Raw genomic sequence first — 115,343 nt, 5'->3', positions numbered from 1 at the left:
GTTTTCCGTTTCCGCATCAAAGGTGGTTTCTATATTGGTTTTGCCATTTTGCTCAGTAAATAGCGTGGTAGCTTTCCTTCCATCTCCCATGGTGTATGCAATTTCTTTATGAAGCGCTACCGTGTCATAAACACCTTCAAAGTCAAAACCAAAACTGCCATCTTTAGCTTCCATTCTATTCTTAAATTTACCGCCCACGCGTAGATCATTTTCGCTACTTGGGCTATGCCAACTCGGATCGGGCGTATTCCATTGCATGATATCGCTTGGTGTGTTCCAAACTTTCCAGACTTTTGCTACGGGAGCATTTACTGTTGCTTCTACCGTAATTCTTGTTGCTTGTGCCATCGTTTTTTATTTATTAAATTCTACAATTCAAAATTACAATCGTGTGAAAAATTATGGCTGTTGTGAAAATGACAACTTTGGGGGTAAATTGTGACAAACTATTTTTTATCTTGCAGCTTAAACCCATTGTTGATATGCATATCTCTGTTTTTGTGCCTGAATATGGTGTAATTGAGGCAGTTACACCGCCCTTCAGAACCTTTCATACCGCTAATGAATTTTTAGCCACATTTGGTAAGAAGCCTGTCTTCAAGGTTGAGTATGTGGGCTTAAAGGAATATGTACCCGCTAATAATGGCGAATACATGGTAAAAACTGATAGATTACTTAAAGATCTAATTGAAACCGACCTACTGATCATACCACCTGCATTCGGCGATGTAGCCAAAGGAATCGAGGCCAATGCAGAAGCAATTCCTTATTTTAAACAGTTGCACGCAAAAGGTTCAAGTATTGCCAGTTTATGCATTGGTGCTTTTCTTTTAGCAGAAACAGGTTTACTTAACGGCAAAAAATGCTCAACCCATTGGGCCTATATTAATGAGTTTAAAGAACGATATCCAGACGTGGAGGTAGAAGACGGCGCTATAATAACTGAGCATGATAATATATACAGCAGCGGAGGGGCAAGCAGTTTATGGAATTTGATATTATACCTAGTTGAAAAGTTTGCTGATCGCGAAACAGCCATCATGATTTCAAAATATTTTGCGTTAGATATCGGACGGGATAGCCAATCGCAATTTGCGATATTCCAGGGCCAAAGAAATCACGGTGATGATGATATTAAAAAAGTGCAGGACTACATCGAAAAACATTATCATAACAAAATAATGATAGAAACCTTGGCTGGGCTGATTAATGTAGGTCGTAGAACTTTTGAACGAAAATTTAAAGAAGCTACCAATAATACACCGGTAGAGTATATCCAACGCGTAAGGATAGAAGCGGCTAAAAAGTTCTTTGAAGCATCAAGAAAAAATGTAACGGAAACCATGTTCGATGTAGGTTATACAGATACCAAAGCGTTTAGAGATATATTTAAGAAAATTACAGGGCTTACCCCGATCGAGTATAGGAACAAGTTTGCAAGAGTAGCAAATGAGGTATGATCAAGATTTCAGTTGTTGTCCTAAGTGCAGGGTTCTGTTTGATGATTGATGAACCCCATTTTATTAACGTATCTTAAATCAGAACTAACAAGATAGTTTTTCTTCGATTTTCTAAACCAAGTAACCCGAGGAACTTTGCTCCACCTCAGGCTACTTGGCTTAACGAATTAGCCATTGCAGATTTACCCCTTTCTCAAAGGCAGGTCACCTGTCTGGTAAAATGCAAGGGGATGGCCATCAGGATCCGAAAAATCGGCACTCCAACCACCGGGGGCTTCAGTTACCGGTGTAACCATTTCAACACCTTCTCTAGCTAACTTTTCCATTACCGATTCAATGTATCCTTCTTCAAGCTCGAATACCACGATAGGTGAGCGACCGATTTCCTCCCTACCTTCAAAAAAAAGTAATTCGACACCGCTGCTTATTTTTGCTATTAGCCAATCCGGCTCATTGTCTCCAGACTGACGTTCTATTTCGATGCCCAAAATTTCTCGATAAAAACGCTCTGTGCGATTAATGTCGCCTACATTAAAAAGAACTGCGATGCCTTTTTTTAATTTTACTTCCATGTTGATTTTATTAAAATTTTAAAACACTGTTGCGGTTGTTAACCCGATTTATCACGGTCATTGTTGCCGGGAGAGTTCTTTTTGTGAGCAGGAAAAGAAGAAATTATAAATAAATGTCCGTCCGGGTCGTGACTGCCAATAATACGACTAGCCATCCCCTTGTGGTCATTGGTATGCTTGAATGTCTGCAAAAGCGATTGGCGCATCAGCCCGGTAGGCAATGTATGAACCAAGGTGGTCGGATCTTGCAATTTACGCGCTAAAGCGCCATATATTTTCCACTCCCTGCGTAAAGCCGTCAACCGTTGGCGTAAAGCCGTATCTGAAATAGTTAGCAAGTATAAAATTTCCTTTCGATTCAGGCCGCCATTAACCAGTCGCGCAAGTATTCGAAGTGATGGACGGAGTGGAGCAATAAAATCCTCAGGAAGTTGGTATACGTAGGTGGTATCGAAATCCTGATCACTAGCATGAAAGGTTTCCTCCCGCTTCCTACGACGGCCTTCCGTACGGGCAATGAAGGCGGCATGCTTACGTAGGAACCCTCTTCCCCAGGCCATGAAATTAATATCAGAAAAATTTCTTCCAGTTTTGACAGCTTCAAACAGCAGATCTTGTACTAAATCGTCTACCTCTTCCTGTCGACGGCAATATTGTTTCGCAATTCGGTACATTTCTTCAATTGGGGGGTGGGGTTGATCCCGTAGAGGAGCCGTCATATCTTGTCTATTTCAGTTATATAAACGAAAATAACAAACAAAATCGTCTCCACCACCTAAGTCGATTTTTTCTTCTCTAATAATTAAAACCCATTCATTACTAATTGATAACATCCCTATTGTGGAAAGGGAAAAAATCAATAACATAACTGCCTATTTGCTTGATCATTTTAAGGAGCCCCTTTGTATCGAACAAGCTGCACAGCTTGTTCATTTATCTCCTTCCGCCTTTTGTAGGTATTTTAAAAAGATCACACGCCGTACCTTCATCGAAACAGTTGTTGACTATCGTATCGATTATGCAGCCCGCCATTTGCGTAATACCGATATGCCCATTGCCCATATTGCCTTCGATAGTGGTTTTGCTGATATGTCCAATTTTTACAGAGCTTTCAAAAAAAGGAAAAATCTCAGCCCTTTAACTTATCGAAAAATCTTCTTGAAATGAGTTGCAGGTCGGTTTTTGCGCAATTTAATTTTTAGATAATTACGGATCGGCATATCCAAGAAAGTCATGACCAGGTAAGCTAGAACGATTAGTAGCACCGTACCAATGGGAATAATATATTGCATTTCTGTCATTGTTGGTTTCATGCTTTCCACGTAACTCATAAAGATCCAGATGAAGGGATAATGAACCATATAGAGCGGATAAGAAAGGTCCCCCAACGCTTTGCAAAGCCAGTCTGCAGATAAGTTCATTTGGGCACCGGCGCCGAGTGCAATGAGGAAGGGAAAGTAAAAAACCGCAATGAGCGGGTCAACAATCCAATTATATTCCGTAAATGGAATAAAAAACACGGGCATTAACAATAAACTCATACCAATGAATCCTAATCTGCTCTTAATAATCCATCTCGAACGATAGACCAACATACCCGCTAAAAAGGAATAAAAAATCCGAATGCCGCCACCCACAACGTTATCACCTCCGAAACCAATACCGAGATAACCTGACCGATGCGCCTCATAGATAAGCAGCCCTGCGGCAAGAAGAGTCAGTACCCATAGCAGCTTATTACGGATTTTAAAAAGAAAAAGCGCGTAGAAGGTATTCGCTATATATTCCCAGAACAGTGACCAAGTTGGTGGGTTGAGATGGAATAGATTAAAATAACGTTCAGGCACAGCAGGGTAGGGAATCAAAAGACAGGAACTTAGAAACATCAGGATAGTCTCGAAAGCATTGAATTTTAAATGTAAGGTGCTAAAAGGATCAAATACAAAAGCCAATAAACCGATAATTGAGCCGATCAGTACCAGGGGTTGCAAACGTATGAGCCTGAGTTTAAAGAATTGCCACAAACCTATTTCCGCTATTTTTTTATCATAGGCATAAGCAATGACAAAGCCTGACAGGCAGAAAAAGAAGTCAACGGCAAGATAGCTATGGGCGATAAAATTATCGTTATAATCGGGTGTGGCGATTTCCATGAAATGAAACAGAACGACGGAGATTGCGGCAATTCCCCGCAGGCCATCCAGTATCTCGAAATGCTGTTTGGTTTTAAAGAGCTTAATGTCTGTAGTTGTATGCATTTTATTTAATATCGAACGGATGCAAATAAAGATTAAAAATTGAGGGCGGCATAACTGCCTTGTATCATTATTTATTGGATTTGTCTCAAATTCCGGAAGGGTATCCCATAGATTAGGCAAATACAAACCGAGATACGGCAAATTGATCTCACGGGGCATAGACAAATTAAACTTAGGATACAGGAACTTCAGTAAGGTTGTACCCACATTTTTAAGTGTCCGTACGATAAAAACAAGCTTTAAAACTCGTTTAAACGAGTTTTAAAGCTTGTTAAATTGTATAAAACCTATGCAAATAAAATGCCTGATACTTCTATGTCAGCCTTTATTGTACAATAACCATTATTCTACATATCCGGGATTTTGAACTAGCAAAGGATTTTTCCTTATTTCGTCCCGCGAAAGAGGCAGAAAATACAGCTGATTTTTCCATACACGATTTTCTTTACTATTAAATTCCTGTGGGGTATAGCTATAATTGTAAATAGATTCATCATGTTTGTAAATACCTGACAATGTTTTTCCGGGCTTGAATGTTCCATCAATCTTAACGATCGTAACTTTCCGACCAATCGTTTCTTCAGCAATTAACCACCTACGCGCATCAAAAAAACGCTGTTGTTCATAGGCCATTTCTATCCGGCGTTCATGACGATATATTTCTCTTAGGGCATTTTGATCTGTCGCTGTGATAGCAGGCATACCTGCTCTGAACCGAATTTTATTTAACCAGGTTTTTGCCGTTTCCGTTTCACCTAATTCAATGCAGGCTTCCACATAATTAAATACAGCTTCTGTAAATCTAAAATAGGGCCATGGCACAAACTGCCTTGCTTGTGCATCAATAATATTGGGGTCCGGGTCAATAAATTTTTGAATATAATAACCTGTCCACGTTCCATTATGTGCTTCCTTAGGACCCTGTTTTGTGTCTAATCCGGAAAATTTTGTCAACTTATCGCCTACCATTAAGTCATATGCCCCTGTTTGTATTTGGTTAGCCGGATCTAAGGGATTATTTCTTGGTTTCCAGTCCGCACCATCATATAATATGGACGCGTAAAAGCGGGGATCTCTATTTTTATACGGTGCTGCTTTATGGGCGGGATTATTCCAATCAAATTTAGTTCCATCATTCATTTCATAATCATCTACTAGGAGGCCTATAGGTTGGTTACCTCCCCAATTGTTGTAACCATTCGGACCATTGTCTCGGGCATGCGTCGAACTTTGTTCAGTAATAAAATAGCGCGCATAAAGTATATCAGATGCAGCTTCTACATCAATGCCTGCAGCTTTACTACCTCCTCCCATGGCAATACTTTTGTAATTTACGCTACCTTGGCTAGGTGTTACAGGTTCCGTAAGATTTAATTTATAACCGCTTCCGGCATCTAACACGGCCTTAGCAGCAGCTTGTGCCAAACGGTACCGGTCTTGCTGTGAACCACCCATGTAAGCCAACAAGGGCAATTTCTCCGATAGATCATTTAGATCGGTGATTTTAGCAGTAAGTTTTGCCCGATCATGTAAATCACTTGCTGCATAAAGTAGAGTTCGTGCTTTTAGTGCCAAAATAGTAAGGGCATTAATCCGTCCTTTTTCAAGTATTGCGTCTCCTAATCGCTTGTGGGCCTCATCACAATCCTGTATGATTTGATTAACGCATTCCTCATAAGTACCACGCTCTTTTTCGTAAATGATTGGATCTTCCGAGTAGCTATAGCTAGTAGTAATAAGTGGTACTCCACCATAATATCTCAACAGCTGGTGATAGCAATAAGCACGAATAAAAAAGGCTTGCGCCAATAATTTATTTTTTGCTTCTTGATCACTGATACCATTTTTGGTATCATCTACGAGCCTTTCGATTGCAATATTGCTAAACCTGATATAGGTATACATACGTTCCCACCATCTTGATGTACCGCTCCAGCCCTCATTTGCACCATTAATAGCGCCCGTATTTAACAAAAGAAAAGCATCGGTATGGTTCCATAAGGATTCATCAGTCGCTGAAGCCTGCATCTGTTCAGTGAAGCCGGAGTTACTTGCTTCAAAAACGTTGTAAATATCGCTGACAAACTTTTCCGCTAATACGGGGTCCTGCCATATGGTCTCATCTGTGAAAGCATTGCGAGGAGCTACATCTAAAAAATCTGTACTACAGGCTGTTATGAACAACAATAGAACAGTATATATATAAAGAATCCTATTTTTCATTAATGTCTTCATTTCACTTATTTTATTATTTACAACCTAATTAAATACTGCCTTTATTCCAAAACTGATAATTTTGGACTGCGGATAAAATTGACCTGTACTATTATCTGCCTCAGGATCCCATATCTTTATTTTATCAATGGTTAACAGATTAATACCATTGGTATAAAAGCGAAGGGTGCTCAGGCCTATTCTATTTACCAACTCAGTGGGCAAGGTATACCCTAATTCGATATTTTTTAACCTTATATAATTAGTACTGCGGATCCAATAGGTATTATCTGTTGTTGTATAATAAGTGTCTGAACGATTGGTAAGACGCGGATCTGTATCACTGGGATTATCGATCGTCCATCGATGATCATAGTTCCATTCGAGGTAGTTTCCTATTAATCCTGATTCCGTAGGGCCTATTCTGCGCATACCACCCGTAGCACCCTGTATCAATACATTGAAATCAAAGCCCTTGTATTGTCCTCCAAGAATGAGGCCTCCTGTAAAAGTCGGTGTACCATTATGATCCAATCGTACGCGATCGTCGCTTGTAATTTTACCATCGCCATTATAGTCGACATATTTCATGTCCCCGGGCAATAAGGTTCCATTTTTTAATCCAAGAGCAGTATAATCTATAGTATTCGCATCAATAGCAGCTTGATCTTTGAAGACGCCATCATACAGATAAACTAACCACGAATCCGTTACTTTTCCGATTTGTTTTTGATAAGGCAATGTATTGGCTACATCACTAGAATATTGAACATTGTTTTTTGCGTAGCCCCCATTAACTCCTATATTATAGAAAAGATCACCTACTTTATCGGTATAGGTCAATTTAATTTCATAACCTTTATTGATAAGATTACCCAAGTTTGCAATAGGTAAATTACCTGAGATACCCGTGCTAATAGGAACTACACCGGGGTTTTTTGTTAAAACACTTGTACGTTTATTATAAAATAAATCCAGCTCCAACGCTAACTTATGATTCAAAAAAGAGGCATCCAGACCAACATTGCTATTGTTGGCGACTTCCCACGTGAAGTTTGGATTCGGAATGGTACTTTCGTAAATGGTTTGATAGAGTAAGTCACTGAATACACCCTGTCCAGTATTCATTAGCGATAAGTACTTATATTCTTGAAGACTTCCATCATAGTATGCTTCTGCTCCCATCTGCCCCCAAGAACCTCTGAGCTTTAGGTCATTCACGAAAGCAACCTTGTTTTTAAAGAAACCTTCTTCCGATACACGCCAACCAGCTGACACCCCTGGAAAGAAACCAAACCTTTTGTTTGGCGGAAAAATATACGATCCATCTACCCGCCAATTAAATTCCAAAAGATATTTTTCTTGATAATTATAGTTTATTCTACCATAATAGCTCAATCGTGCTCTATCATAGGTGTTTTCGTTACCCAAGGTTTGGCGCACGCGGTCGCCGAAATTCAACTGTTCTACCAATATTGAGGGGAAATCCATTCGAGCTGCATAAAAACCATTATTGGTAACGGTTTCGCGTGTCAATCCAGCTATTGCTGAAATATTATGGCCACCTTTGATTGCCTTGTCATAAGAAAGCAAGGCTGAAACGTTGATGGCCAACTGATCTTCCGTAGCTTCCCGAAGTTGTGCTTTGGGTTCTATTCCCTTTGGTATATAACCCGATAATTTTGGTGTAACACCATCCGCTTCAAAACTCACCTGGTCCCAATCATATAAGGTCCAAGGCGTTTCCCATCTTTTCGATCGCCCCCAATACTTGTCAATTGAAGCGGTCCCCGTTAATTTTAACCCGTCAACACCTGGTATTTTAATATCTATCGACCCCGTATTTTGTAAGTAATCTCGTGTATTTCTATCATATCCTGTAGCCCCGGTGGTAATTACCACTGGATTAGCACCGTTTTCGAGGTCTGGGCCGGGAAGCCCATTAGGCCAAGTGGCAATATTGATAGGCAAACCTCGCACAAGAAATCTAAAAATATCTCCAGCTCCCCTGGTCGGAAAATTACGTGCTTCTTCTCGACCTGTTATCCCTAATCTTGCAGTAACATATTTGCCAAAATTGAATTCTAGGTTTGCACGTAGATCATATTGCTTGTAAAATGTAGCTGAGTTTTTATAAATAGCATCTTGGTTTAAATAGCCTAAGGATATCAAGTATTTTGTCGTTTCCGTACCGCCGTTTATTTGCACATTATGCCTTTGCTGTGGCGACCAATCTTTAATCGCAGCAGCAAACCAATCCGTGTTTGGATAACGTAGGGGGTCTGATCCATCGCTATATTTTTGTCTTTCTTCAGGACTATATTCAGGGTTGATGGTCCCTGAAGGTAGATTGTAAGCACCTGTACCCGTATTAAACGCCTGCCAAATTTCCGACCACTTTGCAGGATCTTGCGGATATACGCCTGTTACCTCATTGATGATCGATGTATATTGTTCAGAATTTACCATTTTTGGTGTACGTGTCGGACGTTGTATCCCATAAGTAAAGTCATAGGAAATCTGCGTTTTACCCATTTTACCTTGTTTGGTCGTGACGAGAATAACACCATTACCTGCACGGGAGCCATAAATGGCAGCTGAAGCATCTTTTAATACAGAGACGCTTTCTATATCGTTCGGATTGATCCGGTCTAGGCCGCCAGCTCGTTGCGGTACGCCATCGATGACGATCAAGGGGCTACTGTTGCCTCCTGGTAGCGAATTAATGCCACGAATACGGAGTGTAGAACCGTCATAGCCAGGTTCTCCACTACTTTGCATAGCGGTTACCCCGGGCAACCTGCCGGCAAAAGAATTTGAAAGATTAACAGAGGGCGATTTGGCGAGATCTTCGCCTTTTACGCTAGCTATTGCACCGGATACTACCGCTTTTTTCTGGGTACCATAGCCAACGACAACTACTTCCGTTAATGCTTCGTTTATCGGCTGTAACTTAACGTTGATAGTCAAATCATTCCCAACTAATATTTCCATTGATTCATAACCTAGATAGCTAAACTGAAGCATTTGCCCATTGGACGCCTCAATACCATAGGTGCCATGGCTATCTGTTACCTCACCGATGGATTTCCCTTTCAGTTTGATGGTAACGCCCGCTAGGGGAGAGCCGTCCGGACCCGTTACCATTCCCGTGATCCGTTGTTGGGGCTCCGTGTGGATCGTCACTGCGTTACCCTTCTTCTCGTTCTCCGCCTGTTTTCGAACAACGATGGATTGGCCCCGCACCGTATACATTAGTTGGTGAGGAGACAAAATCATATCCAATGCTTCGAACAGAGGTTTGTTATGTATATCAACATTTAGATGAGAAGTTGTTCTTATAATCTCCGCATTGCAGATAACCGAATATCCTGTTTGCTTCTTAATCTCTCGAAATAGATCTATTATCTGCATCTTCGGATTTGAAATGTTGATATTTTGCCCAAAAGTTTTAGCCCGAACCTGACACAGCATAAGAAAAAGCAGTGTGGCTATCATTTTCATTATAATTAGGTATTTATATTTGGGACATAGCAGGCCTGCTCCCAATGATAAAATGTAATTTTTCATTACCTTTAATTGGTTTTAGTTTATAAAAAAATGCGATATCTCTTTTTAGAATTGGAACCTCATGCCGGAGAAGCACCACCTTCTTCGGCTTTTAGTTTTTTACCTGGCAGTAAGATTATTTCATGAGTGAGACCCTCCTTCCTTCTACTTTAAATTTTATACGACTGTCTACAAGTTTGATCAGTTCGAGTACTTTATCGAACTTTTCATTCCGTGATATTGTCCCCCATATGGCTATATCTTTTAATTGCGGTTCTACAATAATTTCAATATCATACCAACGGGCAATTTTATTCATGGCACTTACCAAGCTTTCACTATTAAACATAAACTCACCATTTTTCCATGCTATGGCTTCGTTTGTATTTACAGGTTGAATGTCTATTCGATCCGCGCGCACAATCGATTGTTGTCCAGGTTTAAGAATTTGAGCTATTTTATTGGGCAATGATACGGTCACACTCCCCTCCAAAAGAGAAACCGTAGAGGTAGCTTCATCCCTGTAGGTGCTGATATTGAAGTGCGTACCCAATACCCGTACACTTTCATTTTTTGTACGAACAATAAAGGGGACTCTTTCATTTTTTGCAACTTCGAAATAGGCTTCTCCCTCTAATTCAACTGTTCGTTGGTTATTCATAAATTTTTGAGGGTACCGGAGAATAGTAGCTGCATTAAGCCATACCTTTGTTCCATCAGCAAGGGTAACCTGATACTGACCGCCTTTGGGGGTAGACAAGGTGAATTGCGCATGCTCAATAGCATGTTGTCCGATCGCCAACTCAGTACCATCATTATAAACAATATTTTGGTTGACGACGATACCAATATGGGTATCACTAAGCTCGAGACTATGCCCATTAGAGGAAGTCAACGTGGCTTTGTTGTACCCAGGAGTAAAATTTTCGCTTAACAACTGATCGTTTTCCTTCGGCAGCGTCAGAAAATCGTGGTTTTGCAGAAAAAAAACTCCTGTAACTAAAACCATAAAAACCACAGCAACTATGCTGTACCGAATTATCGTTCGTCTAAGATGGCGTACTTGGTTTTGCTTTCTCTTATTATTGATCTGCAGCAGGATGTTGGTCAACAATAGCTGTTCCCTTTTACCATTGACTTCGTTATACAGTGCTTCGTACTCTTGTAATGCCGTATCGAAGTGGTTGACGTCTTTCAATTCGTTCGCCAACTCGATAAGATCAGGATGATTCTCCAATAGTTGCTGAACCTCGGTAGATTCTTTGATGGTGAGGTTACCGCTCAGATATCCCTTTAATAACGCTACTATTCGATCTAGGTTTTGCATGGCTCTTGGTTACGTATCAACATAGAAACACAAGAATCTGGAAAACCTTACAGAAAGTTTAAAAAAAAATATATTTACAGATTCAGGTTACTGAAAAAAGTAGTAAAAGAGTATAACCACAAACAAAGAATCCTTTGCCTTTATGTGATCTCTTAAAGTTGCAAGCGCTCTTGACTTATTCGTATACACCGCATTTGGAGACATACCTAGATGCATACCTATTTCATCCATACTCATTCCATCAATAAAGGTCATATGGAAGATCTGTCGTTGTTTGTCGGGCAGTCGCTGAACTTGGTCCATAATACTTTTCAACAATTCAGCACGCACTATCTTGGTAAACGCATCCGAATCCTCCGTTAGCAGCTGATCATAATCATCTATATTTTCGGCATCTTTAAATATCCGGTCTCCTCTTAATTTATTGAGACATATATTCTTTGCCGCAATATAAAGAAATGCACGTAGCGCGTTAATATTCGCAAACTGCTGCCTTCTTTCCCAAACCTTGACAAATACATCGGCAACTACCTCTTCCGCCAATTGATAGTTTTTAAGATAACGCTGCACAAAATAAAGCAAAGGCTTGTTGTAGAGGTGATATATGCCTATCAGGCCTGCATCATTGTCATCGTGTAGATAATTAATCAAAACGGAGTGGTCCATCAATTTAGCTATTTCTTTAATTCAATGACATACTTGCTTTCCTATAGGACATTGCTCTAAATGAAACCTAGTTCATCTTTCTCAAATCTGTCTCCTTATCCGCGTTCTTCAAATATAACTAGGCAAAACCAAAAAGAGTATAAAACGATAAACAATCTAATTGAAGATCTACAATATGGTGGGTCCAAAGTAGCTAACAATATCCAAAACAACAAATATTTGGGAGAACAATAACTAAGAGATACGGATCCGCGAAAAACACCGATCATATCAATTTTTGCACAAAAAAGTACAGTAAAAATGCCAAGATTTGGAGACGTTTGCTTGACGGAACTAGGTAAATGGAGTGATGTTAAAGTAATTAATAGTAAATTAGCTTGCCATGAACTTGGATTGTAAGACGAAACAAAAAAACACAGATTAGGTTAAGCAAATAATCAATGGCAAATCGGTGAAGAATTCAGGTGAATCGTATACATCGGTGGAGACACAAAAATAAGTCCAAATGAAACGAAACAACTTCTTACTGACGATCTTCCTTTTATCTTCTTTTTCAGCCTTTGCCCAAGCAGACCGTCCTGTATTAGATATTATGCTCGGGAACTATAAATATCCCTTTGAGGTACATTACCTGGATTTGAAAACTCAAAATCAGGAGCTGAAGATGGCATATATGGATGTACAACCAAAAAAAACGAACGGAAAAACCGTGTTGTTACTGCATGGGAAAAACTTTAATGGAGCTTATTGGAAGAAAACCATAAGTGCATTGGCGGCGGACGGTTATCGAGTGGTTGTACCCGATCAGATCGGTTTCGGAAAATCATCCAAACCTATCGGCTACCAGTTTACATTTCAGCAACTGGCACAAAATACCAAAGCCATATTGGGCAAATTGAAGATCGATAAAGTGTATCTACTCGGCCACTCCATGGGGGGGATGTTAGCTACACGTTTTACCCTCATGTATCCCGAAAAAGTTGAAAAACTTATCTTGGAAAACCCGATTGGGTTGGAAGACTGGAAACGGGTGACTCCCTATATATCGATCGATCAAAACTATCAAAGTGAGCTTCAGGCTAGTTACGAAACTGCAAAAGACTACCAGTTGGGTTTTTATTACGACAATAAATGGAAACCAGAATACGATGAATGGGTATACTTACTTACTGGGTGGACAAAGCATCCTGATTATCCTATTGTGGCTATGAATAATGCCCAAACCTCAGACATGATCTTTACGCAGCCTATAGTCTATGAATTTTCTGATATCAAGATTCCTACTTTGTTAATTATCGGGACCAGAGATCGTACAGCGATTGGCAAAGCGAACGTAAAGGATAAAGCCCTGCGCGAGAAAATGGGACAATATCAGATTCTTGGAAAGGAAACTCAAAAGAAAATTCCCAACGCGCAATTAGTCGAATTGGAGAATGTCGGACATTTGCCGCATATAGAGGTTTTTGATCGCTTTATAGAACCACTGAAGGCTTTTTTGATCAAATAATCAGCTTAGCAAGGGGCACTCGGTGGATGGTTGGCAGTATGGAAAAATCAGTGCCGCCAACCATTCTGATAGCCTCTAAAATCTTATTCACGCGGATTATTCGTCAGAAACGAACCTTTAGCAAAGTGATTGCATGCAAGCACAAATCCTTTATTTAAGTAGAGCCGATGCGCATTATGTAAGGCGTATCCACTGTCAAGATGGATAAACTGAATGTTTGTTATTGTCGCTTCATGATCCACATGATCCAGTAGCGATCCCGCATATCCCATACCCCGGTATGCAGGGTCGGTATACAGATCGTCGATATAGATTGTCCAGCCTGTCATTAGCATATGCAGGGTACGATAACCAATAAATGCAGCGGCCTTGGTATTATCTTCATTGGGTATATAAACCAATTTGAAGGCCTGGTGGGTAATCATCTCCATGATCAGGTCAATATAAGTGCGTTCATCCAGATTGGTTCTAAATGCAAATAGTGCATCCTTACAGAATGCCACTTGCTCTCTTGTTGTTACTGTTGTTAAAATCATTAAGTGATAATTATTAAAAAGATTTGATATTACTTGTTGATTAATTGCCTAACCTTCTCCGCTGCAGTCTCTGAGGGGTCTTGACCAAGGCCGACACCGTTTAGGGCAGTGTATTTAATATCTTCAATCCCCATAATTCGGAAGACTGTTTTGAGATAGTTTGTTTGAAAATCCATGTGCTCATAAAACTCCCCCGGCGCATACCCCTTATTCCCGCGAACCATTAACAGATAGACCTGTTTGTTTTTTAACAATCCGGTATATGGATTTTCGGGATTATCTTTAGTAATTAAAATAGTTTCGTTTACCCGCAGTACTTGATCTATATAAGCTTTCAATACACTGGGTACCGACCAATTATACATCGGCGTACCCAGTACAATGATATCGGCATCCTTCAGCTCTGCTACCAGTTCATTGCTCACTTTAAGCGCTTCAATATCCTCGGTAGTTCGTAGCTCAGCTGGTTTAAAAGCCCCTGCAATCCATTCCTCTGTAACATGAGGAATATTCCCTTTTCCAACTTCACGGTAAAAAATCTTACTATCCGGGTGTTTTTCTTTCCAGGTCTCAACGAATACATTTGTCATGTATCTGCTTAGTGACCGCTCTTTGCGTGCACTGGCGTTTATTACTAATAATTTGTTCATTCTTACTTTGGTTAATTCCTATTTAGTGTAGATGTATATGCGTAGGCCGCACCTTCCGATATTGGAACTCCTGTCAGTCCGCCTTGCAAAGGCGAAACATACTAACCGGGAGATAAATATAAAGCGGTACTAAAAAATGAACTTTAGAAAACGCTTCGAGCAAATTACTTTTAAACATTCTTACTGAAGCATCTGAGTTTGAAATAAAATGTTTTTTCATGGAATCTTTCGCTTTAGTTATTGACTATACAAAGTTATCAGAACGCAATCGGGACTTCAGGTACCAGTAAAAGCATGCTAAGTAGTCCAGTTGTTTTTGAGATTAGCATGACAATACCGCAAGAATACCATTTTCTCGCAAAGCCCTAGCAGCCTAAAAAGTTCGATTATCAAGTCTGATCCCAATAAAATTACCGTATCTTAAAAATACTTGGTACCTTACTCTACATTAACAAAAATTAGAGACATCATGAAGTTACAGCTTTGGATCTTTAGCCTTGTCATCCTGTGCGTTGTTGCTTGTACCCCAAAGAAACATTTCATCAAGTATTCTAGAGATTACGTTGAAGTAGGTAAACTGTTCAGTTCAGTTCAATTACCATATACCTTAAAATTCAACAATGAAAACAAGCGTTTATTGGCAATAGGTATTGCACATACATATAACAGTAATGATCCGCAGTTAAGTGTTTTAAAAGAGCTATTTCAAGAATTTAGTCCGGATGTAACACTAAATGAAGGTGGGCAAATTACTAAGGAGTTCAAAGACGAGAAAGAGGCTGTTGCATCGAGCGGTGAAGCCGGATTGTTGAAATACTTAAGCGATTTAAACAACAAAAAGTTGCTCAATGGTGACGTGCAAGACTCATTGGAATATAAAATAATGCTAAACAAGCATTCCAAAGATGATTTACTTTTGTATTACATCATGGAACGATTAATAGTGCCTTATTTAAACGGTGCTCATCAAGGCAAAAGCTTTGAAGATTTGTACGAATTGGTAATTCAAAAATGGTTTATCGACGAAGGCTTTCCAGTTGATGAGGATCTGAGAACCTTCTCGGGATATCAAAAACTATATCGTACTAAAATCGGCCATGATTTGGAAATGACTATTAATCCCGATATTGAACTTTTTGATTATGTTAATCCCGATTGTAAATACTGTGCAATAGGCCGGGCATCCAAAATTGTAAGAGATTCCGTTTTACTTGAAAAAATAAATGCGGAGTTAAAAATACATGATAAAGTCATGGTGGTTTTCGGACATGGTCATATTTTAGCGATTGAACCCGCATTAAAAATAATGATGGAAAAGTTTCCAAATTGACTCTTCGAATTAGGACACTTTGCCCAATTCGCTTTTGAAGAGAAATCCTATGACCATACGTGAAGGTCCTGTTGCCACAACCTTGCATTCATTTTACCAGTAGAAATTGAATTTATATCAAATGCTCGTGCTTTGATTCTATACCCGGCGGAATATCATCTTCTCCAATCATTTGAAGCATGTCTATCTCGATAACTCTACAGATAGAAAGCATCGGAATATCATTATGTAGACCTTGAAAAGGGAATTCTGAATAATCTCCGATCATTTCCATCACAACGTAAATCCATCCTACAATTACGCTCAACGGAATACTCATTAGTACCCAAATATCTCCTAATTTACTGAATTCGCCAACTAATCCAAATGGCAGTAAAAAAACAAAAATACCGGTAAAAATATAGCTGAACCCTGCATATTTTCTCGGAATCGGAAATTTTTTAATACGCTCACACATTCCTTGTCCATCGTAAAAATTATTTAGAATATCTTGAATTTTTACTTGCTGAATGTAATTGATAGACTTCCTTTCGTACAATTTCTGAATGTCTTGAGTTTGCAAATCAAGTATTTGAGTGGCTTTATTACTATAAGATTTTAAATATTCCTTTTCCGACGGTGTGAGATAGTAATTTTCCATTCTTTGGGAAACTTTTTCCAATTCGTTTCTATAATGGCTTTCATATCTTCTTCTTCTCTTACGATTGTATCTTCCCACTCTGGCATTCAAAATATTTCCATTGGCAGCCACATGTTCCCATTCTGCGGGTACTAGTAGTTGTTCCCGCAATTGATATAAATAAGCGATGTGCCGCAATATAATCCTTCTCCTTGTTGCATTGTCTGTACCTTCTTCGGCAGCTTCATCTTTATAACTTTTAATTAAAACACCTAATTTTCGACTGTCGTTTACAAGAGCACCCCAAATTTTTCTGGCCTCCCAAAGTCGGTCGTAGGCCTCACTGTTTTTGAAGCCAACGTAAAATGCAACCACCGTACCTATAAGGGTAATGGGTAGCGTGGGTAGTGTGAAAAATGTTAAATGCGTAAAATAATATCCAAGCGTCACCGTCAACATCCATCCAGTTAGCCAGAGTATATGATGTCCTGCGAATTCATAAATTACCCGTGGAGATAAGCTTCTTTTTACCAGCATAATTTTTTTGTTTAAAATAATAAAATTTTAATGACAATTCATGGTGGATATCTGTGTTTTAATTGAAATTTAATGTCACCGCTTTTTGGATGATATAAAATTTCTTGTCGAAAATTGTAAATACTCAAAACAGAATCGATTAATTGTTCTTTTAGAAAAAAAACCGACTCCCCTTAAGGTTGAAATGCTCTCGTTTAAATGTATGCTGTAAAACGTATAGATGTGTTTTTTAGGCGCTTTTTTTTGTCTTTTTGTCAAAAAATAAACAGTTTTTGTTGGGTCTGCAGGGAGTTTATAAAAAATAAAAAAAAGCCATCGCTTTTAAGAGATGGCTTTTTAAGAAATTACCGGTTTCTACGAAAAAAACTTCATCAACTCTTCATAAGTAATCTTTCCCGAGGTAAATCGTTCCAGTGCTATGTGTTTTTTTTCGGCCGAAGTATTCACCCTATTATGACAATTATCCACTAACACTTTTTCATTTGCTAAGGGTTCATATATGTGTTCTCTTTTCAGATACGCTTCATAATATCTTATGCCAAATATTCGCTGCGACATCGCATTGAAATGGATGCCGTCCGGGTTAGCTGTAAGGTCTTTAGCGGTAACATAGTAACAATTCTCTTTACCCCGCGCATATTTTTGAAGCTCCTCGTTAATGCGTTGATATTCTACACACCCGGCGCCAAATGCCACCTTACCCAAATAATCGCCCAAACCGCCTATAATAAAAGGAACAGTAGTAGGTATGGATAAGACGCTTCTTATTTCGTTAAAGATCAGTGATATTTTTTCATTGTATGTACTGTATTTTCCATTTTGGCTATCACTTTCTCCCTGGTGCCATAGCACTCCTGCCAGTTCGCTGTCTTCCAATGCAAACTTTGCTTCATTTATTGCATGGCGGAATAATGTTCCATCTGTCGACCACTCATCAACGGAGCTCCCCCCCTCAGCGCATGGAATGAGACCAATTTTTTCACCCTCATTATCCCTACACCAAGCCTCTGCAAATGACGCACCGAGCCCTACGCCTGCAATCGGTCTGTCAAAATGAATAGGCTCCGTCATCATCTGCCATCTACCATTTCGCAGCATCGCAATTCTTTCATTATAAATACGAGGTACTTCATGTATAAATCCGCGCCCGGCCATATTTGATTGCCCAATTAGCAAAAATGACTTCATTCTTTTTCCTGTCTTAAAAATATTACTATCAATAAAATCAAATTTATCTATTTATTTTTTTATAATACAGTTCATTGAACATGTACTACCATTTCGTTCATGACAATTCCAAAACCGACTTTTGTTTTTTTAAAGACGCAGGTTTATTATCTTTTCAACGTCGATAGCAATTCATCCAACTGCTGAAAATCCACGGTCATACCTTCTTTAAAGCCCATTTCAAGCTCTGCTTCGAGATCGGCGAGCGAATCGTAAGTCAGTAACATATCCACACGAACTTTATTATCGCCCGGTATAAAATTGTTCTCCCATAAATTTTGGGGAAGCGCAGGATTCATCGTACCGTTTTCATCACTGAATCCACCTTTTGATGCAAATGATTGCTCTTTTACAATAGAAATGAAATTGGTTCTGCCATAATGCTTTTCACCTTCCGGGCTTACCATGGCGTAGAGCCAAAAGCCGCCTTCCCGAAAATCCATAGTCTTCGTTTCGGCTCTCCAAGGTTGCGGTCCCCACCATTGATCAAGTAATTCCGGGGTTGTCCATGCTTGCCAGACCAATTCAAGACTGGCATCAAATTCACGGCTGATGTGGATGGTTCTCTTTTCTTTGTTGACGGTGAAGTCAAATAATAAATTGCTGTTCATTTTATTTGGTTTTTAAGGTGAGCAATAGTCTGTCTATTTTTTAAGATGCGAGAAGAAAGTTGTCTTCAAATTCGCGCTTTATCTGAATGTTCCTATTTTCCCTATTCACAGAAAAATCGAATAAAAGATTACGATTCATGAGTTCCATTCTTTAATTGTTCAAGATAGTGTTCAAGCCTTTCAAAATTCTGCGCTTGCCCTTCTTTGGCGTTGAATACATTGATAACAGTTGCAATCATCTCTTCCGTATCAAAGAGCGAACTCCATTCTATCCAGGTTTCGTCCCCTTTATCTTCAAATAAGATGGTGGCAATAAAGTGTGGATTGAAATGCTCAAAAACGATTTTTTTCAACGGAATAATTTCTTTAAAGACACTTCTGTTGACGAAATCCTGTCCGTTGGCCTGATTATGTAACGTTAGCTTCCACTCGCCACCCTCCGTGAAATCCATTTCGTGAATGGTAGTAGTGTGATCATTCGGCCCCCACCATTGGACAATGTATTCAGGCTCGGTCCACACTTTCCAAACTAGATCAATCGGTGCTTTTACCGTTCTCGTCATTTTCATTTCCCGGTTATTTGTGTTTTCCATGGGTTATTTATGTTGCATTTTTGCCAATAACTTATCAAGATTATCAAAGCGGTCTTCCCAGATTTTTCGGAACTGTTCCAACCATTTGTCTATTTCCTTCATTTTGTTAATCTCAAGTTGGTAATAGATTTCCCTACCTTTTTGTTCAGATTTTATAAGTTCGCATTCCGTCAAAATGCGCAGATGTTTTGAAACCGACTGACGGGTTGCGTCGAAATGCTCCGCGATGGCATTAGGTGTCATGGCCTGTACGGCGATTAATGTGATAATTGCCCTTCTCGTCGGATCAGCGATGGCTTGAAAAATATCCCTTCTCATTCTTCTGTTCTTTAATTTATGAAACCGATCAGTTGCAAATATATGTGCAACTTTTCGGTTTCGCAAATTTTCTTTCAATTTTTTGACTGATTAGAGTAGTAAAGTGTTGGTAGTTAATTATTTATTTTTTTTCGATTTGCTTGCCGGAATGTAAAATTTTGTTCCTACCTTCCTAATCAAACAGACGAGAAACACCTCTTTGCTCTTGTTAATAGTTGGCAAAAAACACTACACTCTTGAAGTTTTTTTAAGTGGGATAGATGTTGATCGGTTTCGGTAAATAGTGCCCTCATCTCGTTATCGTTAAGTTTTCTGTTATAGGTTCTAATGCCGTCTAGCGCAACGATAAATGGTCTAAGCACAACACCTGTATGAAGCTCCAAAAGTAGCTAAGCATCTATTGCTCATTCATTAACAAGCTGTTCCGCTAGTCCTATAAGAAGACCTTCCGGACCGCGGATATAACACAGTTTATAGCTATTTTCATACTGAATTACTTCACCGACAAGTTGAGCGCCATGCTTGTATAACCTAGTGAGGATTTCATCGATGTTATCTACGGCAAACATAACGCGTAAGTAGCCAAGCGCATTTACTGGAGCGTTCCTGTGATCGGAAATCACGGCGGGGCGGAGAAACCGCGAGATTTCAAGACGACTGTGGCCGTCAGGAGTGACCATCATAGCAATCTCCACGCACTGGTTACCCAATGCTGTAATGCGGCCAGCCCATTCCCCTTCAATTGTGGCCCTTCCTTCGAGCTTGAGCCCAAGTTCTTCGAAAAATGAAATAACCTCATCGAGCGATTCTACCACGATGCCGACGTTATCCATCCGCAGTAATTTACTTTTAGCCATATTACCTTTCTATAAGTTAGGATAAAGATAGCTATCTTTTGTCGTTTCCTTTCAAAATGCACATCCTCTGACGAACAAAACGAAGTTAAAGAAATTGGGTGAATAAATAATAAGTCTATCGGTCGGATTTCTTGTTTTTAAATTCGGTTAAAATATGAATATTGCCTTTCAGGATCTTTGATATCGGACAGTTTTCAGCAACTCCGATCAGCCGCTGACGGATTTCCGAATCCGATACATGATGCATCTCTATTTTGCGTTCGATGCGTATAACCGTTCCTTCATTTTCGATGCGATAGAACATATTGGCTTCTACTGTTATTTCCGGTATATCCAAACCTTTAAGTTCAATATACATTTTTAGTGTCGCAAGCGTACAGGAAACTAGGGAAGACAGTAGGAGCGAATAGGGATCCGGACCGAGATCTCTACCGCCTAGTTTTTCTGGTTCATCGGTAATCAGAATACCATTTCTCCAATGAATGGCCGTTCTGAATTTTTCGGTGCCCAAGATTCCCCTGACGGGGGTTTCCAATAGATATTTCATTGATGCCAGTCTTTGAGCCATACCTCCTTGTACTGGGCAGGATGACGCCTGAACTGTGTGTTTACATATGGGCAGAGCGGTATAATTTTCAGGTCTTTTACTTTCGCATAATCTACCAATCGATCAAGCAGTAGCTTTGCGAATCCTCTGCCTTCAAACTCAGGAGATACCTCTGTATGAAAAACCGTAAGCCTTCCATCGGTGATGGCGATGTTCATTTTACCAGCTTTAATTTCATCTGAGAAAAGCTGGATCTCACCATAAGCACGGCCGGTAAGAACTACTTTTGTACTTTCCATTATTCGTTCACTTCCTTAATAGTGACATCTTTTAAAATACTTAACGCCCCGGAAGGGCATTTGGCTACCTGCTCCGTCAGCTCTCGGGTGGTCGCGTTTTCTGGCCGGATCCAGGGACGCGATTTAGGGTCATAAACATTCGGCAGCGTTCGCACACAAATTGCCGAATGAATACATGCTTGCGGTTCCCAGCGAATGGTTATTTCGCCGTTCGTATATTCAAATGTTTTCATGTTGTTCTTTTCACCAATCAATTTGACACACAAATATCCACAACCCGACTATAAGAGAAAGATGATATTTGTCATAAAAAAAAGTAGATAAAAGTCTACAGTCTAGTCTTTCCCGGTCTCCCATCCACCGATTTTCCATACGCGGTCACACGATGTGTTCAGTACCTTTATCATCCACTGACACAAATCACAACTACCGGATACAATTAAGCCCAAGGTGAGACGTTAAAGCTTATGGTTTACTTGTGTCCTTTTTATTAGCACTATCCGTTTGCATCGGATACATTTTTTCGCTCAATGTAGAATCTTTGGCCTTTGGAGCATCTATCGTATCAGGATCAAATTGCTCCTCTACGTCCTCCGGCGATTGACTATCGCATCCGCATCCAAAGAACATGACGATGGGAGAGATGATCAGCAAACCTCCAACCAATTTTATTTTGAAATTTTTAAGATGTATCATCCTTTTTCTATTTATCAGGTAGGCTTGGCTATATAATACCTAATAATTACATATCAAGCTTTCCTTCTATTGAATCGTCAAGCGTTTTTCCCAGTATCGATCCAATGGTCTGTTTAATAAAAGCGACCGCTTCGCCGTGTTTATTGCTCCAATAGTAACCTTCTGTAGGTTCTACTTTGATGACAATTATACGCGGGTCATCTTTTCCTCCCGTAAACCATGTTTTTAAAAGCGGATTCCATAACGTATTGATCATTTCTTTATCTTCACTCACAGAGGCCAGCCCGTAAATGTTAAGAAAATCTGATTGCCCCTGGAAAAGTAAATGCACAAAGGGATCATCATGGATTTCCTCGCTTTTATGACTGTCTTTTGCACTCAGAAACCATAGATTGCCGTGTTTGTCAATTTTCAACACATTCATTGGTCTGATCGATAAAGGTAGTCCCACCTTATTTAAATCAGTTAGAAAAAAACATGATCGTACATTTTTAACGAGTTCACGAACCTTACTTATCGCTTCGCTTCCTTCCAGGTTGTTTATATTCTCTTCCTCTTGCTGCCTATTAATACTGTCCATTGTTTTAAAATTTAAAAGTTAGTTGCCTTCCAACACTGATATGGAATGTTCATGGCCTTAAGTCAACGATATTTAATCAATTTCTATTTAAAAAATCAGACTAACCCGATAGTTGACGCTCTACAAGAAAACCCCAAAGTTTGCGAAATGTTTTTGACCAACCACTGCTGACTTTACGACTGTGAATCGAAAAAATAGGCAAAGGGCAATGATTATAATTTATAATGCAATATAGTTGCATTATAATCTTATAGCATTTATCTTTGAGGCATGGTTGTTTTTAAGAAGCAAATACCTCGAAAAATAATTGCTTTCCTATCACTGGCTTTAATACTGGTGATTTCGGCGGTAAAAGTTTTTCACGTGCACAAAGGTTTTATCGCCAATAAAAGCAATAGTATAGACACTGACCCTATTCATCACCTGCATAATGAATCCTGTAATATCTGCGATTTCCATTTGTTAGGAAGCGGCAGGATAGCTGCGCCCTCTTTCGTGTTTCTTGGCGGTGAAGTCAGGGAGATGCTGAACGGAGATGATGTAGATTTTCCTCATCTAGATCGCTGCATCACTGATTGTTTACGGGGGCCTCCCGCTTTTCGTTAAATCATTTCTTCATATACTATTCATCAACCTAAGTCATACTCTTGGGATAGGTCTGCATTGCCTTTGTTTTCATGCGGTCATGCCGAAAGAGATGGTCTAATTTTACGAATAGTTTTTAATTTTCTAATCCCTTTTTGATGACATGTAGCAGCACATGCTGAAGGCTTTTCAGTGTGCGACACAATTATATTTGAATATTCATGAAATGTTTTGGATGTGTTATGAACGGCCCGACGCAGTTTCAACAATTACCATCAATCCTTATTTTTTCTTTTCTTTTTATCTTTCGTATATCGACATATGCACAAATCAGCAGACCTGTGGATTTGCAAGGTTTGGTGACGGATTCCGAAAAAAAACCTATTGCAGGGGTTACGATCGAAGTTCGCGGAAAAGGCACTCTGGCGTCTTCTGACAGTGAGGGTGCCTTTTCTCTATCATTATCGCAGACGAAATCTTTTGTCTTAAGGCATATCAATTATCAATCGCTGGAGGTTGATGTGGATTCCATTTTATCGCCCTCGTTTCATTGGGTTCTTCAACCCAAAGTTAATATGCTCGACCTTATTTCGGTAACGGCCTCAGCGAAGCCACTAGAACTCAGGAAAATTGCCTCGAGCGTGTCTATTATACAAAAGGACGCTCCGGAGCTTCGCCAAATTCAGACCTTGGATGAAGCGCTGGCTTATTTGCCAGGTGTATCGGTAGATCGCTCCCGTGGTTTAACTACCACTGGTACGCATACCAGCGTGATCATGCGCGGAACCGGATCAGCAAATCGAACTTTAATATTGAAGGACGGTGTACCCATCAACGATTCCTACACTGGAGGAGTATCTGAATGGAATAGTCTGGCCGGAAACAGCATAGAACGCATCGAGGTGGTAAGGGGGCCGGGGTCTTCTATTTATGGATCCAATTCCATGGGGGGAACCATCAATTTAGTGACGCAGGATCCTTCAGATAAACCTACGCTTGGAGCGGATTTTCGTTATGGCTCCATGAATACGTATCAAGCAAGTATGAAAGCAGGGAAACGATTTTCGGAACGTTGGGGAGCAATCGTCTTTGCTGAATATAAACAAACGGATGGATATGCCTATATGGCCGATAGCCTTTGGAAGGATTATTATCAAAAACCGAAAATGAAGCTACTCAATGTCAATACAAAAGTTTCCTATAATTTTCCGTTAACAGGAACGCTTACAGCAATAGCTGACTATAACCTGCAACAACCTCTCTCTGGCACGGCCACCATCTACGATGACCGTAGTATGTCGGGGAATTACCAGTTGCGTTATACCAATCCAACGGCTTTATATAGTCCCGATGTGCTTGTTTATTATAATGTACAAGATCGCGAGTCGGATGCCATCAGCTGGAATCCGGCACATCATGCTTTTGATAACCGCTACTACGATTCGCGGGTGCCACTTGATACCTACGGAATGATTGCAAAAGTGCACCGCACTTGGGGAACACATACCGTGACTTTAGGAGCAGATGCCCGTTTTACAGAGGTAGTATCCCGGAAATATTATTACGGTCAGGGCATTCAGGATTTTACCGGAAGGCAGGATTTCGTTTCTTTCTTTTTGAACGACGATATGGATCTAACAGAGCGTTTGCATGCCAATGTGGGGCTAAGGTACGATCATTGGGCCAACAGAAATGGGAAATTTTTTGATAATATGTCGGGTAGCGATATTGCTATCGCATATGACAACGCCTCTTCCAATATTGTCAATCCCAAAGTAGGGCTTAGTTATGACTTGCTAAACAATTTACGCTTAAGGGCGGTATATGCAACAGGTTTCCGAGCACCAAGCAGTTTCTATATGTACAATGCTGCCCCACTGGGTTCTTCTTTCCGTTTAGGAAATCCTGAATTGAAGCCCGAGCGGATGCGGTATTCTTATGATCTAGGGGCCGACTTGCAATTGTCCGATAAACTGGAGCTCTCCGGTACGCTATATACTTCTCAATACAGTGATTTTCTGGCGGCGGTATTGATTGATGAGCATGAAGTTCCTGATTATCTGGATGTGAAAGGGTTGCCTGTAAGGCAATATATCAATATTGGAAAAGTAAATTTATGGGGTGCGGAAGCCTTTGTGCGTTATCGGCTAAACCCCGATATCATTGCGCAAGCCAGCTACTTTTATAATACATCTGAGATTAAACGTTATGAGACCAATCCAGAATATGAAGGTAATGATATGAGTGATAATCCGTCTCATAATATAAGTGGAGCTTTGGTCTTCGATCGTCTGCAGTTGTTCCATCTGAGCTTCTGGGTTAGGCATACAGGCTCTTATTATGGTGATTTGGAAAATACATCGGAGAAGAAAATGCCTACTGTAACGATTTTCGACATCAAATTTGGTAAGACTGTCGGCCCGCTAACGTTTAATGTCAACGTAACTAATTTATTCAACAAGCGCTATTACGGCAGCTATACCTCGCCAACTAGTTATTACTATGCTCCCGGAAGAAGTGTTTTTGCCGGGGTATCTTATCAATTGTAAAATAAAAAATTAAAAAAATGAGTGTATTTATCGATCGTTTTCTTTTTCAGCTTACAGAGCTTTTACATGCCCCTGTTTTATGGGCGCTTTTTGCGATGGTAGTGTGGACCCTGATGGGGATTGGGGCCTTTTTGCGTACCGGATTGATGCGTATGCGAAAACCGAAGAAAGCTGTGCAGGCATTTTTTAAGCAGCACGAAGCTACAATAAAGGCTATTCTGACGGAGAGCCCGTATCCAGATATCCAGCTAACCGAGTTGGTTCGCTCTTGGGAAAAAAAGCAGAATGGGCGTTTGGACAATATCCGATTTTTAATCAAAACAGGGCCATCCATCGGCTTAGTAGGCACGCTGATACCGATGGGTAAAGCCTTGGCTTCCTTGTCTGGCGGAGATATGACCGCGATGTCCGGTAATATGCTGACGGCCTTTACTTCAACCATCATTGGATTGGTATGCGGAACTACTGCCTATCTGATCAGTCTGAAATGGGAAAAGTGGCTACATGCAGATTTTCTCGCCTGTGAAGTAGAAGCGGAAACCCGTTTACGGATGGTTAGTCCACGGCAGGTGGATGCAGCATCAATATCTTCGGTTTATAATCAATCACTTTAGCATGAAACTATTGACAGAACATCATAGCAAGCAAGATCAAGTGCCATTAGAAGACCCCATAAGTGGTATCGCTAATCTTTTTGACGTGAGCGTGGTACTCATCGTCGCGATGATCGTAGCGTTAATGACGGCACTCAATATGCTGGAACTATTTGACCCGAATACGGAGGTAACCTTAACGAAGAGAAATGCACAAGGACAGATGGAAATTATTTCCAAAAAAGGAAAGGAAATCAACGTAAAGAAACTAAAGCCGGAAGAAGCGGCCGGTCATGGCGAACGTTTGGGAACCGCTTATCAATTGGAGGATGGACAAATTATCTATGTACCCGAAAATGATGAATAGTACGCTACTTTTCCGTATGGTAATAATAGGTCAGTTTACTTTTTGCTTTGCATTACATAGCTTTTGTGCACCTGCACCGAAGAAGATCGTGATACTGGTTTCTGACAATTACAGCAAGCCCGTTGCAGAGGCTATTGCGCAACTGAACAAGCTTCCCGGGTTTGATCAAACGTATCGGGTGTCAACAGCAGGTGATCGTGTAGCTGCAGCGAACGTAGGAAGTGCAGATCTTGCCGTCTGTTATGTGCATACTCCTGCCGTATTACAGCGTTTTTCTGTTGATTTACAGCAAATTGTTCAGCGAGGCGGTCACGTATATGCCCTTGGCGACACACCGGAAGCGGATACCTATGGTAAACAAGGTATCCGCTTCGATTCGGAAGTGGCGGCTTATTTTGAGCACCCGAGCCCGGATAACCTAGCGAATATGATCTTGCTGCTGCTGCACAGACATTTAGGCGCTAGCTATCCAGTGAAACCGGTGGTCTCTTTTCCTGAAAGGGGAATTGTTTCCTTTCGGAAGGGTGAGGTGTACGCAGATTTTGAGCAGTATGCGCAAGCGGTTGGCTTGCGCAAAAGGCCTTTAGTGGGTTTATACATGTTTCGCTACGAAGCGGTTACTCGCCAATGGGATTATATGAAAGCTTATGCAGACGCTTTGGATACGGCAGGTTTTGATGTGATGGCCTTCTATGGCCATCCGCTTGATCAAGCAATTAATCGCTATTGCCTGGATCGTGACGGGCAATCGCGCTTATCGCTCTTGCTTAACTTTTCATCCCTACCTGGAGCATCTAGTGAACGACTTCAGACGGCTTTTGCTCGCATGGGTGTTCCCGTAATCGACGCCATTACCGTTAATGAGGATACGACTACTTGGCGTGCTTCCTCGTTGGGTATACCACTAGCGGCACGCGCCCTTTCCCTCGCGCGCCAGGAATTGAGTGGCCAGATACAGCCTACCATTGCGGCCACCAATGAATTGGCAAGACAGGAAGGTGCTGGCGAATACCATATCAAATACGCTCCCGAAAGTCGTATCACAAGGTTGGTGGGACGAGTTAAGGCCTGGTCTAGGCTACAAAGCCTAACTAATTCAGAGAAGAAGATAGCGCTCATTTATTACAACGGTCATCCTGGAAAGAACAATATTGGCGCCAGTTACCTGAACGTTTTGCCCAGAAGCATGACAACCATATTAAAAAGCATGGGAGCAGCTGGATATGATCTTGGTGGGCAGGTTCCTGATTCAGGTGCAGTATTTGCCGATGTGATGAGCGGAGGTCGTAATATTGGTACCTGGGCGCCTGCAGAACTAGATAGATTGGTGCGCGAAACGCATCCGGTGTTGATTCCGATGGAGACATATAAGAAATGGTTTAGCCAATTGCACATCGCCTTCCAGCAACAGGTGGTGAAAAAATGGGGCAAACCGGAGGAGGCGACAATCATGATATGGCGCGATTCGGAGGGGAAACGTTATTTTGTTTTGCCCAGAGTTGCTTATGGAAAAGTTAACTTGATGCCCCAACCGGCCAGGGGGTGGGATGAAAATGCGGAAGCACTATTTCACGATGTGTCGCTTCCTCCTCATCATCAATATATTGCGTTTTACCTTTACCTGCAAAAGGGTATGCGAGCCGATGCATTGATACATCTAGGCACCCACGGAACGCACGAATGGCTTTCGGGAAGGGAGGTTGGCTTTGATGACGATGATGCGCCCGAAGCACTGATTGGCGATCTGGTGAATATCTATCCTTATATTATGGACAATGTAGGAGAGGGAACACAGGCAAAAAGACGCGGAATGGCCGTGATTATTGACCACCTTACCCCACCTTTTGATCAGGCAACGTTAAGGCCGGAGTTGCGTGCGCTTGCCGGGGCAATCAACGATTATGACGTAGCTTCTGGTAAAAGTGAGGCATTGGCTGCCGTTCATTTACGTACCATTAACCGATTGGCCAGGCAAGCGAATATATTAAAAGACCTGTATATAGAGGACGATATTGAAACAAAAGATGTGCAGCAGGTAGAACATTACTTACAGGATATTCAAGAAGCCTTAACACCCATGGGGATGCATACATTCGGACAAGCGCCTGACTCGGTCATGGCGATGAAAACGGCAGAGGCCATTGTTGGTCGGATGGAGAACCTGTCAAAAGACTCGCTTACGGTGCAGCTAATGAATGTATACGAACATATTATGGTCAGCGGCCGGCGAGAGTTGGAGGCATTGATGACCGCCCTGAATGGAAAGTACGTCGAAGCAGGGTCCGGCAATGATCCTATCCGGAATCCTTCGGCACTTCCTACGGGAAAGAATTTTTATTCTTTTGACCCAGATCGAATTCCAACCGCCGACACGTATAAGGAAGGGGAGAAGCTTGCTAATCAGCTAATTATTGATTACCGGAACCGGCACGATGGCGCGTATCCGGATAAGGTGGGATTTAATTTGTGGTCAGTTGAAACCATTCGCCATGAAGGTATCATGGAATCACAGGTATTAAGTTTATTGGGGATAAAACCTGTTTATGATGGTTTTGGCCGCTTAAAAGGAGTTGAAGCAATTGCCGATACCGCACTTGGTCGACCACGTATCGATGTGGTCATGACACCTTCGGGTTTATATCGCGATATGTTTCCGAACCTGATGCTATTGCTAGACAAGGCCGTTTCATTGGCTTATAAACAAAAGGGACCTAACTACTTGCGGGAGCATATTGATCAAAGTATGGAAAAACTCTTATCTGTCGGAATAAGCGATACCACCGTAGTCCGGCAGCTGGCGAGTGTGCGCCTGTTCAGTACGGAGAGTGGAAGTTACGGCAATGGCCTGAACGATGTGGTACAGGCTTCCGATAAATGGGGGAAAGATCGGGAAGTTGGTACGGTTTATTTTAACCGGATGAGCCATCTCTATGGACAAGGTTTCTGGGGAAATATGCCAGAAGGCTCACTCCCTGAGACGGCAAAAGATTTAGCTATATCACTTTTTCAAAACGCACTATCGGGTACCAAAGCGGTCGTCCATAGCCGCTCTACTAATGTATATGGGGCCCTAGATAATGACGACTTCTTTCAGGCATTGGGTGGGATGGCAATGGCCGTACGTCATGTGGATGGAACGTCGCCCGATGTGATGATTACCAACCTGACCGATCCTGGGAATACCCGGCAAGAGTCACTCGATAAATTTATTGGACGGGAAATGAATACCCGTTACCTGAATCCTAAATGGATTGAGAAAATGCTGAACGAAGGCTATGCCGGAGCACGGATGATTGGTCAAGTAGCCGATAATATGTGGGGGTGGCAGGTAACAACCCCCGAGGCAATTGATGAGCAGAAATGGGAAGATTGGATGGACACCTATGTCAACGATCGATATGATTTAGATATCAAAGAGCGATTTACCGGCGCCAATAATCCCTATGCATACCAGACCATGTTGGCACGAATGCTGGAAGTAGTGAGAAAAGACTATTGGAATCCCGATGAGGAGCGTCTGCAACAGCTCGTGACTGAATACCTGAAAACGGCAGCGGAAACTGGACTTTCCTGCGCTGATAATGTATGTGCGAATGAGGCATTGGTGGATTTTGTGCAGCAAAAGGCTGAAAGTGCAGAAAATAGGAGGTTGGTAAATAGTCTGGTAGATCAGTTGGGTCATATTCATAAGAACTCGTTCGTACCTGCAACCAAGAATAATATAACGAAAGCGGTGGCCGGAAGGGAAAGGCCTACAACTGAGAATAGGGCAGGATTGAATAGACCGTTGATAAACCCCGGAGGGTCTAAGCCAAAAACTGTTGCGGAAAAAGGGACAGTGAAATCAACGATGTTGAAGGGATATAAAATGGAAGAAGACAGTCGGCGAGCAGGCGATAAGCGCAAACAGCCACGAGAAGCTTTGTCGGAACCACTTACCTTTTGGCTACTAAGCTTTATGGCATTGTTGATTGGCCTGGGATTTTGCTTCGGAAGAAGGACTTAATGCTCGGGAAGGACATTTGGCCACCTGCTCGGTCAGCTCTCGGGTATCCGTAACGATCTTATTTTAGATTACGCTGGCGTTTAACGCGGCTTAATGTATCTTTATTAATACCGAGATAGGAAGCGATGACATGCTGCGGAAAACGTTGCGGAAGCTCAGGGTAACATTCGATAAAATCAGTATAACGCTTATCTGCCATAGCGCTTATGGCGGAAGTCAGGCGTCTGTTGTTGGCCATGATATTGCGTTCGTCAAGCTTCATCTTCATTTCCCGGAACGCAGGCACCTTATTCTGTAGTTCAATCGTACCTTCTCTGGTAATATAAAGCAGCTCGCAGTGCTCCCAGGCATCGATATGGTACAAGCTTGGTGTGCGCATCGCAAAACTTTCACGGTCACCCATCCACCATTCTTCAACACCCAGTCGTACGATGTGTTCAGTGCCTTTGTCGTCTACCGAATACATGCGCATCGCACCTTTTACGATAAACGCGAAATATTTACATCGGTCTCCGGCTTGTAATAAAAATTGTCTTTTCCTTAATTTGAACGGCGTGAATGTTCGCCTGATCAATGCTTTTTCCTCGTCTGAAAGCGGCTCAGAACTGAATTTCTTCAGATAATCAAAAAAGGCGTCGTACATATAAGCCTCGCATATCCTTTAAATATTAAAAACTATTAATCGTCCGTACAAATATAAGAACAAAAGCACATTCATACCAGAAGGGGTACTTCAGAACTAATTTAACTTGTTGATAAAATGGTGTTTATGGCTAGCGTTCTTTCGATTGAATCCATTTTTCTTAGTTCAGAAGTCTATGGGCAAGAAAATAATAGACAAATGTCTACGAATTTTTCCGATAAATATCATCGTTGAGACTTGTTTGGATTACGAAATTTGCTGCATCAACAAACACAAGATGGCATGACATCCTGCATGCTTTCGAGAGGTTACTTTTGTTGTTCTTCTACAAGAAAATCTATTATGGAAATAGGCATAGATAGTTTCGCTTCGGCGATGTACGGAAGCAGTGATCTGGGCAGTGAAGATGCCATGGAGCAGTTGCTGGATAGAATAGTTGCGGCAGACGAGGCCGGCTTTGATTTTTTCGGGATTGGCGAACATCATAAAAAAGAATTCTTAGACTCCGTTCCTGCAATTATACTCGCAGCTTCAGCCACTCGTACCAAAAAAATCCGGTTAACAAGTGCCGTGACTGTGCTGAGCACTTCAGACCCTGTTCGTGTATTTCAACAATTTGCAACATTGGATATCATTTCTAAAGGTCGCGCCGAGATTGTGGTCGGTCGGGGTTCTGCCACAGAGGCGTTTCCTCTATTCGGGTATAAGCTAAATGATTACGACGCTTTATTTAAGGAAAAATTAAAATTGTTGCTACAGATCCGGGATGAGGAATTCGTTACGTGGTCAGGAAAATACAGGCAGGAATTGAAAAATCAGCCGATATATCCACGCCCACTCCAGGAAAAGTTACCTGTATGGCTAGGTGTAGGCGGAACACCGCAATCCTTTGTGCGTGCAGGTATGCTGGGTCTTCCCTTAATGGTAGCCGTGATCGGCGGCGAGACTGAGCGCTTTCGGCCGTTGGTGGATCTTTACCGAAAATCAGGTGAAGAGGCAGGTTTTAAGCCAGAGGAACTGAAGGTGGGCCTACACTCGCCGGGCTACGTCGGTGAAACTGATCAGTCTGCAATCGCCGACTATTATCCGGGATATAAAGAATCATGGACCAAAATTGGTCGCGACCGCGGCTGGCCACCTGTTACTAAAAATCAGTTCGATGATATGATCTCTCCACAAGGAGTTCTGGTGGTCGGCGGACCGGAAACGGTTGTCGAAAAGCTGTTGCGCCATAGCGAAGCCCTGGGTGGTGTAGATCGGTTTGCATTCCAGATGGATATTGCCGGCCTTACACATCAGCAATTAATAAGGACGATTGAGCTGATCGGCACGAAAGTGATTCCAAAGCTTAGGCAGAACAATTGATAATGTAATTTTTTATTATTTGGCGTAGCGCATTATGAAGAACCCATTGCAAAGCAGATTGACTTCGTATATACCCAACAAAATAATGGATTGATTATAATTGAGTTTTCGGAAATCTGAAAGGAAATCAAGATAATCTATATCGGTAAAGGAGAATAAAAGCTAAACCGATGCAGAACAAATACGGTAAAACAACAGTAAAGAAGGTGTAATGATGCTGGCTTTCCGTAATTTGTACGATCCCATTGATTTCATCGGATGAGGTACGAGGAATCAAAACTTGCGCAAAATTCCAACCGGTATGTAATCCAATGGGTAGGAACAGTTTCTTTGTCTTTAGATAAAGGAAACCGAAAAAGAGCGAACCCACACCCGTAGTAAGTAAAGTAAGCATAAAGTCACCCAAAGGCATAGCTAGGTGAACATGCATTAATCCAAAAGGCACCATCACTACGAGCTGCGCTGTCCATGCACCATAATGCGCAAGTAAGCTTTGAAACGGATAACCACGAAAGACGAATTCCTGTACAAAAGAAGAACACAAACAGTTTAAAAAGACGGCACTAATAATTACAGGATTTATTTTGTCGTTGAATACCCATTGATCATTCGTTAAAAGAACAGTTAGTAATGCGGTGGCGATAAGCATTAGTATACCCATGCCCAAACCAAGGACAAGTTGAAGATAGTTGGCCTGACTTTTTGGAATAAAGCCAATAGATACCACGTTTTTTACTTCCCATCTTAAGAAGATAAAGCTGAGGATGAAGGATAGGCCAAAAAAGAACAGTGGACTGTTTAATGATGGGATTGATCCTGCAATGATCATTGCTGTGCCAAGTAGGGTAAAATAAATCGCTACATTAACAAGTGGCATTAATTTTTTACGCATCATTTTGTAATATTGGTTACTATCAATACAAAAAGACAGCATAGAAATGAAACTAAAAAATAAACTCGGCAGGGCCGGTCTATGTGTCGACAAACACCTTTTGTGAGGCAACGAAGTAATAGAAAGTTCTTCGTTGTAAAAAAAATGGGTTTCGTAGGAAACAAAGATGTCTTGGTCTATTTCTTTTGGGTCTAGCTATTGAAACAGTTATATTTACTGTATGCAGCTTCAAACCATTATCAACCTCATTTATCGACAAAAGGTTCTTCGTCTATTGTTACATGGTTGTTTTTGGTTATTCATGTTTGCAGTAAAAAACTACATGGCTTCGATAAGCTTTAACGTTTATAGCGGACTACCCGCTGCAACCTTGTTTAAAATAAATCTGTATGGGACCCTATTGTTGGCCGGTCTTTATTACACACTGGTTTATGGCCTTTATCCTTATCTTATTAGAAGAAAAAGTATTGCATACAGCGTACTTGGTTTAATAATGCTGTTTATTTTATATACGATCATTGACGGCTACATCGAAGCTTTCTTATTGCGGAACTGTACTGACTGTATGGCACTTTTAGAGCGGAATAATCCCAACTACTATAAATTTCTTCAGCAACCGTTCAGCAATGTGGTGTTTAAGCGCTTTATGAGCTTAGGTTTACCGATTGGTATCATTTTTATGCTGGGGCTGCCTATAAGCATAAAGGTAGGTTTGGCAGCTTTACGTAACGCTTATGCAAAGGCAGAACTGATCAAAGAAAAAGCAAAATTAGAGCTTGATTTTCTTAAATCGCAGTTCAATCCACATTTTCTTTTTAACGCATTGAATAACATATATGGTTTGATTTTACGTGGAAGTACGACTCAATCTGCTTCGATGATTGCGCATTTATCAGCATTTTTGCGTTATACTATATATGAAGTCAATAATGAATGGATGCCGATAGCGGAAGAAGCAACGTTAATTGAAAACTATCTCGAGCTAGAAAAAATACGGCTCAATCACACCGAAATCAGTATAGACTTGAAGATCGAAAACCCCTCTGCCCAATTTCCATCCTTATTATTAATGCCATCGGTCGAAAATGCGTTTAAGCATACAGCGGATGTGCCCGGTGCCTTTGTTCATTTCGTGATTCATGTAAATCAGGAACAATTGTATTTTATGGAAGAAAATACGATAGACGACTCAAAAGAGAATATATATGGCGGCCTTGGCCTGCAAAATTTGCGTAAAAGATTAGCTTTTTTTTATCCTGACAGGTACCAGTACGAATTAAACGAACAAGCAAATAGATATCAAGTTACTTTAATCTGTAAACTATGAACATTAGCTGTATAATTGTTGACGATGAACCTATTGCTCGCGATATTATAAAAGATCATCTCGAAAAGCTGCCTGATTTCGAAGTAAAGGCTATGTGTATTAACGCGATGGAGGCTTATGAAACCTTATACACCCAACAAGTGGATGTGATTTTTTTGGATATACAAATGCCACGGATCTTAGGTACGGAGTTCCTCCGCTCATTGCGGAATCCTCCTTATGTGGTATTTACTACCGCATACCCACAATTCGCCATCGAAGGATTTGATTTAAATTCAGTCGATTATCTGTTGAAGCCTATTACTTTTGACCGTTTTCTGCAAGCTGCTCAGAAATTGAGGGAGCGAATGATTGTCCGTAGGGACAACGAAAAAACAGAGACCGAACGTACCTTTATATTTATTAAACAAAATAGCAAATTAATCCGAATAGATTTTGAAGATATTGTTTACGTGGAGGCCCAGCGCGATTTTTCTATGGTGTATTTAACCAGCGGAAGCGCTATGATGATGAGTATGAACATAGGAATGGTCGAAACGTTACTTTCCAGCCAGGTTTTTCTTAGAATCCATCGATCCTATATCGTACAACTTGCCAAAATCATAGCCATCATAGGAAATCTTGCTAAAACCGAATTGTTAGATCTTCCGATTGGACCTAATTATCGGGAAACACTCTTACAGAAATTGAATATCTCATTTTAGTTGTTGGCCGGGCCATTGATTCCCGTCGAAAGAAGTATTTTTACATCAACATTGCCACATTACTAAAAATAAAATGAATATGAATTCAACGCAAGCTGATTACTGGATAAATCATTTAAGCTTAAAACCACATCCGGAAGGAGGGTATTACAATGAAGTCTTCCGCTCTGAGCAGCAGGTAAAACGAAAGGGAGAAAGCCAACAAAAAAACGCATGTACCTCCATTCATTACCTGCTTCAAAATGCTGATTTTTCTAGTTTTCATAAACTTCAATCGGATGAGATATGGTATTTTCATGTAGGCTCCCCCCTCCACATTCATATACTCAGGCCGGATGGTCAATATGAACGAAAGGAACTTTCCCTTAACGAAACCGGGTCATTATCTGTAATCATAGAAGCTGGAGCATGGTTTGCAGCAGAAATCCCGTCACGCCTTGATTTTTCCCTTTCAAGCTGCGTGGTCGCTCCAGGATTTGAATTTTCCGAGTTCGAGCTTGGAGAAAAAGAAAAACTACTTGAGCTATACCCGGCTCAGACCGAACTTATTGAAAGACTTTGTTTAAAATGATCTTATACCTAAATCTAATTACGGTTTAGGTTTTGATAGTATACGAAACACGTAAGCTTCAACGAGTTGAGTGCCGGTGTCAATCGATGCGCACTCGAACTTTTACAGTTGGCTGTGCCAATCTGCCATTCCAACCTAAACTTTTATCGCTTCACCTAAAAAATAAACTTTCCCGGCAGCGGATCGGCTTACCTTTGTGTCTCAAAATTAACACAAAATATAGGAAACAAATGAAAAGAGTAATGCTAAGCGTCCTTTTGGGATTCTTCTTTTTTAACATGTCGTATGCACAAAAGTATTTCGGAAAAGCCTATACGGCTACAACAAATGTAGATGAGTTTTATGATCTAGCCGATGTTGAAAAGGAATACACTGTTATGGGGAAAACGGAGCTCGCCAAAGGATTTCGTTCATTGGAAAAAACGCAACAAAAAATCATCGATTTGGCGAAACAAAAAGGAGCCGATGGTGTGATTTTCTCCATTGAAGAAGAAGTGTTTGGGACAGCAACTTCAACGGGTGGCAGTGTAAATGAAAAAAAGAAGAACAAAACAACCGTCGTTGGGAGTAGCACTACCACAGATTTAAAAGAAAAGAAAATCAGGGCAACCTTTATCAAATACAAATAAGGAACTTAATTTAACAAAGCCGTTTACAACATACGGCTTTGTTGTTTCTCAAGGCCTACGGAAAGCATTGGAAGATTTGATCCAGTAATATACAATGATTGCTGGCAATGAACCCAGCAATAACCAAGATAAAACATCCCAAATATCATCTCCCACCAATGCTGTTAATAAACCTACCGTACACGCGATACTCAAAACAATAGGTATTCCCCAAAGCTTTAAAAAGAGTGATTTAAATTTCATGATCCAATACTTTTTTAAATGATACCGGTTGTTTCTGCTCCAGGCGTGCTATCTGCGCTTTGTTTGCCTTCAGACGTGATATCCACAAGTAAAGACCTGTTATTAAAATAATAATAGTTACGATATCCAATAAAGCCCATATAATTTTCAATGGCAATCCACCATAATCACCAAAATGTAAAGGCTCTGACAGGAATAAGGTATTTACATACCAGGGCATCGAGCGCATATCTGTCAACTTGCCCGTTTTGGCGTCAATCAAGGCCGGCATCAACAAGCGGGAAGTAAGAGGTGTATTTCCTCTCATAAAAAAGGCATAATGGTGCTTACTGGTAAAGGCCGTTCCCGGCATAGCCACCAAGGCTAACTTCATACTTGGGGCTGCGGCTATAGCCGTTTCTGCTGCTCTATCCAGCGAATAAAGTGAATCGGGGTTCAAGGCTTTTTCATCACGGTAGGGAGCAGTCATCTCGGCTAGTTGTCCCTGTTGCCACAATCCCAGTATCACGTCCGATAACGTATTGATGACGCCGGTAAATCCAACCACAAACGTCCATACCAAAGCCACTATTCCCAATAAATTATGCATATCCAACCATTTCAAACGACTTGATCGATCGTTCCTGATCATACCAAAATCATATTTTTTCATAATCGGGCCATACAATACAACACCCGAAATAATCGCAATTACAAATAAAATTCCCATCAGGCCCATGAAGAGCTTACCCGGAATACCGGCAAACAGATCGGTGTGCAAACGCAGCATGATGTACATAAACCCTTCATCCACCTTTAATTGTTCTGCCAGTTGACCCGTGTGGGCGTTCATCTGTAAAATTTTAAAATTATCCGGAGGTGCCATCAAAGAATCTGAAAGACTTAAATATACCGCTTCAGGTTCTTCTTCATCCCAAAAAACAAAACGAGTTACCTTTTGTGGCTGTACCTTTAATCCATTTTTCAAGATTAAGTCCAAGGAAGCCTTCTCGTCCGACATAGCAGCATGGGCGTCTTCCTTTTTGTCAAAATGTTCAATCTCTTCATGAAAGACAAGTGGTAATCCGGTAAGGCATAACAGCAGAAGAAATATGGTACAGATTAAGCTCGACCATTTATGCCACCAAAACCATCTCTTTACACTTTTCAATGAGGCCATAATTTGTTTCTTTAAGCAGCACCCAATCTAACTGATCTGGCTGCTATCCATTATTTATTGCAATTTTACAAAGCCCCAGATCATACCACCATCTGTTACATTAAATACTTGCTGTGCGGTGTTATTATCTTTCAGCTCATAATATCCTTCTACCTTCTCGGTAGCGTTACTTACCCAGAAATAAATTTTGCCATCTATTTCAGTGATCGCGTCATTAGAACCCCATGCGTAGAAAGCTTTTGGCATGCCTGAAATCTTTGTTCGTTCTTTGGTATTCATATCGATTACATAATAATCCCATATTAATTGCTGTAAGTTCGAGAAATCGGCAGCCAAAGGTTCCGAAGCAAACTCGGTATACAACTTGCCATTCTTTACCAAAGCGGTCGCGAAAGTACTCTTTTCGCTATAGTCTTTCGCACGGATGATCCAATTGCGGTCAAAATCTGTTTCCCCTTGTTTGATGCGGATGATGGAAGAATTGGTAAAGGCATTGCCTAAATCAGTTGCATAAAAGTAAAGTGCCCCATCATCGCCCAGTGTCCACATTTTATTTCCGCTAGATCCCCAGCCAATACTTTTCAAACCTTCATATTTAATTGTTTTTTCGAGGCTATTGGTCGCTATGTCAATCACAGCAAACTCCACATAATCCACAACATCATCCCCATATCCTTCACCGGCAATAGTACCATACGTAATCCCGGCATACAACTTTCCTTCTTTCGTTGCCAAAGTATGCTTGCCGATTACCTGATATTCAATCCCTGCTTTCTTTAAGCTATTTAAATCAATTTCACCGGTACGTTGCATACTTGATGGATTGAAGATCTGAATTTTCAATAACCCTCTTTCGGGATCAAGGTAATAGCCAAGTTCGTCATTTACGATGAGGTAAGAAGGTTGCGCGTTGGGAAGAAAGCCACTTTCTATGATTTTACCCGTGTTATTATCTACCTCATATTTCTGTAAACCCGCATCTCCCTGCGTATTGTATTGATTAAAAAACCATTTCCCATAAGCGCGGAAGCCAAATGCATTTCTTATTTGCAAAGAGTTGGTATTAATATTACTGATATTCCCTGTAGGAAATTCAGCAAAAGTGCCAAAATAGCCACCCTGCAGACTCGAACCGAAAGGCCCCATGGTGGTCATTAACACATAACGATTTCCTTCATCATCAGGCGGTGTACCCGGGTCTGTATTATTATCCTTGGAGCAGGAGGCAAAGGCACATATACCTGCAAGTACAAGATATTTTAGATTGTTTGTCCATTTATTCATAACATTCGTCTTTATTGCGTTTATTTATTATTTAAGCTATAAGTAAGTTTTAGGAAGATACTCCTTCCAGGATTCTGAATCCTGAAATTGTCAAATACGGCCTTATCAAATATATTCTTTACCTGCATGCCGATACGTAGTGCATGATAAGCCGGGGCGTATGTAAAGCCCAGTGTATGCATACGTTGATCAGGGATAACGTTCTGTGCATCAATCTTCGCATTGCCCCATAGGCCAAGGAAACCATCGGGTTCCTGATCTTTTGGTAAGGCATCTAGATAATATTGCCGCACGAAGAGGTAGTGCCAATATACCTGCAAGTGATCCTCAGGATTTAAGATTCTCTTTAAGAAAGCATTTAGCGATGCATTGGCAAAGAAAAAAGGTGTATTTCTTAAACGAGCATGTTCCATGCTCGGATTGTTTGTATTGTAAATCCGTTGATCCTGATAGGTGAAATTTCCGGCTGCTTTTAACCAGTGAAAGAAACTGACCTCGGCATCAGCCTCCAATCCTATACCCTGCACGTGATCGATGTTCTGACTCTGCGAAAAGAGAAAATTATAAGGCAACTGTAAAATCATATCACGCGTTATCCGATAGAACGAATTGATTTCAAGCGCATGCTTCTGATGAAAGCTCCGTCTAAATCCCAGATTAAAATTTAGGCTTCTTTCAGGTTTTAAGGCAAAATTGCTGAGCTTGCGATCCCCGTCTCCGAACAGTTCATCCTGTTCTGGCAATCGTAAAGCAGTTTCTGCAGATAACCTCAAATAACTATTAGACGAGACATCCCATTTTATTGCCTCCGCTACTCCGAAAGAGCTATTACGGTTATTATGGGTAATTTCAAAGCCTTGATAATCTGCATCGGTGGCATGCGTACCATACCGGTAATATTTTAACATCAGCTGATTCGATAAACGGCCTTGCAGTAGTTTCGATGTGATGCCTAAACCATAAATCTGCTTATTATAAGTAGCTTTCCTGGCTAGCACGTCCACACCCGTTTCCGCAAACCGTTGTCCAAAAGGATCATTTCCCTTGCGGGAGAATCCAGTGAAGACTATATTTAAATCTAACCGGTGCCCGTTATCGAGTGTATAGCTGAGATGGGTTCGCGAAGTATAATAGTTATAATTCAATTTGGCTAAGGAGCCTCTGGTAACCAGCTCCCCTAAGCGCGAATCAGAAGGTGTAAATTCACCCAGCCAATTATATTGTCCTTTCGCGGTATCCACCTGGTTTACGTAGAGCGTATTGGCAGTAACAAATTGATCGATGGTGATACGGTTATTTAGAAAGGCCTTACGATACCTTACCGTCGGAATAAGCGCGTCCTGATGATTGGTGGCCGCGCCAATAGCTTGGCTCATAGAGGCACCATAATTTATCTGTCTGTCCAAGCCAAAAGCGGTTAAACCAAAACGCAGTTCATCTGCCCATTTCGTATCGTGAATACCCGCATACACCTCTGCATAATAATTTTTAAACCGGTTATGAAATAAAGGTGCCCGTATATCGTATAGGTTTCCGGTAGTAGGGTTAACGACTTTCAGATCAGCTTTATAATCATTGTCAGAATAATTATAAAAAGCGTCCAATCCTACAAAATAGGGAGTATCTTCCTTTTTATGCAGTACATTTATGGACGCTCGGTGGGTATTGAAAGAACCTATTTCATAGGCTGCGTTCAACTGTTCGACCGTTGTTTCTTTCGTTACCAGGTTCAAAGCGCCCCCTAATGCATCGGCTCCCAGTGCAGGAGGTAATACGCCTTTGTATACTTCTACCCGTTCCAACATATTTACCGGAACCAATGAAATGTCAAATCCACCTCCAAGGTAATCCATCGGGATACCATCCTTAAAATATCGAATCGAACGATTCTGAAAGCCATTGATCATTAGATTGCTCGGAGCTCCTAGTCCACCAGTTTGTCGAACCCTTACACCAGCCGAACGGTTCAACAATTCGATTAATGTTGTAGGTTGTTCATATACTGTACGGGTATTCACTACTTGCGTCAAAACCGGGTGTTCTGCCAATTGGCGGTTCTTTGATTTTTCCGTAATGCTTACCTCCATCAGCTGGCCATTGCTGTCTTCCAATACGATATTCAACCAAATATCTTCTCCCTTAAAGTTTAGGGGTATGGTTTGCGGCTGATGGCCTAGATGTGTAACCTGCAGCTGATACGATGTGGCTGGGATATCCGAAATCCGAAAGAAACCTGAATCATTACTCATCACTTTTTTTCCCGTCTTCAATAACTGCACCGTAGTACCTTGCAAAGGTGTTCCCTGCGCATCTTTTATCGTTCCTAAACAGGTGTAAAATCGCTGAGGTGCTTTTTCGAGCGTTTTTTTTTGCGCAAGAATAGGCATGGCACAGCTGATCAGACACGGTAAAAACAGTAATTGGACTAGTTGACTACCAAACATTTAAAAATATCATTACTTTTACCTCTTATTAAGACTTAATTTAAATAGAAGGCAAAAATAAAATTCAAAAACTACGAGTCATGCAGTTTTATATACGCTTAATGCATTTTTTAACCATACCGAAACACCTATGAAAATTATTTGGAGCAAAGATGAGTTCAGTGATATTTTCCATATTACAGAATATCCTGCAGAGTATGTAGGGGAAGACTATGAGCTTACTGAGCAAACCGTAAGCCATCAATCGTCGTTTGCAGATCATCAGCTGAATCGTATTTTTATGAAAGGTGTACATATTGCATTCATTAATAAAACCCATACAGAAGATATCAACTATTTCCTGCGTTCCGATTCGCCTTATCTTCAAATGCATTTCGAACTTCGTGGCGATGCCTTCTATACAGCAAAGGAAAGCGGTGGTATGGATTGTAAAATTCCACTAGGACATCATACGCTCTTTTACTTTCCCGCTTTATACGGCCATCTCGCTTATCCTACTGTCAGAAACGGCTTTAGCGTAGAAATAGAAATTTCCCTTAATTACCTCAAGCGCGTTTTCAACGGGGATTTAAGTTCCCTAGGAAATTTTGCGGAAGATATAGACCATGAGCGTCCTACGATGCTGGGGGGACGTTCATTTCCCATTACCGCCAAAATGAAAGCCATCTTAACAGACATGTATTATTGCCCCTTTATTGCCGAGCTCAAACGCATCTATTTGGAAGGTAAATTATTGGAACTTTTATCCTTACAGATCGATCAAATGAATAAGCCTCTAAGTGAAGCAAAGAATGGTACAAGGCGCCAAGAGGTGGATCAAATGATGGAAGTTCGGGAATGGGTTCAGCAGGACATAGAACATCCATATTCCATTGAGGAGCTATCGAAGTTAGCCGGCATTAACCGTACAAAATTACAAAAGCTATTCAAAGAGGTGCACGGTACAACCATTTATGGTTTATTGGCAGATCTGCGTATGGATAAAGCAATTGAGCTACTAAGTTCTCAGCCCCATATCAAAATAGCAGAAGTAGCTAAAAAGATTGGCTATAAAAACGCGAACCATTTCTCAGCCGCTTACAAGAAAAAATTTGGAATCTTACCACGCGCATTGAAAAAGAAGTAGCGTTAGGTCTATAAATATTAGGGTAACAGACCGCGGAAACAATAATTATTTTCCTAAAGAATCAGCGGGTTGTTTATATTGTATATGCCTTTCCAAAATGTAATCAGTCAACGGTTTTAATTTTTTTGACGTATAAATTGGATGGAACCCGCCTGCTGTATAAAATTCAAGGCTATCAATCGTCATTTTTACATACCAAACTTTACCCAAAGCTCGTTCGGTAAGCGTATCGGGACGCGTGATTTTTCGAAATCGGTCAACCTTACTTTCATCCAAAGCAATGATGGTAACATCCTGAATTTTCTCTTTGCAAGAAACTGGTTGATAATGATCACCCGACCAGAACATGCATCCGGGATTTCGGTGAAGTGCAAAGTAGATACCAATCGCAGTGACCGAAGTTATAACAGTATATAATACCCATTGCTTGTAAGCTGGTTTCGGCGGTGACGGTTTATTCGTCTCTTCTAGCTGAGATATCGGAAGAGGTCGTTTCTCCACCTCAGCCAGTTCTTGTTCATCATCTTTATTCTTGTCCTCAGCAGATGATGTATTTTTGTCTTTTTCAATCTCTGCGAATGTGCCGCTATGCTCAACCTCTTGCCTTATCAATTCACTCTCAACAGGAGCTTTCCCCATATCCTGTTTATTTTTTCTCCATGCATCATATGATTCAAAGTTTATCAGCCAGGCTAAAAGCTTTACATTCTTGTCCTCCGTTTCTTTTGTTGCCCCATTCATAAATCTGATTAAAGGTTTGATTTTATCTAACTCAATAGATTTTATGGCCTTCTCCAAATCATTATACTTGTTATCCTGGTCGAAAAATAACTTTAAGGTCTGCTCATCTTCTTTAGAAAACCTATTTGCATATACGTACAAGCTGTATTCTCGAAGCTTTTTAGGTCTAGGATCTTCTAAACCTATTTTGATTCCATCCCTTCTGTAGGTGTTTAAAACCTCGTTTTTATAGTCTGTAAACGTTGCCTTTCTATAACCTTCAAACATTTTTCAAAAGATTTTTAAGTAAAACATAACGGATTTTTCGGAACCGTGTACCGGCATTTTAGCCGACTTTTCGGATTTTTTCAGGTTTTTCCGGACTTCCGTTGGAATCATCGGAATTATCGGAATCACCTGATGCTTAGGTGTTTGCCTGCTGTATGTTTGCATCAGAAATCAGTTCAAGTTGCGATTGGTAATCCAGTCAAATGTACGAAACAGATTTCACAAAGAGATGAAAATGCGGTTTTAGTATGGATGGGAAGCTTTACTGCCTCTCGCAATGGATTCTCTCACTTCCCAAAAATTTCAGAAGGCCTTCTGATACGCAAACGTAGCAAACTCGGCGAATGGTCGCCGGGAACTACCAGGTATTACATTCTAAAATTTTTGAATTATGTTTAATCTAATATTTGCCATATTACTGGGATTGGCATGCCCTTCAAATAACAATAATAACACAGGTAATAATAATGGTGGCACTGTCAGACCCTACGACGGTGGTACAGGCGGAGATGGCGGCCATATTATTCCTCCTCCAAGACCATAGCATATTATATGCGAAGTAATTGAAGGGCAGTATTTCACTGCCCTTTTTTATTAACACAAGTTCATCAATGGGTAAATATTTAAGTGTATAGAACATACTTAAAAAGCTTACGGAGAATGCTTGTTAAGTAATAAAAGTTTATTTAAGTTTGAGTAAACGTATCAACCTTGAAAAAACTATTACTAGCTATAATCGTTATTCCTATAATTTTTGCTTGTCAGAAAAGAATTGATGTTGCTATAATCAAAGAAAACGTGGATCTGGAATTTGATAAAGCCGGCTCTTTCTTTGGCCAGGATAATGACTCCGCATTCTACTACTACAACAAAGTAGCGACGCAATCCAAAGACAGTTTACTGATAGGCAAGGCCTATTCTTATATGGCGGTTATCCAAAATAATGCAGGCGACTATTTTGGTAGTATCGAAAGTGCTCTTGCGGCTTTAAAATTTCTTGATCCCGAAAATAAAGAGGAGAAAGACTTCGTGGCCTCTAATTACAATGAATTGGTACTTAATAGCATCCGTTTAAATAATTATGTTGATGCACTTAAATATTGCAACGAAGCCTTAAACTATTTAGAGGATAACCCAGTTCGACTCATTGTCCTTAACAATATGGGATTAGCTTTTCGAGAGCAGAAAGCGTATGCTAAAGCAATCAAAATCTACGATGAAATTCTTTCCACAAAATCAATAAGTAAAAAGGAATATGCAAGAACTTTAACTAACAGCTCTTTTGCTAAATGGCTTCAAAATTCAAGTTATAATGCATCTAATGGCTTGCTGACGGCCCTATACATCCGCAAAACGGAGAATGACTGGTGGGGGCAGAATTCCAGCTATGCACATTTGGCTGATTATTATTCGGAGAAGAAACCAGATTCCGCCTTGTTTTATGCACGTAATATGTTTGCAATTGCTAAGAAGATAAATAGCCCTGGTGATAAAATTGAAGCACTTCAAAAGCTGATCAAATTAAGCCCGGCAGACTCCACCAAGCACTATTTTGAAACATACCAACAACTGAGCGACAGTGTGCTTTTAGCCCAGAATGCCGCTAAAAACCAGTTTGCCCTCATCCGCTATGAAACGGAAAAACACAAAGCAGACAACCTCAAGCTACAACAAGACATTGCAAACAAAAAGTATCAAATCATTAAACAACGGATTATACTCATTGGTATCATTTGTTTAGTTATTACAGCTGTCATTGTCGGCATCCTTTGGTATAAAAAAAGAAAACAACGAATAGAGCTCGAAGCGCAAAACCGAATAAAAGAAAGTCGGCTCAAAACGTCCAAAAAAGTACATGATGTAGTGGCTAACGGATTATACCGGGTCATGGCAGAGATTGAAAATCAAAGGCATATTGATAAGGAAGATATACTGGATCGCTTGGAAAATATGTACGAAAAATCACGCGATATATCCTATGAAGCAGAAGAGATAGAAGTAAAATTGCAAAACTTCAATGAGAAGATCGCCGATTTACTTACCTCCTTCGCCACCGAAAATACCAAAGTGCTGACGGCAGGCAATGAGTCTGAATTATGGTATACTATAGACGATCGAATAAAACACGAAATAGAACATGTCCTACAGGAATTGATGGTGAACATGCGAAAGCACAGCCGGGCCACACACGTAGCTCTCAGGTTTGAGCAGGAGGACAACAGTATACATATTCATTATACTGACAACGGAGTCGGCATGAAAAGGGGTATTCGCTATAACAATGGGTTAACAAATACGGGAAACCGTATTAAAGCTATTGGTGGCCAAATTATCTTTGACACCAATCTAGAAAGAGGATTAAAAATCCATATTTCTTTTCCAATTTAAATTGATTAAGATGTTCAAAAAAGTGTTAATAGTCGAAGATCATGAGGTAACTAACATCTCTGTACGAAAAACCGTCGAAGAGCTTGGTATTCCTATCACCAAATACGTTTATTACTGCGATGATGCATTTACCTGGATGCAAAATGCATTGAAAAGTGAAGAACCATATGACCTATTGATCTCCGATCTGTTTTTTGAAGAGGATGAAATTAAACAGAAACTCACCAGTGGCATAGAATTGATTAAAGCCATCAGACAATTGCAACCTAATTTGAAGGTGCTTGTATTTTCAGCGGAAGGTAGGCCCGCTACCATAGATGCAATCTTTAAAGAGCTTGCCATCGATGGTTATGTCCGTAAGGCTAGGAGAGATGCGCAGACACTAAAACAAGCAATCAGTACGATTTATAAGGGGGGTAAATATATTCCAACCGACTTGAAACAAAGCATAAAAAGGAAGAATTCCCATGAATTTACGACCTTTGATATCACCATCATTAAGCTACTGTCTCAAGGAGTACTACAAAAAGACATTCCTTTCTATCTGCAACAACACAATATTAAACCATCCGGTTTAAGTAGTGTAGAAAAACGTCTTAGTCAGATAAAGGAAGTATTGGAGTTTTCTAAGAACGAACAATTAGTTGTCTACTGCAAGGAAATAGGATTGATATAACCTAAACGAATATCTTCTTGACCCCAGTCTTATCAGGTATCAAATTTTTCCTAAATAATCTTGTTGTTTTTTGCGTTGCCGGTAGGTAATACCTGGTGGAATAGTCTTTAACAGTGTAAATAATTTGTTGAATAAATTTCTTGCTTTACGGGTTCCCGTAAAAATAGCTTCACACAGGTATATACTTTTGAGAAATTAAATAAGTCAAAAATCAATCTACGCACGATGGCTCGGATTTTTCGTAATGGGATTAAAATTATGCCGGGATCTATTAAATCCTAGCGGAGGTGTATACCATCGGCCTTAGGTGGACATGAAGTGAACATCTTGGAGGATAGTTAAGAACTTAAGTTATAAGAATATAAAAGAACAAACTAATATGGAAGCAACAATCAATACCGAATTACAAAGTCATTTTCTAAGGCTTTACCAAATAGCCTGTGCCGATCAGCATTTTGACGTCCTGGAAATGAAACAGCTTTACAAATTTGCAGAACAACGAGGAGTGGAAACAGAACATCTTGATAATATCCTAAAACACCCTGTTCAGGAACTGGAAATTCCAAAATCACTTGAAAGGCGGATCGAATATTTATATGATTTGGCCATTATGATTTGGGTGGATAGGCAGGTAACAGAAGGAGAATATAACCTGCTAAAGAAGTACTGTAGTACATTTGAATTTCTGCCTGAAAATCTCAACGAGATATGTGATTATCTTATTGATTGCGCCAAACAAGATAAACAACTACAAGAAGTGTTAGACTCAATAAACTAATTAAGATGGAAATCAGAAAACTATTTGCTATAAGAGAGCGCGAGGAACCCTCGCCGATAGCTCAACTTGATGAAGAACAAGACGAACAAAAAGTAAGGATCACTTATTATCAAAGCGGTTTCGGGGCGGCTTTGAAAGCCACGGGGAATTCGCTGAATTTTAAAGCTTGCTTAGATAATGTATATACCAGTTTTGAACAACAATGTCGAGAACAGGAAATACATCAAAAGCGATTGAAACAACCTTACATTGACGAAAAGCAACGAAAGCAAAGCGAATTAAAAAATACGGAGGCGGCCATCTCTATTTTTGAAGAAAAAAGAGAGCACATTAATGAGCAAATTAACAGCGCAAAACATGACATTGAAGACGTTAAACACTATCCTGAAAAATATGGATTAACCTCTACTAAGAAACCACAGGCACAGTTCTACATCGGATTTTTATTACTTATTCCAATCACCATCTACCTCTTCGTTTTCTATATTTCGGCTACCTACTCAGCATTTTTTAAAGATTTTTCAAATGATAGCCTTACAGCGGCCATTTTTGATGCGCAAGCACTTAATAATGCGCTCAAAGCCGGTTGGTTGGAAGGGGTCTTGGTTCTCACAATTCCATCGGTCTTTTTAGGCCTAGGCTACGTTATTCATATGGTACAAAAAGAGAAAGGCATAAAGAATGTACTACGCCTCATTGCGTTGTTTATTATCACTTTCCTATTTGATGCACTCTTAGCCTACCAAATAGAGAAGAAAATTTATGAGTTCAATAAAACCTTGGATTCATTGCCGTATAATTTGCAAATAGCCTTAGGCGAAGCGGAATTCTGGATGATTATTTTCGCTGGCTTTGTTGTCTATATCATTTGGGGTCTTGTGTTCGATATTACCATGAAAGAACATGAGAACATGGATAAAATAAATGGCTTCGTCAAAACAAAACTGGAAGAACTGAAACGTCTTAGAGCAGCAAAGGGGGAAATTACAGAGGAAATCAACAACCTAAAAAGGAAAGTCGTTGAGATTACCGGGAAAATTGAAGAGCTTCAGACAGTAATTGATGGTTTTATCATGAACCTTAAACAATATCTTCTTTATCATAACCAGTACAAAGAAGGATGGTATCAGGCGATTGGGTCTGAACTCAATATTGCGCCTGCCACAAAAACAAAGTTGTTGGAAGATTGCGAAAATGTTTCCAATGAACACCTTCAAAAGCTCAATTTGCTTAATCCTGATTTTCAAAATGTCATTTATTCTAAAGTATCCTAAACCATGAATACAAAGATTTATTTATTAGTGTCATTTATGTCGTCTGTTATCCTTACAGCTTGTAGTTCTGAAGAAAAAACGGAAGAAAACAAAGAAGCTACCAAAGTGGAAGTAAAAACCAATAAAAAAGAAAACCTGAACATCAGTATTCTGCTCGATTTATCAGATCGTATCGATCCGAGTAAATATGCCAATCCTTCCATGGAGTTTTATCAAAGAGACCTGGGGTATATTGAGTCTATTAGTTTAGGATTCGAGAAGCATATCCGATCTAAACCCATCAAATATATTGATGATCAGATCCAAGTATATTTTGAACCCGAGCCGTTAGATGCAGAAATCAACGGCTTAGCAAAAGAACTGAAAATGTCATTTACCAGAGACAATACCACAAAAGAATCCATACAGCAAATATCATCTCAGTTTACGTCTATTTCGCAAAAAATTTATGAATTGGCCATAAAAGATAAAAAGTATGTAGGTTCAGACATATGGGGTTTCTTTAAAAACAAAGTAAACGATTACTGTATCAAACCCGGTCATAGAAATATGCTTTTTATTCTGACAGACGGTTATATATTTCACAAAGACTCCAAATTTTCCGAGCAGAATAAGACATCTTATCTTACACCAGAATTAGTTAAGTCGTTAAAACTCAATACTTCGAAGTATAAGGAGCTTATCGAAAAAAAAGGCTACGGTTTTGTAAAGGCCAATGATAGTTTAAATGAGCTGGAAGTGGTTGTTTTAAGTATTAATCCGGCAAAAGGTAATCCCTTCGAAAGCGATGTTATCACTTCTTATTGGATGGCATGGTTACAGGATATGAGTGTTAAGAATCCCGTGATGAAACCATTATCGGCGGCCTTGCCGTCAGATCTAGATCCCATTATCCAAAAATACATTAACCGATAAGTGTTTTGCTCCATTAAAAACAAATAGCGAGATGAAATCGATCTTACTGGCTTTATTTCTCACGGCTCATTCCGGTTGTAAGGGTACGAAGCCTACCTTTGCCGGTACAAGCAAAACAGTTTATTTGTGTGGTAGTGGCAAAGGCAAAAAATATCATTTAAATGCAAATTGTAGAGGCCTGAGCAATTGTAATTATAAGACGGTAAAAACAACCTTAGAGAAAGCAAAAAAAGAAGGTAAAACATTATGCGCCTGGGAAGACTGATATTATTTATTTTATGTACGCTCATTATTTCAACCTGTAACCTAGCGGGCGCTGATTTATCAGCGCCCAATTTAGCACATAAAACTTTTCGGGCAAAGGTTGTACGCATCTTGGATGGAGACACTATGGAGGTGTTATACAACGACAGGGACCGAATAAAAATACGCTTGGCGCATATTGATTGTCCGGAAAAACGTCACTCTCAACCATTTGCTAATCGTGCTAAGCAAACATTATCCAATTTATGTTTTGGCCAATATGTTACCGTTGACGGTGATAATTATGATCATTTCGGCCGATTAATAGCTGTCATCGTAAATGGTTCAAAACAAATTGTAAATCAAGAAATGGTGCGACAGGGAATGGCTTGGCATTTCAAAAAATATTCAAAAGATTCGGTCTATGCCAAGCTCGAGCAAGAGGCCAGATTAAATAGGGTAGGACTATGGCAGGACCACAATCCCATCGCGCCGTGGAAATGGCGTAAACCGAAAACGATGGTCGGTAATTCTAACTAAACAAAAGCTACATGGATCTTATTCTTTTACTTTCCACTCTTTAGGCGCCACAAATCCCTTTCTGCCCTGCCCATAGGGAGGAACTTGTTTTGAACTTTTGATCGAATTATACGTTTCCAATTTTGTTTTTAAATCTTTGTAAATAGTCGTTTCTGTATCTTTTAAATCTTTTCTTTCCCCTATATCTCGGGATATATTAAATAAAACATCCGTTTGTAATTTCATTCTCGAGTTATTATTACCTGCTTCTATTAATTTCCAATTACTGTTTACCAGCGCTCCTTCCCCAAGGTAAAAATCTCGCTGTATGCCTGATTTGCTTCCATTTAATACCGGGTATATGCTTATTCCGTCCAGCGGGTTCTCGGGTGCTTCTGTAATTCCGGCTATATCCAGCAAGGTTGGTAAAACATCTACATACCCGGTTACCTGCTCCATAGTCTTTCCTCCTTTTAGCTTTGCAGGCCATTTTATAATGGCCGGTGCCCTTACGCCGCCTTCCCATTCGGTAAATTTAGACCCTTTCAGTTCTCCGGATGACCCGGGAGAATCCGGCGCATACCCGTTGTCACTAAAGAAAAGAACGATGGTATTATCTTCTATGTTCAATGTTTTCAATATTTCTAAGACCTTCCCAATGTTCTCATCTAAACTCCTGACCATGGCTGCATAAGTTTGCTTTTTAAGATCGTCTTCCCCGCGAGGTTTTAATAAGTCTTCTTCTTTTGCTTGAAACGGCCCATGAGGCGCATTAAAAGCCAAGTACATAAAAAATGGGTTTTCTTCCTGACTGTACTGCCTAATTCTTTTTACCGCCTCATCCGCAAGCAAGTCTGTCGCGTAACCTTCATCATAGCTTGAATTAAAATCATTATGCCAATCTAATTCGCCCTCTCGTTTATGCGTAAAATAATCGATCGCTCCATTTAAATGACCATAGAAATGGGTGAAGCCCCTATGTAAGGGATGATATTTTAAGGAGGCATGCCCCAGATGCCATTTTCCGATAATTGCCCTGTTCTTATAACCCGCTTTAGCCAGATATTCGGGCAAAAAGGTCTCGTCAGTGTTCACGCCAAATTTAGACCAGGGTGGAATAACGGTTTCTCTTAAACCAAACCTGTCCGGATAACGACCGGTCATCAGCCCGGCACGGGTAGGGGAGCAGACTGCCGCCGTGTAAAATCGGTTTAAGCGAATTCCGTCTTTTGCTAACTGATCGATTACAGGGGTTTTGATGGTGCCTCCCAGATATCCTAAATCTCCCCATCCCAAATCATCTGCCAGAATAATTAGAATATTAGGTTTTTTCGATTGCGCCATAAGTAGGACGACGTGCATGCATAGCAATACGATTAGTAATGTTATTCTTTTCATATGATCTGACTTAAGCAAATACTATTTCAGTTTTCCTTCTTTATCTACTTTAAAAGTAGAGAAAAGTGGAATGAATTGCTAATTTTAAATAAGAGGAAAGCCGTCTCCTTTTACCGCCTGCAAGTCGTTTCCGATGAGTTTGTATCAAAAATAATCGATATTAAAATGTAAAAAAAGAAAACAGATTTGTTGCTTTTATAAGGCAATTAAATTAAATTCGTGTCAACTAACCGATAAAAACCCCGTTAAACTGACTAAAAGATATGTTTTTAAAAGAAATATTCTATTTTTATGTCAGTAAACAAGAAAATGTCGGACATCGATATCTTCCTAAAACTAAAATCGGGCAATACTAAAGCTTTCGAGCTGATTTATCATAAATATTGGTCAACACTTTTTGATCAAGCCTATAAAAGATTTGCTGACGAAGAAATTGTTAAAGAATTCATACAGGAATTGTTTACAGAATTGTGGCAGAATAAAGAGACAATACAAATTCATACCTCCCTTTCGTCATATTTACACCAGGCCTTAAAATTTAAAATATACAACCACTACAAATCGCAGCAGGTACAAGACCGTTATAGACAATTCATCTACAAGCAACATGGGCCCCATTCAACCAATAATTTAACAGAAGAGCGGATAAATTACATCGACCTACATCAAGCCTTAAAAAAAAGTATTGAAAAATTACCTAATCAAACCCGGCGCGCCTATAAATTAAAGCAAGAAGGAGGGTTAACCTATCCCGAAATTGCTGCCGTTCTAAAAATATCAACCAGTACTGTAGAAAAACATATTATCAAAGCACTTAAAGTAATCAGGAAGGAGCTTAAACACTTCATTTGGCTGCTATTTACCATGTTTTTAAAATAATCGAAAAAAAAATAGAGGTACTACGCCCATTAAATTTACTATTAGTTGTATTTGCCTCCCAAATGGATCAAAATAACATACATAGAGCAGAAGAAAACCAAATGTCCCGGCGTTTTGAAGCATGGTATAATGCAGCAGATCACAGTAAAGCATATACAGAAACACTTTCTGAACAAACAAAGCAAGCGCTTGGCAACGATATGTTATTCCAGATCAAAACACGTGCAAATATATCGTCCCCGAAGAAGTATAAACCTTCGAATCAAATGCTTTGGTGTGCCGCTACTGTTATTTTATTGTTTGCGGTCTTTGTATTCTTACAAAAAGGTCCTACCATAACATATACAACAGGCTATGGCGAGATCAAAATGATTCATTTACCCGACGGATCGCAAGTAAAATTAAATGGCCATTCCCGTTTATATTATCGTAAAAGAAATTTTAACGCCCACCGAGAAGTTTGGTTAAATGGTGAGGCAAGCTTTGTTGTTGTACATAAGCAAAACAACCAACGGTTTAGCGTACATGTATCCGACAGCACCTCTATTGAGGTTTTAGGCACAGAATTCAATGTGCAAAATAGAAACCAAACCTTGATAGCATTGCGCGAAGGTAAAATCAATTTTCAATGTATTAGTACACAAGATCGTTATAAAATCGAGATGCAACCGGGGCAGCATTTTATGCTGGCTAAAAACAAGCGTGATTATCAGCTGAAAAACGATGTTGCCATCGATGCGTTTTTTCTTTGGCAAAAGCACAAGCTGTTACTTAGCAACAGTACGCTTAACGAAGTGATTTCCTTATTAAAAGCAACTCAGGGTATAGAAATCGTCTTAAAAGATGACAGGTTACTAAAGAGAGATGCTTCAGGATCTATGCCCTTAAATGTGGATATTGATGAGATGATTTCTAACATTGCATTATTATACGATCTGGATATTAAGAGAAAGAATAATCGATTCTTATTTCAGTCTAAGCAACACATTACACACCAATAGGAGTCGATAAAAGCCATCATTATTGCAAAAAACTACACGCATTTTTGTGCGTAACGGCTCTTTATTGTCTTTTTTTAACATTCAAACCCACAAACATGAGATCATTACTAATCAACATCATTATGCGCTGCTAAGCCAATCGTCTACTTAGCAACAGAACAGGTAAGATTGACCTTGTACTACCCAAATCAGTAATATCTATTTCTGGTTAATGAAACCGTTTTGCCTTTTAACAAACAATCCTAAAACAATTATTATGGCTCGTAAAATTCTAAAAATCATATGTTTAACAGCAGTATTGAGCGTGTTTATGCCCCCAAAGCTCATAAAATTGATGGCAGCTAGTTCCGAATCCTTCAGCCCATCTTTTCAAACGGTGAGCCTCGAGACGGCTTTAAAAAAGTTGGAAGAAAAGTTCCATGTCTCCATTGCATATCGTAGTGGTTTATTAAAAAATAATCAGATCGATATGTCCGTACTTCAGCATGCATCCACGATCGAAGCAGCCTTATCGAGCGCATTAGCAGACCGAAAGTTAAGCTTCAAGAAGAACAATGATCGGTTTTTCGTCATTATCGAAAAAAACATACCGAGCCAGGTAGCTGCCGCACAATCAAAGCCGGTAAAGGTACAACAGCGAAGCGTACACGGTGTGGTGACAGACGAGCAGGGGCAACCCATTCCATTTGCAGCAGTGAAAATAAAGGGCACTACCTTGGTAACGAGTACAAACGAAAAAGGCCAATTTGCTATTAATAATTTACCCCCTGATGCAATTTTAATCGTTACCTATATGGGATACAGACCAACGGAAGTGCCTGTATCCGGTAAAGCCGAGGTAAACCTACAAATGGAACCGGTAGCTGCGGAGTTAAATGAGGTAGTGGTAGTAGGTTACGGTGTACAGCGAAAAGAAGAATTTACAGGTTCTGCAACCCGCATAGGAGGAGAAAAACTGGCCGATCAACCCGTCCAGAGTTTCGACCAGGCATTGGCCGGCAGGGCATCGGGTGTCAATATAGCGCAACCTAATGGTGTATTAAACAATGCTCCCGTTATCCGTATCAGAGGTGTTAACTCCATTTCTCAAAGTTCTTACCCACTTATTGTGGTGGATGGGATTCCGATCAATGCAGGAGAAAGTGTCTCATCGAATGCCAATGTTACTAATAACCCTTTAGGAGATATCAATCCGGCGGATATCGAATCGGTTAATATATTAAAAGATGCGGCCTCCACTTCCATTTATGGCTCCAGAGGTGCCGCCGGTGTCATGATCATCACCACTAAGAGAGGTAAAACAGGCAAGGCACGCGTAAATTATGAGGGATGGACGGGCATATCCAATCCCGTAAGGCTGCCAACAATGCTTAATGCTACTCAATTTATGGAGATAAAAAACGAAGCTGTACTGAATTCAAAGATTTTAAGTGGGAACGCTGCTAACGATAATGTCGCGAGTGCGTATTTTTTTCCCACGTATAAGGAGGATGGATCATTAGTGGACACACGCTGGTATGATGAAACTTATCGCACCGGTTTTTCCCATAATCATAGTCTTAATGTGACCGGGGGGTCAGAGGATACCAAATATTTCTTTTCTACCAATTACTCAGATCAAAAAGGCTTTATCCGAAATAACGAATTTGACAGAATTGGCGTGCGTTTCAATGTAGATCATAATTTAACGAACTGGTTAAAGCTAACAGGAGGAGCTAATTATACGCGCAGTAATAATCAATCGCCCAACACGGGATCACTCCGGGGGAACGCTTTCTTACTCACCGGTATTGCTCGTTTAGCATGGCTAACGGCCCCCAATGTTGGTCCGTATAATCCCGATGGCACTTACAATATCGCTAGCAGTACTAATTCGATGGGGATGGGAAACAACACAGTAGTTAGTAATTTCTATAATCCCACCGCCTTATTGGGTTTGAACCGATACGATGCACAGAATGATCATATTATTGGAAATGTGGGAGCTACGGTAACCTTGTTGAAAGGCTTAGATTTCAAAACAAGTTATGCATTGGATTGGACTAAAGTGGAAAACAAAACATTCGAAAGTGCCCTACACGGACCGGGTTTTACCCCTCAAGGTAATGCTGTCAACACGATCAACAATATCAACACCTGGAATTGGAGCAATACGATGTCCTTCAGGAGAGCTTTTGGCCAGCACAACCTTTACTTATTAGGTGGCTATGAAGTGCAGCATTTTTATTTCAATCGATGGGGTGCTACCCGTACACAGGTATCCGATGAGTATTATGAAAATTTTGAGGGAAGCTATGGACGTATTATACCCTTTGGAAGTATGCTGGATGCCGAATCTTCGTTGATCTCTTATATTTCGAGAATAAACTATGATTTCGATAAGCGTTATTTTTTAACGATCAACTTCCGAAGAGATGGTAATTCCATACTCGGAGAAAAAACAAAATTCGGAAATTTCGGTGGGGCTTCCATTGGCTGGACCCTGTCAGAGGAGAATTTCTATAAAGAGTCTTCTTTAGCAGAAGTCATGAACAGTATAAAATTGCGTGGTAGTTGGGGGCGGGTAGGAAATGCCAATAATCCAAACAAGTTTGCGTCGCTCAATCTTTATGAATCGGCCCTGTATGGAGATGCGCCTATGTTGAACTACTATCAAGCCGGAAATAGTGGTTTGGAGTGGGAAACCAGTGACCAGACCAATATTGGAGCGGACTTAGGTTTTTTCAACGATCGTTTGCAAGTAGAAATGACTTATTTCTATAATAACGTAAATGGATTAATTCTCAATGCTCCGCAAACGCCGTCGAAGGGAATACCCAATAACGGCATTATGTTAAATGTTGGCTCTATGTACAATCGCGGATTTGAATTGACCTTCAATGCCCGTGTTTTAGAACGAAACGGTTTTACCTGGAATTCATCGTTTAACTTTACAACGATTAAAAATCGCGTTACAGCCCTGGCAGAAGGCAATGCCGACATTGTTGGTTCTACCAGTACGGCGGCAGAAGCCACTAATATTACCCGGGTTGGCTACTCCGTTGGAAGTTTATATGGAGCCAAAACGGATGGTGTAAATCCTGAAACAGGACAGCGTATTTTCATTAATCGTGCCGGCGAGCGGGTGCAATATAGTCATGCGGTGGCTGCGGGCGAAAGCAGATGGACCTATCTGGACGGTTCTCCTGCTCAGGCCATTTCGGGTGCCGACTATTACTTGCTGGGAAATGCCCTTCCAACTTGGTATGGTGGATTTGACAACACATTTCAGTATAAAAACTTTGACCTCAACTTAAGCTTTGTATATTCCGGGGGCAATTATATCCAAAATGGCACCAAGGCTACCCTGCGCGATCAGCGCTTCTGGAATAATTATACCGAAATCTATGATCGGTGGACAAGCCCGGGCCAGCAGACAGATATCCCGCGCCTCGTGTATGGCGATGTTATTTCAAACGGCTCATCTTATCCCATATCAGAAAATGTAGAAAAAGCAGATTTTCTCAGGTTGCAAACCGCGTCATTGGGCTATCGACTTCCGACGAAACTGCTGGGCAAATCAGGTATAAGTTCGGTACGTTTTTATGGCCAGGTGTTCAACGCATTCCTCATTACAGGCTACAGTGGTTCCGACCCGGCACTTTCTTCCAATGGTAACGACAATTTAACGCCGGGCGTTGATAAAAATTCTGTACCGCAGGCACGCACTTTCACACTCGGTGTCAACATAGGCTTCTAGCAGGATTCAGTTTAAAACAAAAGTGATAAAAACTATAGGTTATGAACAATAAAAAATATAAGACTTTAAAACAGGGTATTCAATCAATCATGATTACCGTGCTATGCTTTATTTCTTGCAGCGAGCAGGAATACCTGCATCCGGATCCCACTACTTATATTCCGCAAGAACAAACATTTGACACCCCTGAACGTGTGCTGGCTTTGGTAAATGGATTATATAGGGGCATGAAAGACCAGCAATTTTATGGCGGTCGTTATTACATTTACTGCGAAGTACGAGGTGAAGAATATATTAATAGAACCGCCAATCTTTTTACAGCTTTTGATTCCTGGAATCATACCTTAAATGCCGGTTCCAACGAAGTGCAAAACCTCTGGGCTGCCGCATATCGTACCATTAATTTATGCAATGTTTTTTTACAGGGATTAGTAGACAATGCAGATAAAGTAGATCCCGAAGCAGCTACTGCATACGCTGCCGAAGCCAAATTTGTGCGGGCAGTTTCTTATTTCGCGCTGGTAACCCTATATGCAAGACCTTATATCGAGAACAATGGCAATGCGCCTGGTTTACCCTTACGTTTACTGGCCGAAACTTCCTCGGCCAACAATTCATTAGCCCGCAGTACAGTAGCCGAAGTCTATGCACAAATACTAAAAGATCTTGATGAAGCCGAAACAGGCCTGCCGTTATCCTATGATACGCCTATGCTCAATACCACGCGCGCTCACCGTAACACGGCCATTGCTTTCAAAACGCGTGTTTACCTTACGATGGGAAATTACAGTATGGTGATACAAGAAGCGCAAAAAATCGTTTCGGCCAATGCACCGTACCGAGCCGAAACAGGTGTTGCCCATGCGCTACAAGACGACGCTACTATTCCTTTTTTATCAAATAATTATACCACAACAGAATCTATCTTTAGTATGCCCATGACTGATTTAGATTCTACCACCGGTCAATCGTCCATAGGCTACAATCTCAATACCTCGCCCGGAAATTCGGAGTATAATTTAAACCCACTGGGCATCATTGCCGACACGGAGTGGCGCGAAAACGATCAACGCCGACTGTTCATTACTGGTGGAGCTACCAAGTATCTCAAAAAATACAGCAAGCCTTCTCCATTTTTAGATTATATTCCTGTGATCCGATACGCCGAAGTGTTGCTTAATTATGCCGAGGCGGCAGCGCATGTGGAAGATCTTGATAAAGCACGCGATCTGCTGACGTATGTTAGAAACCGGGCTGATGCCTCTTATCAGTTCCCAACAAGTGCCATCAACAATGTAGACGCCCTGATCCAAACGATTTTACATGAACGCCGAATTGAGTTTTTAGGTGAAGGATTGCGTTCTAATGATCTGTTGCGTACTTTGCAGACTATTCCTGCAAAGGGTACTGCTCCAGCTGTTTCACCAACAGAAGAAGCCTATATTTTTCCCTTGCCCAATTCAGAACTATTAACTAACAAAGATTTATAAACAAGAAGTACATGATGTATCTAAAAAAAACGATTACAAGGTGTTCCCTGATAACGTTGTCCCTTATCGGTGGATTGCTACCCTATCAAACCCTTCGGGCACAGAAATCGATAGCTACTCCCGTTGTAACCGGAAGTGTCTCCGATTTCATCAAAAATCTAAAAGCGTACCCCGGTTATTTTAATTTCTATTATGATGAAAAAAATGATAAGATTTACCTGGAAATAGACAAGCTAGGGACGGAATTTTTGTATTACACCTCGCTTACGGATGGGGTAGGTTCCGGCGGACCGGAAAGGGGACAGGCAACGGCAGTTATTGCTAAATTTATCCAAGTAGGTCAGAAGATCTTGCTGGTAGAGCCCAACTATGCTTACCGGGCGATAACCGATAATAAAGATGAGCAAAAAGCCGTAGAAAACGCCTTTGCTCAGTCTGTTATCTGGTCATTCAAAGTGTTGGCGGTAGCGCAGGGAAAAGTACTTATTGACCTGAGTCCGTTCTTGGTACGAGATAGTCAGAAGATAGCTTCCAGTATTGGACGTAACAACCTTCCCGGCCTCCACATCGGTGCTTCACAGCAGATGGGCCCGGCTTATAATTTTGATGAAAGCAGATCGGCCATCTATTTAGATAATACTAAAAACTTTCCAAAAAACACAGAATTCGAGGCCATCATCACTTTTACAGGAGGCAGTATTCAGGGCCGAGGGTGGGGAATGGGCCCCGGTATCGCGCCGGACCCCAATGCGGTTACCGTGAAGATGCATCAATCATTCGTGGCGCTGCCCGAAGCTGGCTATAAGCCCCGTAAATTTGATCCGCGTTCCGGTTTTAATATGTATAGCTACATGGATTTTTCTGCTTCCATGAAAGAACCCATCGTTAAACGTTTTACTCGTAGGCAACGCCTGGAGAAAAAAGACCCTACAGCCGCGCTCAGTGAGCCTGTAAAACCGATCGTGTACTATGTTGACCGTGGTGCGCCCGCACTGATCAAGAAAGCGCTCATCGAAGGCGGTGCCTGGTGGAATCAAGCTTTCGAGGCGGCCGGATATAAGAACGCCTTTCAGATAAAAGAACTGCCGGAAGGTGCCGATCCCATGGATATTCGATATAACATTGTCAATTGGATTAACCGTACCGGAAACCCCAGGGCTTTTTCAACCGGTATGTCCCATATAGATCCCCGTACCGGCGAAATTATTAAAGGTGTGGTAACATTGGGAGCAGACAGGCATCGGCAAGATTACCTGATTGTGGAAGGGCTTTTGCAGCAATATGAAGATGGAAAAGAAGTAAATGATGATATGCAGAATTTTGCGCTCGCACGTATTCGTCAGCTTTCTGCTCATGAGATTGGCCACACGCTCGGCCTATACCATAATTTTACTTCCAGCACGAAAAACAGGGCTTCGGTAATGGATTATCCCTTCCCTCGCTTTAGCATGGACAATCAAGGTAAAATAAATATAGCAGATGCCTATGCTGTAGGGATAGGTGAATGGGATAAGCGTGCCATTATCTGGGGATACCAAGACTTCCCCGAAGGAACCGATGAAAACAAGGCCCTCGATGATATTATGAAAGAAACCCTTGCTCAAGGGCATATCTTCATTCCTGATATCGGCGGTTATGTCCATCCCATCGCCAATCAATGGGATGAAGGTACCAATGCGCCTGACGAGTTAAAACACCTGTTGCAAATCAGGAATCGACTATTACAAAATTTTTCAGAGAAAGCGATTCCCGAAAATGCACCCATGGCCACCTTGGAAGAAGTATTGGTGCCTATCTACCTCCTGCATCGTTATCAGATAGAGGCCGCAGCTAAGTCTTTAGGTGGTTTGTATTTTACCCATGCCCTAAAGAATGACGGACAGGTTATTACCAAATTCATTGAACCCCAAGAACAATGGAAGGCCTTTGATGCCTTAATCAGCACAATCCAGGCGGACGCGCTTTCACTGCCGGAACAGCTGATACAGAAAATCCCGCCCCGGCCTTCGGGATATCCGCAGACGCGTGAAGTCTTTAACCGTTACACAGGCCCCACTTTTGATCCTATCGCCGCGGCAGAGACAGTGGCCAGCACAACGCTTGGTCATCTATTAGATCCTGCGCGGGCAGCTAGGTTAATTGAATACCAGGGTAGGGACTATAAGCAACCCGGTTTTATTCCCATGGTCGAAAAACTTTTAGATCTCACTTGGAAGAAAAACCTCGTTGCAGGCTATAAGGGAGAATTACAAGCCATGGTAAACAACGTTACGTTGCAGTATTTGCTACAGCTGGCAGCCGGTAAGGAGACGTCCACCGTGGTGAAAGGGCAAGCCATCTATTTGATCGAGAACCTAGCCAGCTGGATGCAAGATCATCTCAGCAATGCATCACCTGCTTACGCCTCCAATTTACGCTTTGGTTTAACTCAAATTAAGTCTTTCCGGGAAAATCCCTCAAAATTTGAAATCGAAGCTCCCATGCAAATGCCTCCCGGTGCTCCGATAGGCACGCCATCACTTCATTTTATAGACCAAATGTGTTCATTCAATTAAACGCTCAACATGAAGAAACAACAAATTAGCAAACGGGTATTCATTCAGGTCGTATTCTTTATGATACAGGTTGGATGTATAAATCCACTTTTCGCACAAAAGATCAATGCCAAGAAATTGGCTACTTTAAAAAAGGAGCTTATCCTGGAAATTGATAAAGAGCAGAAAAGGAGCCAGGAAATGGTAGATATGGTCTTTAGTTTCGGCGAATTGGGTTTTCAGGAAGAAGAAACATCCCGCTATCTAACCGGGATTCTAAAGGAAAACGGTTTTTCCATCGAGCAGGGTATTTCCGGTATTCCAACCGCCTGGCTGGCAAGATGGGGAAATGGCAAGCCCGTTATTGCTATTGGCAGTGACATTGATTGCATACCTAAAGCCTCCCAAAAGCCCGGAGTAGCCTATCACGATCCCTTAGTGGAGGGGGCACCCGGACATGGCGAAGGTCATAACTCGGGCGTTCCTTTGAATATTACCGCTGCATTAGCCCTTAAAAAAATAATGGAACGCGAACACATCAGCGGTACCTTGGTCTTATGGCCAGGGGTTGCAGAAGAGCAATTGGGCACAAAAGCCTACTACGTACGTGATGGTTATTTCAAAGATATTGACGCTTGTATCTTCACACATGTAGCAAACAACTTGGGGGTATCCTATGGCGACAGTGGCGGGAACGGCATGATTTCCGTTAAGTTCAATTTCGAAGGCGAAGCCGCTCATTCCGGCGGTGCTCCTTGGCGTGGAAAAAGTGCTTTAGACGCCGTAGAACTTATGAACGTAGGTTGGAATTACCACCGTGAACACATGGAGCCCACACAGCGTTCTCACTATGTAGTAACCGATGGCGGCGACCAACCAAATGTAGTCCCTTCTAAAGCATCGGTGTGGTATTATTTTAGAGAAAAGACCTATCCAAAGATCATGCAAATGTACGAAGATGGCATTCGGATCGGTGAGGGCGCCGCGAAAATGACCAATACCAAGATGACCTACGAAGTGTTGGGAAGCGCTTGGCCCGGACATTTCAATCAAACAATCGCCGAAACCATGTACAAGAACATTCAGGCGGTGGGTCTACCCACATGGAGCGCTCAGGATCAACAACTCGCCAAAGCGATACAAAAAGAACTCGGAGTTAAAGAAGAAGGAATGAACGTAGAATTAAGTAAACTCGGTATTCCCAATGCCAATCCATCCCTCATGGGTGGGGGTTCTGATGACATTGCAGACATTGCTTGGAATGTGCCAACCGTGGTGTTGCGTTACCCCTCCAATATTCCCGGTTTACCGGGCCATCATTGGGCTAACGCCATTGCCATGGCAACGCCTATTGCACATAAAGGTGTTATCGCCGGGGCAAAAGTGGAAGCCCTTACGCTACTAGACATGCTAGTAGACCCACAAATTATCAAAGATGCCTGGACGTATTTCAATGAGGTGCAGACGAAAGAAGTAAAATACACCCCTTTAGTTTCAGAAAAAGATAAGCCTGCCACCTATCTGAATAAGAAAATAATGGAGGAATTCCGTCCGCTCATGAAGAAATATTATTATGATCCCGGCAAATACGGCACTTATCTTGAACAATTAGGAATTAGTTACCCTACAGTAAGATAAAGTAGTTAATAAGGAGGCTGACCTGTGATAAAGGCAGTCTCCTTACACCAAAGCAGTCATTGGATTTGTAGTCCGTTAAAGGCTGTTTTTGACATTTAAGGAAATAAGATAAATTTTCAGAATTGGTCAGTCCTGAAAGTATATTTTAATCTGTTGAGCATACTGGGGGTGATCCGTTATCATCAAATCGATAATTAGCTATTGTCGATTAATTGGTTTACATTTACTACTAGCAGAAATACCTTGATGTTAATATTAGAAATAAATGTTGCTAAAAATAACTAGAAAAGAGAAAATCTTTCAACCTGATTCCCGTCGGGTTATCGCAAAATTTCTATTTGCAGGTAACGAACGAGCGAAACGTCTCATCTTGTCGATTCTCGATCTTAGTTATGAGCAGCAAGAAGAGCAATTTAATCGATTAATTCACAAATATACCAGAAGGCATCGGAATATTAGAAAGGTGCTTACTAGTCATTTCAATCGTCTAATACCACTGATAGAAGAGGTGAAAGTTGATCCAAAAAGCTTACGTACCCATCTGCAATTACTCATAGGTGCCTATTTTACCATGGAGTATTCCATTGAGGCGGCCGCTTTTTTTAACCCGTCTATAGTGGAACATCCAGACCAGACTCGGCTTCTTTCCGGACAAAAAAGAATTATAATCAGCTTCCGCGCAACAGGAGAGGGACATATTTCATCCATTGTTTTCAGAGAGGGGGTGTTGGATCTCAATCATGATATTACGATTTATCAACCAGGTAAGATGTTAGAAGTGCCGGCTCATGTGAAGAATTACATATACCATAAAAAATCGTTTCTACGAAAGTTGAGAGAGATGTGCGATGAAAGTGGGCATCATGATGTTACTGCTTACCAGGCTATAAACGGTGCGCTTTCCGATACTTTTACCTATGAAGAATTGAAGACCTCGTTGCAAAAGGTACAGGCCGAATTGCAGAATAAACAGGAAAACATCTTGTTCTTACAGGAGGTAAAATGGCTTGCTTCTTCTAATTATGAGATGACGTTTGCCTCCGATACCTCACTTAGTGAACGTGTTATCTTCCCCATAGCAGATACCGAAAGAAACGGCATTGAAGATGCGCGGTTTGTGCGTTTCGTAGCCGAAAATGGGGAGATAACTTATTATGCCACTTATACCGCTTATGATGGGACTGCCATATTGCCGAAACTGCTAATGACCCATGATTTCTTACATTTCACTGTGATGCCTATACACGGTTATATAGCTCAAAACAAGGGTATGGCTTTATTCCCTCGACAGATCAACGGTCGTTACGTTATGCTTTGCAGAATCGATGGTGTCAACAATTATATCGCCTATTCCGATAATATCAATGTTTGGCGTGAAGCAACATTATTACAAAAGCCAGAATACCCCTGGGAGTTGGTGCAAATCGGAAACTGCGGTTCACCTTTAGAAACAGAGGCGGGATGGCTCGTGCTTACCCATGGAGTTGGTCCCATGCGCGAGTATGTGCTGAGCATATCTTTGTTGGATATTAATAATCCTGAGAAGGAAATTGGACGTTTACCGGAACCGATACTTATTCCAAATGCTCGAGAACGTGAAGGTTATGTGCCGAATGTCGTTTATTCCTGCGGCGCCTACATTCACGAAGGTGAACTCGTTATTCCCTACGCCATGTCCGACTATGCTTCAACCTATGCAACGATCAATCTGCGGCAACTTTTAATGACAATCCAGCAGACCAACCGAGTCGAGAAATAAGTTATAATTCAATTGCAGTACTTGCAAACCGAGGTGTTATCAAGAAATAACCGCTTTACGTATGTCATTCGTACGATCTCCATTTTCGATAAATTTTCCATATGGCTTTTCAAATGTGTATTGAACTGCGAGATAGGAAATGATATAGGCAATCGTACTTTCCGCTCCTTGGTTTCGGTTTACACCGTCAGGTTGCAAACCGTCACAACAGCCATGAGTTTCGAAATCATAAAGACTGATACGGAGATCGTTCTCACCCAAAAACCACATAAAAGAGGTATACAGCAAATTAAGGTAGCGAGTTTCGCCGCAATAATTATAAGCTTGAAGGTATAACAGTACCATCGCCATTGCATCGATAGGCTGTTGAGAAAAAGTTGACGGTTTATCGGTTTGCCTATACCAATTTTGGTTACCGATTAAGCTCAAGTGACCCTTCGTTAACGTATGTGATTCTAAAAAAGCCATGCTTTCAAAAGCTGTTTCCTCAAATCTTTTATCGGCCGTTATTTCGACAGCATAGAACATCGCTAGCGGAAGTAACCCGTTATCGTATGCTAATAGGGATTCGTACCAATGCCAACCCTCTTCGCGATGAATTTGATACGCGTCGTGCAAACGAATCGCTAATTTCCGTATCAACTCAATCATTCCCTCATCAGTAGGATTATCCTGAAGATAATAATAAAGACCTATTATAGTATTGGCGATACTTCGAATCGATTGTAATTTTTCAAATTGAGGCATCGCATTAAAAAAAAGTTGACGTGCTATTTGATAATAAGCATCGATCGGTGAATGAGCTATAGCATATCCCAAGGCCCATATAGCTCGTCCGAAAGCATCTTCCGAGCTTACTTCATCCAAAAAAATGCGATTAAACCCCATAAAGTTGCGGAAACTACCGTCTGAATTCTGTGCATAATTAATATAGCCGAGGTAAATTGCAATGCATCTTATCGTTTTTTCGCTTTTAGTGCGTTTATAGGCCATTAACATCATAAGCAATGCCCGCGCATTGTCGTCCAGGCAGTATCCTTCGTTGTAATTGGGAATGCCATAAGTGGCATGTTGAAAAATTCCCGTACTGTCTGTTAATCGTTCGATGTGATCGAAACGCAGAGGCGGTAATATATTTAAATCCAATGCAGGATCCTTCTTAATAATCAATTTTGGCGTATTATCTACCAAATAATTAGCCAATTTGTAATATTCATTGCCGGTTTTGGCCCAGGTGATACCTTTCCCGTATTCCGTTGCGTGATGTCGCATTGCCTCCAATTTTTCAGGGTGAGCAAGTAGGTCAATCAATAAATTTGATAATTCGTCGTTATCATTAAAGTTGAATAATCTACCTCGTCCCCCAGCCAGCAGTTCAACAGCATGCCAATAAGGTGTGGATATGACAGCAGAACCGACGCCAACCGCATAAGATAAGGTTCCACTGGTTATCTGCGCTTCATGTAGATAGGGAGTTAGATAAATATCCGAGGCACCGAGATATTTAAATAAGTCATCCTGCGAAGCATACTGGTTTAAGAATATAACATGATCTTCCAGATTAAGCTTTTTAACAAGCCGGTGCAAAAACAATCTATATTCTTCACCTGCATGTTTTACAACGTTAGGGTGTGTTTTACCCAGTATGATATAGACTGTGTTTGGATATTTTTTAACTACCGCTGATAATGCACTTATAGCGGTTTCGATTCCTTTGTTTCGACCGATAAATCCAAATGTTAGCAACACAGATTTATCTTCAAGTCCCAGTTGCTGTCTCACTTCGGTTTTATCGTATCTGATACCGGGCACACCATGGGGTATCATATGTATTTTTTCTAAAGGCACATCGTATACGTCCTGAAGCATGCTTACCGCTTTATTAGCCATGACAACTACTTTTTGTGCCGTTCTCACGATCTCCTTCAAAATCATTGACTCATTATAAGATGGCTTCTTTAAAACCGTATGAAATGTAGTTATCACAGGTATGGAAAGGTTGTGGAGAAGGCTTAAAATAAATACACCATTTTGTCCGCCAAAAATGCCGAACTCATGTTGTACAATGCAAACATCAACACCATTATTGTTGATAAAATCAGCAGCCTTCAGATAACTGTCATGATTTTCCTGTTCAATGACGAATTTCACTTCCTGCGGATAGGTATAGACATTATCCGGGTCATTAATGGCTATTACCAAGTTTTCAGATGCTTCAGAAGACGCTAAATTACGAATGCTTTCGAATAAATTTTGCGAGAATGATCCAATGCCACACCTTCTCGGTGCGTAAGTGCCTACAAATGCGATTTTCATGTCGTTGATTGACCAGTTACTCTTGTTATAGTAGATAAGTCAAAAAATCCTTATTTGTTTGCTTCCGGTCAATTTGATGTTACTTTACTATTCTGATAGGCACCCACTATGCCATGTAGTTTAAAGTTATATTAGAATCTTGGGACCTATGAACTTCCCGGAACCGGTAGGAATTATTAAAGAATGTTATTGACAGATAAAGCATAACCCTTTTTAGAGATGTGAGTTAATCTGTTAATTGAGCATCTCTCATAAAAACAGAAAACAGGTATGCTAAGACAGTCTTTCATATAATATTTGCTTAATTTGTTGTTTTCAATGCAGTGCAATGGATAAACAAACAACTGAAAAATCGAAGGAATGGAAACAATTTCGTCCTTATTTTGTAAGACGGGAAGTTCCTGCCAAAACTATTCTTTTACAGGAAGGGCAAATCTCTAAAACAATGTTTTTCATCGAAAAGGGTTGTTTACGAACCTGGATAAATAATGACGGTAAAGAAATAACCACCCAGTTTTTCTTTGAAGGCGATAGTATTTCCTCCATCGAAAGTTTCAGGACAAAGCAACCAAGTCTGTACAGTATTGAAAGCATAGAAACCTGTATTTTGCAAACCCTTTCCCGAAAGGATTTTCAAAATGTACTAGAGAAGTCCCCGGAATTAAAGAAGGATTTCGAAGAACATTTGTTCAGAAGGCTGTTCCAAGCCCAGAAATTGCTTTATTCTTATCTCAAAAATAATCCGCAGAAACGCTACAAAGAACTGATTGAACAATATCCACATATTGTTCAGCGCGTTCCGCAGCATTATATAGCTTCTTATCTGGGTGTCACATCCGTTTCCCTGAGTCGGATCCGAAACAGGAGATAAACTTTATTAACAATTGTTATCGTCTCAAGGCCAATTGCATTCTCAATTTTGCAGTGAACTAAACAAGATAAAATGAGAACGACAATTGTATTCAATCACCCATATGAAGGAAGTTACTGCAACGCCATTTTAGACGCCGTAACCAGAGGTCTTCAAAAGACGGGTCATGAAGTTGACCTGATGCATCTTGACAGTGACAGATTCAATCCTGCAATGTCAAAGGATGACCTTCAAGCATTTGTAAAACACCAGGCGGTTGATCCACAGGTAATCGATTATCAGGAAAGGCTGAAAAAGGCCGATCACCTGATTTTTATATTTCCCATTTGGTGGGACATCATGCCTGCTACCACCAAGGGATTTATTGACAGGGTATTGTCTCCGGGAGTTGCATATGACCATCATCCAAGAGGCTTTGGATTAATTCCGCTTTTGAAAAATTTAAAGAGCATCACCGTCATCAGCACGATGAATAAACCCAAAATAATGTATGCTCTGCTCCTGGGGAATTTAATCCGTAAAGTAATGATAAGAAGTATGTTTAAAACAATGGGATATAAAAACTCGCGTTGGATAAGTTTTACATCGGTAAAAAGCGTGAGCCGCGAAAAGCGGATAAAATGGCTTGCCAATCTTGAAAATAGGTTTTCAAAATTCAATTAATTAAAATCTCATGCTTTATTTTTCATTATTTTTCGGCCATCACTAAATAGAAGCCTCAAGTGACGGATATAACACATTTTCATCAAAACTGAAGTCGAAGGCTGCAGTTAGTAGATCCTAAAAAACTAGGCATTTAACGTTTGTAGGTATTTAGGAAATTTCCTAAATTTGTAAAATGGAATTATTGGAAGTCATCAAGTCTCTATCGAACGAGACACGTTTAAACATTCTTAAATGGTTGAAAGATCCTTATGCACATTTTCCTGAAGAGGAGCTTAGTGAAAAAACACCCGAATTGGGCGTATGTGTATCCGATATCGCTAAAAAAGCAGGAATGTCGGTGCCTACAGTTTCTGAATATTTAAAAACCATGTCGGCCGCTAATGTTTTGATTGCTACAAGAAACGGCCAATGGACATATTATAAAAGGAATGAGCAATTAATCCAGGATTTAGCGATGCATATAAAAGATACACTCTAAAAATTTTTAATATAGAATTTAGGTATTTACCTAATTAACTAAATGTAATATGAAAGCAGCAATATTAAAGGAGTTCGGGCCGGTTGAAAATTTTGAAATTGTAGAAATACCGGTGCCGAAACCTGGGTTCAGGGAAGTGTTAGTCAAGGTATTTGCAACTTCGGTAAATCCTTTAGATTACCAAGTACGTCGCGGTGATTATAAAAATGAATTGGACTTACCTGTCATCACAGGCCATGATATCTCCGGTGAAATAGTGGAACTCGGTGCAGGAGTAGAAAATTCTAAAATCGGTGATGAAGTCTATTATACCCCCGAAATTTTTAAGGGACAGGGAAGTTACGCGCAGTATCACTGTGCTCACGAGTCTATCATCGGACGAAAACCAAAAAACATTAGCCATCTCGAAGCTGCAACACTTCCTTTAGCCGCGGGCACAGCTTGGGAGATGCTGGTTACAAGAGCGCAACTAAAAATCAACCAGTCTATTTTGATTCATGGGGGTGCCGGTGGTGTAGGAATACCAACTATTCAAATTGCAAAAGCTATGGGAGGAACTGTCTTTACTACCGCACGAAAAGTCCATCATAAATTTCTTATTGAACTGGGGGCTGACTATGTAATTGATTATGAAAATGAAAACTATATCCATGCTATTCAGCAATTGACAGGTAATAAAGGAGTTGACGTAATTATTGATACCATTGGAGGAAATACGCTCGCTGACAGTGGGAAGATTCTCAGTCAAATGGGGCAGGTAGTTACATTGGTTGATATTGAAAAACCCCAGAATCTTATCGACGCCTGGGGGAAAAATGCCACCTACCATTTTGTCTTTACCCGACAGAATAGAAATAAACTGGATGAATTAACCCAATTGGTCGAAAATGGAAAACTGAAGCCGGTTTTAAACAAGGTCTTTTCATTGTCGGAGATAGGTAAGGCTCATCGTTTATTGGAGACCAAAACCGGTGATGAAAATTTTTATGGTAAAATTGGAATAGATATGGAGTAAATGTCATTGTCGAAAATTTTGTTTCACAGCCTTTTATTTATAAAATAGGGGAGGGCAAATGATGGTTCTATTTAAGGACGCTTATGTTCTGCCTTTCCCCGGTGATTGTTATAGGGATCATGAATCACAGGCAGCAGATTTTCATACATTGCTGATCAAAATTTAAAACCTAGGAGTGAACTAATAAAAACCCCATCTTTATGCTGTGGTATCACGTCGTTAATAAAATCCCCGGTCTTAAAATATTGTAGGCCGGCATTGTAGCTCAGAAACTTGCTGATCTGCCAGGATACCGTAGAAATGTAAGCCGTGCCAATATATCGGCTGTCTGAATTTGAGGAACTTAACCTGAGTGTACCATCCGGGAGGTAAATACCGTCATGCAGGGATTGCCGCCACGAGAAGACCGTTTCAAAGGAAAGCAGTACCTGCTCGACCGGGTTCCAGCTCAGATTGGGATGAATAGAAAGTAGGTTTGCCGGACCAGCCTGTGGGTTCATACCGAAATAACCGCCGTTCGGATATAAAGCGTTAAATGTACCCAGTTTACCGTCGTCCTTGGTACCGTCGCCTGAAATAAAATCGCTGCGGAGCTTTATTGTCGGAACCCCGTTCAGATTAGTGAAACGATAGGCGATATCCATCGAGCCGCCCCAGGCGCGGATATCTGCCTTGCCAAATTTGCCCAACTGATAACCGATCTCAAAGTTGTAGAGCAGTTCATTTCCATTCGCCCACAATCGAGTACCGATGGTATGGCGGGATTCAGTGGCAACACCATCATCAAACCGGGCCTCATCCCGGTGGATACCCATATAATAAAGGTCGATATTGAGCATTTTAGCCGCAGTATGTGTACTATAAACACCCCATAGGTTCGATTTTCGACTAATGGTGGCATTATCAAACACACCTGTTTTTACACGACCGGCTGCCATGACAAAAGCATCAACATTCCATCTTGGAGAAGTATATGCCACTTTGGCTCCATCGAAATACAAACGAAGATTGGGACCCTCGCGAACATCAAGCAGTCGGCCGCTACCATACTGCAATTCCTGGCGTCCTAATCGGATGGTCATCTTATCATCCATTCCCTTATAAGGGATTAGATCGATGAAAAGGTTCTGAACGTTCAGCTGATCTTCATCGATAGGCCGCGGTCCGTTCTTTCGTCCGTTCTCCAAACCGCTTCGTAACTGTCCGAAAATTCTGATCCTGTCACTTAAATGCAGATCGGCATGCAGTTGGTATCGTTGTAGCAAGAAAATATTGCTGCCGACATTATTTGCACCCCAGTCTTCGTGCTGTGCCCGGTCCAGTTCGGCTCGCAGCTCGCCACCGAAAGAAACATAGGCTTTTCCACTTTCCGAAAGCGGCAGGTATTTCAAGCTATTGTAAAAGGTCCGGGTACTATCCTTTAAAGCTGAATAATCTTCATTAAAACGTAATAGTTTGAAGTTTTGGGCGTAAGAAAATTTTACCAATATGGAGAGACCTATTAGTAATACAGTTTTTAATTTCATCAGTTGTGCATATTATTGATTGATCTCCCGATCCGTTAGTTGAGGTCGTTTCCTTTCATCGTGCATCTGTGTGCGGCATGAACATCGCTATAAGATGCCATACAAATCTCAGCAATCAGAATGCAACGGAACGAAGATGTTTGTAGGAAAAGTAAGTAGACAAAAGTCTACTTTTCTAATTTAGGGTTAGAAAATAGACTGGTTCAAACAAGGCTTGCCGGCAATCGTTACGGCATAAGTTATCGCCTGGTTAAGAAATAAAGAAAATGTTCTGCATCTTAAGACAAGAAATAATCAGGTTATTTTAAATTGTGCCGGCGTTTAACGCGACTTAGCGTATCTTTATTGATACCGAGATACGAAGCAATGATGTGCTGAGGAAAACGACTAACAAGCTCGGGATAACAATTAGCAAAATCTATATAACGCTTTTCAGCAGTGAAGCTTATTGCAGCCGTGAGGCGTCTTTCATTGGCCATGATGTTACGTTCGTCTAGTTTGTTCATCATTTGCCGAAAGGCAGGAACCTTTTTCTCCAACTCCTTCGCGTTATCTAAAGTCATAAAAAGTAAGTCGCATTGTTCCAAGGCATCAATATGGAATCGGCTTGGCGTTTGATTTATAAAACTTTCGCGGTCGCCCATCCACCAATCCTTGATTCCAAGCCTCACAATATGTTCCAGGCCCTTATCATCAACGAAATACATTCGCATCGCACCTTTTACAATAAATGCAAATTTCTTGCAAATGTCCCCCTCCTGTAAAATGTATTTCCTTTTCCCTAATCTGACCGGTGTAAAATTCTGCCTTATCAATTCCTTATCTACCTCACTTAGTGGTTGAGAGCTGAATTTTTCCAGATAATTAAGGTAAGCGTTGTACATATAACCCTTGCGTCTATTTTAAATATTAAAGAATGTTTGCGTTGTGCTAATATACGATAATTTGAAATTTATTGCTAAATCTGTCGCAAGAATTATGATTCAAACCGTTGTATTTCTGATCCTTATAATGTGCTGATCCAATGTGTAATCCTCACCTTCCATTGTATTTTGTAGACAAATATCTACGTTATTTGCCTAATATTATTCGGACAAGCAGGTTAGGTTTCCATAACTTTTCTATTCTGACCGGAGTGACTTAACAGGGTTCACCAATGCCGCTTTTATCGATTGAAAGCTAACAGTTATCAAAGCAATGACGATAGCTACTACCCCTGTCAGTAAAAATACCCACCAACCGATCTCAATCCGATAAGCAAATTTACCAAGCCAGTTATTTAAAACGTACCAGGCAACAGGAGAAGCAATAAGAATCCCTATAAGCACCAGTTTAATAAAATCCCGGGAAAGCATCGTCACGATGCCGGAGACGGAAGCTCCGAGCACTTTCCTGATTCCTATTTCCTTGATACGTCTTTCTGCGGTAAAAGCAGCCAAACCAAACAAGCCTAGGCAAGAGATGATAATAGCAAGGATCGCAAAATACTTCGATAGTACGGAGACGCGTTGCTCTGCTGCATACAACTCCTGATAACTTTCATCCAGAAAGCGGTATTCAAAGGGAATTCCTAGATTGTATGTCCGATAAATTTTTTCGAGCCCAGCAAGGGTTTCTTGCGTATGTCCTATTTTTATTTTAACCAATATGTTATTTGCTGCCGGTTTAAACAAGAAGAAAAACGGTTTCATTGGTTCATAGAGTGATTCGAAATGGAAGTTTTTTACCACGCCAATTATCGTTCTTTTGGAACCCCATACCATGACCGTTTTTCCCAGTGGATCCGAGATGCCCATATTTTCTATGGCAGCCTCATTGAAAATAATGCCGGAGCTGTCCAGCCCGAACTTTCTTGAAAATGACCGTCCGTCTTTCATTTTAATACCTAGGGTTTCAATTAAATCATAACCGCCCCCCAGCACTTCAAAATCTACGATTTTATCAGTTTTTTTACCTTCCCAATCAACACCGGTCGTGCCGCTATGCAGCCCAACGAGGTCTCCGTCCATGTAAGAGGCATTGACGACACCAGGTATGCTCCCTATCTCGGATAAAAAGGTTTCAGGGGCTTCCGCTATTTTTCCCTCTGCAGTAAAGGTGATAACGTTGTGACGATCATAACCTAGATTTTTAGATTGTATAAATTTCATCTGCCGATATACTACCGTTACGGACAAAATCAGTAAAATCGATACAATGAATTGAAAAATCACCAACCCTTTTCGCGCCCAGATTTCCCCGGCAGCACTTTTGCCGGTCCAACCCTTAAAAATAATAACAGGCTTTAAGCCCGATAAATAAATGGATGGATAGAAGCCGGCCACAATTCCGGTGAAGAGCGTGATGCCAAGAATCCAAAAAAACAAATGTTCGTTAAAATGAAATGCAAGTTGTTTTCCGATTATGCTATTGAATTGAGGAAGCAAAAGTACAACTAGTGCGATAGCTGCTATCAAAGAGCAGAAAGTGAGCAGCATGGATTCTACCATGTATTGTAAAAAAAGTACTTTCCTACTGGCACCGATGGTTTTTTTAACACCTATTTCCTTTAATTTCCGCGAGGCCTGTGCGGTGGTAAGATTTATAAAATTAATGCAGGCAATAAGAAGGATGAAAATGCCGATAATGGAGAAAAGTCGTACATATTCGATTCTGCCTCCAACTAATACGCCGTTTTCGTATTCACCATATAAATACCTATCTGAATACGGTCTGACAAACAAAGTAAGTGTAGATGCGTTAAACTTGGATTTTACGAAGTTGCTGATTTTACGGTTAAATTCAGCTACATCCGTATTTTTCTTTAGGATAATATAAGTACTGGCATTGCTGCTGCCCCAATCCGTAAGACTAGGAAACTTATCATTTAAATAAGAGTAGCTGAACAGCATATCGAACTGAATAGAAGCATTGGTAGGTAACGTTTTAAAAACACCGGTGACATGAAATTTTCCATTATATCTCTCACCTTCCCAATTAACTATTTTACCAATTGCCTGTTCTGGAGTTTTAAATAACCTGAGAGCAAGCGCTTCGGAAATGACAATAGCATTTTTATCTAATAGCACGCTGGCTTTATTCCCCTGAATCAGCGGATGGGAAAAAATATTGAAAAAATCTTTATCGGCAAATTTAGACTTGGCCTTCATGTGGGTATCCTGCCATGAAAGTATGCCGTTAAAGGTAAAATCCGCCGGAGGGAAAACGGATACAGATTTTTCTACTTCAGGAATCTCTTTAAGAAGGGTACTTGCAAGAAGGCCAGGGGTATCCTCATCCGTTTCGATCCCTCGGGAGTCGGTATTATTTTTCATCACCTGAAAGAGCTGGTGATCTCTTTCATGGAACTTGTCTTTCGATAGTTCGTCATTGGCCCACAGATATATCAAAAAGGCACATGCCATACCCGTTGAAAGTCCAATCAGGTTTAATAAGGTAAATTGTCGGTCCCTGACCATGTTCCGCAGGGCAATCTTCAGGTGGTTTCCTAGCATAGCTTTTGTTCTACTTCAAACTCGGTTTGGTATCCGTAAACCGACGCCAATAATTCCGCCATAAATATAATTGTCTCATAAATAGGTTGTTGTGTATGGGTTCGTTTCTGTAAGTGTACGTATTCGAACATTGGTTTGTTCGCATTTGAACAGTTTTTGGTAGTCCCAATATTTTTGTTTTATCTTTGCACCGGTTTAATGATTAACCCTTTAAAGACGAAGAAGATGTTTGTAACGATTAATTTTTCAACACAGTTATTGGCAACCAGGTTTGCTAATAGCCCTCTTCGCGCTTTTATTTCTTCTTAGATTACTTATCTACAAAATATGAAAAAAGCTCGAAGATGATTCGGGCTTTTTTGTTTTATTCCGGACCCTTCAACAAATTCCCGAATCCCAATTTATGTTAAACATCTGGCATGGCCAGGTATTTTTAGTATTAATAACAAAAATAATGGGAAAGAAACTTTCCGGGAGAGACCTGATTCATATGGGCTTTCCCAAGAATAATAGTGTCAATATTGCCCTAGGGCAAATACAACGATACAAAAAAAAGGATACAAAAGAACGGATTTTGAAAGAAGCAAAAGAGATACTGGTTGCTCCCGGTAATTTTATTGGTCATCCTATTTGGGGCAAAGTAGCAGAACAGTTGGTAAATCCCATCAAAGTAGAAATGCAGGCGTTGCGTGCAAATCGTGTTCCATTTCAGGTTTTCGGCGAAAACGAAATAGATGAATTGGCCAAAAGGCAACTGTATGATGCCTTGAAATTACCTGTCGCCGTTCGAGGAGCTTTGATGCCGGATGCACATGGAGGTTATGGTTTACCCATTGGAGGCGTGTTGGCAACAGATAATGCGGTTATTCCCTATGGGGTAGGGGTGGATATTGGCTGTCGTATGAGCATGTCTATATTTGACATTCCCGCAACGTATCTGAAGGGGAGGACCTACCAGTTACGCAATTGGTTAGCAGAGCATACCAAGTTCGGTATGGTAGAAACACACAAGATAAAGCACGAACATGAAGTGCTGGATCGCCCGGAGTTCAGGGAAATTCCATTGCTAAAGAGCTTACACAACAAAGCCTATAAGCAGTTGGGTACTTCTGGTGGAGGTAACCACTTCGTCGAATTTGGTATTGTCAAATTAGATCGGGTTCACCCCGAATGGCACGTAGAACCGGGAGAATACCTGGCACTTTTATCACATAGCGGGTCACGAGGTTTAGGTGCGGCTATTGCCCGGCACTATACCTATCTGGCAACCAAGCAATGTCCGTTACCAAAACAAGTACAGCATCTTGCCTGGTTAGATCTGAATCGACACGATGGGCAGGAGTACTGGTTGGCCATGCAATTAGCCGGTGATTATGCCCAGGCCTGTCACGAGGATATACATCGACGTATGGCTAAACTCTTAGGAAGCAGATCACGTGTAACAATTGCCAATCATCACAATTTTGCATGGAAGGAAATCGTCGATGGTAGGGAGTGTGTGGTTCATCGAAAAGGCGCAACACCGGCAGGAGCAGGTGTTCTCGGTATCATTCCGGGATCCATGACCGCACCCGGTTTTATTGTTGAAGGTTTAGGGAACGAACGAAGCCTACAATCTGCTTCACACGGAGCCGGGCGTTTGCTATCAAGAGCTCAATGTAAATCGCAGATAACGAAGAGTGAGTTTTCGGCAACACTGAAAAGCCATGACGTCGAACTTATCGGAGGAGCGGTAGACGAAGCACCCATGGCATACAAAGATATCCGTAAGGTAATGCAATTACAAAGTGAACTGGTTCAGGTATTGGGAACATTTTTTCCGAAGGTTGTACGGATGGATAAATAGGCGGCGGGCTTTGAAGTGTAACTCATTCATCAAGATGATGGTAAAAAAGGGAAATCCCGTTCGTATTTATATCGGGACAAAATTGCTGTTACGCGAATGAAATCATTTATCGAAAAGATGTCTTAAAGGAAGGGCGAATAAGCCCTTCCAAAATTTTTAACAAAACCCAAAAATAGAACCGATTAAGTTTGTTTCCGACATGTTGACGAAGGTAATTGTACGATAGCTATTTACATTGCCAAAGATTGGGAAATGGTGGATGGCATAATTGCATTTTGTTAGTTCCTGTGCAATTCTGTGAAAAGATTTTAAATATGTAAATTTGTGCATTTATTGAAAAAGTAGATTGGCTTTTTATCGCCTCGAAGGAATGTTGGAAGAGCTCAGAAATACAGACAAACAATGATATCAAAAGAAAGGATCGGTTATAACTACCTGAAATACCTGCTTACCGCAGCCTTTTCAGCCTTGCTAGTTATGGGGTATGCGCAGGAGGAAAAAGAACAGCAGGAAGAGAAGCAGCAAGCCATTGAAAAGCTAGACGAAGGGCAATCTACGCCTATGGGGTCTATTGATGTCGTACGTGATTATCGACCGATGCTGGCCGATGCCGTAAAAATCCGGCGGAGCCCGGACATGAATATCAAGCGGGAAGCGCTTGAGGTTGAGTTGCGCCGTATTGCCGCCGCCACGTATTTAGCAAAGAACAAATTCAAACAAGCTTACTACAATAAATTGCTGGAAAGGCATCCGGACGCTTCACGCAATAATATCGATAATTTCCGGATCGGTTCTATAGCCTACCTGGCAGGTGAATACGAAAGAGCGACTTCTATTTTTGAGAAGGTTACAGATCCGGATGCCTTTTACCAGGGTGCGTTAATTGCTTTGGGTCAAATTGCCGTAGACACCGGCGATAAACAACGTGCACGGAATGCCTTTGCTAAAGCGTCCGGAATGGATTTCGATCAGGTATCGAAATCGGATGGGCAGTTTAACTATGCCAAGATCTTATATGAATTAGACTCCGTCCAGCTTTCTCAGGAGGTACTCCAGAAATATATTGCACAGAAATATGCAGATAGTGAACCTGATACTGAAAAAACAGAGAGTGCAGAAACACTATTAGCCGAGGTCTTGTCGGGCACCAGCAATTTCCATGCAGGGGTAGCGATGCTGGAATCGTTCAAAGACAGGGGGCGGGAAGCCGATATGACCTACCAAAAGGTAACGTATTACCGCGGGTTGGAGTTTTATAATGAGCGTGCTTTCGAAAACAGCATATCCCTGTTCATGCGATCGGAAAAATTCCCAATCGATGCGGAAATGGCGGCGTTGGCCACGTATTGGAAAGCGGAGGCGATGTATGAAGTGCGTAAGTACAGAGAGGCGGTAGAAAACTTTTCCCGGTTCCTTCGGTTGCCCGCCGCCCGAAACACCAATGTATACAATTATGCAAACTATGGCCTTGCTTATGCGGCGTTTCGCAACGACAGCTTTAGCATAGCGGCCGATTATTTTGAACGCTTTTTGGCTGTCGAAGGAAGCTCGCTAGAGGAAAATATGCGTCATGACGTAATTGCTCGTTTGGGTGATTCGTATCTGTCCCTGCGCAATTACGACCGAGCCAACGAATACTACGACCAGCTGATCAACAGCAAAGCTCCTAATCAGGACTACGCGTTGTTCCAGCGCGGCATTATTCAGGGATTGCAGGGCGACAATGAAGCCAAACTCAGCACCCTAAGGTCCGTTGTTGAACAATTCCCCGGTTCGAACTATGCAGACGACGTGGCTTTTGAGGTTCCATACACGTATTTCATTACCGAAGATTACGATGTCGCCATTGAAGGGTTGCAACAGATGATTGAACAATACCCCCGCAGCAGCTATGTCCCCCGGGCATTGATGACCATCGGGCTTGTTCAGTACAATAAAGATGAAACTGAAGCCGCGAAGGCCACCTTTCAGCGGGTGGTAGAGAAATATCCCACAACCGAAGAGGCAAAGCAGGCGCTGCGTTCCATTGAAAATATCTATCTGGATCAAGGGGATGCCTCGAGTTATATTCAATACGCAACCGGTGCCAATATCGGTGATCTGAGTACTGCGGAGCAGGATAACCTAGCTTTCCAGGTGGCCAATTCCTTGTTTACCAGGGGAGAGTACGGACCGGCTGTGGAAGCGATTAATGCATATTTTGATAAATTCCCAAAACCCATACAGGAAAAACATGCCCGTTATATCCGCGGGGTGAGTTTGTACCATACCGGGCACCCGAAGGAAGCGCTGCACGACCTAAACATTATCTTGAACGACTGGACGAGCCCGTATACGGAGAAGACCTTGCTAACGGTTGCTGCCTTATACCTGAGCTTGAAGGAATACAACGAGGCCATCGTGCATCTCAAAAAACTGGAGCTTGTTTCAGAATATAGAAAAAACTATGGCTATGCGGTAACGAACCTAATGATTTGTTATTTCGAAATCGGCGACTTCGAGCAGGTGGCCAAGTATGCGAAGTTGATTAAGAATTACGATCGGTCGTCTGAAGAGGACATTGCCAAGGCACACTTATACAGCGCACGGGCCATGCTGCAGGAAGGGAAAGTGGAGCCTGCCATGGATGAACTGAATCAGGCGGCGCTGAAGAGCCAAACGGCTGTCGGTGCAGAGGCGCGGTACCGGATGGGGCAATTGCAATATGAAGACAAGGAATATGACAAAGCCCAGGAAACGGCCTTTGATGTGATCAACAACCTGGCGTCATATGACTATTGGGTGGCCAAGAGCTTTATTCTGCTTGCAGATGCCTATGCGGGCAAAGGCGATAAGCTCCAAGCGAAGAAGACATTGGAAAGTGTGATTAAAAACTATGAAGAAGACGATGACGTCATCCCTTCGGCAAAAAAACGTTTACAGAAATTAAACAATAAGTAACAGGATATCCGGTAATCAGTTAAAAGCCTGACGAAATGCCTGCGGCGATAAATTTGTCTTCTTCTTGAAAAGCGTGCTAAAGGATTGCGCATGCTCAAAGCCCAATGCATAAGCGATTTCACTGACCGAAAGATTGGTCGTGGAAAGTTTTTCTTTGGCTTTCGCGATCAGTTTTTCATGGATATGCTGCTGTGTGTTCTGTCCGGTATGGACCCGAAGCAGATCACTCAGGTAGTTTGGTGATAGCTTCATCTGCCCGGCAATATATTGTACCGTAAGCAAACCCTGTACCTCACTGTTATAGTAGTTATCGATCAACTGCTCGAACCTGGTCAGCAACGCTGAATTATTATTTTTGCGAGTCAAAAATTGCCGCTCGTAAAAACGGTTGGCATATTTTAACAGACTCTCGATCTGTGTCAGAATGATCTCCTGGGTATGCTTATCGATATGCTGGCACTCCTTTTCAATTTTATGGAGGATCGTGATCAGATCATCCTCTTCCTCAGCCGACAGGTGCAGCGCTTCGTTCACTGCGTAATCAAAAAAGCCGTAGTGATGAATGCTGTTCGCCAGCGTATGCTGTAACAGGAAGTCCGGGTGAAAGATCAGGAGATAACCGGACCCGCATTCCATATGTTGCAGGTCCAGCTGTTGCACCTGGTTAGGTGCGGTAAAACTCAATACGCCTTTATCGTAATCATAATGCTGCTGCCCGTACCTGATTTTGCCTTTGGCGTCGCGTTTGAGCGCCACGCAATAAAAGCGGTTAACGAAACCTTTCCAGATATCGTCTTCCAAAAAAACACTTTCCGCCAGATTGACCACGCTCACCAGCGGGTGGCGAGGTGCTGGCAATGACAGCAGTCGGTGAAATTCTGATATGGAGTTAATTGCGTTCATACACAAAATTAATCAATTAAACCCATACTGAACTCATCGTAAGGTGCACCCGTATCCGTACCCAAAGGTACGATGCTTTCCAATTGCGAAAGATCCGCCTCCGTCAAGTCAATGGTAGTCGCCGCCAGGTTCTGCTCTAGGTACTTTCTGCGTTTTGTTCCCGGGATTGGTAAAATCCCTTTGCTCATAATCCAGGCCAAAGCTAGCTGCGAAGGAGTGACGTTCTTTGCTTCAGCCATGGCTTCAATAGCACTGACCAATTCAATATTCTTATCAAACATTTCGCCTTGGAAACGCGGAATCGCTCTACGGAAATCATTCTCTGGCAGGTCATCGATGCTTTTGATCTGTCCCGATAAAAACCCACGGCCCAAAGGTGAGTAAGCTACAAACCCGATACCCAGCTCCTTTAATGTTGCTAACACTCCGCGTTCTTCCACCGTTCGTTCAAATAACGAATACTCGCTTTGCACGGCGGTGATCGGATGCACGGCATGGGCGCGCTTAACCGTTTCAGACGATACTTCCGACAGACCGATATAACCTACTTTACCTTCCTTAACCAGTTCGGCCATAGCTTCAACTGTTTCCTCAATCGGCGTATTTTTATCCAGACGGTGTAGGTAATACAGATCGATGTAATCCGTATTGAGATTCTTCAGCGAACGTTCTAAAGATTTCTTTACATAATCCCTTTTACCATTAATGGCCCAGGTCACTTTATTGTTGTCATCGATCTCCCAGCCAAACTTGGAGGCCAGAATATACTGATCACGTTTACCGCTGATTGCCTTCGCAATGAGCTGCTCGTTTTTCAGCGGCCCGTACAGATCGGCAGTATCCAAGAAATTGCCGCCCAACTCGAGCGAACGATGAATCGTCGCGATCGCTTCCTGCTCATCCGCAGGTCCGTACATATGGCCTTCTTCAAAACCCGTCATACCCATACAACCCAGGCCGACCATCGGCACAACCAAACCTTGGCTGCCCAATGCAATTTGTTTAATTTCCATGATCCAAAGGTCGGTAAACCAAATCGCGTGCATGTATGCAAACCCCCGAAGCTTGTAAGCAAATCAAGGAATGATTTTGTGAGTTCTTGGAGAACCTCACCGTGGAAATCCATCATCATTCTGCATACCAGATTGTCTTGTCCAACGACATGCCATTTAACTCAACCATCAATGGGATACTTTTTGAGAGCATCTGCTTTCAGACCTAATTACATCCACCGAGGAATTTTTACTTAAATTTACGGTAGTCTTTTTAGTTTATGACAAATACCAAAGTTTATATTCCCTGGCTCGATAAAATCAGCGACTTCTACGATACTTTCCAGATCGGGAAGGCTGAGAATAATTTTTTTACGATTATGCGGATGGAAGACCAATCAAAAGATAAGTTATTGTTCATGCCGCTCTTTCGTGGAAATTTTTTTCGGCTTGTCATTTGCAAAACACCAGGGCTCCGATTCCTGTTGCCCGACGAAACCGTAAGTACGTCCTCAAACTCTATCTATTTTGCCTATCCGGGCAAGATAGAAAGTTGGCAGCGTGTGGAAACCATTTACGGCTACCTCATTTGTTTTACGCCGGAATTTGCGGGAATCGACCCGCTGGGGCCGAGGTTTGAAAAAGACTTTCCCTTCTTCATGAACGGAGCCAATTCAATTTTGAGGGTATTGCAGGAAGATATGGATGCCGTAGGGCATATAGCCGAAACGTTGCTCAGCGAAATGAAATCCGGTCATGCGGATAATTTTGAAATGATACAACCGCTGTTAAAGGCGCTGCTTATTAGCGTCCGTCGCCTGTATTATAAAGACAAAGAGGCAAAAACAGATTTTCAGTTAAAACAAGCATCCCTTATGATCAGGTTCAGGAAAGTGTTGGATAGTTATTCTATCGATGCACCAAGCAAAAGAAAAGAACACAAACCAACCGTAAAAAATATTGCAGATGAACTACACCTCACACCTAGTCATTTGAACTTTCTTGTCAAGAAGTATACTGGGCACACCGCGTTGCACCATATCCATGAACAGATATTGCTGGAGGCAAAAAGCTTGTTAACACATACAGATCTTCAGGTATCGGAAATAGCTGACCTGTTGCAATTCAATGAAGCACCTTATTTCAACCGGTTTTTTAAAAAAATGACGGGTATAACACCCACAACTTACCGCAATGATGCCTTTCAACTCATGCGGCGTCCACTCTAAAGCCAAAATCGATAAAAAGTCCAATCATCACCTGAATTGGTATAAGCGATATTCTTTTCATCCTCCCGAAATTTGGGCGATTACAATAGAGAAAAGAATGAGCAAATTAAATAAAAGCAGCGAAACAGCCGTACAGGCGTCTATGCTACCAGTCTATATCGTATCACTGGCTACTTTCATTATCATTTTTCAAGGCTTTATGGTCGCACCGCTACTGCCCGTGCTTTCCGAGCAGTTCGGTACTACTGTCCGTCACGTCAGTTTTATCGAACCTGCCTACTTACTCGGATATGGACTGTTCACATTGGTATATGCATCACTTAGCGACCGCTTCGGTAGGTTCCGGGTTATCGTATTTAGCCTTTTTATGTTTTGCTTATTTACCTTGTCGACTGCTTTTGTAAACGGAGTCAATCAGATGATTTTCCTAAGGTTATTGACAGGAATTGGTGCTGCCGGTGTTGCTCCTACAACCATTAGTTGGATCGGCGATTCCTATCCTTACGAAAAACGGGGTCACGCCCTCGGCATTTTTTTCGGCGCCATGGCAGGCGGTACGGCATTTGGAGCCACCACAGGGGCATTAATTACTTCCCTGATAGGTTGGCAATGGCTTTTTGCGGAAGTTGCAGCTATCGGATTGGCTATTTTGATTCTGATATTGATGCAGCAAAAGAATATCTTCGGAAAAACCAAAGCTGCGGTAAAAAAAAAGGATAATATTATGCAGTCTATCCAGCGTGTTTTGTCGACCAGAAGGGCCAAGCGGACCTATTTTTATGTAATGTTCAACGGTATGTTCCATAGCGGTATTTTTGCGTGGTTGGGTTATTTCTTCTATAAGAATTATGGGTTGAACGAATTTCAGATCGGTCTTGCCCTGTTGGGTTATGGTATTCCGGGACTGTTGTTGGGTCCATTGTTGGGCAGGTTAGCTGACCGCTACGGAAGAAGTAAGATAATACCTGTGGGCTTAGCGCTAAGCGGCATAACCGTGCTGCTACTAAGCCAGAATTTCAGCCTTGCCGCATCTCATGTTTTAGTGGCATTGCTATCTTTAGGATTTGACTTATCCCATCCTTTGTTTGCTGCCATTGTCACTACATTCAGTTCCAAAAAAGGTATTGCTACAGGACTTTTCGCTTTTTCCCTTTTCACAGGTTATGGTCTGGGAAGTCTCGTATTGAGCCTGATCGTCAATATCGGTCTGGATAGCGCATTTCAGCTATTTGGCGCTAGTATTTTGATAGCAGCAGTTTGTTCGATATTTGCTTTTAGAAATGAGAAGTAATAATAACTTTATTCTCCATTTAAAACCTTGCATGATGCCCCGAAAAAGCTGAAATGGATAGGCCTTGGAACGTATCTTGAATGACTGCGATTTAAACTATCATAAGTAAAGAGATAAAAACTGATAATATTATAACTCCTTTTTGATTTTCTCTTTATGCTTTTTACCCCAAACTTCCATTGGCCTTATAATATCGTGAAGCGAAAATGTATAGTCTACAACGGAATATTCAATTTTAACCGGGTATTCGTTCACGAGGGTTCTTTTAATCAAAAAATTATCCTCCAAATGTTTCAACTCTTTCGACAAAACGCGATTTGTAATTTTCGGAATAGAATTAGCTATGTCATTAAAACGCTTGTTACCCTTATAAATAGATAGTATGATTGGTAATTTCCATTTACCGCCAATTACATACATCGTGTCTTGTACTGCCTTGATATTTTCTTGAAACAGGTTTTCTTCTTCATTTGTCATAAATTAAGTATCCTTTTGTATACAGGTATTAAATGTATACTTTCTTGCTGATATATTTGCACTATTAACTGTAAAAGATAATTGATAATGATTAGAAAAGATGATAAAGAAATTCTTGTTTCCATGGTGGAAGCAATGACAAAATCTACATCGGGATTAGAAAGCACAAAAAATTGGGCAACAAATGCTTTATGGTACGATATTCCACCCTTTGCTTCTCGCGGTATTCAACCTGCTATAAAAAAATTTGATACTACTTTTAGCAACTTTAAATCGTGTAAAATTTCTATTCTTCACACAGACACATTTCTAAGCAAGGATATTGGCATTGTATGCACCATTCAAAAGGCAGAAATTGTACTCGTAAATGATGTTAAGAAGACCTTATTATTCCGAGAAACAGACTGTTTCAAAAAAGACGAAAAAAATGAATGGCTTTTAATTCACCAACACACTTCTGTTCCGAATGGAGGAGATTGGGACGGGAGTATAGTTATAGAATAAAGGTCAATTGAATAATAGTTCCAACCTCGTTTATAATGAAAAATAAAGATTAATTGGTAAATTCGCTTAAAGATGATCGTTAGGAACTATGCCCCTTAATACTTTTCCTGAAAATCTGAGCCAGCATAAAGGGCTCTCCATACGTATCGTTTCTCCGGAGTTCGGCCATATATCGTCAGAGATGGCGGCTCAATACAATTCTGCTCAACGGCTGCCTTATTATTTCCTTCTTTTCGTGCTGCGCGGGAACAGTCAAGAGGTCATAGACGGGAAAACGATCGAAGTAGGTGAACATGAGCTTTTTTTTGCGTTACCCCATCAACTCAGGCAACTGCCTACAACTGGCCATAGCGCAGATTATTATAAATTAGGGTTTGACGATGAGTGCCTTTCGCGATTGCCGAAAAATTTCTCTTTTTTGCTCAATCCTCTGAAACGGCAAAAAATCAGTTTTCCACCCGATGCTGCACGCAGGCTTTGGAATACATTTAAGATTTTGAACGGACTGCTACGTACTGCCGACAATGATCCGGAGCTGATTCTGGCTTACCTGAACAGCCTGCTTACAGAAATAAACGCCGCTTATTATGTCTTGCAGGAGAAGTATACGGCGGAGGGTCTTGATAAGTTTTTAGGGTTCAAACTATTTGTAGAAGATAATCTTACCGATCAACCTGCCATAACGGAGATTGCCAATAAGTTGGCCTTAAGCACAGATTGTTTGTATAGGATCGTAAAACAGCATGCCGGCGTTTCACCTAAAGAATTCATCACAGACCGTTTGATTATGGAGGCCAGACGTCGAATGTATAATAACCAAAATACATCGGTAAAGGAACTGGCATTTGAGCTCGGCTTTAATGACCCCAGTTATTTTTCGCGTCTGTTCAAAAAGGTAACCGGTAAAACGATAGCCGCTTTTTACCGGGATTTGTCCTTGTAAAAGCGGTTTTTGTCCGAATCTTACTAATACATTAGTCGCACTTTTGTCCAAAACGATTTAATTATGGACAAACAATTTGGTAAAATATTGCTAACCGGTGCAACCGGACTAGTTGGGTCAAGGCTTTTGCCTCGCCTTGTTGAAGCGGGATATGATTGTTTTGCACTGGTACGTGGCAAAGAAGTTGCGGCCGGAGTAACGGCGGTGCAAGGCGACTTGTTTGACCCCGCGACACTTCAAGACGCTGTAAAAGATGCCGTAGCCATCATTCACCTGGCAGCCATGTTCCGGTCAACGGATATAGATTTGATCTGGAAAAGTAACCTGGAGGGTACACGCAATCTCATTGATGCCGTAAAGAGCAACGCCCCTGATGCCCGTTTCATATTTGCAAGTACCAGCCATGTTTATGATATAAATAGCCCGCACCCCGGTCGGGAGGATGATGTGCTTAACCCGCAACATGCCTATCCGGCCAGCAAAGTTGCTGCGGAAAAAGAGTTGAGTGAAAGCGGATTGAACTGGTCTGTTCTACGCTTCCCATTTGTTTATGGGGATGGTGATGGCCACCTGGAAGAATTGCCTAAACATGTGGTAGCAGCAAAATTTCATCCGGCTATGCGGATGAGTACCATCCATCATCGCGATATATACACGGCTGTCAAGATGGCTTTGCAAGGGACCATGGACGGGCGAGTGGTCAATATCGCGGATGAGGCCCCAACAACATTATACGAGCTCTTACAGCTTGTTGGCGAAAGCATGACTTCATCCGCTGAGTCGCTGATAAACCCCTGGTATCTTCATGCCGATGCTTCACTGGCCCGCAGTTTGGGCTTTCAACCTTCGATAAGAACTGTTTATCAGGCGGTACAGGAAAATCTGCTCTGACAAATACTCGATCTGTTATCGCCAGCTTAGGGCTGGTTGACTTATTTTCTTAGTAAAATTAGGAGGGTTGGCAGAAATCCTAAACATTTATCAAGACTTACTGAGCGGTACTGAATTGATTAACCGATTGGACGTGTAGTGTCTTCATCGAGGAAATCATTAATGATATCGACAATATAGCGTTGTTTCCATTTTCCATTATTCAGAAACTCGATAGCGCCAATATAAGCACCATGTTTGCCGGGAAGTACAACTAACTGTCCGCGAGGAATGGTACGATACATTTCTACGGCATGCTCTATGCTGCCCACGTCTTCACTGCTGTTAATGACCAGGGTAGGCGCTTCAATTGATCCCATTTGTTGATCTGTCCAACCCTTAAAATTCTTCATCTTCTGAACATCTTTATTAAACATGTTCAGAAGCGCCTGTTCGCTGTTGTTCACTTTCAAAAAACCGGCCTTTAGTGGTTGAGGCATTACATCAATTGTCGCATGATCGAAGCCTTCCCAAAATTGCGCCGGTGCTGCAGAGCGTTTGTAAAATGCTGACGCAATAATCATCTTATCTACAATAGATGGATATCGGAGTGCTATTTCGATTAAGGTGTGACCGCCGTTACTGTAACCGAAAAAGTCAGCTTTTGAACATTTTAAGAAATGTAGCAATTCCACTATATCAGAGGCGTCCTGCTCAAAACTTAAGTCATTAGAACGATCCCCCGTACGGCCGTGTGCCTGTAGGTCCATCGCGATTATCTGCCGGCTGCTCGAAAGTTCCGGAATTAGATTTCCAAAAGTCGTCTGTATTGTTGAACCACCTCCGTGAATTAACACAAGTGGTTTACCCTGACCCCAGATTTCATAATACATATTAAGGCCGTTTACTTCAGCATAACCGCTTTGAATTTCCCTATCGTTCATAATTTGAATGGATTATTTAGTTTCCGCTATAAAGATCGAAATAAAACTTGATACCGTATAGTTGTGTACACGACGATTAGCGGTACATATGCGAAATAAGGCATGCAAGTACCCGCTCTCCACCTTTCGATTTCCCTTTGGTTGAACTGTTCGGAATTGCCGAACAGTGGAGATGAAAGATTGTACATCAATTGATATTTTTCCCTGACTCCAGTCAACCACTACTTACTTCTTTGTTTGCGGCTTCCCATAAAAACCCAAAAAAACGATTACATTCGTTTTAAAAATTTAATAATACCTTTACGTCAATAATCGATATTATAAGCACATTATCATACCTTTTAACAGCATTAAGATGATAAAAGAGACCTCGATGGCGGATGTTTATCATGTTGCTCGATAAGGTTGGTTCCGCATTAAAGTTCTATTCGGTCTTCGTGTGATTTTGGCTGGGAGGTCACGATGAATTCGAGTTGTGAGTTTGTCTTGTTTAAAATTCGATGTTTCTGCTTCGGGAATACATGAAATCCTGTATTCTCTGTAACCTCAAATATTTCGCCATCTATTTCAAACGAAGCCGTTCCTTTCAAGATATAAAAAAATTGCTGAGCATATTCATGATAGTGTAGCTTTTCTGAACGGTCTGGTGGCATAATCTCCTGGATAATACTCAAGGCATCTGATTCTACTAAATGCCAACCATCGCAATTATGTCCCCATCGATAATGCTGGCTATTTTCCTTATGTCTGATCATGATTATTTTTTTTGAAAATAGTTTATTTTTAGTCTATTCTTAAGTGCAATGGTTATACATCAGAATACAGGTCCGAACTAGACATTGACAAATATTAATGCCAAATCAAGCTTTCCACCTTTCGGGGTGGGCTTGTTTTTTACTTGGTTTTCTTACTCTACTTAAAGTTTCTTTCACTACACCTAAATATGATGCAATGTGATGAAGAGGAAATCGCTGGACGATTTCCGGATAACACCGTAAGAATCTTTCGTAACGTTGCAAAGCGTTTAAGCTTATTGCTGCGTCCAACCTTTTTTGAAATGCGATGTGATTATTTTCGCTCATTTTCCAGAACATACGTTGAATCGCGGGTATTTCCAGAAGTAAATCAAGATCCGACCTCCGAAAGACAAGTAGGTCTGTATCCTCCCATGCCTCAATATAATATGTTGACGGAATACGATGTATAAAGCTTTCGCGATCTGTGATCCACCAGTTTTCAATACATAGTTGGTTAATGCATTCCATACCGTTTTCCGATATGCTAAATTGGCGCACAGCCCCTTTAAGAATAAAGCCCGTATATGCACATATGCTTCCCTCTTCGAGGAACAGCTGTTTACGACGAAGTTTTTTAGGTTTCATGATACTGGCAATACGGTCCCTATCAAAAGGTAGAAGTTGAGCATCGCTGTATCGTTCGATATAATCAAAAAGCGGGTCGTACATTCTTCATTAATTTTTGGTATCGTACAAATAGCATGCATACCAAAAATAATAAAAAATTCCGCTTTTCAAAATACAAGTTAACCGGTGTCTTACAGCCTTCTTTCCGATGCATCTATCGGAAGGTCATTCACACTTGCAAATCTTTTTTGCATGAATCCATTCTCATCAAATTCCCAGTTTTCATTGCCGTATGCTCTGAACCACTGGCCCTCGGCATTATGAAATTCATACTCATAACGAACGGCAATCCGGTTATCAATGAATGCCCACAGCGTTTTCTTTAACTTATAGTCAAGTTTTCTTTCCCACTTTCCAGTTAAAAATTCGATAATCTCCTGCCTGCCATTTATAAAAGTTGATCGATTTCTCCATTCGCTATCCAATGTATAGGCCTGCGCAACTTTTTCCGGGTTTTTAGAGTTCCATGCATCTTCTGCCAATTGAACCTTCTGAAGTGCTGTTTCCAAGGTAAATGGAGGTAAAGGATGTCTTTGTTCCATGATTTAGTGTTTTTAGAGCTAGTTATTAGAATAACGGTACTATTTTCGGATATTGAAATCCCCAATCTTAATTCCCATTCACCTTGAACGTCAGTGAATGGGAAATTATATTCTTAAGCAACACACAAAAGCAATTAAAGATTAACTCGCAAGAACTTTTCGCTCAAGAAAATCATCTATGATAGCCGAAATCTCCTCGCCATGCGACTCTAAAGCAAAGTGCCCGGTGTCAAACAAATGAAATTCGAGTTTCTTAACATCTTTTTTGAAGGCTTCAGCTCCAGCGCCGGGAAAAATATAGTCGTCTTTCCCATAAACAATCAGCATCTCCGGTTGATGATCTCTGAAATATTGTTGCCAGCTAGGGTACAATGGTACATTGTTTTGATAGTCATAAAATAAAGCAAGCTGTATCGCACCATTTTCCGGTCTTTCAAGATGTCTTAAATCAATTTCCCAATTGTCCGGCGAGATTACGCTTTGATCAGGAACGTTATGTGTATATTGCCATTTTAAGCCGTTCAGATCATGAAAACCTTTTAACGTGTTTTCTGCCTCTTTGTTGTTCTTATCAGCCCAGTAAGCTTTGATTGGATCCCAGAACGCTTCCAATCCTTCCTCATACGCGCAACCGTTCTGTACAATCAGTGTGTCTATTTTTTCAGGGCTTGCACTGGCAATTCTAAAACCTATTGGTGCACCATAGTCCATCAGATATAGACTATACTTTTGAATTTCAAGCTTTTTTAAAAGAGCTGTAATTATTCTCGCAAAATTGTCAAAGGTATATTCAAACTCTGCCATCGGTGGCTGCTCACTTCTACCATAACCTGGGTAATCTGGAGCAATCAAATGGTATTTGTCGGATAAGGACTGGATAAGATTGCGATACATATGTGATGATGTAGGATATCCGTGAAGTAATACCAATGTCGGTTTACTTTTATCTCCTGCTTCTCTGTAAAAAATATCGACTCCATTAATATTTTCCGTTTTGAAAGTTGTTTTCATCGTTTAAATTTTTAGTGGTTATTATTTCTTTTCAATGGGTGGCTGCTTGGGAAAATCTATGTCCGTATCCGCAAGAATATTGACATAATTGGTGAAAATGCTCAATGAAACTTGCGCCAATATTTCAACTATTTCCTGATCATTATAGCCGGCCGCTCTTACACTACTTAATGCTTCCTCAGAGACTGCCCCGCGGCTGTTTAAAATCTCCTTGCTGAAAGTCAAAGCAGCATTTATTTTTGGATCCGTAGAGGCGGCATGTCGCGCATCCGCCACATCCTGATCTTTGATGCCCATTTTTCCGGCAACAAAACTGTGGGCTGAATTACAATAATTACATCCGTTTTCGTTGGCTACCGTCAACGCGATAAGTTCACCCAATTTACCACCTAAAGATGAGGTGCTAAGCCCACTGCTAAACCCAAGATAACCGCTAAGCACGGCGGGAGAATTCGCCATCGTTCTCATCATATTGGGAACCATACCCATTTTAGCTTTTACAACATCTAGCAGTTCTTTTGTTTTTCCGGTAGCTTCTGCTGGGTCTACCATTATAATACGTGCCATAATTTTTTTAATTTTTGATTTGTTTATCTAATTTGATAGCACAAAGTTGACCATTATATAAAAGGAGATGTTAGGCGCCCTTTCCCGAAGAGTTATCAATTTTTCCCATCTAAAAAATTGATAGCATTTTCAATTTAAGAGATTGAAAAATACGATGATTTATGTAAGTTACCGTTGGGGCTGAATTTAATGATAGTTTAGAATACCCATCAATTTCTGACCATTGGGACTCGTCCAGTCAATTGCCAATTCTGAAATAATCTGATCAACGGTTGTAATGATAGCTCCTGCCGAGCGCATGCGTGCTAATGCCAATTCGTCCCCATATTTTGTGTATGACGCCGAAGCATCGGCAGAGACCTGAACTTCGTACCCTTCATCAAGCATTTGCAAAACAGGAAATGTAACACAGATTTCTGTCGTTACACCAGCTACAAATAGTTTTTTGCGACCAAGTGCTTTCACTGCTTTGTTGAAGCCATCGTGATGCATCGCATTAACAATGCCCGGTCGCCTTATACGCGCTGCGAATGCCTCAGGCAAAATTTCCTCAAGTTCTGGAATCAGCGGACCCTGAACATTTTCTTCCATACTAGATGTTAATACAACCGGAAGATTAAGTGCAGCAGCAATCTTAGCTAATTTTATGGCGTTTTGTTTAACAAGATTGATGTCATGTGAGTGCGTCCAGCCCATTGTCCCCACCTGATGATCAATTAACAATATCGCTGAATTCTCCGGATTAAAAGCTTTTGTGTGCATAATGTTTTGTTTTAAATAATTAATCTCATTACCAACCAGACGGTCGTTGAATGACACAAATTTGCCTCGTTATTTACCCGCTCAACGATGACTTTTGCTAAAAAAAAGTATTGACAAATGTCAATCTTTTTAATTGGAATATAGATGAACTTAGCGAACAGATACGAACAGAAAAGAGACAATATAAACAGTGATAAGAGAACGGTAGGAATGATTTGATGAGCTGTCGGTATAATCATCATATAAACCTAGTAGCACTGACGGAGATGAATACCGGAGGAGAATCAGGAACAAAAACAGATTTTAATTAGAAGGAAATATTGCCAACACGACGGGAATTGATGCCTAACAACAATCTTTCTTTATGCTGCAACTTTGAGTTAAAATAAAACAAAATACAAAAATATAGTATGAAAAGAATAGCAATAAACGGATTCGGGCGTGTCACATCCGAACCTCTTGTCTCCACAGACATTATCAAAAGTCCGTTCGTAGCCACCATTGACCTGGAGATGACGCGCGTGGTTGATGGTGATCTCGTTAAGGTGATGGCTTGGTACGATAATGAGTGGGGTTTTACCAGTCAGATGATCAGGCAGATACAGTCTATTTAAATACTGAACCATCCTGGAAGCCCTTCTTTCATGTTTTATCGGGCGCAGGGCGTCTTGTGCTGAAGGACGTGGTCATGATGGCTGCGGGACTGGTTGTTGCTTCTGATAGTGCGAAGCGCTTAAATTTTATAAATCAAAATAAACATTAAACAGAAAAATGAAAAAAATATCGACTGCCCCACTGGAAGCAACTTACCTGGGAGGTCCTACGGTCGTGCTGGAAATAGGTGGTTTGCGGTTAATGACCGATCCAACGCTTGATCCCGCAGGCACGGAATTCGTCCTGAACGAGCGGATGAGTGAAAAGAAATATTCCGGCCCCGCTGCTTTTCCGGAGACTCCCATAGATATCGTTCTTTTAAGTCACGACCAGCATTTCGATAACCTAGATGGAAGCGGGCGGAATTTTTTGAAAGAAGTACAGACTACGCTAACGACCAAAGTAGGCGCTGAGCGGTTGAAAGGAACGGCAATCGGTCTTGATCCGGGTGAGTATCGCACGTACGACGCGCCCAACGGTGATAGGATTAAGATCACGGCGACACCGGCACGTCATGGCCCTGCGGGTATCGAATCAATTACGGGGGATGTGATCGGTTTTCATCTGTCAGTCAGTGGCGACAATGACTTTGAGCTGTACATCACCGGTGACACCGTTTACTACAACGAAATCGAAAAGCTCGGACAGCATATCAATCCTAGGTATATTTTCATTTTTGCCGGAGCAGCGAGACCGCGCGGTCCTTTCAATGTTACCATGGGTACCAATGATGCAATCGATACCGCCCATATATTTCCGCAGGCAACTTTGATCCCTTTGCATGCAGAAGGATGGTCACACTATACCGAAAATACCTCAAGCTTAACAGAAGCTTTCCGTATTCTCGGTATTGAGCACCAACTGCAAATATTGGAAGCGGGGGTTGTTACCTCGCTTCCTGTTAATAAGGATTCGATTGCCTGATTATTACTTGACACTAACGTGCTGTGCGCATGAGCGGCAGCGACCAAACCATTAAGTCCAAGATGTAAATATGATGATGAGGAGTTGCCATACTCAATTAATGGTAATATTATCCATGTTTTTCGCAGAATCATCCATTTGTTGAGCGCACGAAGCCTGCTACTTTTGTTCGTTCATTTCCTTCAGTGGTTAGAACCAACAGTAAACGATAATCCAAAATTAAACTTAACCAATGGCCAAGGTCATTTCAGAGGATTGGGGTGTGCATAAAAAACAGAATGTTTTCTTGTATCAAATGAAGATATCAAATTTATTCCCTAGTACTATCTTGTGTTTTCGTATTTTCTTAAACTTAGCCTTCTGTCTTATTTTTTTTCCCATCCGGTGCGACGCGGAGCCACTCACAGTATGGTATACCCAACCAGCTCAGCAATGGGAAGAAGCCATTCCGTTGGGTAATGGGAAGATCGGCATGATGCCCGATGGTGGAATACGCGAAGAAACCATTGTATTGAATGATATCACGCTATGGTCCGGTAGCCCTCAAGATGCCAATAATTACGAAGCGAATAACTACCTTCCCCAAATACGGAAACTATTGCGCGAAGGGAAAAATGATGAGGCACAGAAGCTGGTAGATGCTCATTTTATCTGCCGAGGGCCTGGGTCCGGCGGGAAGCAGTGGGGATGTTTTCAAACGATGGGCACCTTGCACCTAGCATACGACTACGGCGAACCGGCAACGAATGAACCGACTGATTACCGGCGCCAGCTTGACCTAAATGACGCACGCTCGGCCACGGCATTTTCCCTGGCAGGCACACAGTATTCACGGGAGTATTTTACCAGCTTTGGCGATGACGTAGGTGTAATGAGGCTTCGAGCCGACCGATCAGGGAAAATCAACGTCCGTATCACAATCGACCGGCCCGAGCGGGCAACTGCCCAAACGGTAAGTAATGAACTTCAATTGATGGGACAGTTGGACGATGGGTTGGATGGACAAGGCATGCGGTTTATTACGCGCATACAAGCAAAGACAACGGGTGGCAACATAGAAGTAACGGAAAATGCACTGATTATCCGGCAAGCCGATGCTGCCGAAATCTATCTGACCACAGCAACAGATTTCAACAACGTTGATTACTTGACTGCTTCCTCGCATACACTCTCCGAGGCGATGCACAAAACCTATGACTTGCAATTGCAGCAGCATACCAAGAACTACCAAAAGCTTTTCAACCGATTGGATATCCGTATAGGAGAACCCACTACCGACGGACTGCCTACCGACCAGCGGTTAGCCCGGTTTGCCGAAAACGCCGATGCCGATCCGCAAATGGCGGCCTTATTTTTTCAATTCGGACGCTACCTGAGTATTAGCAGTACGCGGGTGGGGTTGTTGCCACCCAATTTGCAGGGACTTTGGGCCAACCAGATACAAACACCCTGGAATGGCGACTACCACCTCGACGTCAATGTGCAGATGAACCACTGGCATCTCGGCCCCGCCAACCTGAGTGAACTTGATTTGCCCTTGGTTGAATTGGTAGCTAAACTGTTGGAGCCCGGAACCCGAACCGCTAAAGCCTACTATGCAGCAGACGGATGGGTGGCGCATGTTATTACCAATATTTGGGGATACACGGAGCCCGGCGAGAGCGCCTCCTGGGGAGTAGCCAATGCAGGGTCGGGGTGGTTATGCAATAATCTTTGGGAACACTATGCCTTTTCGAGGGATACAGCATACCTGCGTCGCATCTATCCCATTCTCAAGGGGTCTGCTCAATTTTACAATAGTGTGCTCATGAAAGATCCAAAATCAGGTTGGTTGGTAACCGGTCCTTCGGTATCGCCAGAGAATGCGTTTTATCTTCCAAACGGCAACCATGCCAATGTCTGCATGGGGCCCACGATCGATAATCAGATTACGCGCGAACTATTTACGCATGTGCTGGCGGCTGCGGAATTGTTTGGCATCGATCCCGCCTTCCAAGATACCCTACGGAATAAGTTAAAACACTTGGCGCCCTCCGGCCAGATCGGATCGGACGGACGGATCTTGGAATGGCTGGAAGAATACAAGGAAGTTGACCCGCAGCATCGGCATATTTCCCACCTGTATGGCGTATTTCCGGCCGATCTCATCTCGCCTTATAAAACTCCTGAATTGGCCGAAGCTGCAAAAAAATCGCTCAATGTACGGGGAGATGACGGTCCAAGCTGGGCCATTGCCTATAAACAGATTTTCTGGGCTCGCCTGTTAGATGGTAACCGGGCCTACAAGTTGTTCAAGCAATTGCTGACACTTACCCGGGAAACGCACGTCAACTATGGTGCAGGTGGCGGCACCTATCCAAGTCTATTTACAGCAGGCCCTCCCATGCAGATCGATGGCAATTTCGGTGGCACTGCCGCAATCGCAGAGATGTTGCTGCAAAGCCATAACGGAATAATTGACTTACTGCCGGCCCTTCCCGATGCCTGGAAAGGAAGCGGGGAAATAAGGGGTCTAAAGGCCCGTGGCAACTTTACGGTAGACTTCGAGTGGAAAGACGGAAAGGTAACTCATTACCACATTACTTCACCGAATCCTACACGTGTAAAAGTAAGAGTAAACGGCGAGATCAACGAAATAGTTAGTAGTGTACGTTCCTAAAATAATAGAAGATGATCATTGCTCATCAGTATGTCGTGTCACCAATCGATACCATACCTCATAGTATCCGTTTAAAAGTTGATTCCGAGTTTGCGACTTTGGGATATCGTTATATCTTTGAAAAGAAAAAGTATGCTTTTTGTCAATAATACGAACGAATGCATCGGCGTGCATGAGCTGGATAAAGAAAACATTAATCTCGTTTTCGATGTAAAAGAAACGGATATGACCTTTATCTGGAACACGGGCGAGGTTATGAACCTTACCATCGACCGAATCCCCTACCAACTGAAAAAGCATCAGATTATTTTCCTTACCGAATTTCACAAGATGGATGCCATTGACTTGGAATCTGCGCGAATGGTACGGTTCAATCAGCCGTTTTACTGTATAGTAAACCATGATAACGAGGTGGGTAGCAAGGGATTTCTTTTCTTCGGCGCTTCGGGTGTTCCCATCGTCTCTGTCAATGAAAGAAACTTGAGGGATTTTGAAATCTCCTGGGAAATGTTCTCTTCGGAAATCCGTAAAAGCGACCTATTACAGCAGGACATGCTGCAGGCCATCCTTAAACGTATGCTGATCTTATCCGCTCGCATTTTGACCCATTCCACAAACTTTCATAAGCTGGAGAAAAATCAGAGCGACATTGTCCGGGAGTTCAACTATCTGGTTGAAAGGCATTTTGCTGAGCACCATGATGTTGCCTATTATGCCTCCAGGCTTAACAAATCTCCCAAAACACTATCAAACCTATTTTCCATTGTTTCCAACCGTAGTCCACTCAATATTATTCATGATCGTATCATGATCCATGCCAGACGACAGATTCATTATTCGAATCGATCGATAAAGGAAATTGCCTACGAGCTCGGCTATGAGGACGTCCAAACATTCAGCCGTTTCTTTAAAAGTAGGGAAGGAATGTCTCCTGTGCACTACCGCGAGAAATCCGAACGGGCAACAGCCTAAAAGGAAAAATTGTTTACACAGCGGGAATTTCTGCCTAACACCGGCATTTGTTTATGATGGATATTTGACGTATGAAACATGAAGCTTTCATATAGTACAGAATCATCATAACAAGTTAATATGAATTACCCAAAGCTTGCATTTACCGATGTCATTAAAACCCTCCAGGAAAAACTGGGTAGCAGAACGGCTTATAAGCGCGTCGAGAAAATGACGTATGTAGATGGGTTGACACCTATTGAAATTCAGTTTCTCGGTCAATTGGATAGCTTCTATATGGCGTCCTTCGGGGAGAATGGTTACCCTTACATTCAGCACCGAGGGGGGCCGAAAGGTTTTGTAAAGGTAATTGACGATCAAACGATCGGTCTGATCGATTTCACGGGAAATAAACAATACATTTCCCTAGGGAATATTAGCGTGAACCCCAAGGTATCCCTGATTTTTGTATCCTACCCAATGCGGGCAAGGTTGAAGATGTATGCGGAGGCTGAAATCGTTGAGATAGATGATAGGCCGGAGCTATTCGATTTTCTCAAACCCGAAGACTATAAATTCAGGCCTGAACGTATCCTATTGTTCCACATCAAGGCTTATGACTGGAATTGTCCACAACACATCACCCCGAAATATAGCTTGTTGGAAATTGACGAAATAACAGCGCCCAAGGACAGGCAGATCGAGGAACTCAAGCAGGAAGTGGAGCGATTAAAACAGCAGTTGGCGGAAATAAAACCGATCACCTGATTTCAGGCACCTATGCTGATTCACAGAGAAAATTCATTAATAATGCAATAGCTTAAATTGCAGGACTGAAGGAAATTAGCGCGTAGCCTTAATTCCCCTAAGGCTGTTCAAGGCAGCGGATGCGCTATTGAAAGAAGTATCCCTTAAAACCAATACCTATTCATCTCCTCTAAGAATCTATTATCTTCAATAGGATATTCAGAACTCAAAACAGCATCTATTCCACATTTAGGGCAGATTGCTGTTTCGCCGTTAATATCATTGATCCATTCGAAAATCTCAGATGGTTGATACACCTGTTTACAATAAAAGCATCCACATAATTTGCTGCTTAATATTTCTTGCTTATGCGAAGAGCTGCCTTTGTGTGCAATTTTTAAAAAATCGATGCTATAAATCTCTTCCATTGATCGCTTTTTTTCGTTTAATCCGCTATCTGATTAAATTAATGTTTGATTTAAGATCTGTTTTTCTACCTGTTCTGCCCCAAAAATACATTATAGTCTTCCATTTCCGGATAAATGGCAGGAAGTTTATTTAGGCCGTTAGTATCCAATTGTTCGTGATTAAAACAATTACTGATGTGAAGACTTATATTCTGTTTGGTTTGATTAAACAAACTGGCCATTTGTTGTTGCGTCAGCCAAACAGTATTCAGGCTAATAATACAATTTGCCCCAAATGATAATAGCTGTGCTCAATCATCCCATCAATATTTCTTAAATAAGTACCGTATTTTTCCCTCTATGTGCGATAACGAACATTGGTGTTCACTTTCGCACACCAATGAAAAACTAAATTGGCGCTAAGGGCGTCTCGTTTAGGAATATTCACTTGGCAGTTTCCTTGAGGATGAAATGGGAAATCCGAAAAATAACGTGCAATGTTAAAAAATTACTTTACGATAGCCTGGCGAAACTTAGTCAGAAACAAAGCCTATACCACAATAAACATTCTTGGTTTGGCATCGGGTATGGCTATAAGCATCTTAATAAGTTTATGGATCTGGGACGAAGTATCGTTCAATAAGAGCTTTGAAGATGCGGAACGTGTGGTAAAGGTATTGCATAATTCATCAGACGGCCTCCATATCAATACCGTGTCAACCTTATCCATTCCCGCAGCGGAGGAGCTTAAAAACAAATATGCAGCCGATTTTGAACATATCGCATTATATCGGTACGCCAGGGCAACGATATCTAAAGAAAATGGTGATGAAAAAGTCATCGATTTGGGGTTTTATGCTGAACCGGCATTTACGGATATCCTATCATTACGATTGATAAAAGGATCTTTTAAAGGTTTTGCCAATCCATCGTCTATATTGATCAGCGAACACCTTGCTTCTGTTCTTTTTAACACGGCAGATCCCATTGGTCAGACGATTAAAGTAAATAACGAATTATCTGCAACGGTAATCGGTGTGTATCAAAATTTTGCAACTAATACAGATTTTAATAAACAGGAATTCATCCTTCCTTGGAGCCACTTAGTTACTACACGACCTTGGGTTAAAGATGCTTATCATCAATGGAATAATAACTCTTTTTTTGTTTTAGCCAAAATTACAAAACATGCAACTATAGCACATATCAATAGTAAAGTAAAAAACCTGCTTGTAGGTAAACCGGATCGGGATGATCATCCGGAAATCATCCTACAACCTGCCTCAAAATGGCATCTGTACAGCGAGTTCAAAAACGGGAAAAACGTGGGAGGCAATATCCAATTTGTATGGATGTTTGGTTTGATCGGTATTTTTGTCTGCTTACTCGCTTGCATTAACTTCATGAATCTCAGCACAGCCCGATCTCAAAAGCGAGCCACGGAGGTCGGGATTCGCAAAACCATTGGATCCCCAAAATCTTATTTGATTATTCAGTTTTTAAGCGAATCCATACTTGTTACATTTTTAGCTGCTTTTCTCGCGCTTATATCGGTCTGGCTTACTTTGCCTTGGTTCAATGCCTTGGCTAGCAAGGATATCCAGTTTCCACTACATGTTCCCGTATTTTGGTTAGCCATTTTTTTATTTACACTCTTCACCGGTATCTTATCCGGAACTTATCCAGCACTATATCTTTCTTCGTTTAAACCCATAAAGATATTGAAAGGGACACTCAAAGCAGGGCCTTTTACCGAGGTATCCAGACGCCTATTGGTCGTTTTTCAATTTACGATTTCGCTTTCTTTGATTATCGGTACGGTGATCGTTTTTCAGCAGATACAACATGTTAAAAATCGACCACTGGGCTATAATCAGGATGGCTTAATCAGTATCGAAATCAACACACCCAATTTGAGAGCGAATGGTGTTTATGATGTTTTACGGAATGATTTGCTGAATTCTGGATATGTAGAGAATATGGCCGCCGCTTCCAATACTGCTACAGGCATCAATAACCACTTCAACGGTTTTGACTGGCCGGGGAAACAACCGGAAATTAACCAAGGTTTTGGAGTTTCTTATACTACTCATGATTTTGGTAATACAGTAAAATGGAAGTTTAAGGAAGGTAGAGATTTTTCCAGAGACTTTCCTACAGATAGTAATGCCATTATTCTCAATGAAGCTGCGGTGCGGTACATGAACTTACAGCATCCGATTGGAACAATCATAAAATATGAAGATGTACCCTTTAAAGTAATTGGTGTGATACAAAATGTATTAATGGAATCGCCTTTTGAAGAAGTACCTCCAAACGTATTTATGCTCCGTTACATGTACTTGGAGGCGATAACCATTAAAATTAAAGCAACGGTAAACACAGCTAAGGCGCTTGGTGCTATCGAATCGATATTCAAAAAATATGATCCAGCTTCTCCTTTCGAATATAGTTTTGTTGATACAGACTATGCTGATAAATTTTCTTTCGAACAGAAAATAGGAAGTTTGGCGACCCTATTTGCGGGTCTTGCTATTTTTATCAGTTGCCTGGGGATTTTTGGTCTGGCAGCCTTCATGGCCGAGCAGCGAACAAAAGAAATCGGCATCAGGAAAGTGTTGGGGGCAACAGTACTAAACCTCTGGGTGCTACTGTCGAAAAGTTTTTTATTGTTAGTTTTTATTTCCTTTTGCCTGGCTATCCCCATTTCCTGGTATATTATGGAGAACTGGCTGAGCGGTTATGACTATCGCACAAGCATCTCCCTATGGGTCTATTTATCGGCAGCAATAGGGGTAATCATGCTAACGCTTGCTACCGTAAGTTTTCAAACGATAAAGGCTGCTTTAGTAAATCCCGTAAAATCATTACGAAGCGAATAAAAAATAGAGGACATCCCAAAAAACGCAATACAAGACACACCGATTTGTTCGATTCCTAAACAAACATGGGACTTTATGTATTCACCGGATCGAAGGCAGTAAAAGAGGCTGTATCTTATCAGCCTCTTTTTTGAGTAGTGGGAATCTATTGAACACTTGCTAACACTTTTTAAAACCCATACATGCCCCCTGAAACAGAAATTTGCTCTCCTGTAATCCATGCGGCATCATCGGAAGCAAGAAATACGACAGCTTTCGCAATATCCTCGGGTTGACCTCTACGACCAAGTGGTGTATTGGAAACAAACATCTTTTCATACTCGCTGCCGGTGGTGACGCCCGCGCTGGTTGCACCTTCCGTTTCCGTAGCACCCGGTAAAATGGAATTGATACGAACATTTTTGGCGCCAAGTTCTTTCGACAAAGAAATCGTTATAGCATCCAATGCTGCTTTAGTTGCAGAATACAAAGAGACTCCCGCCATCGGCGATTTGCTTGCACCCGAACTAATATTGATGATATTGCCGCCTCTATCGCCAAACAGTTCCAAAGACGCCCGGATAGTAAATATAGGTCCCAAAACATTGACGTTGAAATGCTGATGAAAAGCATCCGACGATACCTGTTCAATAGGTAAAAATTGCTGAAAGACCGCATTGTTAACCAAAATATCCAACCTGCCGAAAGCATTCTTTGTTTCTTCAAACAGTCTGCTTACATCAGCTTCTTTCGATACATCGGCCTGTACCGAAATGGCTGTCCCTCCATTGCCGATTATCTCCTTAACCACGTTATCTGCGCTTTCTTTACTTGAAGCATAATTTACAACTACTTTTGCGCCTTCTGCTGCAAAGTGTTTGGCAATAGATGCACCTATTCCTTTTGAAGCACCGGTAACGACCGCTACTTTGTTTTTTAATTTACTCATTTTGAAAATTATTTTTAAATATTTAATTGTACAGGTTACAGACTGGTGCAAGCATGGTTTATTTATTTAGATAAATAGGTCATACCTCCATCAACAAGGAGTTCAGCACCAAGCATAAACGAAGAATCATCGGAAGCCAGGAAAACCGCTGTTTTACCAATGTCAGACGGTTGCCCGATCCTGCCTATTGGCATTTCGCTTGCAAAGTGTTTTTTTATACCCTCAACTTGTTCCGCGGGGACAAACTTTTCAAATGCCGGTGTATCTGTTGTGCCTGGTGTTATAACATTAACTCTAATTTTTCTGCCCAAAAGATCACTTGAAAATCCTTTTGCAAAATGAATTATAGCCGCCTTGGTAGCACCATAAAGTGTAAAATTCGGATAGGCCCTGTGCGCCGCATTAGATCCGATAAGAATAATGGAGCCACCGTCATTCATATAGGGCAATGCTTTATGAACAGTGAAGTAGACACTCTTCAGGTTTAAATCAATTGTCCTGTCAAAGTCGGCTTCACCGAGGGTGGTAACAGTTCCTACAGTTCCACCACCCGCGTTGGCAACAACCAGATCTATTTTACCAAATTTTTCAGCTGTTTCTTTAAACACGCTGTCTAGGTCGTCAACATTGGTTACATCGGCATTTATGGCTATGAAACTATCGCCAAGTTGAGCCACAGAACTATTTAGCGTTTCCTGATTTCTACCGACAATAACGCCCTTAGCGCCTTCATTTTTAAATTCCCGGGCAATTCCAAACCCGATTCCGCTATTGCCGCCTGTAATCACGGCAACCTTGTTTTTTAATCTGTTCATCGTCTCTTTTTATGATTGAGTAACAAAGGTAGACCATGTAAGTTATTTTTAGTAACTTTGTACTGAAAAATAACAGTAACATCGGTGTAACTCAGTAACATTATGGGGTGTAAAATAGAAGAGTTCCAACAGGAACAAAAGAAAAGAATTAGGGCCGTTCAAGACGCTATGGACGTGCTGAATGGGAAATGGAAGATACCTATTATTTCGTCTATTTGCTGCTACGGTAAAAGGAGGTTTTCCGACATCGTGAATGACGTTGAAGGAATTTCCAATAGAATGTTGAGCAAGGAATTAAAGGAATTAGAAATAAACCAGTTAGTAAAGCGAACCGTTTTAGATACACAACCAATAACGGTTCAATATGAACTTACGGAACACGGCAATACGCTGCAAACTATCATCACTAATCTTACAGCTTGGGGAACTGTTCACCGAAGGAAAATTGTCGGAAAATGATATCTGTTTTTACTAAGCAATCCAAAACAACGAATCGTAGCCGTCGGAAGCCCGCAGGATAAGTGGGCTTCCGATTACCTGATCTTTATTTCAACGCTGATTCACGTATAATTTTCTGATATGAATGAAAGCCATGGTTCGTTGGTTGACTCCCGCGTCTCCGAAGTAGGTTTTACGGTCGGCGATGATTGTTATATCTACTCCCATAGTTCCTCCCAAGTTGTCAAATCCAGATAGCCCTACAAGCAGTGAGCAAAGGTATATATTGACAACCCTGGGGAAACGGATAACAAGTCAATGTCATATCAACTTACGGCTTCCCGTAAAAACTCAAAACAAAAAATGTTTTTCGTTAGCTTAGTCTTAAGAAATGCCCTCGGCACTCTTTGTGGATAAAGCTAAGTCGTTTTACCCTCCGAGGGATTTATAGTTAGCATACTTTATGCAGGCATAATGAGCCGATCGGATTTAATTACAATTAATTTTTGCGATCTTAACCTAGATTAAGATCGAATGAATTTGGTTGCATTACTTTTGCTAAAGAATTAGGGCAAAATTACTTGACACTAACAATCACAAACTTTAAAAATTTAAGAAAAATGAGCACGCTAAAATTAAAAGACGGAACAGAGATTTTTTACAAAGACCAGGGAGAAGGCCCGGTATTGATGTTTCATCATGGATGGCCATTATCTTCAGACGACTGGGATGCACAGGTGATTTTCTTTTTACAAAAAGGCTATCGTGTAATAGCGCATGACAGAAGAGGTCACGGCCGTTCCAGCCAGAATATTTATGGTCACACTATCGAGCAATACGCTTCTGACGCGGCCGAGCTAGTTGAGTTTTTGGGGTTAGAAGAAGTGGTACACATAGGCCACTCCACAGGTGGCGGTGAAGTAATCCGTTATGTAAACAAGTATGCCAAGGGTAGAGCGAAGAAAGCTGTTTTAATCAGTGCAGTTCCGCCTGTTATGGTAAAAAGTGAATCTAATCCCGATGGTGTTCCGATGGAAGTATTTGACAACATCAGGGAACAGACCTTAAATAATAGAAGCCAATTTTATATAGACTTAACTTTCCCTTTCTATGGTTATAACAGGGAAGGTGCAGATATAAAGGAAGGTGTACAGAGAAACTGGTGGCGGCAAGGAATGATGGGCGGCATCGTTGCTCACTATGATGGAATTAAAGCTTTTTCAGAAACTGATTTTACAGAAGATTTAAAGGCGGTTGATATTCCGATCTTAGTGTTGCACGGTGAAGATGACCAAATCGTACCAATAGAGAATTCAGCTATAAAATCTGCGAAGCTGCTGAAAAACGGGAAGCTGATTACTTACCCTGGTTTCTCGCACGGAATGCCTACCATAGAGCATCAGACTATTAATAAAGACCTTTTGGAGTTTATCCAGTCTTAATTGAACATGATCATCATAGTGGCAATTTGTTCCAAATTTTCATACCCAAGCCAGAATAGAATATGCTTTGTCAACCATTCTGGTCTTGGTGCCTTTCCAGCTTGTTTTTACCACGCTGCTGTACTTTCTGGTTGATTGGTATACAGAAAGAATAAGCAACCTACAAACAACGAATCGTGGCCGTCGGAAGCCCACTTATTCTGCGGGCTTCCGATTACCTGATCTTTATTTTAGCTCTGGCTATGCCCCCTTCCCCCAGCCGCAGCAAGTTCTTGGCCTCTGAAATCATAAAAATATGAATTTGCTCCATTGCCGTCTTTCCGGTTTCCTGCTTCAGCAGATCACTCAGATAGCGTGGAGAAACAAATAGCTGATCAGCCAGAAATGCCACATTTGGAAGCCCGCTTTTTGCTAGTAGACCCTGATTTAAATATTTTCTCAGCAGATCGTTAAACTTGGACGCTGTGTTCCCGATGATTTGCGCCCTATCAACAAATTGTCTTTTGTAATAGCGCTGCGCATACCTCAGGATAGAGGAAATATGGCTCAAAATAATTTCACGGCTGTATTCGTCCGGATTATTAAGGTATTCTGCCTGGATTTTTGAATGAAGTTCCAATATAGTCTGTTCTTCTTTCGGGGAAAGATACAGCGCCTCTCTAACTTCGTAATCAAAAAAGCCGTATTTCTCGATTTCTTTGAAAAGTTCATGACCATGCAGGTAATCTTCATGGATCATCAGCATATATCCTTTTTCTTCGTATTCAAGATCTTTCATTTCGATGATCTGCCGGGGTTTGGCGAAGAAAAGACATCCGTTATCGTGATCATAGCTCGTACGTCCGTACATAAAATTGCCGGATTTAATTTTCTTAAAAGCAATTACATAACAATCGGTCGTAAATTCCCTATTTCCCAATTTACATTCGGACTGACAGCCGATCATACTGAAGAGCGGATGTTGCGGGGCTTCCCATTGATTGCCCAGATGTAATGCTGTAAGGGTTTTATAATGTTGCATCGGTTTAATTCTATCTATGTTAAAAAGATTTTACCGGAAGCAGGATTCATTCAACGTAAAAAAGGTTGATATGTCCTACTGTATGATCACGATATTGGTGTTGTTAACGATCATCATTCAAGCGCTGAGTCATTTCAGCTTCTTCTAATGTCCGTGAGCAGCAATACTGACCTGTTTCCAGTTTTGGACATCTTCAAGCCTTTTGGTATATACATCATTAATGACCTGATAGGCAATTCTACCGAACAATATGCGCTTGGGCGGATTTTCGCTATCGATGATGTTCAAAACCGGCTCAACGGTCGCTTCCGGCTTTCCCCAGGTATCAGGATTGTCACCGCTCTCTGCAAAAGCTGCGCGCACCGGGTTGTAATCTGTAATCTCCGAAGAAGTCTGAACGGCAGATGCTCCAGCCCAATCTGTTGCAAAACCATTGGGCTCAATTAAAGTGGTTTTAATACCCAAGTGGGCAGTTTCCGAACCGATCGTTTCGATCAAACCCTCTACGGCAAATTTCGAAGCATTATATAATCCCAATAATGGCAGTGTCGTTAGTCCAAGAAAGCTTGAAACCTGAATAATGTGTCCGCTCTTTTGCTCTCTCATAATAGGCAATACTGCCTGAGCGACCCACAGTGATCCGAAAAAATTGGTTTCCATCTGATCACGAGCCTGCTGCTCGGATGTTTCTTCGGTTGTTCCAAACAAGCCAAAGCCGGCGTTATTGATCACTACATCGATCCGTCCAAAATTGTCCTTGATCTTTTTTACAACTGAAAAAACGTCTTCACGGCTGTTAACATCCAATTTCACTTCTAAAATACTGTCACCGTAAGCAGATTTTAAATCTGCCAGCGCACTGATATTTCTTGCCGACGCGGCAACTTTATCCCCTCTTTTAAGTAAGGCCTCAGCCCATACTTTTCCAAATCCTTTGGAAGCTCCTGTTATAAAAACTATTTTGCTCATTTTTATTTTTCTTGTTTTGTTAACCTATTTATAAAAAGCACGGTATTATCCATGCGCTGCTTCTGAAACATTCTTCCATTCTTTCCACTGCTGAAGTTTTTCACCGTAAACCCTTTCTGTTTTGACATATCCCAATTTGCCCAGAAATAGTCTAAGCGGCGGGTTTTCGCTGTCGATCAGTTTCAAGATAGCTGGAACAGTAGCTTCCGGGGTACCGTAATCATCGGGTCCAAGTCCCTCAATTTTCCCCAAGCTTTCCCTCAATGGATTATATACATCGAGCGAATCGCCGAATACCGCTGAACTTCCTCCAAATTCAGTTTTATACCCATTCGGCTCAATCAAAGTGACATGGATACCAAAATCTTTGACCTCACTAGCCAGCGCTTCACTAAGTCCCTCTACCGCAAATTTGGTTGCATTGTAAATACCGAGAGTGGGAAGGCTCCATACACCAAGTACACTTGAAAGCTGAATGATATGTCCGTGGCCCTGTGCTCTCAGGATCGGCAGCGCCGCCTGCGTCACCCATAGTGTTCCGAACAGATTCGCATCGAAAACATCTCTTGCTACTTTTTCCCCGACTTCCTCTACTGCACCGAAAACACCATAACCTGCATTGTTGATCACCACATCAAGCTGACCGAAATGTTCTTTAGCTTTGTTGACAGTAGCAACTACGGCTTCTCTATCGGTAATATCAAGCTGTAGCGGTAAAAACTGATCACCATACTTTTCTGACAGCGCTGTAAAAGCGTTAGCTCTTCTGGAGGTTGCCGCTACGTTGTCTCCACGTTTCAATAGTGCTTCAGCCCATAGTTTTCCAAATCCCGATGTTGCTCCTGTAATGAAAATTGTCTTTGCCATTTTGTTATTGTTTAGAATTTTATTTGTTATTTTGATAAGACAAAGTTATATCCGGATCAGGCCTTTGCTCTAATCCATATCAGCGGAAGAATAGCACAGATTTACGAAAATGTAATTTTGGATCATTTCAACGAGTAATTTTTTTAAATCAGACACATTGGAAAAGATCAATCATTATAGAAGCATAACCGAACTTCACGAAAGAAGTGGCTTTGAAACTCCAAAACATCCACTTTTGAGCCTGATGACCTGTAAAGAACTTATGACCTATTCGGTCGGAGAAGACAGATTCACAGGTGACTTTTATATGGTTGCCCTGAAAAAGATCAAGTCGGGATATGTCCTTTATGGTAAAACGAAATATGACCACAGCAACGGTTCCACTGTTTTCATGAAGCCAAGACAGATTATCGAAGTCAGTAACGTCCAGTTTGCAGAAAAGGGTTTTGTTATATTTTTCCATGAGGATTACCTGGCCGGACACATCCTGCATGAACAGATCAAAAACTATGGCTATTTTGAGTATGAGATAAACGAAGCGCTTCACTTATCGCCTGCTGAGGAAGTGATTATGTGGGAGCTATATGAAAAGATAAGGAAAGAATATGACGAAAACTCGGATGAGTTCAGCCGTGAAATTATACTGTCACATATTGATTCCATCCTAAAATATTCAGACCGGTTTTATAAAAGACAGTTTTCGGATCGAAGCAACAACGTTTCGGGCACAACGCTTAAAAGGTTTCAGACAGTATTACAAAACTATTTTGATAAGAAGCTGCACCTAAAAGATGGATTACCCACCGTAAACTATCTCGCAAGAGAACTGTTTCTGTCAAGCAGGTATCTGAGCGATCTTCTGAAGCAGGAAACCGGGAAAACCGCGCTGGAGCATGTCCATATCTATCTGGTAAAAGAAGCGAAAAATCTATTGTTGGGATCAGACAGCAGCATTTCCGGAATTGCCTATGATCTGGGGTTTGAAAGCCCATCGTATTTTACGCGTCTATTTAAAAAAGTAGCAGGCCTAACGCCGGCTCAATTCAAGGAAGCAAGGAATTAGTTTCAAGATTTAAATATTATATACCCAATCTCTTGTAAATCAGTAATCATATCAACATAATGATTTTACGAGAGAAGTGCCCCCTAAATTTGAAATAAGAACATAAACGGCAAGAATTACAACATCTGTTAGATTTTATTCTTTCCGATCTCGTATCCAACTTTTTTTCTCGGCTTTTCTTCTTTTTCAATAAACTTACTAAGATAACTGAAAAGCACCTCGATTTTTTGGTCCTGTTTTATCATCTGTTTTTCTACCTGTTCTACCCTCAAAAATACATCCTTATGGGCCACTAACAGTTCCCGAATTTTAGTGTATATACGTACGATCTGGATATTGACCTGGATGGCTTGTTCACTATTTAATACACTAGATAGCATTAAAACACCGTGTTCCGTAAAAACATAAGGTGGTGTTCTTCTACCTCCACGACCTTTTTTTGATATCGCAATTTGCGATGTCAAAGATTGCCATTCTTCATCTGTTAATTGGAACATAAAGTCTTCAGGAAATCTATTCCTATTACGCTTAACTTGTTCGTTGAGTCTAAATGTTGGTACTCCGTATAACTCTGCCAAATCGTTGTCCAGCATTACTTTCTGTTCTCGGACGAGATATATTTTACTGATGACTACCTCATCGGGTATCATAGATGTACTATTTTTGGTCGTGGATTTTGCCATTATTTCGGTTTAGTGGTTATTATAACCGCAGTAGCAACGACTGCAAAGTTTATGGTTATTGATTTTGTTAAACCCAAAAATACTAAAAAAATTAGATATTAAAGCAAGCAACATCAAATATTTTGATATCAGTGCCATTTTTGGCTGTATTTACGAAAGAGTATAAACGGCAAGAATTACAGTATATGGTTAGGTTTATCAGATAGGAAAAACTTCACTAAAAACTATTTAAATCCAGCAATAGAGGCAGGATTTGTAGCGTTGTCAAATCCAGATAGCCCTACAAGTAGTGAACAAAGGTATATATTGACAACCCTAGGGAAACGGATAGCAAATCAGTAATCCTATCAACTTATGGCTTCCGGTAAAAATCCAAAAACAGAGCCGATTTAGTTTATATCTGAAGCATGGTAGGAAAGTAGAGATTGTGTTCTTGAATTTTCACATATTTTGCGATACATCATTTAATTTATAAATTAGAGCTTATAAACCAAGCAGATAGCAAAGAAAGAATTAAACCTAAAACCCATGATTTAAATAATCTATGCAGTTAATAATTACAGACGATCATTATCTGGATACCTATAAACAAATAGCGAAAAGATGGTGGTATGAACGAAACAAAGGATGGTTGTTTTTGTCGGCAACTGTTACAGTGTATAGCTTGGCGCAAATAATAGGAGCCGACCAAGAAGATGGCCCTTCTAATGATTACTGCCTTTTCCTTTTAGATGTCCGCTTTTGGTATTTTATGATGTTTTCGGCTTTATTGGTGATAGCATGGTGGTTTTATAGGCAAAACGTTTCTTTGAGAGGCTTACCATTTATGCGGGAGTTCGAAAGGCAAGTTGGAAAAACGAGCATGGTTTATGATTTAGATGAAAAGAGAGTCCGCATAAGTTATGGGCATTTAGTGAATGAATGTGGCTGGCAAATGTTTCAGAAATTACAATTTTACAAGGGATATTTGATTTTTATGAGTAGTTATTACCCTTTGATCCCGGTTTGGATTCCTGTGCGTAAAGAAAACAAAAAGGAGCTAGAGAATCTTGCAGAAGTAATTCAGAAAAAATTTAAAATAAAAGCTGTTAAATGATATTGTAAGCTCACAACTATTGGTTCCGGTTCAGAACACTGATGACAAGCTTTTTTACTGTTTCCATCTCTTCAGGTTTACTGGCAGCTATAAATAAAGTTAGGCTCGCCAAGGCCTCGGATTCTGTCTTTTAAAGTCTGTACTTCCTGCTGCTTTTGTGCCAACCGTTTTTCATTGATGGCGTAGCCTTGCACGAGATATTCTTTCAGTCGTTGGGTAGCCCACTGACGGAATCTCGTACCTTGTGAAGATTTAACACGATATCTAACCGAAATGATAACATTGAGATTATAGTGCTCTATTTTCCGTTTTACCTTTCTACTTCCTTCAAGTTGAACTGTCAAGGATTCCTTGACAGTTGCTACTTTATTTAACTCGCCTTCCTTAAAACAATTATTGATGTGAAGACGTATATTTGTACAGTTGCGTAGCAATATAACAACTCAATTTGAAAAAGCTATGGAAGCAGTAAGTAAGTTTTTTAAAGAAGAAAGGGATTTTCTTTACCGTAGAGGTGAGGCAAGAGGAAAAGCAGAGGGTGAGGTAAAAAAAAGCTATGATGTGGTGGAGAACCTTATAGTAGACTTTGGCTTTACGGATGAGCAAGCGGCGAAGGCGGCTGAGGTTTCGATAGACTTTGTCCAAAAAGTCCGCGCCGATTTGGCTAAGAAAAAGCAGTAAACAATATTCTATTAATAGATATTTAAGCCACCTTTGAAAGAGATGGCTTTTTTTATACACTTCTCCTTCCTTACAGCTTCCATAAAAAAAACTAAAACAGAACCGATTATATTCGTTCCCGTAACATAGGGTATTCTTTTTATCGGCCAATTCATCTAGGTATTGAAATACCAGTTCTATATTTTTATCCTGATTGTCTTGCCTTTTTATTTGCTTGGTTATCTCATTTTTAATGCGTTCTATTTCTAAATAAAGCTCAGTGTGACTGGCAAGCTTTTCTCTCATTTTTACAAAAACATCGATGATGCGAATGCTCATTGAGATTGCTCTTTCGCTTTTTAAAACGTTAGATAGCATCAATAAGCCATGTTCGGTGAAAGCAAAAGGAAGATATTTGGAATAAGCGCCTTGTTCTAAGGTCGCATTTTGCGATCTTAGAATTTCTTGATATTCTTCTCGGAGAGTTCAAACATAAAGTGAGGTGGGAAACGAACCAAGTTTCTACGTACTTGCTCTTTCAACCTTCTCGTTTCCACTCCATAAAGTTCTGCCAAATCGTTGTCCAGCATTACTTTCTGTTCTCGGATGAGATATATTTTACTGATGACTATTACGCGTAACCTTAATTCCCGTAAGGCTGTTCAAGGCAATGGATGTGGTATTGAAAGAATCGGCTTTTTTACGTTAATTTCAGATACCGAGTGAGAACCGGGTTACCTAGTAAAATCCCCTAAAGGTACACTTCCGATTAATCATCAAATTTGAATATATTTGGAATAATTATCTAAATGTTAAGGTATATGAGTGTAATCATTTCAGAAAAAAGAGATATTCCCCAGTCGGCAATTATTGAATTATATGAGGCAAACCAATGGAGTTCTGCCAGGAAACCCAATGAGCTTTATCAAGGACTGCTTAATTCTCATACGCTGGTTTCTGCCTGGCATGAAGATCTGTTGGTCGGTATCGGAAACGCCATTTCCGATGGGCATTTGGTTGTCTATTACCCCCATTTGGTTGTTCATCCCCACCATCAGGGGAAGGGAGTCGGGAAGATGATCATGGAGCGGATGAGAGAAAAATACGGTGGTATACATATGCAAATGCTCACGGCCGACGCAGAAGCAACGGGCTTTTATACAAAAATGGGCTTTGTTCAGGCGGGGAAAACCATACCGATGTGGATATATGAAGGCGATGAACACTAAGTACCATACCTGCATCTTCATTCTATGATTCTTAAGTCTTCTTTTGTTTGTTTTTTGCTTTATTAGCAATGATATTTACTTTATGATAAAGATTTTTTTTACATCCTTATTGTTGCCTTGTACTCTTAGTATTAGTGCTCTAATTCTTGTAACACCAACTGCAGCTCTTTCAAAAGAAAGCAATAATATGATTCTAACCGGAAATGACCTTTTGCAGCTTGAAACGACTATCGGAAATAGAGAAATTGTCGGTTTGGGAGAGGGTACGCATGGAACCAAAGAATTCAACCTCATAAGGAGTGATATCAGCAAGGCTTTGATCGAAAATAGAGATTTCGATTATGTACTTATTGAAAATAGTTTTGGAGGGACAGCTGATCTTAATGATCTCTTAAAAACAAGTATAAATAAAGAACAGTTGAAAGATGCCCTAAAAGCGAACTTCATTGCGATCTATCAGAACCAAGAGGTGCTTGATTTTATTAATTGGCTTTATGATTTTCGTAAGATGTCAGGGCGGGATATAAACATCGTCGGCATTGATTATGCCGAAATAAATCAAGCCTATCAGCAATTTGAAAGAACAATCGGCAATAAAAAAGCTGTAGATGGAGAACTTTCAAAATTAAAAGAAATAGCGGAGTTTCAGGACGATCTGTGGAATGGAAGAAATTCCGATAGAAAAGAATGGTTTAAAAAATGTCTCGAAGGTTACCATATCGTGGAAGGTCTTTTTACCAGAAAAGATTTAAAAGTATCTGATAGCACCATGTTCAATCTTTCTCTGCTGAATATGAAGCTGAACTTTGAAACGGTAAAAAAATACGCTGATACAAAAAAGATATGTCGCGCGATAGTGCAATGGCAATGATGGTTCGAGAAGTTAAAATCGCAAATCCATCCGCTAAACTGTTAATTTGGGCCCATGCAGGACATGTAGCAAAGAGCTCCATTTATAAAAGTGAAAACGGCGGAGGAATGGGCGGATATCTTGCCAAACTTTTTCCTAACAATTATTTCGTAATCGGGACATCCACATCAGAGGGCACCTATGCCGTTACAAAAGATCGTTTTATCAAGAGAACAAGTAAAATGATAGATGCCAAACTTCCAAAAGCGCCGGAAAATTCAATTGAAAATAATTTCGCAAAGCGATCAGCTGGTCAGGTAACATTGATCAACCTGATGTCGTTAACAAATGATTCCATACCAATGAGGATGCGAATTGCCGGTTATGATGTTCCTAGAAAAGATCGGGATCAATTTCCCGGCTTTGATATCAAAGCAAGTTTCGATCTACTTATTCATATTATAAAGTCAAATCCTTCGTCATATTTTTAACAGCAGAAGCCTTCAATCAACAAAAATATCTGCTGGGTGAGGGTTCAAAAGTTATTTTGTTTATGTGTGTCGTTGGTGGCACGGGATTCTGTTCTATCCATGCGTTAATTGTTAGATTTCAATAGTAATAGGTACTGCAATATCAATTTGACTCTTGACAACGCTATAAATATCAACATCATTATTGGGCGCTTCTACTGTCACAATTAAGCTGTAACGAACGTTCTCAAGATAGCGCTCCAATTTCTTACGTTTTTTCCACCATCCTCCTACGGGG

The 115,343-nt window shown here is 41.0% G+C and carries 110 protein-coding genes and 1 pseudogene (2 of these 111 cut by a window edge); 57 read left to right on the top strand and 54 right to left on the bottom strand.

Going from position 1 to position 115,343, the window contains the following annotated elements; translation table 11 throughout:
• On the bottom strand, window positions 1–348 hold the 5' portion of the coding sequence (locus RYH73_RS11700; protein WP_335313617.1) for an SRPBCC family protein. The gene continues 78 nt to the left of window position 1, outside the view; 348 of the gene's 426 nt are visible here — the first part of the coding sequence; it begins with the start codon at window positions 346–348; the stop codon falls past the left edge of the window.
• A 134-nt stretch (window positions 349–482) separates the two neighbouring features.
• Between RYH73_RS11700 and RYH73_RS11695 the strand changes: the two genes are divergently transcribed.
• On the top strand, window positions 483–1,460 hold the full coding sequence (locus RYH73_RS11695) for a GlxA family transcriptional regulator (protein WP_335313616.1): 978 nt from the start codon (window positions 483–485) through the stop codon (window positions 1,458–1,460).
• A gap of 182 nt (window positions 1,461–1,642) precedes the next feature.
• On the opposite strand, the gene RYH73_RS11690 is transcribed toward RYH73_RS11695, so the two are convergent.
• Window positions 1,643–2,032, bottom strand: a complete 390-nt coding sequence (locus tag RYH73_RS11690) for a VOC family protein (RefSeq protein ID WP_335313615.1) — start codon at window positions 2,030–2,032, stop codon at window positions 1,643–1,645.
• Window positions 2,033–2,070: 38 nt separating this feature from the next.
• Window positions 2,071–2,751, bottom strand: coding sequence for an RNA polymerase sigma factor (locus RYH73_RS11685; RefSeq protein WP_335313614.1), 681 nt, complete (start codon window positions 2,749–2,751; stop codon window positions 2,071–2,073).
• A 121-nt stretch (window positions 2,752–2,872) separates the two neighbouring features.
• On the opposite strand from RYH73_RS11685, the gene RYH73_RS11680 reads away from it, so the two are divergent.
• Window positions 2,873–3,199 carry an AraC family transcriptional regulator gene (locus tag RYH73_RS11680; RefSeq protein ID WP_335313613.1) on the top strand — a complete coding sequence of 109 codons (327 nt, stop codon included), beginning with the start codon at window positions 2,873–2,875 and terminating at the stop codon, window positions 3,197–3,199.
• On the opposite strand, the gene RYH73_RS11675 is transcribed toward RYH73_RS11680, so the two are convergent.
• The 5 genes from RYH73_RS11675 to RYH73_RS11655 form a co-directional block, all read right to left on the bottom strand.
• Entirely contained in the window at window positions 3,175–4,290 is a 1,116-nt protein-coding gene (locus RYH73_RS11675) for an acyltransferase family protein (RefSeq protein WP_335313612.1), read from the bottom strand. The genes RYH73_RS11680 and RYH73_RS11675 overlap by 25 nt on opposite strands.
• A gap of 342 nt (window positions 4,291–4,632) precedes the next feature.
• A complete protein-coding gene (locus RYH73_RS11670; protein WP_335313611.1) occupies window positions 4,633–6,525 on the bottom strand; it encodes a RagB/SusD family nutrient uptake outer membrane protein in 1,893 nt (630 codons plus the stop codon).
• Window positions 6,526–6,549: 24 nt separating this feature from the next.
• Window positions 6,550–9,918 carry a TonB-dependent receptor gene (locus RYH73_RS11665; RefSeq protein WP_335313610.1) on the bottom strand — a complete coding sequence of 1,123 codons (3,369 nt, stop codon included), beginning with the start codon at window positions 9,916–9,918 and terminating at the stop codon, window positions 6,550–6,552.
• Between the two features lie 271 nt (window positions 9,919–10,189).
• Window positions 10,190–11,380 carry a FecR family protein gene (locus tag RYH73_RS11660; protein ID WP_335313609.1) on the bottom strand — a complete coding sequence of 397 codons (1,191 nt, stop codon included), beginning with the start codon at window positions 11,378–11,380 and terminating at the stop codon, window positions 10,190–10,192.
• 87 nt (window positions 11,381–11,467) lie between these two features.
• Window positions 11,468–12,046 carry an RNA polymerase sigma factor gene (locus RYH73_RS11655; RefSeq protein ID WP_335313608.1) on the bottom strand — a complete coding sequence of 193 codons (579 nt, stop codon included), beginning with the start codon at window positions 12,044–12,046 and terminating at the stop codon, window positions 11,468–11,470.
• A 505-nt stretch (window positions 12,047–12,551) separates the two neighbouring features.
• Here RYH73_RS11655 and RYH73_RS11650 point away from each other — a divergent pair.
• Entirely contained in the window at window positions 12,552–13,553 is a 1,002-nt protein-coding gene (locus RYH73_RS11650; protein ID WP_335313607.1) for an alpha/beta fold hydrolase, read from the top strand.
• An 83-nt stretch (window positions 13,554–13,636) separates the two neighbouring features.
• Here RYH73_RS11650 and RYH73_RS11645 read toward each other — a convergent pair whose 3' ends face one another.
• Together RYH73_RS11645 and RYH73_RS11640 are read right to left on the bottom strand one after the other, a co-directional pair.
• Window positions 13,637–14,089 carry a GNAT family N-acetyltransferase gene (locus RYH73_RS11645; RefSeq protein ID WP_335313606.1) on the bottom strand — a complete coding sequence of 151 codons (453 nt, stop codon included), beginning with the start codon at window positions 14,087–14,089 and terminating at the stop codon, window positions 13,637–13,639.
• Between the two features lie 29 nt (window positions 14,090–14,118).
• Entirely contained in the window at window positions 14,119–14,739 is a 621-nt protein-coding gene (locus tag RYH73_RS11640; RefSeq protein ID WP_335313605.1) for an FMN-dependent NADH-azoreductase, read from the bottom strand.
• 469 nt (window positions 14,740–15,208) lie between these two features.
• On the opposite strand from RYH73_RS11640, the gene RYH73_RS11635 reads away from it, so the two are divergent.
• Window positions 15,209–16,069, top strand: coding sequence for a hypothetical protein (locus RYH73_RS11635; protein WP_335313604.1), 861 nt, complete (start codon window positions 15,209–15,211; stop codon window positions 16,067–16,069).
• Window positions 16,070–16,181: 112 nt separating this feature from the next.
• Here RYH73_RS11635 and RYH73_RS11630 read toward each other — a convergent pair whose 3' ends face one another.
• The 11 genes from RYH73_RS11630 to RYH73_RS11580 form a co-directional block, all read right to left on the bottom strand.
• Window positions 16,182–17,225, bottom strand: coding sequence for a bestrophin family protein (locus RYH73_RS11630; protein WP_335313603.1), 1,044 nt, complete (start codon window positions 17,223–17,225; stop codon window positions 16,182–16,184).
• A 354-nt stretch (window positions 17,226–17,579) separates the two neighbouring features.
• The gene (locus RYH73_RS11625) at window positions 17,580–18,413 is read right to left on the bottom strand and encodes a sialate O-acetylesterase (RefSeq protein WP_335313602.1); all 834 of its coding nucleotides are present in this window, start codon (window positions 18,411–18,413) and stop codon (window positions 17,580–17,582) included.
• A gap of 146 nt (window positions 18,414–18,559) precedes the next feature.
• Window positions 18,560–19,063: an SRPBCC family protein gene (locus RYH73_RS11620; protein ID WP_335313601.1), complete on the bottom strand. Its 504-nt coding sequence runs from the start codon at window positions 19,061–19,063 to the stop codon at window positions 18,560–18,562.
• Window positions 19,064–19,191: 128 nt separating this feature from the next.
• Complete coding sequence (locus tag RYH73_RS11615) at window positions 19,192–19,656, bottom strand: SRPBCC domain-containing protein (RefSeq protein ID WP_335313600.1); 465 nt, start codon at window positions 19,654–19,656, stop codon at window positions 19,192–19,194.
• A gap of 3 nt (window positions 19,657–19,659) precedes the next feature.
• On the bottom strand, window positions 19,660–19,974 hold the full coding sequence (locus RYH73_RS11610) for an ArsR/SmtB family transcription factor (protein ID WP_335313599.1): 315 nt from the start codon (window positions 19,972–19,974) through the stop codon (window positions 19,660–19,662).
• Window positions 19,975–20,378: 404 nt separating this feature from the next.
• Window positions 20,379–20,831 (bottom strand): VOC family protein, encoded by a 453-nt coding sequence (locus RYH73_RS11605; RefSeq protein WP_335313598.1) that lies wholly within the window; start codon window positions 20,829–20,831, stop codon window positions 20,379–20,381.
• Window positions 20,832–20,946: 115 nt separating this feature from the next.
• On the bottom strand, window positions 20,947–21,378 hold the full coding sequence (locus tag RYH73_RS11600) for an OsmC family protein (protein ID WP_335313597.1): 432 nt from the start codon (window positions 21,376–21,378) through the stop codon (window positions 20,947–20,949).
• On the bottom strand, window positions 21,375–21,677 hold the full coding sequence (locus tag RYH73_RS11595) for a GNAT family N-acetyltransferase (RefSeq protein ID WP_335313596.1): 303 nt from the start codon (window positions 21,675–21,677) through the stop codon (window positions 21,375–21,377). The genes RYH73_RS11600 and RYH73_RS11595 overlap by 4 nt, the downstream gene beginning before the upstream one ends.
• On the bottom strand, window positions 21,677–21,910 hold the full coding sequence (locus tag RYH73_RS11590) for a (4Fe-4S)-binding protein (protein ID WP_335313595.1): 234 nt from the start codon (window positions 21,908–21,910) through the stop codon (window positions 21,677–21,679). Before RYH73_RS11590 ends, RYH73_RS11595 begins: the two co-directional genes overlap by 1 nt.
• Before the next feature lie 232 nt (window positions 21,911–22,142).
• The gene (locus RYH73_RS11585) at window positions 22,143–22,373 is read right to left on the bottom strand and encodes a hypothetical protein (RefSeq protein WP_335313594.1); all 231 of its coding nucleotides are present in this window, start codon (window positions 22,371–22,373) and stop codon (window positions 22,143–22,145) included.
• A gap of 46 nt (window positions 22,374–22,419) precedes the next feature.
• Window positions 22,420–22,953: a pyridoxamine 5'-phosphate oxidase family protein gene (locus tag RYH73_RS11580; RefSeq protein ID WP_335313593.1), complete on the bottom strand. Its 534-nt coding sequence runs from the start codon at window positions 22,951–22,953 to the stop codon at window positions 22,420–22,422.
• Window positions 22,954–23,316: 363 nt separating this feature from the next.
• Between RYH73_RS11580 and RYH73_RS11575 the strand changes: the two genes are divergently transcribed.
• The 5 genes from RYH73_RS11575 to RYH73_RS11555 all read left to right on the top strand — a co-directional run bounded on the left by RYH73_RS11575 (window position 23,317) and on the right by RYH73_RS11555 (window position 31,053).
• Entirely contained in the window at window positions 23,317–23,559 is a 243-nt protein-coding gene (locus tag RYH73_RS11575) for a hypothetical protein (protein ID WP_335313592.1), read from the top strand.
• A gap of 221 nt (window positions 23,560–23,780) precedes the next feature.
• Window positions 23,781–26,087: a TonB-dependent receptor gene (locus tag RYH73_RS11570; protein WP_335313591.1), complete on the top strand. Its 2,307-nt coding sequence runs from the start codon at window positions 23,781–23,783 to the stop codon at window positions 26,085–26,087.
• Window positions 26,088–26,104: 17 nt separating this feature from the next.
• The gene (locus RYH73_RS11565) at window positions 26,105–26,701 is read left to right on the top strand and encodes a MotA/TolQ/ExbB proton channel family protein (RefSeq protein ID WP_335313590.1); all 597 of its coding nucleotides are present in this window, start codon (window positions 26,105–26,107) and stop codon (window positions 26,699–26,701) included.
• Window position 26,702: 1 nt separating this feature from the next.
• Window positions 26,703–27,047, top strand: a complete 345-nt coding sequence (locus tag RYH73_RS11560; protein ID WP_335313589.1) for a DUF2149 domain-containing protein — start codon at window positions 26,703–26,705, stop codon at window positions 27,045–27,047.
• Entirely contained in the window at window positions 27,010–31,053 is a 4,044-nt protein-coding gene (locus RYH73_RS11555) for a cobaltochelatase subunit CobN (protein ID WP_335313588.1), read from the top strand. Before RYH73_RS11560 ends, RYH73_RS11555 begins: the two co-directional genes overlap by 38 nt.
• A 58-nt stretch (window positions 31,054–31,111) precedes the next feature.
• On the opposite strand, the gene RYH73_RS11550 is transcribed toward RYH73_RS11555, so the two are convergent.
• Window positions 31,112–31,696: a Crp/Fnr family transcriptional regulator gene (locus RYH73_RS11550; protein ID WP_335313587.1), complete on the bottom strand. Its 585-nt coding sequence runs from the start codon at window positions 31,694–31,696 to the stop codon at window positions 31,112–31,114.
• Window positions 31,697–31,978: 282 nt separating this feature from the next.
• On the opposite strand from RYH73_RS11550, the gene RYH73_RS11545 reads away from it, so the two are divergent.
• Window positions 31,979–33,061 (top strand): LLM class flavin-dependent oxidoreductase, encoded by a 1,083-nt coding sequence (locus RYH73_RS11545; protein WP_335313586.1) that lies wholly within the window; start codon window positions 31,979–31,981, stop codon window positions 33,059–33,061.
• Between the two features lie 127 nt (window positions 33,062–33,188).
• Here RYH73_RS11545 and RYH73_RS11540 read toward each other — a convergent pair whose 3' ends face one another.
• A complete protein-coding gene (locus RYH73_RS11540; protein WP_335313585.1) occupies window positions 33,189–33,956 on the bottom strand; it encodes a CPBP family intramembrane glutamic endopeptidase in 768 nt (255 codons plus the stop codon).
• A 319-nt stretch (window positions 33,957–34,275) separates the two neighbouring features.
• Between RYH73_RS11540 and RYH73_RS11535 the strand changes: the two genes are divergently transcribed.
• The 4 genes from RYH73_RS11535 (at window position 34,276) to RYH73_RS11520 (ending at window position 37,184) form a co-directional block, all read left to right on the top strand.
• Complete coding sequence (locus RYH73_RS11535; RefSeq protein WP_335313584.1) at window positions 34,276–35,280, top strand: sensor histidine kinase; 1,005 nt, start codon at window positions 34,276–34,278, stop codon at window positions 35,278–35,280.
• A complete protein-coding gene (locus RYH73_RS11530) occupies window positions 35,277–35,984 on the top strand; it encodes a LytR/AlgR family response regulator transcription factor (protein ID WP_335313583.1) in 708 nt (235 codons plus the stop codon). The genes RYH73_RS11535 and RYH73_RS11530 overlap by 4 nt, the downstream gene beginning before the upstream one ends.
• Before the next feature lie 79 nt (window positions 35,985–36,063).
• Entirely contained in the window at window positions 36,064–36,555 is a 492-nt protein-coding gene (locus RYH73_RS11525) for a cupin domain-containing protein (protein WP_335313582.1), read from the top strand.
• 230 nt (window positions 36,556–36,785) lie between these two features.
• Window positions 36,786–37,184 (top strand): hypothetical protein, encoded by a 399-nt coding sequence (locus RYH73_RS11520; protein ID WP_335313581.1) that lies wholly within the window; start codon window positions 36,786–36,788, stop codon window positions 37,182–37,184.
• 48 nt (window positions 37,185–37,232) lie between these two features.
• Here the strand turns inward: RYH73_RS11520 and RYH73_RS11515 are convergent, their stop codons facing one another.
• Genes RYH73_RS11515 through RYH73_RS11500 form a run of 4 tightly spaced genes read right to left on the bottom strand, consistent with a single transcriptional unit; the run spans window position 37,233 to window position 42,257 of the window.
• Window positions 37,233–37,427, bottom strand: a complete 195-nt coding sequence (locus RYH73_RS11515; RefSeq protein WP_335313580.1) for a hypothetical protein — start codon at window positions 37,425–37,427, stop codon at window positions 37,233–37,235.
• The gene (locus RYH73_RS11510) at window positions 37,417–38,586 is read right to left on the bottom strand and encodes a PepSY-associated TM helix domain-containing protein (protein WP_335313579.1); all 1,170 of its coding nucleotides are present in this window, start codon (window positions 38,584–38,586) and stop codon (window positions 37,417–37,419) included. The genes RYH73_RS11515 and RYH73_RS11510 overlap by 11 nt, the downstream gene beginning before the upstream one ends.
• Window positions 38,587–38,640: 54 nt before the next feature.
• Entirely contained in the window at window positions 38,641–39,870 is a 1,230-nt protein-coding gene (locus RYH73_RS11505) for a hypothetical protein (protein WP_335313578.1), read from the bottom strand.
• Window positions 39,871–39,890: 20 nt separating this feature from the next.
• Window positions 39,891–42,257, bottom strand: a complete 2,367-nt coding sequence (locus tag RYH73_RS11500; RefSeq protein WP_335313577.1) for a TonB-dependent receptor — start codon at window positions 42,255–42,257, stop codon at window positions 39,891–39,893.
• A 187-nt stretch (window positions 42,258–42,444) separates the two neighbouring features.
• Between RYH73_RS11500 and RYH73_RS11495 the strand changes: the two genes are divergently transcribed.
• Window positions 42,445–43,440: an AraC family transcriptional regulator gene (locus RYH73_RS11495; protein ID WP_335313576.1), complete on the top strand. Its 996-nt coding sequence runs from the start codon at window positions 42,445–42,447 to the stop codon at window positions 43,438–43,440.
• A 45-nt stretch (window positions 43,441–43,485) separates the two neighbouring features.
• On the opposite strand, the gene RYH73_RS11490 is transcribed toward RYH73_RS11495, so the two are convergent.
• The gene (locus tag RYH73_RS11490) at window positions 43,486–44,448 is read right to left on the bottom strand and encodes a hypothetical protein (protein WP_335313575.1); all 963 of its coding nucleotides are present in this window, start codon (window positions 44,446–44,448) and stop codon (window positions 43,486–43,488) included.
• 391 nt (window positions 44,449–44,839) lie between these two features.
• On the opposite strand from RYH73_RS11490, the gene RYH73_RS11485 reads away from it, so the two are divergent.
• The 8 genes from RYH73_RS11485 (at window position 44,840) to RYH73_RS11450 (ending at window position 51,262) form a co-directional block, all read left to right on the top strand.
• A complete protein-coding gene (locus tag RYH73_RS11485; RefSeq protein WP_335313574.1) occupies window positions 44,840–44,992 on the top strand; it encodes a hypothetical protein in 153 nt (50 codons plus the stop codon).
• Window positions 44,993–45,159: 167 nt separating this feature from the next.
• A complete protein-coding gene (locus tag RYH73_RS11480; protein WP_335313573.1) occupies window positions 45,160–46,836 on the top strand; it encodes a tetratricopeptide repeat-containing sensor histidine kinase in 1,677 nt (558 codons plus the stop codon).
• Between the two features lie 10 nt (window positions 46,837–46,846).
• Window positions 46,847–47,512: a response regulator gene (locus RYH73_RS11475; RefSeq protein ID WP_335313572.1), complete on the top strand. Its 666-nt coding sequence runs from the start codon at window positions 46,847–46,849 to the stop codon at window positions 47,510–47,512.
• Between the two features lie 379 nt (window positions 47,513–47,891).
• Window positions 47,892–48,290 carry a hypothetical protein gene (locus tag RYH73_RS11470; protein WP_335313571.1) on the top strand — a complete coding sequence of 133 codons (399 nt, stop codon included), beginning with the start codon at window positions 47,892–47,894 and terminating at the stop codon, window positions 48,288–48,290.
• Between the two features lie 5 nt (window positions 48,291–48,295).
• Complete coding sequence (locus tag RYH73_RS11465; protein ID WP_335313570.1) at window positions 48,296–49,564, top strand: hypothetical protein; 1,269 nt, start codon at window positions 48,296–48,298, stop codon at window positions 49,562–49,564.
• A gap of 3 nt (window positions 49,565–49,567) precedes the next feature.
• Entirely contained in the window at window positions 49,568–50,479 is a 912-nt protein-coding gene (locus RYH73_RS11460) for a hypothetical protein (protein WP_335313569.1), read from the top strand.
• A gap of 31 nt (window positions 50,480–50,510) precedes the next feature.
• On the top strand, window positions 50,511–50,744 hold the full coding sequence (locus RYH73_RS11455) for a hypothetical protein (RefSeq protein ID WP_335313568.1): 234 nt from the start codon (window positions 50,511–50,513) through the stop codon (window positions 50,742–50,744).
• Entirely contained in the window at window positions 50,726–51,262 is a 537-nt protein-coding gene (locus tag RYH73_RS11450) for a thermonuclease family protein (protein ID WP_335313567.1), read from the top strand. Before RYH73_RS11455 ends, RYH73_RS11450 begins: the two co-directional genes overlap by 19 nt.
• Window positions 51,263–51,280: 18 nt before the next feature.
• Here the strand turns inward: RYH73_RS11450 and RYH73_RS11445 are convergent, their stop codons facing one another.
• Window positions 51,281–52,639, bottom strand: a complete 1,359-nt coding sequence (locus RYH73_RS11445; RefSeq protein ID WP_335313566.1) for a sulfatase-like hydrolase/transferase — start codon at window positions 52,637–52,639, stop codon at window positions 51,281–51,283.
• Window positions 52,640–52,930: 291 nt separating this feature from the next.
• Between RYH73_RS11445 and RYH73_RS11440 the strand changes: the two genes are divergently transcribed.
• The 7 genes from RYH73_RS11440 (at window position 52,931) to RYH73_RS11410 (ending at window position 65,679) form a co-directional block, all read left to right on the top strand.
• A complete protein-coding gene (locus RYH73_RS11440) occupies window positions 52,931–53,518 on the top strand; it encodes a sigma-70 family RNA polymerase sigma factor (protein ID WP_335313565.1) in 588 nt (195 codons plus the stop codon).
• Window positions 53,519–53,580: 62 nt separating this feature from the next.
• A complete protein-coding gene (locus RYH73_RS11435; protein WP_335313564.1) occupies window positions 53,581–54,519 on the top strand; it encodes a FecR family protein in 939 nt (312 codons plus the stop codon).
• 256 nt (window positions 54,520–54,775) lie between these two features.
• Window positions 54,776–58,258 carry a SusC/RagA family TonB-linked outer membrane protein gene (locus tag RYH73_RS11430; RefSeq protein ID WP_335313563.1) on the top strand — a complete coding sequence of 1,161 codons (3,483 nt, stop codon included), beginning with the start codon at window positions 54,776–54,778 and terminating at the stop codon, window positions 58,256–58,258.
• 41 nt (window positions 58,259–58,299) lie between these two features.
• Window positions 58,300–59,748, top strand: a complete 1,449-nt coding sequence (locus RYH73_RS11425) for a RagB/SusD family nutrient uptake outer membrane protein (RefSeq protein ID WP_335313562.1) — start codon at window positions 58,300–58,302, stop codon at window positions 59,746–59,748.
• Window positions 59,749–59,759: 11 nt separating this feature from the next.
• Complete coding sequence (locus RYH73_RS11420) at window positions 59,760–62,303, top strand: zinc-dependent metalloprotease (protein ID WP_335313561.1); 2,544 nt, start codon at window positions 59,760–59,762, stop codon at window positions 62,301–62,303.
• Between the two features lie 9 nt (window positions 62,304–62,312).
• Complete coding sequence (locus RYH73_RS11415; protein ID WP_335313560.1) at window positions 62,313–63,920, top strand: amidohydrolase; 1,608 nt, start codon at window positions 62,313–62,315, stop codon at window positions 63,918–63,920.
• Between the two features lie 265 nt (window positions 63,921–64,185).
• The gene (locus RYH73_RS11410) at window positions 64,186–65,679 is read left to right on the top strand and encodes a glycoside hydrolase family 130 protein (protein WP_335313559.1); all 1,494 of its coding nucleotides are present in this window, start codon (window positions 64,186–64,188) and stop codon (window positions 65,677–65,679) included.
• A gap of 39 nt (window positions 65,680–65,718) precedes the next feature.
• On the opposite strand, the gene RYH73_RS11405 is transcribed toward RYH73_RS11410, so the two are convergent.
• A complete protein-coding gene (locus tag RYH73_RS11405) occupies window positions 65,719–67,995 on the bottom strand; it encodes a glycosyltransferase family 4 protein (RefSeq protein WP_335313558.1) in 2,277 nt (758 codons plus the stop codon).
• A gap of 328 nt (window positions 67,996–68,323) precedes the next feature.
• Here RYH73_RS11405 and RYH73_RS11400 point away from each other — a divergent pair, with 328 nt between their 5' ends.
• From RYH73_RS11400 to RYH73_RS11385, 4 genes are all read left to right on the top strand, one after another.
• A complete protein-coding gene (locus tag RYH73_RS11400) occupies window positions 68,324–68,866 on the top strand; it encodes a Crp/Fnr family transcriptional regulator (protein ID WP_335313557.1) in 543 nt (180 codons plus the stop codon).
• Window positions 68,867–68,938: 72 nt separating this feature from the next.
• Complete coding sequence (locus RYH73_RS11395) at window positions 68,939–69,529, top strand: NAD(P)H-dependent oxidoreductase (protein ID WP_335313556.1); 591 nt, start codon at window positions 68,939–68,941, stop codon at window positions 69,527–69,529.
• Window positions 69,530–69,704: 175 nt separating this feature from the next.
• Complete coding sequence (locus RYH73_RS11390; RefSeq protein ID WP_335313555.1) at window positions 69,705–70,010, top strand: ArsR/SmtB family transcription factor; 306 nt, start codon at window positions 69,705–69,707, stop codon at window positions 70,008–70,010.
• A gap of 49 nt (window positions 70,011–70,059) precedes the next feature.
• A complete protein-coding gene (locus RYH73_RS11385) occupies window positions 70,060–71,025 on the top strand; it encodes a zinc-dependent alcohol dehydrogenase family protein (protein WP_335313554.1) in 966 nt (321 codons plus the stop codon).
• Between the two features lie 155 nt (window positions 71,026–71,180).
• Here RYH73_RS11385 and RYH73_RS11380 read toward each other — a convergent pair whose 3' ends face one another.
• The 3 genes from RYH73_RS11380 to RYH73_RS11370 form a co-directional block, all read right to left on the bottom strand.
• A complete protein-coding gene (locus tag RYH73_RS11380) occupies window positions 71,181–72,551 on the bottom strand; it encodes an alginate export family protein (protein ID WP_335313553.1) in 1,371 nt (456 codons plus the stop codon).
• 299 nt (window positions 72,552–72,850) lie between these two features.
• Window positions 72,851–73,435, bottom strand: a complete 585-nt coding sequence (locus RYH73_RS11375; protein WP_335313552.1) for a Crp/Fnr family transcriptional regulator — start codon at window positions 73,433–73,435, stop codon at window positions 72,851–72,853.
• 237 nt (window positions 73,436–73,672) lie between these two features.
• On the bottom strand, window positions 73,673–76,045 hold the full coding sequence (locus RYH73_RS11370; RefSeq protein ID WP_335313551.1) for an ABC transporter permease: 2,373 nt from the start codon (window positions 76,043–76,045) through the stop codon (window positions 73,673–73,675).
• Between the two features lie 454 nt (window positions 76,046–76,499).
• Here RYH73_RS11370 and RYH73_RS11365 point away from each other — a divergent pair, with 454 nt between their 5' ends.
• Window positions 76,500–77,891: an RtcB family protein gene (locus tag RYH73_RS11365; RefSeq protein WP_335313550.1), complete on the top strand. Its 1,392-nt coding sequence runs from the start codon at window positions 76,500–76,502 to the stop codon at window positions 77,889–77,891.
• A gap of 402 nt (window positions 77,892–78,293) precedes the next feature.
• The gene (locus tag RYH73_RS11360; RefSeq protein ID WP_335313549.1) at window positions 78,294–80,831 is read left to right on the top strand and encodes a tetratricopeptide repeat protein; all 2,538 of its coding nucleotides are present in this window, start codon (window positions 78,294–78,296) and stop codon (window positions 80,829–80,831) included.
• Between the two features lie 15 nt (window positions 80,832–80,846).
• Here RYH73_RS11360 and RYH73_RS11355 read toward each other — a convergent pair whose 3' ends face one another.
• Together RYH73_RS11355 and RYH73_RS11350 are read right to left on the bottom strand one after the other, a co-directional pair.
• A complete protein-coding gene (locus RYH73_RS11355; RefSeq protein ID WP_335313548.1) occupies window positions 80,847–81,734 on the bottom strand; it encodes a helix-turn-helix domain-containing protein in 888 nt (295 codons plus the stop codon).
• Window positions 81,735–81,742: 8 nt separating this feature from the next.
• A complete protein-coding gene (locus tag RYH73_RS11350; protein ID WP_335313547.1) occupies window positions 81,743–82,699 on the bottom strand; it encodes an aldo/keto reductase in 957 nt (318 codons plus the stop codon).
• Between the two features lie 308 nt (window positions 82,700–83,007).
• Here RYH73_RS11350 and RYH73_RS11345 point away from each other — a divergent pair, with 308 nt between their 5' ends.
• The gene (locus RYH73_RS11345) at window positions 83,008–83,955 is read left to right on the top strand and encodes a helix-turn-helix domain-containing protein (RefSeq protein ID WP_335313546.1); all 948 of its coding nucleotides are present in this window, start codon (window positions 83,008–83,010) and stop codon (window positions 83,953–83,955) included.
• A 97-nt stretch (window positions 83,956–84,052) separates the two neighbouring features.
• Window positions 84,053–85,246: an MFS transporter gene (locus RYH73_RS11340; RefSeq protein ID WP_335313545.1), complete on the top strand. Its 1,194-nt coding sequence runs from the start codon at window positions 84,053–84,055 to the stop codon at window positions 85,244–85,246.
• A 129-nt stretch (window positions 85,247–85,375) separates the two neighbouring features.
• On the opposite strand, the gene RYH73_RS11335 is transcribed toward RYH73_RS11340, so the two are convergent.
• A complete protein-coding gene (locus RYH73_RS11335; protein ID WP_335313544.1) occupies window positions 85,376–85,723 on the bottom strand; it encodes a winged helix-turn-helix transcriptional regulator in 348 nt (115 codons plus the stop codon).
• Between the two features lie 87 nt (window positions 85,724–85,810).
• Between RYH73_RS11335 and RYH73_RS11330 the strand changes: the two genes are divergently transcribed.
• The 3 genes from RYH73_RS11330 (at window position 85,811) to RYH73_RS11320 (ending at window position 88,061) form a co-directional block, all read left to right on the top strand.
• Window positions 85,811–86,227, top strand: a complete 417-nt coding sequence (locus RYH73_RS11330; protein WP_335313543.1) for a hypothetical protein — start codon at window positions 85,811–85,813, stop codon at window positions 86,225–86,227.
• Window positions 86,228–86,315: 88 nt separating this feature from the next.
• Window positions 86,316–87,170 carry an AraC family transcriptional regulator gene (locus tag RYH73_RS11325; RefSeq protein ID WP_335313542.1) on the top strand — a complete coding sequence of 285 codons (855 nt, stop codon included), beginning with the start codon at window positions 86,316–86,318 and terminating at the stop codon, window positions 87,168–87,170.
• Between the two features lie 63 nt (window positions 87,171–87,233).
• Complete coding sequence (locus RYH73_RS11320; RefSeq protein WP_335313541.1) at window positions 87,234–88,061, top strand: NAD-dependent epimerase/dehydratase family protein; 828 nt, start codon at window positions 87,234–87,236, stop codon at window positions 88,059–88,061.
• A 119-nt stretch (window positions 88,062–88,180) separates the two neighbouring features.
• Here RYH73_RS11320 and RYH73_RS11315 read toward each other — a convergent pair whose 3' ends face one another.
• The 7 genes from RYH73_RS11315 to RYH73_RS11285 form a co-directional block, all read right to left on the bottom strand.
• Entirely contained in the window at window positions 88,181–88,984 is an 804-nt protein-coding gene (locus tag RYH73_RS11315) for an alpha/beta fold hydrolase (RefSeq protein WP_335313540.1), read from the bottom strand.
• Between the two features lie 416 nt (window positions 88,985–89,400).
• Window positions 89,401–89,739 (bottom strand): cupin domain-containing protein, encoded by a 339-nt coding sequence (locus tag RYH73_RS11310; RefSeq protein ID WP_335313539.1) that lies wholly within the window; start codon window positions 89,737–89,739, stop codon window positions 89,401–89,403.
• A 105-nt stretch (window positions 89,740–89,844) separates the two neighbouring features.
• Complete coding sequence (locus RYH73_RS11305) at window positions 89,845–90,450, bottom strand: Crp/Fnr family transcriptional regulator (protein WP_335313538.1); 606 nt, start codon at window positions 90,448–90,450, stop codon at window positions 89,845–89,847.
• Window positions 90,451–90,539: 89 nt separating this feature from the next.
• Window positions 90,540–90,950, bottom strand: coding sequence for a nuclear transport factor 2 family protein (locus RYH73_RS11300; RefSeq protein ID WP_335313537.1), 411 nt, complete (start codon window positions 90,948–90,950; stop codon window positions 90,540–90,542).
• 141 nt (window positions 90,951–91,091) lie between these two features.
• Complete coding sequence (locus RYH73_RS11295; protein ID WP_130856612.1) at window positions 91,092–91,961, bottom strand: alpha/beta fold hydrolase; 870 nt, start codon at window positions 91,959–91,961, stop codon at window positions 91,092–91,094.
• 21 nt (window positions 91,962–91,982) lie between these two features.
• Window positions 91,983–92,528, bottom strand: a complete 546-nt coding sequence (locus RYH73_RS11290) for a carboxymuconolactone decarboxylase family protein (RefSeq protein WP_335313536.1) — start codon at window positions 92,526–92,528, stop codon at window positions 91,983–91,985.
• A 186-nt stretch (window positions 92,529–92,714) separates the two neighbouring features.
• Window positions 92,715–93,290, bottom strand: a complete 576-nt coding sequence (locus RYH73_RS11285) for an isochorismatase family protein (RefSeq protein WP_335313535.1) — start codon at window positions 93,288–93,290, stop codon at window positions 92,715–92,717.
• A 410-nt stretch (window positions 93,291–93,700) separates the two neighbouring features.
• On the opposite strand from RYH73_RS11285, the gene RYH73_RS11280 reads away from it, so the two are divergent.
• From RYH73_RS11280 to RYH73_RS11255, 6 genes are all read left to right on the top strand, one after another.
• Window positions 93,701–93,904: a hypothetical protein gene (locus tag RYH73_RS11280; protein ID WP_335313534.1), complete on the top strand. Its 204-nt coding sequence runs from the start codon at window positions 93,701–93,703 to the stop codon at window positions 93,902–93,904.
• Window positions 93,859–94,053: a DUF417 family protein gene (locus RYH73_RS11275; RefSeq protein WP_130856616.1), complete on the top strand. Its 195-nt coding sequence runs from the start codon at window positions 93,859–93,861 to the stop codon at window positions 94,051–94,053. Before RYH73_RS11280 ends, RYH73_RS11275 begins: the two co-directional genes overlap by 46 nt.
• 8 nt (window positions 94,054–94,061) lie before the next feature.
• Window positions 94,062–94,868 (top strand): MBL fold metallo-hydrolase, encoded by an 807-nt coding sequence (locus tag RYH73_RS11270; protein WP_335313533.1) that lies wholly within the window; start codon window positions 94,062–94,064, stop codon window positions 94,866–94,868.
• A gap of 232 nt (window positions 94,869–95,100) precedes the next feature.
• On the top strand, window positions 95,101–97,527 hold the full coding sequence (locus RYH73_RS11265; RefSeq protein ID WP_335313532.1) for a glycoside hydrolase family 95 protein: 2,427 nt from the start codon (window positions 95,101–95,103) through the stop codon (window positions 97,525–97,527).
• 132 nt (window positions 97,528–97,659) lie between these two features.
• Complete coding sequence (locus RYH73_RS11260) at window positions 97,660–98,499, top strand: AraC family transcriptional regulator (RefSeq protein WP_335313531.1); 840 nt, start codon at window positions 97,660–97,662, stop codon at window positions 98,497–98,499.
• Between the two features lie 120 nt (window positions 98,500–98,619).
• Window positions 98,620–99,246 carry a pyridoxamine 5'-phosphate oxidase family protein gene (locus tag RYH73_RS11255; protein ID WP_335313530.1) on the top strand — a complete coding sequence of 209 codons (627 nt, stop codon included), beginning with the start codon at window positions 98,620–98,622 and terminating at the stop codon, window positions 99,244–99,246.
• 143 nt (window positions 99,247–99,389) lie between these two features.
• Here the strand turns inward: RYH73_RS11255 and RYH73_RS11250 are convergent, their stop codons facing one another.
• On the bottom strand, window positions 99,390–99,653 hold the full coding sequence (locus RYH73_RS11250; RefSeq protein ID WP_335313529.1) for a hypothetical protein: 264 nt from the start codon (window positions 99,651–99,653) through the stop codon (window positions 99,390–99,392).
• A gap of 476 nt (window positions 99,654–100,129) precedes the next feature.
• Between RYH73_RS11250 and RYH73_RS11245 the strand changes: the two genes are divergently transcribed.
• Window positions 100,130–102,514, top strand: a complete 2,385-nt coding sequence (locus tag RYH73_RS11245; RefSeq protein WP_335313528.1) for an ABC transporter permease — start codon at window positions 100,130–100,132, stop codon at window positions 102,512–102,514.
• Window positions 102,515–102,683: 169 nt separating this feature from the next.
• Here RYH73_RS11245 and RYH73_RS11240 read toward each other — a convergent pair whose 3' ends face one another.
• Window positions 102,684–103,442, bottom strand: a complete 759-nt coding sequence (locus RYH73_RS11240; RefSeq protein ID WP_335313527.1) for an SDR family NAD(P)-dependent oxidoreductase — start codon at window positions 103,440–103,442, stop codon at window positions 102,684–102,686.
• Window positions 103,443–103,504: 62 nt separating this feature from the next.
• A complete protein-coding gene (locus RYH73_RS11235) occupies window positions 103,505–104,257 on the bottom strand; it encodes an SDR family NAD(P)-dependent oxidoreductase (RefSeq protein WP_335313526.1) in 753 nt (250 codons plus the stop codon).
• 102 nt (window positions 104,258–104,359) lie between these two features.
• Between RYH73_RS11235 and RYH73_RS11230 the strand changes: the two genes are divergently transcribed.
• Window positions 104,360–104,716, top strand: coding sequence for a winged helix-turn-helix transcriptional regulator (locus RYH73_RS11230; RefSeq protein ID WP_335313525.1), 357 nt, complete (start codon window positions 104,360–104,362; stop codon window positions 104,714–104,716).
• A 599-nt stretch (window positions 104,717–105,315) separates the two neighbouring features.
• Complete coding sequence (locus RYH73_RS11225; RefSeq protein ID WP_335313524.1) at window positions 105,316–106,137, top strand: alpha/beta fold hydrolase; 822 nt, start codon at window positions 105,316–105,318, stop codon at window positions 106,135–106,137.
• Between the two features lie 214 nt (window positions 106,138–106,351).
• Here the strand turns inward: RYH73_RS11225 and RYH73_RS11220 are convergent, their stop codons facing one another.
• The 3 genes from RYH73_RS11220 to RYH73_RS11210 form a co-directional block, all read right to left on the bottom strand.
• Entirely contained in the window at window positions 106,352–107,158 is an 807-nt protein-coding gene (locus RYH73_RS11220; RefSeq protein ID WP_335313523.1) for a helix-turn-helix domain-containing protein, read from the bottom strand.
• Window positions 107,159–107,302: 144 nt separating this feature from the next.
• Complete coding sequence (locus RYH73_RS11215; RefSeq protein WP_335313522.1) at window positions 107,303–108,127, bottom strand: SDR family NAD(P)-dependent oxidoreductase; 825 nt, start codon at window positions 108,125–108,127, stop codon at window positions 107,303–107,305.
• A gap of 45 nt (window positions 108,128–108,172) precedes the next feature.
• Window positions 108,173–108,994: an SDR family NAD(P)-dependent oxidoreductase gene (locus RYH73_RS11210; RefSeq protein WP_335313521.1), complete on the bottom strand. Its 822-nt coding sequence runs from the start codon at window positions 108,992–108,994 to the stop codon at window positions 108,173–108,175.
• 157 nt (window positions 108,995–109,151) lie between these two features.
• Between RYH73_RS11210 and RYH73_RS11205 the strand changes: the two genes are divergently transcribed.
• Window positions 109,152–110,057: a helix-turn-helix domain-containing protein gene (locus RYH73_RS11205; protein WP_335313520.1), complete on the top strand. Its 906-nt coding sequence runs from the start codon at window positions 109,152–109,154 to the stop codon at window positions 110,055–110,057.
• A gap of 128 nt (window positions 110,058–110,185) precedes the next feature.
• On the opposite strand, the gene RYH73_RS11200 is transcribed toward RYH73_RS11205, so the two are convergent.
• Window positions 110,186–110,740, bottom strand: coding sequence for an ORF6N domain-containing protein (locus tag RYH73_RS11200; protein WP_335313519.1), 555 nt, complete (start codon window positions 110,738–110,740; stop codon window positions 110,186–110,188).
• 144 nt (window positions 110,741–110,884) lie between these two features.
• Here RYH73_RS11200 and RYH73_RS26675 point away from each other — a divergent pair, with 144 nt between their 5' ends.
• Window positions 110,885–111,082 carry a Fic family protein gene (locus RYH73_RS26675; RefSeq protein WP_442946085.1) on the top strand — a complete coding sequence of 66 codons (198 nt, stop codon included), beginning with the start codon at window positions 110,885–110,887 and terminating at the stop codon, window positions 111,080–111,082.
• A 202-nt stretch (window positions 111,083–111,284) separates the two neighbouring features.
• Complete coding sequence (locus tag RYH73_RS11195) at window positions 111,285–111,836, top strand: hypothetical protein (protein WP_335313518.1); 552 nt, start codon at window positions 111,285–111,287, stop codon at window positions 111,834–111,836.
• Window positions 111,837–111,913: 77 nt separating this feature from the next.
• On the opposite strand, the gene rhuM is transcribed toward RYH73_RS11195, so the two are convergent.
• Complete coding sequence (gene rhuM, locus RYH73_RS11190) at window positions 111,914–112,270, bottom strand: RhuM family protein (protein WP_335313517.1); 357 nt, start codon at window positions 112,268–112,270, stop codon at window positions 111,914–111,916.
• 25 nt (window positions 112,271–112,295) lie between these two features.
• Between rhuM and RYH73_RS11185 the strand changes: the two genes are divergently transcribed.
• Entirely contained in the window at window positions 112,296–112,517 is a 222-nt protein-coding gene (locus RYH73_RS11185) for a hypothetical protein (RefSeq protein WP_335313516.1), read from the top strand.
• Between the two features lie 396 nt (window positions 112,518–112,913).
• Here the strand turns inward: RYH73_RS11185 and RYH73_RS11180 are convergent.
• Both RYH73_RS11180 and RYH73_RS11175 read right to left on the bottom strand, forming a co-directional pair.
• Window positions 112,914–112,958: pseudogene (locus RYH73_RS11180) on the bottom strand (hypothetical protein); the annotation flags it as partial.
• Window positions 112,952–113,086, bottom strand: a complete 135-nt coding sequence (locus RYH73_RS11175) for an ORF6N domain-containing protein (RefSeq protein ID WP_335313515.1) — start codon at window positions 113,084–113,086, stop codon at window positions 112,952–112,954. The pseudogene RYH73_RS11180 and the gene RYH73_RS11175, both read right to left, overlap by 7 nt.
• Window positions 113,087–113,317: 231 nt before the next feature.
• On the opposite strand from RYH73_RS11175, the gene RYH73_RS11170 reads away from it, so the two are divergent.
• From RYH73_RS11170 to RYH73_RS11160, 3 genes are all read left to right on the top strand, one after another.
• Window positions 113,318–113,725, top strand: coding sequence for a GNAT family N-acetyltransferase (locus tag RYH73_RS11170; protein WP_335313514.1), 408 nt, complete (start codon window positions 113,318–113,320; stop codon window positions 113,723–113,725).
• 187 nt (window positions 113,726–113,912) lie between these two features.
• Entirely contained in the window at window positions 113,913–114,596 is a 684-nt protein-coding gene (locus RYH73_RS11165) for an erythromycin esterase family protein (RefSeq protein ID WP_335313513.1), read from the top strand.
• A complete protein-coding gene (locus RYH73_RS11160) occupies window positions 114,569–115,066 on the top strand; it encodes an erythromycin esterase family protein (RefSeq protein WP_335313512.1) in 498 nt (165 codons plus the stop codon). The genes RYH73_RS11165 and RYH73_RS11160 overlap by 28 nt, the downstream gene beginning before the upstream one ends.
• A 111-nt stretch (window positions 115,067–115,177) precedes the next feature.
• On the opposite strand, the gene RYH73_RS11155 is transcribed toward RYH73_RS11160, so the two are convergent.
• A protein-coding gene (locus tag RYH73_RS11155; RefSeq protein WP_335313511.1) for a S8 family peptidase crosses the window boundary here: on the bottom strand, window positions 115,178–115,343 show its end. It continues 2,342 nt past the right edge of the window; 166 of the gene's 2,508 nt are visible here — the last part of the coding sequence; its start codon lies beyond the right edge, outside the window; its stop codon occupies window positions 115,178–115,180.

Source organism: Olivibacter sp. CPCC 100613, assembly GCF_036959255.1.
Classification (GTDB): domain Bacteria; phylum Bacteroidota; class Bacteroidia; order Sphingobacteriales; family Sphingobacteriaceae; genus Olivibacter.
This window is presented reverse-complemented; position numbering and strand designations above follow the sequence as displayed.

Coding starts and splice junctions, on each gene's coding strand:
- RYH73_RS11695 (WP_335313616.1), top strand. CDS start 483: ATGCATATCTCTGTTTTTGTGCCTGAATATGGTGTAATTGAGGCAGTT.
- RYH73_RS11690 (WP_335313615.1), bottom strand. CDS start 2,032: ATGGAAGTAAAATTAAAAAAAGGCATCGCAGTTCTTTTTAATGTAGGC.
- RYH73_RS11685 (WP_335313614.1), bottom strand. CDS start 2,751: ATGACGGCTCCTCTACGGGATCAACCCCACCCCCCAATTGAAGAAATG.
- RYH73_RS11675 (WP_335313612.1), bottom strand. CDS start 4,290: ATGCATACAACTACAGACATTAAGCTCTTTAAAACCAAACAGCATTTC.
- RYH73_RS11670 (WP_335313611.1), bottom strand. CDS start 6,525: ATGAAGACATTAATGAAAAATAGGATTCTTTATATATATACTGTTCTA.
- RYH73_RS11665 (WP_335313610.1), bottom strand. CDS start 9,918: ATGCAGATAATAGATCTATTTCGAGAGATTAAGAAGCAAACAGGATAT.
- RYH73_RS11660 (WP_335313609.1), bottom strand. CDS start 11,380: ATGCAAAACCTAGATCGAATAGTAGCGTTATTAAAGGGATATCTGAGC.
- RYH73_RS11655 (WP_335313608.1), bottom strand. CDS start 12,046: ATGGACCACTCCGTTTTGATTAATTATCTACACGATGACAATGATGCA.
- RYH73_RS11650 (WP_335313607.1), top strand. CDS start 12,552: ATGAAACGAAACAACTTCTTACTGACGATCTTCCTTTTATCTTCTTTT.
- RYH73_RS11645 (WP_335313606.1), bottom strand. CDS start 14,089: ATGATTTTAACAACAGTAACAACAAGAGAGCAAGTGGCATTCTGTAAG.
- RYH73_RS11640 (WP_335313605.1), bottom strand. CDS start 14,739: ATGAACAAATTATTAGTAATAAACGCCAGTGCACGCAAAGAGCGGTCA.
- RYH73_RS11635 (WP_335313604.1), top strand. CDS start 15,209: ATGAAGTTACAGCTTTGGATCTTTAGCCTTGTCATCCTGTGCGTTGTT.
- RYH73_RS11630 (WP_335313603.1), bottom strand. CDS start 17,225: ATGCTGGTAAAAAGAAGCTTATCTCCACGGGTAATTTATGAATTCGCA.
- RYH73_RS11625 (WP_335313602.1), bottom strand. CDS start 18,413: ATGAAGTCATTTTTGCTAATTGGGCAATCAAATATGGCCGGGCGCGGA.
- RYH73_RS11620 (WP_335313601.1), bottom strand. CDS start 19,063: ATGAACAGCAATTTATTATTTGACTTCACCGTCAACAAAGAAAAGAGA.
- RYH73_RS11615 (WP_335313600.1), bottom strand. CDS start 19,656: ATGGAAAACACAAATAACCGGGAAATGAAAATGACGAGAACGGTAAAA.
- RYH73_RS11610 (WP_335313599.1), bottom strand. CDS start 19,974: ATGAGAAGGGATATTTTTCAAGCCATCGCTGATCCGACGAGAAGGGCA.
- RYH73_RS11605 (WP_335313598.1), bottom strand. CDS start 20,831: ATGGCTAAAAGTAAATTACTGCGGATGGATAACGTCGGCATCGTGGTA.
- RYH73_RS11600 (WP_335313597.1), bottom strand. CDS start 21,378: ATGAAATATCTATTGGAAACCCCCGTCAGGGGAATCTTGGGCACCGAA.
- RYH73_RS11595 (WP_335313596.1), bottom strand. CDS start 21,677: ATGGAAAGTACAAAAGTAGTTCTTACCGGCCGTGCTTATGGTGAGATC.
- RYH73_RS11590 (WP_335313595.1), bottom strand. CDS start 21,910: ATGAAAACATTTGAATATACGAACGGCGAAATAACCATTCGCTGGGAA.
- RYH73_RS11585 (WP_335313594.1), bottom strand. CDS start 22,373: ATGATACATCTTAAAAATTTCAAAATAAAATTGGTTGGAGGTTTGCTG.
- RYH73_RS11580 (WP_335313593.1), bottom strand. CDS start 22,953: ATGGACAGTATTAATAGGCAGCAAGAGGAAGAGAATATAAACAACCTG.
- RYH73_RS11570 (WP_335313591.1), top strand. CDS start 23,781: ATGAACGGCCCGACGCAGTTTCAACAATTACCATCAATCCTTATTTTT.
- RYH73_RS11565 (WP_335313590.1), top strand. CDS start 26,105: ATGAGTGTATTTATCGATCGTTTTCTTTTTCAGCTTACAGAGCTTTTA.
- RYH73_RS11560 (WP_335313589.1), top strand. CDS start 26,703: ATGAAACTATTGACAGAACATCATAGCAAGCAAGATCAAGTGCCATTA.
- RYH73_RS11555 (WP_335313588.1), top strand. CDS start 27,010: ATGGACAAATTATCTATGTACCCGAAAATGATGAATAGTACGCTACTT.
- RYH73_RS11550 (WP_335313587.1), bottom strand. CDS start 31,696: ATGTACGACGCCTTTTTTGATTATCTGAAGAAATTCAGTTCTGAGCCG.
- RYH73_RS11545 (WP_335313586.1), top strand. CDS start 31,979: ATGACATCCTGCATGCTTTCGAGAGGTTACTTTTGTTGTTCTTCTACA.
- RYH73_RS11540 (WP_335313585.1), bottom strand. CDS start 33,956: ATGATGCGTAAAAAATTAATGCCACTTGTTAATGTAGCGATTTATTTT.
- RYH73_RS11535 (WP_335313584.1), top strand. CDS start 34,276: ATGGCTTCGATAAGCTTTAACGTTTATAGCGGACTACCCGCTGCAACC.
- RYH73_RS11530 (WP_335313583.1), top strand. CDS start 35,277: ATGAACATTAGCTGTATAATTGTTGACGATGAACCTATTGCTCGCGAT.
- RYH73_RS11525 (WP_335313582.1), top strand. CDS start 36,064: ATGAATTCAACGCAAGCTGATTACTGGATAAATCATTTAAGCTTAAAA.
- RYH73_RS11520 (WP_335313581.1), top strand. CDS start 36,786: ATGAAAAGAGTAATGCTAAGCGTCCTTTTGGGATTCTTCTTTTTTAAC.
- RYH73_RS11515 (WP_335313580.1), bottom strand. CDS start 37,427: ATGAAATTTAAATCACTCTTTTTAAAGCTTTGGGGAATACCTATTGTT.
- RYH73_RS11510 (WP_335313579.1), bottom strand. CDS start 38,586: ATGGCCTCATTGAAAAGTGTAAAGAGATGGTTTTGGTGGCATAAATGG.
- RYH73_RS11505 (WP_335313578.1), bottom strand. CDS start 39,870: ATGAATAAATGGACAAACAATCTAAAATATCTTGTACTTGCAGGTATA.
- RYH73_RS11500 (WP_335313577.1), bottom strand. CDS start 42,257: ATGCCTATTCTTGCGCAAAAAAAAACGCTCGAAAAAGCACCTCAGCGA.
- RYH73_RS11495 (WP_335313576.1), top strand. CDS start 42,445: ATGAAAATTATTTGGAGCAAAGATGAGTTCAGTGATATTTTCCATATT.
- RYH73_RS11490 (WP_335313575.1), bottom strand. CDS start 44,448: ATGTTTGAAGGTTATAGAAAGGCAACGTTTACAGACTATAAAAACGAG.
- RYH73_RS11485 (WP_335313574.1), top strand. CDS start 44,840: ATGTTTAATCTAATATTTGCCATATTACTGGGATTGGCATGCCCTTCA.
- RYH73_RS11475 (WP_335313572.1), top strand. CDS start 46,847: ATGTTCAAAAAAGTGTTAATAGTCGAAGATCATGAGGTAACTAACATC.
- RYH73_RS11470 (WP_335313571.1), top strand. CDS start 47,892: ATGGAAGCAACAATCAATACCGAATTACAAAGTCATTTTCTAAGGCTT.
- RYH73_RS11465 (WP_335313570.1), top strand. CDS start 48,296: ATGGAAATCAGAAAACTATTTGCTATAAGAGAGCGCGAGGAACCCTCG.
- RYH73_RS11460 (WP_335313569.1), top strand. CDS start 49,568: ATGAATACAAAGATTTATTTATTAGTGTCATTTATGTCGTCTGTTATC.
- RYH73_RS11455 (WP_335313568.1), top strand. CDS start 50,511: ATGAAATCGATCTTACTGGCTTTATTTCTCACGGCTCATTCCGGTTGT.
- RYH73_RS11450 (WP_335313567.1), top strand. CDS start 50,726: ATGCGCCTGGGAAGACTGATATTATTTATTTTATGTACGCTCATTATT.
- RYH73_RS11445 (WP_335313566.1), bottom strand. CDS start 52,639: ATGAAAAGAATAACATTACTAATCGTATTGCTATGCATGCACGTCGTC.
- RYH73_RS11440 (WP_335313565.1), top strand. CDS start 52,931: ATGTCAGTAAACAAGAAAATGTCGGACATCGATATCTTCCTAAAACTA.
- RYH73_RS11435 (WP_335313564.1), top strand. CDS start 53,581: ATGGATCAAAATAACATACATAGAGCAGAAGAAAACCAAATGTCCCGG.
- RYH73_RS11430 (WP_335313563.1), top strand. CDS start 54,776: ATGGCTCGTAAAATTCTAAAAATCATATGTTTAACAGCAGTATTGAGC.
- RYH73_RS11425 (WP_335313562.1), top strand. CDS start 58,300: ATGAACAATAAAAAATATAAGACTTTAAAACAGGGTATTCAATCAATC.
- RYH73_RS11420 (WP_335313561.1), top strand. CDS start 59,760: ATGATGTATCTAAAAAAAACGATTACAAGGTGTTCCCTGATAACGTTG.
- RYH73_RS11415 (WP_335313560.1), top strand. CDS start 62,313: ATGAAGAAACAACAAATTAGCAAACGGGTATTCATTCAGGTCGTATTC.
- RYH73_RS11410 (WP_335313559.1), top strand. CDS start 64,186: ATGTTGCTAAAAATAACTAGAAAAGAGAAAATCTTTCAACCTGATTCC.
- RYH73_RS11405 (WP_335313558.1), bottom strand. CDS start 67,995: ATGAAAATCGCATTTGTAGGCACTTACGCACCGAGAAGGTGTGGCATT.
- RYH73_RS11400 (WP_335313557.1), top strand. CDS start 68,324: ATGGATAAACAAACAACTGAAAAATCGAAGGAATGGAAACAATTTCGT.
- RYH73_RS11395 (WP_335313556.1), top strand. CDS start 68,939: ATGAGAACGACAATTGTATTCAATCACCCATATGAAGGAAGTTACTGC.
- RYH73_RS11390 (WP_335313555.1), top strand. CDS start 69,705: ATGGAATTATTGGAAGTCATCAAGTCTCTATCGAACGAGACACGTTTA.
- RYH73_RS11385 (WP_335313554.1), top strand. CDS start 70,060: ATGAAAGCAGCAATATTAAAGGAGTTCGGGCCGGTTGAAAATTTTGAA.
- RYH73_RS11380 (WP_335313553.1), bottom strand. CDS start 72,551: ATGAAATTAAAAACTGTATTACTAATAGGTCTCTCCATATTGGTAAAA.
- RYH73_RS11375 (WP_335313552.1), bottom strand. CDS start 73,435: ATGTACAACGCTTACCTTAATTATCTGGAAAAATTCAGCTCTCAACCA.
- RYH73_RS11370 (WP_335313551.1), bottom strand. CDS start 76,045: ATGCTAGGAAACCACCTGAAGATTGCCCTGCGGAACATGGTCAGGGAC.
- RYH73_RS11365 (WP_335313550.1), top strand. CDS start 76,500: ATGGGAAAGAAACTTTCCGGGAGAGACCTGATTCATATGGGCTTTCCC.
- RYH73_RS11360 (WP_335313549.1), top strand. CDS start 78,294: ATGATATCAAAAGAAAGGATCGGTTATAACTACCTGAAATACCTGCTT.
- RYH73_RS11355 (WP_335313548.1), bottom strand. CDS start 81,734: ATGAACGCAATTAACTCCATATCAGAATTTCACCGACTGCTGTCATTG.
- RYH73_RS11350 (WP_335313547.1), bottom strand. CDS start 82,699: ATGGTCGGCCTGGGTTGTATGGGTATGACGGGTTTTGAAGAAGGCCAT.
- RYH73_RS11345 (WP_335313546.1), top strand. CDS start 83,008: ATGACAAATACCAAAGTTTATATTCCCTGGCTCGATAAAATCAGCGAC.
- RYH73_RS11340 (WP_335313545.1), top strand. CDS start 84,053: ATGAGCAAATTAAATAAAAGCAGCGAAACAGCCGTACAGGCGTCTATG.
- RYH73_RS11335 (WP_335313544.1), bottom strand. CDS start 85,723: ATGACAAATGAAGAAGAAAACCTGTTTCAAGAAAATATCAAGGCAGTA.
- RYH73_RS11330 (WP_335313543.1), top strand. CDS start 85,811: ATGATTAGAAAAGATGATAAAGAAATTCTTGTTTCCATGGTGGAAGCA.
- RYH73_RS11325 (WP_335313542.1), top strand. CDS start 86,316: ATGCCCCTTAATACTTTTCCTGAAAATCTGAGCCAGCATAAAGGGCTC.
- RYH73_RS11320 (WP_335313541.1), top strand. CDS start 87,234: ATGGACAAACAATTTGGTAAAATATTGCTAACCGGTGCAACCGGACTA.
- RYH73_RS11315 (WP_335313540.1), bottom strand. CDS start 88,984: ATGAACGATAGGGAAATTCAAAGCGGTTATGCTGAAGTAAACGGCCTT.
- RYH73_RS11310 (WP_335313539.1), bottom strand. CDS start 89,739: ATGATCAGACATAAGGAAAATAGCCAGCATTATCGATGGGGACATAAT.
- RYH73_RS11305 (WP_335313538.1), bottom strand. CDS start 90,450: ATGTACGACCCGCTTTTTGATTATATCGAACGATACAGCGATGCTCAA.
- RYH73_RS11300 (WP_335313537.1), bottom strand. CDS start 90,950: ATGGAACAAAGACATCCTTTACCTCCATTTACCTTGGAAACAGCACTT.
- RYH73_RS11295 (WP_130856612.1), bottom strand. CDS start 91,961: ATGAAAACAACTTTCAAAACGGAAAATATTAATGGAGTCGATATTTTT.
- RYH73_RS11290 (WP_335313536.1), bottom strand. CDS start 92,528: ATGGCACGTATTATAATGGTAGACCCAGCAGAAGCTACCGGAAAAACA.
- RYH73_RS11285 (WP_335313535.1), bottom strand. CDS start 93,290: ATGCACACAAAAGCTTTTAATCCGGAGAATTCAGCGATATTGTTAATT.
- RYH73_RS11280 (WP_335313534.1), top strand. CDS start 93,701: ATGAAAAGAATAGCAATAAACGGATTCGGGCGTGTCACATCCGAACCT.
- RYH73_RS11270 (WP_335313533.1), top strand. CDS start 94,062: ATGAAAAAAATATCGACTGCCCCACTGGAAGCAACTTACCTGGGAGGT.
- RYH73_RS11265 (WP_335313532.1), top strand. CDS start 95,101: ATGGCCAAGGTCATTTCAGAGGATTGGGGTGTGCATAAAAAACAGAAT.
- RYH73_RS11260 (WP_335313531.1), top strand. CDS start 97,660: ATGCTTTTTGTCAATAATACGAACGAATGCATCGGCGTGCATGAGCTG.
- RYH73_RS11255 (WP_335313530.1), top strand. CDS start 98,620: ATGAATTACCCAAAGCTTGCATTTACCGATGTCATTAAAACCCTCCAG.
- RYH73_RS11250 (WP_335313529.1), bottom strand. CDS start 99,653: ATGGAAGAGATTTATAGCATCGATTTTTTAAAAATTGCACACAAAGGC.
- RYH73_RS11245 (WP_335313528.1), top strand. CDS start 100,130: ATGTTAAAAAATTACTTTACGATAGCCTGGCGAAACTTAGTCAGAAAC.
- RYH73_RS11240 (WP_335313527.1), bottom strand. CDS start 103,442: ATGAGTAAATTAAAAAACAAAGTAGCGGTCGTTACCGGTGCTTCAAAA.
- RYH73_RS11235 (WP_335313526.1), bottom strand. CDS start 104,257: ATGAACAGATTAAAAAACAAGGTTGCCGTGATTACAGGCGGCAATAGC.
- RYH73_RS11230 (WP_335313525.1), top strand. CDS start 104,360: ATGGGGTGTAAAATAGAAGAGTTCCAACAGGAACAAAAGAAAAGAATT.
- RYH73_RS11225 (WP_335313524.1), top strand. CDS start 105,316: ATGAGCACGCTAAAATTAAAAGACGGAACAGAGATTTTTTACAAAGAC.
- RYH73_RS11220 (WP_335313523.1), bottom strand. CDS start 107,158: ATGCAACATTATAAAACCCTTACAGCATTACATCTGGGCAATCAATGG.
- RYH73_RS11215 (WP_335313522.1), bottom strand. CDS start 108,127: ATGAGCAAAATAGTTTTTATAACAGGAGCTTCCAAAGGATTTGGAAAA.
- RYH73_RS11210 (WP_335313521.1), bottom strand. CDS start 108,994: ATGGCAAAGACAATTTTCATTACAGGAGCAACATCGGGATTTGGAAAA.
- RYH73_RS11200 (WP_335313519.1), bottom strand. CDS start 110,740: ATGGCAAAATCCACGACCAAAAATAGTACATCTATGATACCCGATGAG.
- RYH73_RS11195 (WP_335313518.1), top strand. CDS start 111,285: ATGCAGTTAATAATTACAGACGATCATTATCTGGATACCTATAAACAA.
- RYH73_RS11185 (WP_335313516.1), top strand. CDS start 112,296: ATGGAAGCAGTAAGTAAGTTTTTTAAAGAAGAAAGGGATTTTCTTTAC.
- RYH73_RS11175 (WP_335313515.1), bottom strand. CDS start 113,086: ATGCTGGACAACGATTTGGCAGAACTTTATGGAGTGGAAACGAGAAGG.
- RYH73_RS11170 (WP_335313514.1), top strand. CDS start 113,318: ATGAGTGTAATCATTTCAGAAAAAAGAGATATTCCCCAGTCGGCAATT.
- RYH73_RS11165 (WP_335313513.1), top strand. CDS start 113,913: ATGATTCTAACCGGAAATGACCTTTTGCAGCTTGAAACGACTATCGGA.
- RYH73_RS11160 (WP_335313512.1), top strand. CDS start 114,569: ATGTCGCGCGATAGTGCAATGGCAATGATGGTTCGAGAAGTTAAAATC.